The organism is gamma proteobacterium symbiont of Lampromicra miyakona (assembly GCF_059730895.1).
This window is the reverse complement of the sequence record NZ_AP035933.1, coordinates 401,609-514,564: the sequence shown is the minus strand read 5'-3', so window position 1 is coordinate 514,564 and position 112,956 is coordinate 401,609. Positions and strand designations below refer to the sequence as shown.

Genomic DNA, 112,956 nt, shown 5'->3' with positions numbered 1-112,956 from the left:
GCTGGTGACGCCACTGATGGCGGGCATGAGCCTGATGGCGAAAATGTATGCTGCGCTGCAGGATCCGGCGAATCCCGGCGTGCTGATTCTGTCGCAGTTCGCGGGTGCGGCCGAACAGATGGATGGCGCGCTGATCGTTAATCCTTACGATCCGGATGCAATGGCGGATGCCATCCATACGGCGTTGCGGCTGCCGCTCAGCGACCGTCAGAACCGTCATGCGCGCTTGCTGAATAATCTGCACCGCTATGATTGTCACTGGTGGGCCGACAGCTTCCTCGCCCTGTTAATGGATGAGCCGCAGCCGGAGAGTGTGCAGCTGTCTAGCCGTCACCTGTCGGGCGCAGGCATAAGCGGGCGGTTACGTTATTGATAAGCAGACTGGGGCAGAGCGGGGCTAATGTCGGGTGTTTTTGCCCGTATTATCACGGTTGCGAAAAATATGGGTCACGTTATCGCTACCTTTTAACGCCACCGCTTCGCCCTGAGGCGCACTTTTGCTGTTCTGCACTTCAGCAATCGCATAGCGAAACGCCCGCTGGCGTGCTGGATCGGTTTCTGAGGCCGCCATCGCGCGCAGTTTTTCCAGCAGTGCGAGGGTGGTTACCGGTCCGGCTTGTTTTAACAATTGCAGCACGGCATCGCCCATGACAATGTCGGCCAGTTTTTCATCTTCACTTCTATACATAAAAGCTCTCAGTATCCGCGTTGCGTTTAGCATTGCCTGGTGCAGGTAAACCAAAGCCTAATCAACGACTGATAGTGTCGCTCTTCCTCTGTCGGAAATGTGTGACCTGCTGAGCGAAATTTTTCCCCGACAGCACCCTTAAACTTATACAACAAAAGCGCTTCTGTACAGGCGGGAGTGCGAGTGGCAAGGGTTTTTAGCCACATAATCCCTGACAAACAGTGGCTTGAATCAGATATTAATAGCGGTGCGCATTAATGCGCACTCTACAGTGAGGGTGCAATTTCCCGGTAGGGTCGCCATTGATGGCGACCGAATCATGGCTGACTGTCGATTCGTTAAAACATAACAAGCGCTGCCGCCGTCATCCTGCACCGTTACCCGCCCCGGCGCTAATCGCTGCTGCCCAGAATATCCATAAACTCCTGCACTGGCCGGTCGTAGACGTTCATACTGCCGGGACGATCGCTGAGCCAGGCCACAGCCAGTTCCCAGCACACATCAACGTCGCTGATGCGGCAATAATGCAGCGTCGTGCTGCGCGCTTTCACTACCTGTTCGGGCAGCAGGGCAATCCCCATATTGCGCTCAACCAGACTCAGCAGGGTTTCCAGATCGCTGACTTCAAACGTCACTTTGCGGCTCAGCCCCTGGAGGGCAAAACTGTTGTCATTCACCTTGCGCGTGCCCTGGCCGGCTTCGAAATCGATGAACGACTGCTGCGCCAGTTGTGCCATGGTGACGTCCGGCTGCATCGCGGTGAATCCGGCATAATCGGCGGCGAACGCTACTACGATTTCATCGCAGGCGATGATGCGCGACGACAGCCGGTCGGAGACTTCCTCCACCGGCATAATCGCCAGATCGATCTGCTGATCGTGCACTTTTGCATTGAGCTTCGCCGATGATCCCTGGCACAGCTTGACGTCAAAATCCGGAAAGCGACGAATAAAGGTTTCCAGTAATTGCGGCAGATCGATAAACGGCGGCACGCTTTGCACCGTGCCAATCGACAGGGTTCCGGTCTTAAGCGCCACGATCGCCGCCACTTCCTGTGACGCTTTTTCGACAAAGGCGCCGATGGTTCTGGCGTAATCAAGAAACACTTTCCCGGCCATGGTCAGGCGCACCTGGCGAGTGGAGCGGATAAAAAGCGGCGTGCCCAGTTCCTCCTCCAGCTGTTTGATCGAGGTGGACAAGGCCGATTGCACAATATGCATACTCTGTGCGGCGCGGGTGAAATTTTCATGTTCCGCCACGGCGATGAAGTGCCGCATCTGGCGCAATTCCATCAGTTATCTCCATAAAAGATGAATTTAATCACAATAATGAATTTTACAGATTAACCATACGCGGTAAAAATTTGTCCGGCAATCGCCTGTTCGCCGCGCGGTTTTGCAGGAAGGCAGGGTACGTCTTCTGCCCACCAGCACGGCGGCATTTAATGAGAGGAATCTGTTATGAGTTATGTTGCATCGCCAGCGCGTTATCAGACCAACATGCAGTACCGTAAAACCGGCAAAAGTGGCCTGGTGCTGCCGCTGATCTCGCTGGGGCTATGGCAGAATTTTGGCGGCGTTGACGTGTTTGAGACCGGCAGAGCGATCCTGCGCCACGCGTTTGATAACGGCATTACCCATTTCGACCTGGCGAATAACTACGGTCCGCCAGCGGGATCGGCTGAAGAGAATTTTGGTCGCTGGCTGGCGCAGGATTTTTCCCCGTATCGTGATGAACTGATTATCTCCAGCAAAGCCGGCTGGGACATGTGGCCGGGTCCGTATGGTGGCCCGACCGGCACTCGCAAGCATCTGATTGCCAGCTGTGATAACAGCCTGCGCCGCATGGGGCTGGATTATGTCGATATCTTCTACAGCCATCGCGTTGATCCGAATACACCACTGGAAGAAACCATGGGCGCGCTGGTACAGCTGCATCGTCAGGGCAAGGCGCTGTACGTCGGCATCTCTTCCCATTCGCCAGAGCTGACGCGTCAGGCCGCTGCGATTCTGGCCGATGAGAAAGTGCCGCTGTTTATTCATCAGCCCAATTACTCGATGCTAAACCGCACTATTGAGCACGGGCTGCTCGATACGCTGGCGGAGCTCGGCAGCGGTTGCATTGCTTTTTCACCGCTGGCACAGGGCATGCTGACCAGTAAATACCTCAACGGCGTACCGCAGGGCGCACGCGCCGGCGGCAGCGATCCGCGCCTTTCTGCCATGCTCAGCGAAGAGAACCTGGCAAAAATTCGTGCGCTTAACGCGATTGCTGAAGCGCGCGGTCAGACGCTGGCGCAGATGGCGATCGCCTGGGCGCTGCGTGATGAGCGGGTCACTTCTGCGCTGATTGGTGCCCGCACGGTTGATCAGTTAAGCGATTCCCTGCGCGCGCTGGACAACCTGACCTTTACGGCACAGGAGCTGGCGGACATTGATCGCTACGCCACCGAAGGCGGAGTGGATATGTGGCGCGTCTCTTCACAAATTAAGTAAAGCCCGGCGCCGCGCAACGCGGCGCGCTTTATCGCTGCGCCTGCTGTAACCGCACGGCGCGGCGAAATGCATTGGGTGACTGACCCGTTTCACGCTTAAAAGCATGGCTGAAGGCGCTCTCTGAGGCGTAACCCAGCGTCTGCGCTACCACGGCCACCGCCTCATTTTCCTCCTGCAACGCACGCTCTGCCAGCCGCATGCGCCACGCCGTCAGATAGGCTATCGGCGTGATGCCGACCACCTGGCGAAAATACTGGGCAAAACGGGTGCGCGACATGGCACAGGCACGCGCCAGTTCGTCCAGATGCCAGTTGCGCGCAGGATCGCCATGCAGTCGCTGTAACGCCGGTGCCAATCGCGCATCGTTCAGCGCCCGCAGCCAGCTGGCGGGCAGTGCGCTGCTGGTTTGCAAATGCGCCCGCAGAATCTGGATGAACAGCAGTTGTGCCAGCTGGGCCGTTGCCAGCTGCGATCCCGGCTGGACATGCTGGCCTTCCTGCACCAGTTGATCCAGCACCCAGCGGAATGACGCCGCCTGCGGTGACGCTGCCGGCACCTGAATCCAGGGAGGTAATACGTGGGTCAGTAAACGACCACTGGCAGGATCAAGCAGTACATGGCCACCGATATGGACAAAATCATCACCGCTGCCAATCGGCGCATGGCCTTTTCCTGCGCCATAAAACACGCTCATGGCGTCAACCGGCGGCTCGTCCGGATGGCTGGCCAGCACGAAGGCGCGTTTAGCGCTCAGCAAGCCGACGTCGCCGGTGGCAAAGTGGAATGGTTCAGGTTCGCCCTCCAGTATGACCCAGCAACTGCCTTTGATAATGGCGAAGAATTTAATTTTATCGGGCGCAGGGAAACGCAGCGCCCAGCGTCCGCCTGCGGTAAAACCGCCGGTCAGCAATGATTCAGCGCGAACGAATCGCAGAATGTCGGAAAAGGGATCAAGGCTCATTTCTGTACTATCACGCAAGTAAAGTGCATTTACAAGCATTCAAAATCCGCCCTCCGCCGCTTAACGTAGAGCGCGTCGAATGAACGATGCTTGTGATGAGGAAGTAAAATGAGTAATGAAAAGGTTCTGGTTACCGGCGGCAGCGGGTTTATCGCCCAGTACTGAATTATTGCGCTGCTGCAGCAGGGCTATCAGGTGCGAACCACCTTACGTGATGCCGAACGTGAAGCTGAAGTCAGGGCGCATCTGTTGCAGGCCGGGGTGGCCGCAGACGAGGCGCTGCAATTTGTCGTTGCCGATTTAACGGCAGACGCGGGCTGGGAAGACGCGGTGGCAGGCTGTCGCTTCGTGCTGCATGGCGCTTCACCCACCCCAACCGGCAGCCAGGTAAGCGAAGCTGACTGGGTGAATCCGGCGATTGAAGGAAATCTGCGCGTATTGCGCGCCGCGCGCGATGCAGGCGTTAAACGTGTGGTGCTGACCTCGGCGTTCGGCGCGGTCGGTATCGGACATCCAGCGGACTATCCGCGCCCCTTTACCGAGCGCGACTGGAGTGATGTCAGCGGCGATGTGTGGCCGTATCAGAAATCGAAAACCCTGGCGGAACGCGCCGCCTGGCAGTTTATCGCTGAGCAGGGTAACGGTCTGGAACTGGCCACGGTGAACCCGGTGTCGGTGCTGGGACCGGTGCTGGGTGCCGACTATTCACATTCGATTCGCATTGTGAAGGAGCTACTGGAGGGGCAGCCAGGCTGTCCTGACATCAACTCATGTTTTGTTGATGTGCGTGACGTGGCCAGTCTGCACGTGCTGGCGATGACCCACGCCGCAGCGCAGGGTCAGCGCTTCTTCGCCAGTTCGGGGCATAGTCTGCCGCTTATTGAGGTGGCGCGCACGCTCAAAACCCATCTGGCAGCAGAAGCAGAGAAAGTTTCGCTGCAGCCAATGAGTGACGCCATGGTGCGGGCGGCGGCAGCGCAAAATCCGCTGATGACGGGAATGGTAAAACTGCTGGGCGTTGATATGAACGTCAGCGCCGCTAAAGCTGGCTGGCTGCTGAACTGGCATCCGCGCAGTCCGCAGGAGGCCATTCTTGCCACCGCGCGCAGCCTGATTGCGCTGGGGCTGGTAGCAAACCACTAGTCTGACTGCGGCATTTATCATCACCCTGGTGACGCGCAGATGCTATATAAATGATAACAATTATCATATATAGCGATTGATGAGGACATCATGCCGTCTCCACAGGTGATAAACGCCGACTGCTGTATCGTCGGCGGCGGTCCGGCCGGCTTAATGCTGGCCTATTTACTGACGCGCGCCGGCCTGCGCGCGGTCGTGATTGAGAAGCACGCCGATTTTCTGCGCGATTTTCGCGGCGACACCATTCATCCCTCAACCCTGGAGATCATGCACCAGCTGGGTCTGCTCGACGCGCTGCTGGCGCTGCCGCATCAGCGCGCGGAGAAGTTACAGGCGGAAGTAGGCGGGCAGGAGATCACCATGGCCGATTTCTCCCGTCTGCCGTTGCGCTGCCGTTTTATTGCCTTCATGCCGCAGTGGGACTTCCTCACTTTCCTCGCCGCCCAGGCGGCGCACTATCCCGGTTTCACGCTGCTGCAATCCACCGGTTTTGACGATTTTCTTCATCAGGATGGCGTAATCGCAGGCGTGAAAACGTTACAAGGTCACGAAATTCACGCGCCGCTGGTAATAGGCGCTGATGGCCGTCGCTCGGCGGTGCGGCAGAAAGCCGGGCTGGTGGGTAAAAGCTTCGGTGCTCCACGCGATGTGGTGTGGTTCCGGCTGGATAAACAGCCGGACGACCCTGAGCTGGGGATGGGCCACAAGGGGCCGAAGCAAAACTTCATTGTCATTGACCGCGGCGAATACTGGCAGTGTGGATTCACCATTCAGAAAGGCGAATTCGAGGCGCTGAAGCAGGCCGGGCTCGACGCGCTGAAAAACCGCATGGCAGAGGTTGCGCCGTTCAGCGTGGCGCGCATGGCGCAACTGCAGGATTGGCAGCAGCTGAGTCTGTTGTCCATCCGTATCGATCGGCTGGACAAATGGATGAAGCCCGGCGTGCTGTGCATTGGCGATGCCGCACATGCGATGTCACCGATTGGCGGCGTGGGTGTGAACCTGGCGATTCAGGACGCGGTGGCCAGCGCCAATTATCTGACGCGGCCGTTGCAAAACGGCACGCTCACGCTGCGCGATTTGGAGAACGTGCAGCGGCGGCGACAGTTTCCGACGGTAGCGACGCAATTCCTGCAGATCAAAATGAGCAGCGGCAAGCGCCCGCGCACCACGCCCAGTAAGGTTCCGCAGCTCATCAGCCGCTATCCGTTTTTACGCCATCTGTTTGGCCGATTGATCGGCATGGGCTTCCGCCCGGAACGGCCACGTCTCGCCGGAGAAAAAAACGTAGCCGGGTAATTATTGCAATTGCGATGCTTTTGTAACATTAAATTAACTTTTGCGGCGGGCTATCATTAAAAAAATTGCTTAATCGGAGAGGGGGTTTAATCACTTTGTGCCTTATTTGTCGGCAGATATAACCTGAACGTCAACGCGATCTCAACGAAGCGTAAATGGCGTGAGGCGGGTGAATAGCGGGATTACGCGATGATAAAGGTTTTCTATTGATTTCAGCGGTGACACAAGGTTGGCGGAAGCCACAGTTTGATTATGGTTAAGGGGCATGACACAAACCATAAGAAACTGAGGAAGACAGCAGGTATGAAACTGGAAAACTTATCTCGCAGAAGCTTTATGGCCTTCGCGGCTGGTGGCACCGTGGCGCTGGCGGCCGGCAAGGTCCATGCCCACGACGGCAAGGTGGCGACTTATCCGGCGAATGATCCCAACCATCCGCGCGATCCTGGCCCGCACGATCCGGTGCGCGAAGCACTGAATCCGGATCTGGTCGATCCACCAGCAACCGACAGCGGCACGTTGCCCAACCTGCGCTTCTCGTTCAGCGATGCGCACGTGCGTAAGGGCAGCGGCGGCTGGACGCGTCAGGTGACGCAGCGCGAACTGGGCATTTCCACCACCATTGCTGGCGTCGATATGCGGCTGGATAAGGGAGGCATCCGCGAACTGCACTGGCACAAAGAGGGCGAGTGGGCCTACATGCTGTACGGCAATGCGCGCATTACCGCGCTGGATACCGCAGGTGGCTGGTTTGTCGATGACGTCGGCGTGGGCGATTTATGGTATTTCCCGCCGGGCGTGCCGCACTCAATCCAGGGCCTTGGGCCGGACGGCTGTGAATTCCTGCTGGCCTTCGACAACGGCAATTTCGATGAAGACAGTACCTTTCTGCTCAGCGACTGGTTCAAACATATCCCGCCCGAAGTGCTGGCAAAAAACTTTGGCGTGCCGGCTGAGGTGTTTAACACGCTGCCCTCGCCGGAAGAGGAGTACATCTTTGCCGGGCAGGCACCGGACGGCGCGCCGGCTTCGGCGGTGAGCGGCGGGGTGAAATCGGAGCAGGTCTTCTCGCATAAAATGCTGGCGCAGAAGCCGTTGACGCTGCCGGGCGGCACGGTACGCATTACTGATTCCAGTAATTTTACGGTATCGAAAACCATCGCCGCCGCGCTGGTGGAACTGGCTCCCGGCGCGATGCGCGAACTGCACTGGCATCCCAATAACGACGAATGGCAATACTATCTGGAAGGTCAGGGGCGGATGGGCGTGTTTGCCTCGTCGGGTCAGGCGCGTACGTTTGACTTCCGCGCCGGTGATGTCGGCTATGTGCCCTTTGCCATGGGTCACTATATCGAAAACACGGGTGACAAGCCGCTGCGCTTTCTGGAACTGTTTAAAAGCGATTATTACGCGGATATTTCGCTTAACCAGTGGCTGGCCAGCACGCCGCCGGCGCTGGTGCGTCAGCATCTGCATCTCAGCGACACCTTCATGAAGGCGCTACAGCAGGAGAAGCATCCGGTAGTGAAATAGCCCGTGACCACGCGCAGCCGGTGCTGCGCGTTCTTTCCTGATACTGTCCACATCTGGCGTGCATATCCCGCCCGGAACCCTGTGGATAAACCTTTCGTTGCCCCGTGCCAGCTGGGCTGACCAGCTGGCGGTTATTTTCTGAACGGCCGCCAGCGCAGCGATTTCAGTTTGTCCCGACGGGCTGCTGCCTGCATCACCAGACTCATCGCTGCGGGTAAAACCGTGAGCGTCACCAGCGTCGCCACTAACAGCCCACCGATAATCGCCAGCGCCATCGGTCCCCAGAAAACCTGACGCGAGATGGGGATCATACCGAGAATCGCTGCGCTGGCGGTGAGCACGATCGGCCGTGCGCGGTGTTCTGCCGCAGCCGCAATGGCAGCGTCCGGCGGCATACCTGCATCAACGTTGTTATCCGCCTCGCTGATCAGAATCACCGCGTTGCGGATGATCATGCCAGCCAGGGCAATAACGCCCAGCAGCGCCACAAAGCCCATCGGTGTGCCGGTCGGCAGCATGGCCAGCACAATGCCCGGCAGACCAAAGGGCGCCATCAGCAGGGCCAGCAGCATGCGGGAAATCCGCCGCAGTTGTAACATCAGCAGCAGCAGCATGCAGAACAGCGTGACCGGCAGGATAGCGATCACCGACTGGTTGCCCTTGTCAGACTCTGCTACCGCCCCGTCCTCGTTCAGGCGGTAACCGGCCGGCAAGCTGGCCCTGAAGGTGGCAATCAGCGGCGTGAGGGCGGCGGAGACGGCTTCCGCGCGCAAACCCGGCGCCGTATCGGTCTGGACGGTGATAAACGGCAGGCGCTGGCGTCGCCAGATAACGGGATCCTCCAGCCCCCACTGCGGTGTTGCGACCTGCGTCAGCGGAATTTTTGCGCCCGACGGCGCAGTTAGCAGCAATCCGGACAGGCTGCTCAGGTCATGGCGCGCCGCAGCGTTGCCCTGTAGCACCACATCAATCAGCCGGTTGCGATCGCGTACCGTGGTGATCAGCGTTCCTGACCAGAGCGTATGCAGATACTGAGCAATCAGGTCAGAAGAGAGGCCGGCTGCGCGCGCTGCCGTCTGATTCACCTGCAAAGTGATTACGCGTTCGGGCTCACCGGCGGTTTGATTGACGTCACGCGTCAGCGCTGAGCTGCCGAGCGCGGCGGCCAGCCGCTCTGCCAGCTGCTGCACCTGGCGATAATCCGGCCCGCTGATGCGATAACGAATCGGCCAGCCTACCGGCGGACCGAGCTCGAGCGGCGCGACGCGCGTGGTGATGTCGCTGAAATCCCGGGCAAGCACCGCATCCAGCAAGCGCTGCAGTCGTTCACGGGCGGCCAGGCTTTTGGCCACCACCACCAGCTGAGCGCTGTTTTCATCGTCCAGCAGCACATCCATGGGCAGGTAAAAGCGTATCGCACCGGTGCCGACGTAAGACGAATAGTGGTCAACATCCCGGCTGGCGGAGACAATCCGCTCAAGGCGTTGCACCTGACGCAGGGTGGCCTGCTGCGACGCACTGGCCGGCAGCGCGAGGCTCACCAGTAGCTCAGGCCGATCGGATGCCGGGAAAAACTCGCCCTGCATATACGTGGTGCCGACGCCGGCCAGCAACAGCGCCAGCATCGCCATCGCCAGCGTCAGCATGCGGTGGCGCAGCACGCTGCTCAGCAGGCGGCGATAGAACTGGCTGAGGCGCCCGTTTCCGGCGCGGTGCTGCTTTAGCGTGGCCGGCAACAGCCAGCTGCCGGTCAGCGGTGAAAACAGCACCGCCACCAGCCATGAGCTGATGAGCGCCATCAGCACCACTGCAAACAGGGTATAGCAATATTCGCCAGCGCTGGATGCGGCAAAGCCGACCGGAATAAAACCGGCAATCATCACCAGCGTACCGGTCAGCATCGGGAAGGCGGTGGTACTGAACGCCCAGGTCGCTGCGCCGGTGCGGGAATCGCCGGCCTCCAGCCGCGCCACCATGGTTTCCACCGTGATCATTGCATCGTCCACCAGCAGGCCCAGCGCCACGATCAGTGCGCCCAGCGAGATGCGCTGCAGGCCGATACCGGCCAGATGCATGCCGATAAACGTCATGGCGAGCACCAGCGGGATCGCCGCCGCGACCACCAGGCCGGCGCGCAGTCCCAGCGAAACAAACGAAACCGCCAGCACAATGATCACTGCCTCGCCCAGCACATCGACAAATCCGCTCACCGCCTGTTGCACTACCGCTGACTGATCGGCGATGCGCGTCATCTCAATGCCGTGCGGCAGCTGGCTGGCTTCGCTCTCCATGCGCGCCCGCAGTGCCTGGCCGAACTCCAGCATGTTGCCGGTGGCGGCCATCGACACGGCCAGTCCGATGGCCGGCTGGCCGTTAACGCGAAAAAGCGGGGCAGGCGGCTCGGCGGGGCGGCGCGTGATGGTGGCGATCGCCGTCAGCGGAACATAGCGATCGTTAACGCGCAGCGTAACCGCCCGCAGGCTCGCCTCGCTGTTGAACGCGCCGCTCACGCGCAGGGCGATGTTATCGGTGGCGGTGCGCACGCTGCCTGCCGGCTCGACGACGTTCTGCGCCCGTAGCGCCTCAGCTACCTGCTGCAAATCCAGCCCCATGGCGGACAGCTGGCGCGGGGAAAAAGCCACCACCAGTTGCTCTTCCTGCTCGCCCAGTAGCTGGATCTTACCCACATCCGGCAGACTCATCAGATCGCGGCGAATGTCGTCCACCCGGTCCCGCAGCTCGCGCGGGGAAAAACCGTCAGCAGTGAAGCCGTAAATCGTGCCAAAGGTATCGTCAAACTCATCGTTGACCGCCGGGCCCTGCACGCCCTGCGGCAAAGCCGGGGTCACATCCTGCATTTTTTTACGCACCTGGTACCAGATCCCGGCCACCTGCGCGGGCGGGGTGTCGTCACGCAGATTGACGAAAATGACTGTGCGGCCAGCGTGCGTTTCACTCTGCACATAATCCAGCCAGGGAATTTCCTGCAGCTTTTTCTCCAGCGGATCGGTGACCAGTCTGACCGTATCGTTGATGTCGGCACCTGGCCACTGCGCAGACACCACCGCAGTTTTGATGGTGAACGCCGGATCTTCGTTGCGCGAGAGTTTTTCATAGCTGACGATCCCGGCGGCCATGATTAGCAGCATGAGAAAGGCCATCAGCTGCTGCTGCTTCAGCGCCCAGGCAGAAAGATTAAACGCCGGTTTCATGCTGATCCTCCTGGCTGCCGGCAACGCGTTCACCGTCACGCAGGCTTCTGACGCCCGCCGTGATCACCCGATCGCCCGGCATGATGCCGGCGCGAATCCATACCGCATCTGCCGTGTAGCCGGCAATCGCCACCGTGCGCCGGATAACGCAGTTTTTCACCGGGTCGAGAATAAACACCGCCGGCTGGCCGGCCTGGCGGGTCAGCGCGGTGGCCGGAATCGCCATCACCGCATCCGCCGTCGTGTCGGCCAGCGGCAGGGTGACGGCGACGCTGGCACCCAGCACCATTTCCGCGGGAGGATTGTCCAGTGTGATGCGCACCCGCCAGCTGCGTGTCTGGGCGTCGGCCTGTGGACTGACGTCACGCAGGTGCGCTTCGGCTATCACGGACGGATTCTGCAATAGCGCAACGCGGAAGCGGGCACTGGCCCGGCGATCGAGGGTTTCAGGTGTGGCATCGTCAAATACCACGTCACGGCCTGTGCCAGTCGCAACGGTAAACACCGTCTGACCGGCGCTGACCACCTGACCGGCTGCGGCGCTGACGCCCGTCACCACGCCATCCTCAGGCGCGGTAAGGTGGGTCCAGCGCAGGCTATCCTGCGCATTTTTCAATGCCGCTTCACTGCTCTGCCGCCGCGCCAGCGCAGCCTGCCAGTCGGCGCTGGCGCTATCGAGTTGAGCGCGGGCAATAGCCCCGGACGGCATCAGCAGGCGCATGCGGTGCAGATTTAGGGCCGCCACCTTTTCGGCCGCGCGGCTGCTGTTCAGCTCCGCCTGTGCGCTCGCCAGCTGATTCAGCGCGCCGGGACTGTCCAGCACGGCGAGCGTCTCTCCCTGCCTGAAGCGGCTGCCGACATCAGCGCTGCGCGTCAGAATCCGCCCCTCCAGCCTGAAACTGAGCGAGGTTTCATCATGCGCGCGGATCTCGCCGGTCAGAGTTTGCTGCCCGGCGGGCGCGGGCGGGCCAACCGTGATGAACTTTACCGGACGCGGTGGCGGCGGCGTGGGTGAACGCTTGCGGTCACAGCCGGTCAGCAGCAGGGCCGTCAGCAGCAGACAGGGCAGCAGCGGCAGCAGGGAAACCAGGTGGCGCGGATTAAGCAGGTGGCGCACACCCTGTTTGATCAGGCAGGGAAGCTCGTCGGTCATGGCGCAATTCCTTTATCGGTATTTGCGCCATTACACCGTGCGATTATCAAGAATCCGGCGATGTTCCATCAAGAGCGTGTCAAGAAGGGCAACAACGTCAGGCGTTGCGCGGCAACAAAATCTGTACCTGCAAGCCTCCCATTGCCGGCAGCGTGGCATTAATCGTGCCGCCGTGCGCCTGGCAAATCGCCCGCGCAATCGACAGGCCCAGCCCGCTGCCGCCCGAGTGGCGGGCGCGTGACGCCTCACCGCGCGCAAAGCGCTCAAACATCAACGCCAGAAACGCCGCAGGAACGCCCGGGCCGCTGTCCTGCACGATGATTTCGTAATGATCAACGGTGTTGCGCGTGCGCAGCTGCAGCTGGCTGCCGCTTCCGGCATAGCGCAGGGCGTTTTCCAGCAGGATGGTGAAAACCTGTCCGAGACGGAACGGATCGACCGGCAGCAATGTCTCTTCAGCCAGCGCTACCCCGGTGCTGATGCGCGCTTCATCCAGCTGCGGTTTGATCCACTGCAGGCGCTCGCGCAGGATATCGGCCGGGTTGCAGCGGACTTTCTCCAGCGTGAGCTGGCCGGCATCCGCCAGTGACAGCAGATGCAGCTCATCGATCAGCCGGTGCAGACAACTGAGCTGCGCCATGATCAGGGCGAGCTGACGTGAGTCAGCGCTGAACACGCCATCAAGCAGCGCCTGCAGACGCACCATGGCGGCGTTGAGCGGCGACCGCAGCTCATGCGCCATGGCGACATGCGACGTACGCAGCTCTTTGTCGTAACGCGCCAGCTGGCGCGTCATCGCGTTGAAGTTGTGCGCGAACTGCACCAGTTCGGCGGGCGCTGCCGGTGTTAACGCCGCCTGCGCACCGAAGTCGCCTGCGGTCACCTGGTCTGCCGCTCGTCTGAGCTGGCTGAACTGTGCAGAAAGCGGGCGCGCGTGGCGCAGCCCGAAATAGGCAATAAACGGAATGGTCACCAGCACCAGGATGCCGACGGTGATCCAGTCCGAGGAAGCAATGGACGGGTCGGAGTAGCGTATGCCCCACCAGCTATCGATGATCTGGTGAAAGCGCGCGGGATCGCGTTCCGGATGCGCACGCAGGGCGAGAAATTCATGCAGAACCGCCGGCGGCATATGGTGCGTGATCCACAGGTACTGCACCGTGAAGCGCAGCCACATGCACAAAGCAATCAGTACCACGGTACCGATAGCCAGCGTCAGAATGCGCAGACAAAGCCAGCGCCAGAGCGTTTGTGGAGATTTTTCTGTCATGGCTGGCGGAACCGATAGCCTACGCCGCGCACGTTGAGCAGCACGCCCGCCACACCGGCCGCTTCCAGCTTTTTGCGCAGGTTATATACGTGGGTATCAATCACCCGCTCCAGCGCGTCGCTGTCCGGCATACACTGCTCCAGCAAAAACGGGCGGCTCAGCGCGCGCACCGGTGCGCGCATCAGCGTGACCAGCAGCGTGAATTCGGTTGGCGTGGTATCAACGCAAAGCACGTTACCCGAGGCCTGCGTGACGGTAACCGTCATCGCGCCGCTGTTCACCTCCAGCCCCTGCCAGCGCAGGATCTCTTCCTGCGGCGTTTTTACCGCGCTGCGCCGCAGCACTGCCTGCACGCGTGCCACCACTTCGCCGGGATGATAAGGCTTGACCACATAATCATCCGCGCCGTAGCGCAGGGCACCGATGCGATCGGGCGTATCGCCCATGGCCGTGACCATAATCACCGGCACCTCGCTGCAGCGCCGGAGTTTTGCCAGCACCTCGGTGCCGTTCAGGCCGGGCAGCATTACATCAAGCAAAATCAGATCGGGCTGCCAGCGCAGGGCCAGCTCAAGTCCGCTCAGGCCATCCGCGGCAACACGCACCGCATAATTTTCCCGTAGCAGATACGCCTCCAGCACCTCAGCCGCGTCAGCGTCGTCCTCAATAATCAGGATATTTTTGGTCTGCATAACTCACCTTGACAGTTTCTTCATAAATCCCTGGCTGTTTGTTGACACAGCCCCGGGATACTCCGGCTTCGCGCTGCGGCTGCCCGGGCAAGGGGCGGTAAACGGACCGATAAAGAGGTGACACGATGATAACCAGAAAAACGCTGATGTACATGACCCATCTGCTACTCATGATTTCCGCTGCCGCCAGGGCGGATGGCGACGCACAGACCAGCCTGACGCTCGGCGCGGGGGCGCAATTCGCGCCACGCTACAGCGGATCGAATAAAACACGGGTGCAGCCGGTACCGATTTTCCAGGCCAGAGATGGCGCATTTTTTGCTGATGCCCAGAAAGGCATTGGTTATGACCTGCAGAGCGACAGCGGGGTTTATCTGGAACACACGCTGGGTTATGGCCTGGGCCGAAGCGATAAAGATTCGACGTGGCGGGACGGCGCCAGCCGGCTGCAAGGCATGGGAAACATCAGTGCGACGGTGAACACTGCACTGGCGCTGGGCTGGCAGCTCACACCGTGGCTGAGCGCAGAGGGCAAAGCGGTGCTGCCGCTCAGCGATGATCAGGGCGTGAACTATCAGGCATCCGTTACGCTGGTGCTCCTCCAGCGCGACAGCGATACCGTTGCACTGCAGACGGCGGCGCTGTTTGGCGATGCGCGTTATATGAATACCTGGTATGGCGTGAGCGATGTCCAGAGCAGGCGCAGCCGGTTTTCACGCTACGATGCCGGCGGCGGCTTCTATGGTGTTGCGACTACGCTCACCTGGAGCCACCAGTTTGATGCCCACTGGGGCACGCTGGTCAGTGCCGGTTACAGCTGGCTGGGCGATCGCGCCGCGGACAGCCCGATCGTGTCCCGGCGCGATCAGGTCACCGGCACGGTCGGCTTTAGCTACACCTTCTGAGAAACGTTATCGCTGGCTGCACAACGCCCGACCGGCGCGCTGTGCAGCACGACAACTATTACGCGGACATGCCGCCATCAATCACCAGTTCGCTGCCGGTAACATAGACACTTTCGTCCGATGCGAGGAACAGGGCGGCCGCCGCAACTTCGTCAGGATGGCCGAGGCGTTTGGCCGGTATCTGCGCGCTGAATGTCTGTCGTATCTCGTCGCTGACCTGGTCAAACATCGGCGTGTCCGTCGGGCCAGGACTAAGCGTGTTGACGCGAATGCCGCGCGGTGCCAGTTCGCTGCTCCAGGTGCGGGCATAGGCGCGCACCGCGGCTTTGCTGGCCGAGTAAGCGCCATAGCCGGGATTGGCCATGCCGCCCGCAATCGATCCCACCAGCACGATGGCACCGCCTTCCGTCATGTGCTTCACCGCATGCTGTACGGTGAATACCATGGCACGCACGTTGAGGCCGAACGTGCGGTCAAAGTGCTCTGCGCTGGTCTCTTCGAGGCTGGCGGGTTCAGCCACGCCAGAGGAGTTCACCAGAATATCGAGACGTCCGGCGCGGGCCTGCACGGTGTCAAACAGACGGGCAACATCGTCTGCGCTGGTGAGGTCGCCTGCTATCGCCTCAATGCGGCCGCCAGTCAGCGTGACGGCTTCGGCCAGCAGCGCTTCACGTCGCCCGGTGATGAAAACGTGGGCACCTTCCTGCACAAAACGGCGCGCGATGGCGAGGCCGATACCACTGCCGCCGCCGGTCACCAGCGCGACTTTTCCTTCGAGTTTCATTATGGCTGCTCCAGAATGAGAGGGGTGGACGGCTGATGATACATTTCGTATATTTAGTGTCAATTACGCACCTTATCTACATTAGATATACATAAGGAAACCTCATGCCGACTGATATCGCGGCGCTGCTGGCAGAGATCAACAGCACCCGTCCAATCCTGGAACAGGTCGCCAATAAGTGGTCGGTATTAATTCTGACCGTGCTGTGCACTGAACCCGCGCGCTTTAACGCGATCAAGCGCCGTCTTGATCCGATTACCCACAAGGCACTGACGGAGGCGTTGCGCCGGCTGGAGCGTAACGGCCTGATTAGCCGCCGCGTGATCGCCTCGTCCCCGGTGGCGGTGGAATATGCCATTACGCCGCTGGGCCAGACGTTGCAGGATCCGTTTGTTGCGCTGGTGAAGTGGGCCAGAGAGCAGGGCGATGCGATTGAAAAGGCACAGGTTGTCTATGATCAACGTCGTGCCAGCGAAGAATAAAGCGTGGCGGCCGCCGGCTATTCAGGCGGTCTGTTAATCGCATGCTCAACATGGTTTGCCGTTCTTCTCCTCGCCGCTGAATTAGCCCACATAAAAACGGAATTATTAAATTCGACTCGCCGGAATTTAATTACGTCATTTCAGGAAATTTCACGCTGCGTTATTATTTGTGTGCAGGAAAAAACGGTTAAAAATTTTGAATGGGTAAAGCAAATGATTTCAATAACACCTTTGCAGGTTTGCGCTACAGTATTAGCACTTGATTATTTGAGGATGTTTCCATGAAATTATTGAAAAAAACGGCGCTGCTTTCTCTGGTGGCGTTATATGTTCCCCTGTCACATGCCGCGGCGACGGAATATAACCTTGACCCGCAACATACTTCCGTGGTGATCGCATGGAATCACTTTGGTTTCTCTCATCCGACTGCTGATATTTCTGATGTTTCCGGTCAGCTGGCTTTTGATAAAGAAAACCCGGAAAAGTCACAGGTTAATGTGACCCTGCCGTTAAAAACGATTGACACGCATGTGCCCGCGCTGACCAAAGAGTTTCTGGGGAATGAGTATTTTGACGTTAAAAAATATCCTCAGGCCACCTTCCACAGCACCCATGTGGAAAGCAAAGGCGATAATAAATATGATGTGCAGGGTAATTTAACCATCAAAGGGATCACTAAGCCGGTTGTGCTGCATGCCACGCTGAACAAGCAGGATATGCACCCTATGGTTAAAAAGCAGGCGATCGGTTTTGATGCCACCGGCGTCATCAAACGCTCGGACTTTAAAATCGATAAATATGTTCCGGCCGTGGGCGACGAAGTGACGATTACGCTCTCTACCGAGGCGTATGCCAAATAATGCATTGCGCGCTTAATCGCGCGCTTTTTCTCTGCATCAACCTGCGGCGCTATGCGCGTGTTCAGCGCGAGCTGGCGCAACAGGTTGTCTGTACTTCTTCCCTGGGTGCAGCATCACTGCCTGCCAGCGCATTTCTCGTCAGCACCCTCTGACGGTTTGCCTCATCACCTGCCTGCAATTTCAGACCTTTAGCAATAAAGCCGAAAAAAACCACCAATTCATACCCTTGCGATGACCGCCAGCACTGCACCTGATTACCTGATGGGTTTTTACCCTGCTAACAGCGGCCAGTGAACTATATTTTTACCCACTGAAGTGCGAAATCATGGGTTTAGCAGATAACCGGCACGATAACGGTTACTGATTTTGGTGACTTATCTGACAACCACGGTTGTTAGCTGAACAGAAGGGAATATCATGCCATTACTTCCTGGTGAGTTATCTGGTGCGCCGACATGGGTGCCTGCTGTATTGCTCGTCACACTCTCGCTACTGCTGGGTTTTCTGGCCCGCTTTCTTCTTCTCAGGTTTATCCGCTACTGGCAAAGCCGCGATCGCAAGCTGTTTAAATCGCTGGAAAAGCATCTGCGGGGATCGTTATTTTTATTCATTCCATTACTGCTGATCAATATGGGGATGAATTATGTGCATCTTGATCCTGGGTCACTGAGCTTTATCGCCACCACGCTTAATATCTTTATCATCTTATCGTTCTGTTCCATTTTGATTCGTCTGATTAACGTAGCGCAGGATATGTTGTTTATTCGCTACGATATCAACCTGTCGAACAATCTGCGCGCGCGTAAAATTCGTACGCAATTAATCTATGTTAAAAAAGTGGCTATCGTCATCCTGGTATTGTTTTGCCTGAGTTTAATTCTGCTCAACTTCCCTGGTGTACGTAAATTCGGCACCACCATCCTCGCGGGTGCCGGGGTCGCCGGTATCATTATTGGTTTCGCTTTGCAAAAGTCGCTGGTGAATCTGTTTGCCGGCATTCAGATTGCTTTCACCCAACCGATAAAAATTGACGATGCGGTGGTGGTCGAAAAGGAGTGGGGCTGGATTGAGGAAATCAATCTGACCTATGTTGTGGTGCGCATCTGGGATTTACGCCGTCTGGTGCTGCCCATCACCTATTTTACCGAGAATGCATTTCAGAACTGGACGCGAAATAATGCGCAAATATTGGGGTCTGTGTTTCTCTATGTTGATTACTCGATGCCGCTGGCGCCGCTGCGTGAGCATTTTGAAAAAATCCTCAATGAGACGCGGCTCTGGGATCGCGAAACTCAGGTGTTACAGGTGACCGATACCACGGAAAAAACCATGACCATCCGTTTACTGATGACCGCGCAGAACTCACCGACGGCATGGGATCTGCGCTGCTATGTACGCGAGAAAATGATTGAATTCATTCAGCAGAATTACCCGCAGAGTCTGCCGCAGGTCAGAGCCACCCTGACCGACGCCGACAAAGCATAGTTCAGGCTGGCGATGGGGCATCGCTCGGTAATTGCTCAGGTTGCCATTGCTATCCGGCGTCATTATCAGGGCCCTTGTCGGGGCCCTGACAGGGCGTTTTCTCCGTCCGTTTTTACTGACTCTTTTCCTTATCCGCCTCCACCGCCTTCGGCAGATCTTTACGCAGTTTTGCTACCTGATCCGCGCTTACCGCAGGTGCCTGATTGCCCCAGCCGTTACGAATGAATGTCACCAGATCCGCCACCTGCTGATCGTTGAGCCGCCAGGCAAAATCAGGCATAGCCAGCCCGGTGACCGCCTCCTTCGTGACAGCCATTTTGCCGCCGCGCAGTACAATGCTAATCACCGATGAAGGATCATTACTCAGGATCGCTGAGTTACCAGCAAGAGAAGGAAAGGTTTTGGCATAGCCTTTGCCATCCAGGCGGTGGCAACCTGAGCAGTTATCCATATACAGCCGTGAACCAGGTACGCTGATGTCTCCCCGGATAAGCGCGGCAGTGGTGGTATCGGCGGGTGGCGCAGACGGCGTATCAGGGGCGGAAGCTGGCAGTGACTTCAAATAGCTCGCCACCGCAGCAAGATCGGCCTGGCTGAGATATTGCGTGCTGTGCTCTACCACATCCGTCATAGAGCCGAACGCGGCTGAGGTGTTGGTACGACCGGTTTTCAGGAATAACGCAATATCTTCATTTGACCAACTGCCGAGTCCCGACTTCGCGTTGCCGGTCAGATCCGGCGCATGCCAGCCCTCCAGTGTCCCGCCGGTCAGGTAAGTTTTGCCCTGCTGATCTAAGGATTTTTCCTGATAAGCAATGCCACGCGGGGTATGACAGGTGCCGCAGTGACCCAATCCCTGCACCAGATAAGCGCCACGATTCCACTCCGCACTTTTGGTGGTATCCGCTGCGTAAGCGTTATCGTCGTGGAAAGCCAGATTCCACAGGGCCAGTGGCCAGCGCATATTCAGTGGCCATGGGATATCGCTTTTTCTGTTTTCCGCGTGAACCGCCGTTACGCCATGCATCATGTAAGCATACAAAGCATGCATATCTTCATCGCTAACTTTGGCATAAGCCGTATAAGGCATCGCTGGATACAAATGGCGCCCGTCTTTCGCTATTCCCTGACGTAATGCTTTAGCAAAGTCGTCATAGGTATATTCGCCAATACCGGTGGCTTTATCCGGGGTGATATTGGTCGAATAAATTGCGCCAACCGGCGTCATCATTTTCAATCCGCCGGTAAAGCTCTCTTTTCCGGCAATCGAGTGACAGGCAACGCAATCTCCTGCAGTGGCAATATATTTACCCTTGCTGATGAGTTCCGGAGAGACATCTTCCGCTGCAGAGGATAAAGCACAGAATAGTGTTAATAAGGACAGCCATTTCAAACAGGTCATTTTCATCTTCTTATCCTTATCCCCTTAAGCCTGAACCATTGGGCCTGGGTTTTTCAGGTAAATCGTTTTGATTGCGTTCGCTGAAAACAGCGTGGTTGCGCCGACGATTCCCGTGGGGTTGTATGCATGGTTTTGTGGGAAGCAACTGGCGCCGGCCACGAAAACGTTGGACACGTCCCAACACTGCAGATATTTATTCACCACGCTGGTCGCCGGGCTGTCACCCATTATGGCGCCACCGGTGGTATGGGTAGATTGATAAGGACGAACATCGTAATGCGTAGATAAGTTTTTGAAGCCCATGTCGTAAGAATCTGGCCCGATAGCCTTAATGATATTTTCCGTTTTGCCTGCCATGAACTGGGTCATTTTGAGTTCATTCTGCTGCCAGTCAAACGTCATTCTTAATAAAGGCAGCCCATAACCATCGGTATAGGTCGGGTCAAGGTCAAGATAACATTGCTTATAAGGCATGACAGATGAACTGACGCCAATGCTCATATTATGCAGGTAGCTATCCCTGATTGCTTTTTTCCAGCCGCTGCCCCATTTAGGCGCATTTTTAGGCGTGACAGTTTGTTCAATAGGCCGGGCGCCGGTAACATGCGCAGAGACCGTACTGCCACCAATAAAGCCTGCAGCAGAGTGATCGAAGTTTTCACTGTTGTAATTATCAATATAGGCGCCTGACGCACCGGTGGCGGCAAAATGGTTAAAGTAGGTCTCTTTATTGAAGAACAGTTTTGCGCCGCCTAACATTTGATAGGCATAATTCCTGCCAACCACGCCTTCGCCTGTCTCGGGATTATAAGGCTTACCGATTTTGGATAGCAAAAGCAGCCGGACATTATGCAACTGGAAGGCGCTGAGGATAACCATCGCTGCGGGTTGTTCGACTTCACTGCCATTTTCATCAATATAGGTTACGCCAGTGGCCAGTTTACCCGTGTTGTCTTTATTGACGCGAAGCACATGTGATTTACAGCGTAATTCAAAGTTATCGTATTGCTTAAGGGCGGGGATAACGCTGGTTTGTGGCGACGCTTTAGAATAGTTATAGCAACCGAATTTCTCACAAAAACCACAATAGTTACAGACGCCGAGCGCAACGCCGTACGGGTTGGTATATGCCCCAGTGCAGATGGCGGCGGGACCCGGGAAGGGATTGTAGCCCAGTTCTTTCGTGGTTTTTTCAAACAGCATGGCAGAATACTGGTAAAGCAACGGTTTGGTCGGGAAAGGATTCGCGCGTTGCGCTTCGAAGGGGTTGCCACCTTCGATGATATTGCCATTCAGGTTCCCGGCCTGGCCTGAAGCACCACAAATTTTCTCAAACTTATCAAAATAGGGTTCTATTTCACTGTAGCTGAAAGGATAGTCCTGCAGCGTCATACCCTCAGGAATAAAACTGGCACCATATTTTTCAGTCACCACGGTTTTCAGTCGGAGATCCGCTTCCAGTGGCCGCCACAGTAGACCATTCCAGTGTACGCCAGCGCCGCCCACGCCGTCGCCGGGTAAAAAAGAACCCATGCGGCGATAAGGTAAAGCGGTATCTTTAGTGGTATGCCTTACCGTCACGCTCTCTTTGGATATGTTCTGAAAAAGTTTTAGCCTGACACCATATGTCAGCTCATCAATGATACGGGGATAGGCAAAGTCAGGGTAAGTATCTCGCTGTTCTCCCCGTTCAAGCGCAACAATTTTTAATCCGGTTGAGGCTAATTCCATCGCCATCAACGAACCAGCCCAGCCAAAGCCAACAATAACTACATCTACAGGTTCTTTTTTAATCGTCATTTTTTTGCACCATACTTGCCAGAAATACTCACAGGGCCTAAAGGATAAGGTTTATCGGGGTTCTCCATAACCTGAATAAAGTCCGCGCGCGCGCCCGGGAAACCAATTAATTTCCAGGATGCCATGGTTTGATTACCGCCATGCACCGGATCGGCTAAATAACCTTCTTTAGTGTTCTGTAGTAACTGAGAGAAAAATAACTTGCCGGGAATAGTATCAAGCACGATTTTTCCCGACTCCAGATCGTGTAAAATCGCTTCCTGTTTTTCTTTGCTTAAATCTGCGAAGTTATTCTGGAACTTTTCACGGCAGTATTTGTTCAGGTTGATAATTCCCCGGCGGTAAATTTCCCGTGGCACCAGATTAGTCTGGTATCCCATCTCAGGAATCGATTCCTGAAATGGCGGGCTCATATACCACAGGTAACCATAGCCATAAGGCAATTCCATTTGCTTATCGATGTAAACGGGCACGCCTTCACTCACCGCACCGGGGCCGAATTCGTCTTCAGGAATCAGCAGGTCCGTTGCGGATAAAATAAATCGCCATTCGTCATTATTAAAAAATACCGGAACGTAGTGATAGGTCTCACTTTTTTCTTTAGCCGGAGCTGCAGAAGCCATCGCGCTCACTGCTGTGGTGCCTGCAAGCGCGGTGAAGGGGATAACAGAAAGGGTTTTCTGCAGAAATGACCTTCTGGATGTTTTGATTGGTTGCTCTTTTGATTTCATTCAAATGATTCCTGAGTACAAAGACATGGCGCTTTGCACTACTTGCTTTTGCCCACCCCCTTTCTTTCCCAGGGGAATAATAAATAACCTCAACTAATTGTTTTTCTGTATTCAATCCTCTGGCCATGCGGCAGCCCGATCTCTCGGGGATCGATGCATGCTGTAAGCAGTCTTACTGGATAGTCGTTTCGATTTTACATGGTGAAACAGTGTTGTACCATATGAAACAAAGTCATTTTCTCACCCTATTTGTAACGAAGATATACATGCGTGGTGGGCAAATTGTTATGAATTGGTCGCTTTCATTAACATCCGCTACCGGCAAAACGTCCAGCGGACATCAGGCAGCACGGCAGCGGCAGGGGACGGCAGTCCATTTCTGGCATAAAAAAATGCCCGCAGAGCGGGCATAACAAAAAACTACAGGAAAAATTCTCGTCGCAACGCTTGAGCTGTGTGTTGCGTCACTATAGTAGCAACGAAAATTCGCCCCTGCTGACAATGTTCGATGAGTTAATTTTGTTGCCGGGATTCACAGCGCACGTTTCCGTCGCCATTTCTCCCGTTCGCGGTGAGCTATCTCCGCTGTCCATGTTAACCCGTCCAGCGCGACTGGCGGATAATCCGGCAAAAATTCATCGGGCGAAATGCCGGTTGCTTATCAGCAATGACATCAGCTTTCACGTTGCCGAAAGTCGTCGCCGGTTTGTGTTGAATGCCTTCATAAAATGCCTGGATAATTTCTTCTTTAAACTGTGCCGGACGGGGATGCTGCTGCACCACGGCTTCACGTTGCTCATCGCTGAAGTGATCATAGTCAATACCCAGCACATCCATCTCAACGCCGGCCGTCACCAGGGCGATTTCCCCGGCCATAAATTGCGGAATGCCGGGCGTCGTGTGCAGGGCAATCGCCGTCCACACTTTATCAATGTCCGCCTGGGCAACCCCGTAATGTTGCAGGAAATCGCGCGCCGCATTGGCGCCATCGACTTCAAAGCGCTTATCGCAGCTGCAATGCTGTTGCGTCAGGCCCACATCATGAAACATGCAGCCAACGTAAAGCAGCTCGGCATCCACTTTGACGCCCAGTCGCTGACCTGCCAAAGCGCCCCAGTAAAAAACGCGGCTGGAGTGATGAAATAACAGATCCGATTCGATGTCACGTACCAGCGCGGTAGCATCGCGCGCCATTTTGCTGTCCGGAATACGAATGCCGTTAATAGTAAAACTCATGGTGATGTCTCCGCTTAGTGAAGTTGCGTTCAGCATAAAGCCGCGCGACAATGTCATGAATTTCTGTTTAACGATGATTTCAGACATTGCGATTTAAGCGGACAGCCAGACAATGACTCACCATCACATTACCCTTTTGGCCGTTCCCGGCGCCCAGTTGCTGGATATTTCCGGGCCGCTGGATGTATTTGCCGAGGCAAATCGGCTGCTACATCGTCAGGTGTATCAGCTCAGCGTGATGTCGCTGCAGCACACCAGCATCCGCTGCTCGTCTGGTGTCCGGCTGGAAGCCGACGTTGCGCTAACTGTGGCGACACAGCATCGCGCCGATACCTTTCTGGTCGCCGGAGCACCTGACGCCAGCCAGATGCAGCTCTCCGCCAGTGATCGCCAGCAGATTATCGCGCTCTGTCAGCGCAGCCAGCGTTACGGCTCGGTGTGTACGGGGGCGCTACTGCTGGCGCAAACGGGTTTGCTGAACGGAAGGAAAGTCACTACTCACTGGGCATGTGCGGAACGGCTGGCATTACTGCTACCCGATGCGCAGGTCGAAGCCGATGCGCTGTATGTGGCGGATGGTGCATTACGCACGGCTGCCGGGGTGACATCCGGACTGGATCTGGCGCTGCGGCTGGTGGAAGAGGATCTCGGGCGCGAGCTGGCGCAGGAGGTGGCCGCCAGCCTGGTGATGTTCTTCCAGCGCCCGGTGACACAGGGACATTTCGTGCGTAAACAGCAGGTGTCCCTGGCCGGACGCAGCGCCTTTCAGGAGATGCAGCGCTGGGCAATCGCGCATCTGGCACAGATTCGCGGGCTGGAAGACCTGGCGGCGCACATGCACCTCAGTACGCGGCATTTAGCGCGTCTGTTTCGGCAGGAGATGCAGATCCAGCCTGGCGCATGGCTGGAGCAGGCACGCATCAGCCACGCCCGGGCTTTGCTGGATGCCGGTGAGCTGCCGCTCAAAGCGATCCCGGCGGCCTGCGGTTATCACAGTGCCGATGTGATGCGCCGCGCGTTTGTCAAAGTGACCGGCATGACGCCGTCGCTGTATCGCAAAATGTTCCCGCCGCCGCGCTGAGTCTGCACCACTGTCCGTATTCTCGTCCGGCTGCGCCATCCAGCCGGTTATTCCAGCGTATTGCTTTCCAGCTTACGCGTTGCAGTCCCGCGCGTTGACCACCAGCAGAGCAGCGAACCGAGGCAAACCATCGCCGTGCCTTGCCAGAAGGAGAAGGTCAGGCTGGAGTTAAGGATAAAAGCGGCTATCAGCGACGAAATGATAGGGATAAAGTAGGAAGCTGCGGCTAACAGCGTGACATTGCCGTGCAGAATGCCGACGTTCCACGCCGCATAGCCGAGCCCCATCGCCATCGCTGCCAGCGCCAGGCTGATGCACGCCTGCAGCGAAAACACCACGGGCGGCTGCGGTGATAGCAGCGATTTCAGCCACAGCGTCAGCGCAGTTAAGATGAAAAACAGCGTGATGCCGTTACTGCCTTTCGCGCTATTTTTTGTCACGACACAATAAACCGCCCAAATCATCGCACCGCCAAATGCCAGACCATAACTGAGCGGATTATCCATCACATTGTCGATCATTTCGCCCAATGAAAATCCCCGATCGCCGCTCAGTACCCGACAAATACCGGCGACGGCAAGCAGGAGGCCGGGAATAATCAACGGGCTGGTCTTTTGCCGGTTAACCATCACCGTTAAAACGATGGTCATCGCCGGCCACAGGTAATTAACCATGCCGACTTCAATCGCCTGATGGCCGCTATGAGTAAAACCCAGCGACAGCGACAGGCAGAGCTCATAGCAGACAAACAGCAGGCTGCCGATCAGCAAATAGCGGCGGGGAAACTGGCGCAGGTCAGGAAAACCCACGGTGAGCAGTAACAGCAGGGCGCTGGCGCTATAAATCAGCGCGGCACCGGTTACCGGACCAAAACTTTCACTGACGCTTTTTATTAATCCTACAATCGTGCTCCACAGCAGAATGGCCAGCAGACCAGTCAGGGTAGCTTTACTCTGCGGCATTACCCGTTACCTCAATGTGTGAAAAATCGCGGCGTGCTCGCCAGTGTGGCGGCTGGCGGGGACGCAGACAAGATGAATCTGCAGGTTACCAATGTGACTGGCCGGAAAGCGAACCCGCCTGCAGGCAAAAATTTGAAAAAATATCCTGATTAAAATCAGTGTAATAGAGTAGTGATGTAAATCTTCGCTAAAAAATATCTTGCTATTAAATAGCGCGCTATATAAATTCAGTCTCAGTTCAGAACACGACCATCAAGTCATTATCATTTAAATAGTGCGCGATATAATCGCAAAAAACATTAAAGGAGTAATACCATGAAATTACAACACTCTCTGCTTGCCATGGCGATGGCTACTGCATCTGTAAATAGCTTTGCTGACGCACCACAACCTGAACGTCACGTGCAGCAGTTTTTACAGGCGCTGAACAGTAGCGGCGGCAAACCGATTGAGCAACTGTCACCGCAGGCGGCGCGCCAGGTGCTGATTGATGCGCAGAAGGGCGTAACGCTGCCGCCGGCCGACGTCACTGAAAAAACCATTCAGGTAAACGGCCAGCCCATTAAGCTGAATATCGTAAAACCGCAGGGCGCACAGGGTACGTTACCGGTATTTATGTTCTTCCACGGCGGCGGCTGGATCCTCGGTGATTTCCCGACCCACGAACGTCTGGTGCGCGATCTGGTGGTGGAATCTGGCGCTGCGGCTGTGTTTGTGAACTATACGCCGTCACCCGAAGCGCATTATCCGCTGGCCATCAATCAGGCTTATGCGGCGACACGCTGGGTGGCGGAACACGGTAGTGAAATTGGTGTCGATGGCAAGCGCCTGGCGCTGGTTGGTAACAGCGTCGGCGGTAACATGGTGGCCGCGGTCGCGCTGCAGGCTAAACAGCAGCAAACGCCAGCGATTCGTTATGACATCATGCTGTGGCCGGTAACCGATGCGCGCTTTGATACCGCTTCGTATCACCAGTTTGCCAACGGATATTTCCTGTCGCGTAACATGATGAAATGGTTCTGGGACGCCTACACCACCAAACAGAGCGAGCGCGACAATATTCTCGCTTCGCCACTGCGCGCCACAAAAGAGCAGCTGCAGGGCTTACCGCCAACGCTGATTCAGACGGCAGAACTGGATGTGCTGCGTGATGAGGGTGAAGCCTTTGGTCGCAAACTGGATGCCGCCGGTGTGGATGTCACCGTGACGCGCTATAACGGTCTGATTCATGACTACGGCCTGCTCAATCCGCTGAGCGAGGTGCCGGCGGTCCGCACCGCGATTCGCCAGGCGGCGGAAGAGCTGAAAACCCATCTGCAGTAAGCTTCAGGCCAGGCGCGGCGGCGTCTGGCCCGTTTATTTATCCTCGCGTCACTTCCACTTCATCTCACCGGTATTCACCTTCGCGCTCAGCTCCAGCGAGCTGACATCCGCTAAGGTTGGCCATGCCTGTTTCATCGCCTGAATCACCGCCGCGGAGCCTTTGTGCTGTTGCAGCGCCCGCTCAAAACTTTGCAGATAATCCAGGGTAAAGGTGACCGCCTTATCGCCCGCCGGACGCGCACCCAGATAGTGGCCGGGGATCACCACCTGCGGCTTCAACTGCTGCATTTCTCGCAATACCTGACGCCACTCTGCGCGGCTGGCTGCGGTCTGCGTGTCCGCGGTCCAGACGTGAATGCCTGAGTCCACCACTGTGCCACCGAGTATTGCCTTACTGGAGGGAATCCACACGTAGGCTGATTTTTCTGCCGCGTGGCGCAGCTCGATGCGCTCACCATCGACGCTAAACCGCGTCTGGTGGGTAATCTGTGGTACATACAGCTGGTGCGGCGCAGCGCCGTTCATCTGCGGTCCCCAGTACTGCAGCTTGGCATCTTTGGTCGCTTCGATATGTTCCACTACCAGCGGCGAGGCGACAATTTTGGCCTGCGGGAACGCCTGCACCAGCGGCTCAAGACCGAAGTAGAAATCCGGATCGCCCGAGGTGATCACGATGTGAGTCAGCTGCTTGCCGCGCGCTTTAATCAGTTCCACCAGCTTCTCGCCATCTTTGGGGCTGAACTGCGCATCAAACAGAATCGCTTCATGCGGACCGGAGACCAGCGTCGACGAGACCGGAAAAATTCCCTGTTCCTGTGGGTTATACACGTCTAACTGCAACGGGGCGGCAAAAGCCGGCGCGGCGGCTAGGGTGACCAGCAGCGCGAGTGATTTCATCTTCATGGCATCTTCCTTTTTACGGCAACGTGCCGTCACTGAAAGACGCTATTGTAAGCAAATCGCCAGCTGGCAGAATTCCCGCAATCAGATATGATCAGTTGCATAAAACGATCAGATGGAGCCTGCATGGACAGAGTGACGGCAACGCGGGTGTTTAACCGGATTTGTGAACTGGGAAGCCTGAGCGCGGCGGCGCGCGCGCTGGATATTTCGCGCCCGATGGTCAGTCGCTATCTTGATGAAATGGAGAAGTGGGCGGGCGCACGCCTGCTGCACCGTTCTTCACGGCGGCTGACCATTACCCCGGCGGGTGAGCAGATTTTGCATAAGACACGCGCGCTGGCCCGGCTGGCCGACGAGATTGAACAGCAGGGCGATGAGGGCAAACCGCAGGGCACGTTGCGCGTGGCCTGTGCACATTCAACCGCCACCCACATTCTTGGACCGATGATTCCGGCGTTCCTCGCGCGTTACCCGGCGGTACGTATTGAGCTGGAGATCAATAATCAGCCGGTCAGCCTGGTGGGTGAGCGCATCGATGTGGCTATTCGTATTACCGACGATCCGGAGCCCGGCGCGATTGCCCGCAGGCTGGGTGAATGTGCCTCGGTAGTCTGCGCTGCGCCGGCCTATTTAACGCAGCAGGGCGAACCGCAGACGCCAGCGGATCTGGCACAACATAATTGCCTGCACTACAGCCGCTTTGCCGGGCAGCGCTGGCAGTTTCACGATGCGCAAGGCGAGGCGGTTTCCGTGGTGGTGAGCGGCAATTTCAGCGCCGGTATTTCATCCGTGTTATGTGATGCCGCTATCGCCGGCTGTGGGGTTGCCATGGTGCCGGCAATGGAGGCACAGGCTGCGCTGACCAGCGGTCAGTTACGTTGCGTACTGCCCGGTTTTCAACCGCGCACCTTAGGCATTTATGGCCTGTATATGTCGCGCGAACGACAGCCTGCGGTATTACGGGTATTTCTGGATGCGGTGATGCAGCAGTTGCAAAACCTCTGAATCATCACTGTGACAACGTCACTGGTGCCTGTCACGCGCTGTATGCGTTACGTAACACCGTTTCGACATACTGAACCGTGGCGTTAAGCGACAAATCCACCGCACAACTGCTACTATGCGCCGCGCCGCGGCAGTTGAGCAGCGCGCCGGGTTCCACTTTCACTCATTTTTACCTGCTTAACGGCATGGGGTAGCACCGTAATGTTTCACGATTTAGGCATCATCAATCTCTGGACTTTCCTGGCGGGCGCGCTGGTGATCATTCTATTACCCGGACCCAACAGCCTGTATGTGCTGCGCACCGGGATGAGTCGTGGGGCAAAGCCGGCCTGTCAGGCGATAGCCGGGGTGATGGCGGGCGATTTAATTTTGATTTTCCTCGCCTGGGCGGGCGTCGCGACGCTGATCCGTACCAGTCCGCATATTTTTATGGTGGTGCGTTATCTTGGTGCCATGTTCCTGCTGTATCTCGGCGTGAAGATTATCATCGGCGCGCTGCGCAAACGCAGCGGCGATCAACCGGCTGAAGCGGTAAAACAGGAAAACTATTTCCTGCGTGCGCTGCTGCTTGGCGTAACCAATCCCAAGGCGATTCTGTTTTACGTTTCGTTCTTCATTCAGTTTATCGATCCGCGCGTAACCCATACCGCGCCGGCGTTTGCCACCCTGGGTGCGCTGATTCAGGTGATCAGTTTCAGCTACTATTCACTGTTGCTGGTGGCTGGCGCGGTGATGGTGCGCTATCTGCGCAGCCGCACCCGCCTGGTCAAGCTGGCGAACATGCTGACCGGCATGCTGTTTTTTGGCTTCGCCGTGCGGTTAGTCAGCGCGCAAAGCTAACCCTTCTGACGCACGCCACGGCAGCAACTCCGCCTCCGCTGGCTGCACCCTAAAATGGCAACGCGATGATGCAGCGATGTGCACAGCTTGTGCGCATTGCCTGCATCGGTATGACTGCCGCATCCATAAGTATTCCATCTTGTATCCCAGACCGTATCCTATCTGGCCCGGCGCATAACGGCCGCGCACTTCACGCTATTCTGGCACGCAAACTGCACTCCTCCCGGTAGCCAATTAACCCGGGAGAACGATCATGTTTGATGCACTGCTGGATGAAGATGCCACCCAGCTGGCGGCGCGGGTGCGCGACGGCGAGGTTTCCGCGCGCGAGTTAACCCAGGCGACGCTGGATCGCCTGGAACAGCGGGAGCCGCTGATTCAGGCGTTTTGTACCCTGACGCCGGAGCGGGCGCTGGCACAGGCAGAGCAGATCGACCGCCGTCGTGCGCGCGGCGAGCCGCTGGGCGCACTGGCGGGTGTGCCGCTGGCGGTAAAAGATTTGATCTGTACCGCCGGTGTGCGAACCACATCAGGATCGGCCGCCTACGCCGATTTTATTCCCGCAGAAGATGACATCACCGTTGAGCGCCTGCTGGCGGCGGATGCCATCCTGCTGGGCAAGACCACCGCGCCGGAGTTTGGCTACAGCGGTGTCGGCCATAATCCCCTGTTTCCCTCACCGCGTAATCCCTGGGACGTGAGCAAAACGCCGGGCGGATCGAGCGCGGGTTCCGGCGCGGCGCTGGCGGCACGGCTGTGTCCGATTGCGCTCGGCAGTGATGGCGGAGGATCGGTACGTATCCCGGCGGCCCACTGCGGTGTCTATGGACTCAAGGCCTCGATGGGGCGGGTGCCGCTGTGGCCGGGCTGCCGCGATGAGCGTTATCCTGGCGTTTCCAGCTGGGAATCGCTTGAACATATCGGTCCGATGACGCGTAGCGTGCGCGACAGCGCGCTGATGATGTCGGTGATGGCCGGTCCGGACATGCGCGATCGGCACTCCATCCCATGCAGCGATGTTGACTGGCTGGCCAGTCTGGATCGGCCACTGCAGGGGTTGCGCATCGCTTTCAGCGCCGACTTTGGCTATATCGCCGTCGATGCGGAAGTGCGCGCCGTGGTCACCGCGGCCGCGCGTCGTTTCGCTGCAGCGCTGGGCGCAGAGCTGGAGGAGGTGGATCCCGGCATCGCTGACGAAAGCGCCAGCTTTGCTGCGCTGGTGGCGTTCGAAAGCGATCTGAGCGGCATGCGCCAGATGCAGAACCAACTGGGAACAGCGATGTCACCGCACCTGAGCGCCATGCTGCAGCGCGACTGGCGTGCAGAGCATTTCACCGACGCCAACACCACGCGCAAAAAGCTCTGCAACCAGCTGTGGCGCTTTATGCAGCGCTACGATCTGCTGCTGTCGCCGACGCTGGCGGTGCCGCCGTTTGCGCTGCACATGCAGGGCCCGGAAGTCATTGATGGCCGCATGGTGCGCAGCGATCACTGGCTGTCGTTCTGCTTCCCGTTCAATTTTACCGGTCAGCCTGCCGCCTCGGTGCCTGCCGGCTTCACGGCCAGTGGTCTGCCGATCGGTATGCAAATTGTGGGTCGTCATCTGGACGATGGCCTGGTGCTGGCGGCCAGTGCCGCTTTTGAGCGCATCCAACCATGGAATCATCACTATCCTGCTGCTATTGGAGTTCTCCATGAGTAACAAATCTTCCCCTGCGCTGGAGCAGGAGTTCGAGCATGAGCCGGTGCCGCTTAGCCATCGCCACTCGACGGGTTCGGTGTCGGCGGTGTGGTTTGGCTTTCCGATGATCCTCACCAATGCGCTGTTCGGCGGCATTATCACCTGGCATCTCGGCTTCTGGCCGGCACTGCTGGCGATTTTGCTGGGTAACCTGGTGCTGTTTGCCTATGTCGGCGCACTTAGCTGGTTCGCCGGGCATACCGGTATGAACTTCGCGCTGCAGGCGAAGCGGACCTTTGGCACCAAAGGCTATATCCTGGTGTCCGGCTTTCTTTCTACCGTGGTGATAGGCTGGTACGCCTTCCAGACCGGCCTGACCGGGACGGTGATCAACCAGACCTTTGGCTGGAATGCGCTGGCGGTCACCGCGTTTGCCATGGTGCTGTATACCGGCGTCACCTTTCTCGGGGTGCGGGCGCTGTCGGTGCTGGGAATGATTGCCGCTCCGCTGTTTGTGGTGCTGGGGCTGGTGGCGCTGTGGCTGGTGAGCAAGGATCATGATTTCACCACGCTGACCCAGTGGCAGGGCAGTCCGGCAGCCGCTGACGCCATGAGCATGGGCACGGCGGTCACCATGGTGATTGCCGGCTTTGCGGATTCCGGCACCATGACAGCGGATTTTACCCGCTGGTCGAAGGACGGCAAATCAGCGGTGATCGCCGCGTTTTCCGCGTTCCCGCTGGCGAATGTGATTTCCTATCTGTTTGGCGTGGTGATTGTCGCCGTCGGCGCGGCGGTCGATCCGCTCAGCAACGGCGGTAACTTCCTGCCGCTGCTGATGGGGCACGGCATGCTGCTCTCCGTCATTGCCTTTCTGTTTGTGTTTATCAACCTCGGTTCGGTGTGCACGCACTGCCTGTATAACGGCGCGGTCGGTTTCAGCCATCTGTTCAGCAGCAAAATGCGCCTGTGGACGCTGATCCTCGGGGCCATCGGTGGCGTGCTGGCGCTGGCCGGCGTGTGGTCCTGGTTCCTCGAATGGCTCAGCCTGCTTGGCATGGTGGTGCCGCCGTTTGGCGCAGTGATGATTGTTGATCTGATCTTTATGGCGAAAATCAGCGAACAGCGTCAAACCCGGCGCCTGCGCGGCAGCGCGTTCGCCGCCTGGGCCATCGGCAGCCTGTGTGCGGTGATGGCCCACCTTGAATTCCCGCAGTTTGGTGAAGCGGTGATCGGCCTGGTCACCGCGGCACTGAGCTATACGCTGATCGTGAAATGGAAACCGGAAAGCAGCACGGCGGTAATGGAGAAAAGCAATGCCTGATTATATCGTTGATTCAACCCCTTATCCGTGGCCGTTTGACGGCAACTGCACGGTGCAAAATACCGCGCTGCTGGTGATTGATATGCAAACCGACTTCTGCGGCAAGGGCGGCTATGTTGACACTATGGGTTACGACATCTCCCTGACGCGTGCCCCCATCAAACCGCTGCAGCAGGTGTTAGCGCGCATGCGCGAATCCGGCTTCCCGATCATCCATACCCGTGAAGGCCATCGTCCGGACCTGAGCGATCTGCCGGCCAACAAGCGCTGGCGATCGCGGCGGATGCAGGCGGAGATTGGTGCACCAGGGCCCTGTGGCCGCATTCTGGTGCGCGGTGAGCCAGGCTGGGAAATCATTCCCGAGCTGGCGCCGCTACCGGATGAAGTGATTATTGATAAACCCGGCAAAGGCTCTTTTTACGCCACCGACCTTGAGCTGATTCTGCACAGTCGCGGTATCCGCAACTTAATCATCAGCGGCATCACCACCGACGTTTGCGTGCATACCACACTGCGCGAAGCCAACGATCGCGGCTTTGAATGTCTGGTGCTGAGCGACTGCTGCGCGGCGACGGAGTTGAAACATCACGAGGCGGCGCTCAGCATGATCCACATGCAGGGCGGTATTTTTGGCGCAGTGGCGGACTCGGCAACGCTGCTGGCCGCGCTGAACAGCCCGGCAGCGGCGCGGGTGAGCTAATCCGGCAACGGACGCGAACGGCGGGCTGGCCAGGCGTTGAGGTGCCGGGCCAGCCACAACCGAACACCAACCCTGAACGGGCGTGATAATGCAGTCTGACCGGCCTCCGCCGGTCGTGGCCAACCTCAGCCGACGTTGCCAGCAATCGTCAGATAGTCGGTATACATTTGCGGTGCGCCGGAGAACGAGGCCATGGTGCGCCATTCATCATACATACGCTCGCTCTCCTGATGGTTTTTCACAAACGTCAGCGATTTTTCGGTTGAGACGTCCATCGCCGGATGGAAGCTGTTGAGCGAGTCGAGACTTTCGATCACCAGCATCACTGCATATTGCTCACTTCGATTGCCGCCGGTGCCCTTCAGCATGTGAAACTTCCAGCCGGGATAGTCATCAATGCGCGCGACGTTCTCCATCATAAAGCGATCAAAGTCGGCAGCCGTCACGCCAGCACGTAGTGCCAGATGATGAAAACCGACCACGCGTGCCACCGCAGGTTGAGCATCGGGCTGAAAGTTCGGGCCGGGCGGCAGTGAACTGTGGCGGTTTTCTGCCAGCAGCGAGAAGGTGGAGAACAGCGTTGGTAACTCCCCGTAGGTGGCAAAGTTTTTCCACTCCTCAAGCAGCGCGCACGCCTCGGGCCGTTGTTGCCAGAAGGCGATGGCCTCGGCCGTGAGTTCGCCAGCCGGTGTGATATAGCGGTCATAGTCTGCCTGGCTGGCAGCCTGATACAGCATCAGGTATTGTTCCTGGCGTTCGCCGCGCAGGCCTTTTAACAGCGACCATTGCCAGCCCGGATAAGCAGGAATCTGCGTGCCGCGCGCCTTGAGAAAGGCTTCGAAGGTCGCGGCATTAACGCCTTTCTTCAGATTGAGCCCGACGTAGTGCAGGCTGAACACCGGTTGCGTTGAGGTTGTCATAGAAACTCCTTGTGAATATGACAGGGCAGAGGCGCTACTTCGCTGTCAGAGCGAAACGCGCCGCGAAAGTCACCAGCAGCAACATCACGATGCCGGCGCTGAGCGTGGTGGTCAGGGATGTAAGCTGGGCGCTAAAGCCAATCAGCGCCGGGCCCAGCAGTAGCCCGGAGTAACCGCACAGCGTGACGGCCGGTATGGCGTAATGCGCGGCGACAGTGCGCTGGTTACCCGCCGCGTTGAATAAAATCGGCACGATATTGGCCAGACCGATACCCACCAGCACAAAGCCGAGCAGGGCGCTCCACAGCCAGACGGAGAAAATCGCTAATGCCAGCCCCCCGCTGGCGACGAGACCGCCCCAGGTGAGCACGCGGCGACTGCCATAGTGATTAATCAGCCGATCGCCAAACAGGCGCAGCGTGGCGACAGCCGTGGCGTACAGCGTGAAGCTGAAACCGGCCAGCTGCATCGACATGGCGCGTTCACTGTTCATAAACACCGCTGACCAGTCGAGCATGGCGCCTTCGGTGAGGAACAGCAGAAAACACAGCAGGGCAATCAGCACCACGTTACGGTGCGTCAGGGCGCGCAGCGTACCGCGCGTTGGTTTTGCATCCGTGCGGCGACGGGGCAACAGGGCGGTATGGCTCATCATCAGCAGCAATACAATCAACGCACACAGCGGCAGCAGTGCCAGCAGGGGCGCAACCTGCAGCCACAGCAGCAGACTCACCGCGCCGGCGCCAGCAATGCTGCCAAGACTGTAAAAGCCGTGAAAGCCCGACATCTTGCTGGCCCCGGCCTCGCGCTCCACTATCACTGCCTGATAATTCATGCTGACATCCATCAGTCCGTTGATCGCACCGAAGAGCAACAGCGCGCCCGCCATCGGCAATGGTGAGGACAGCAGCATCAGCAGCGGCAGATCCAGTGCCAGTCCGGCACCGCACAGCAGCAGCAGCGTGCGACAGCCAAAGCGGGCAATCAGCGCGCCGGTAAAGGGCATAACTGACATGGATCCTGCGGCGATACAGAACAGCAGCAGCCCCAGCATGCCGTCATTGATCGCCAGTTGCGCTTTGGCGAAGGGAATAAGCGGCGCCCAGGCGGCCATGCCCAGTCCGGCGATAAAAAATAGCGTGCGCGTCGCGCGCTGCTGGCGCAGGTTAAGCAGATTACTGTTCATCATCACATCCCGGTGTAGTACGGCGTTTCATTGCCTGGCCTTATCCATGGTCGGGCTACAGGTACGCTGCAGCCCGTGCAGAGGCCCATAAAAACGTAATTAATATTTAACAGTAACAAGACTTGTCCTGGAAATGACGTAGCGTGTTCAGGTGGCTGTATTCAGTAGATTTTATTTATGGCATACACGGAAGGCATTTTAAAAAAGCGCGATGTGGGATGGGAGCGGTAATGACGGGTAAAGTCAACGATGACAAGAATTACTTTAATAAACTGAAATATATGGTAATTAGCCTGAGGTAATACAAGCTTCTCGCGCACTGTGTAGCGGTGCAACTTATTGCGCGATAAATCGCACCGCTATCCACCAGGATGAATTACCTGCACGTTGCTTAACTGAACAGCAGCGTTAATGTCATTAACCGGCAATTAAGAATATAAATATAGTTAATGATTACTCAGTGCATTTAACAACCTGCAACCGTAAGCGCCAGGTCTCTTCACTTACTCATCCAGCTGTAAATAGCAGACACGCAGGCGGTGCCCGTCCGGGTCCAGCGCGGTAAAGGTGTAGCCAAAGTCCATACGCACCGGCGACTGAATAATGGTGATTTCGCGCAGCACGCCCCATTCGTGATAAAGAAAATCGACATCGTCTTTGCGCGCGGTTTTAAACACAATTTCGCTACGCGCCGCACTGGCGGGCAGGGAGAGTGCGGGTTCAACGGTATACTGCGACCAGATACCCAGTTTAAAGCCGCTCTCAAACACAAACATGGCAAAGGTCGGGCTGAGTTCTGCGGGTTTGATGTCGAACAGCGCGGCATAAAAGTCAGCACTTTTCACGACGTTGGGCACATAAATAATGGTCATGTTAGCGGTAAGCATGGTGATCTCCTTGTGTGTTTACCGCTGCATAGTAGGGGGAGGCTGTGACAGATTTTGTCAGGAGTCGATGGGTTAACTGATAATTTTCAGATCGGCTTTACGGTGCTTTTTCTGTTCCTGATAGAAATTCTCATGGGGTCCGATATCCAGCAGATACAGTTCCAGTTTATTTTCCACCCAGCTATAGCCCAACAGCGTCAGGCGGTTATTCAGCTGAAATTTGTGCACGCGTAAAAAGTTTAAGTCACCTTTTTTAAGCTCACCGATCTCAGGCGCGTCAACAATCCTGTCGATCTCATCCTCGACGATGGCACGCTGTGTATCGGGCAATTTATCGAGCGTTTTTTCAAAGCGGCGTGTTTGAAAAACCTCGATGCTATTTTGTGGTTTTGGATCGGGGTGTTCGGCGGACATACGGCGAAACCTTCTGATTATCGACTTCAGCCTGGGCGATCAATACTTCAGCAATGAAGCTATACGGTAAGTCCGGATTATCCTCAGCAATCCGGCCGATTTTCGCCCAATGCTCAATCTGCTTTGGAATGCTGCGGCTGGCGGCTTCAGCGTGAATTTTTACGTCGCTCACGAAGTCATCGTCTAAACGAATACTTGTGGCCATGAATATTACCTCGCGGATGAAAGCGGTGATGGACTGACTGTTGTAATGTTGAGTTTCGATTACTGCTGCACGTGGCTAAGTATGCGACATTTTGTCGCTTATGGCAACTTTATGTCGCTAGCGCGTCGCGCTGTCCACCGGGTGACGTAAATGGTGATAATCCCGCCAGCGTTTCAGCAACTGATGACGCGTGCCGGGATAGAGTTCGCTGGTGACGCTGATCGCTTCAATGCGGTCGACGCGGAAATTGCGGAACTCCTGGCGCAGTTCGCACCAGCCGCACAGCAGGCGCACGCGTTCAAAGTAGCCAATCACCACCGGCCAGATGGTGCGGGTGGAGAGGTTATCCTGCAGATCTTTGTAGCGCAGGCTGATCTTGCTGCGCTGATGGATTGCCTGGCGAATCTGCGGCAGATGGGTTTCGAACAAGGCTTCGCCCTGGGAGGCGATCAGCAGCGACTGGTGATCGATACTCTGCGTAAGATGCGGCGGAACCACAGCCTGGACTTTGGCCAGCGCATGGCGCGCGGCGGACTTAAGCTCATCGTCGGTGTGTCGGGTGACCCAGTTGAGCCCGAGCACCAGCGCGTCAATCTCCTGCCGGGAAAACATCAGCGGCGGCAAATGGCCGTCGGATTTCAGCAAATAGCCAACGCCCGCGCTGCCCTCAATCTCCACGCCCTGCTGCTGCAAACTAAGAATGTCACGATAGACGGTGCGCACGCTGATGTGGAGCTGTTCGGCGATACGCTGCGCGGTCAGCGGATAGCGATGACAGCGCAGCAATTGCAGCAGTTCGGGAAGCCGCTGAGTTTTAGACATGATACGCCAGCCTTAAGCAAAGAACGCGCGCCGCCAGGATTCAGGCGCGCAACAGTTGGCTTAATGTAGCCAAATCCGCCGTGCTTTGCAGCTGACTGATAGCCAGCAACTGCTGCTGACGCGCCGGCACTTCATGGCGCAGCGCCTGACGCAGTTTGGCCGCCACATCTACGCCATCCGCCAGCGACTGCTGCCGCGTGCGGCGCTGCTGCAGCTGACGACCCTCTTTCAGCGTCAGCGTGACGAGATGAAAACGCCGCGCCGGGTTGAGCGCATCGGGCGGCGCGGACGCATCCGGCGTGCGACGCACTTTGGCCGCCAGCGGCATCACCGCCGGATTGAGTGCACCTTCGGCAAAATCTTCCAGCCGTAAATCGTCATACATCAGCATGGCGGCGATCACGTACTCCAGGCTAAAGCGTGCTTCGATGCCGTTAGCCGGCACGCGAACTGCCGCCGCGATGTCACCACCCGGCGGGAAGGCGACCGTGATGTCATCAATATTTTCCAGCAGCGAGTCCAGCGAGTGACCTTCCGCCAGCCAGGCGCGCCGCAGCAGACGCACCGCTTCGGCAGCGCTGTGAGTTCCGGCGCAGGTGGGGAAGGGTTTGAACTCCAGACCGGGGGTACTGATGCGCCACGGCGCGCCCCAGTTTTCCACCAGCCGTTGCGGCTGCGCCTCGCCGTTACTGCTGGCGGCGAGAAACGCGTCGAGCACGCCTTCATGCCGGCCATCGAATTTCGCCAGCGTCAGCTGCGCCGCCATCACCGCACGCTCTGCCGCCAGTCCGGCGTGCAGCGGCTTCACCGCTGAACCAAACTGAGCGCGCAGTCCGCTGGCCTGGGTCGCCGCGATGCCAATCAGCGTGGCGCAGTCGGTTGCATTAAGCTGCAGCAGACGTGCCAGCGCGGCCGCCGCCGCCAGCGTGCCCAGCGTGGCCGTGTTGTGATAACCCAGCGCATAGTGCTGCTGGCTGGCGGCCAGTCCCAGCCGGCCAGCCACTTCCACGCCGATGACATAAGCATCAAGGAACGCTTCGGTAGTGGCGGGCTGCTGCTGCTGCCAGGCAAACAGCGCGGGCAGAATCGCCACGCTGGGATGGCCGCGAAAATCGGCATGGAAATCATCGTAATCCAGCGCATGGCCGGCATAGCCCAGCAGCAACGCCTGTGAGCGTACGCTGCCGTCGCCATAAACCTGTCGCAGCGCCGGTAAGCCGCTGTCCGGGACCTGCTGCTGTAACACCGGCCAGCTCACAGCCAGAAAATCCTGCACGCCAGTGCGCGCGGCATCACGTGCCGCCGCATCCGGCTGGCTTTGCAGGATGCGCTCAGCCAGCGCGTGGCTCAGGTTCATGCCTGCTCCAGACTGCGCAGCGCCGCCACGGCGAGCTGTGCGAGGTAGCGTGAGGTGGGCAGCAACACCGCATCATTGATGCGAAAAGCCGGATGGTGCAACGCATAAGGTTCGCCAGTGCCGATCATCACAAAGGCACCGGGCAGCTGTTGCTGATAAAAAGCAAAATCTTCGCCGATCGGGCTGGCTTCCACCACGCGCGCCTCAAGTCCGCTGGCGGTGGCCTGCTGCAGAGCAAAATCCGCCCAGTGCGCATCATTCACCACCGCAGGCGGACCGGCGTGCCAGTTAAACTCAACCTCTGCGGCAAAAGCCGCACCAAGGCCAAGCACGATTTCGCGGAAGCGCTGCTCCAGTCGCTCACGCGTGGACTGAGAGAAGGTGCGCACCGTGCCTTCCAGCCAGGCGCTGTCCGGAATGACGTTCCAGGTGCTGCCGCTGTGCAGCTGGGTGATCGACACCACCGCGTTGTCAGCGGAGGGGGCGTTACGGCTAATCAGCGTTTGCGCCGCGGAGACAATCTGCGCCGCGATAACGATCGGATCGTTGCCCTGATGCGGTTTGGCGGCATGGCTGCCGGTGCCGGTGATGCGGATATCGAAGCGATCCACCGCCGCGGTCAGCGCGCCGGCTTTGCTGCCCACCACGCCAGGCGGCAGCGACGGATCGTTGTGAATGCCGAAAATCGCCACCGCCTCCTGCAGCGCGCCGGTAGCGATGACATCCGGCGCGCCCTGGCCGGTCTCTTCGGCGGCCTGGAACAGAATCCGTACGCGGCCGGGCAGCGTTGCCTCCTGCTGCTTAAGCAGAATCGCCGCGCCAAGTGCAGCGGAAGCGTGAAAATCGTGGCCGCAGGCGTGCATCACGCCGGGACGCTCCGAGCGAAAAGCAACGTCCGACTGCTCTTCAATCGGCAACGCATCAATATCCGAACGCAGCACAATCAGCGGTCCCTGTGCCGGGCCGACCTCCGCCACCAGACCGGTTTTCAGTGGCAAATCAACGATGCGAATCTGGTGCTGTTCCAGCTGCTGGTGCAGGCGGGCAGTAGTTTCAAACTCCTGATTAGAGAGTTCCGGAAAACGGTGCAGTTCGTGGCGAAAGGCGATCAGCTGCTCGCCCAGCGCGGTTTCATTCAGTTGGCTCATGCCTGGCTTCCTTGTGATGCCGCCTGGCGCGTCAGCCAGGCATCGTGCGCGGTTTCATCCAGCACTTTTTTCATATATTGCGTGATGTGGCCTTTGCCGAGATCGGTGGTGTGCATGAGCACAAATCCGCGCTTGCGATACATATCAATCAGCCACGGATGGCTGATGGCGGTACCGAGCGAAACTGCCGGTGCGCGTAACTGGCCGCGTAAAATTTCCTGCTCCAGGCGATCCTGAACCTGGCGGCCAAACTGCTGCCCCGCATAGTCCGGGTGAGCACCAAACCAGCCGATATGCGGCAGGCCGAACGGACCCGGCAGCGGGCCCCATGGATAACGCACGGTGACCGAGGAGACCATCACGCCCTGGGCATACAGCGCATACACGCCGTGGCTTTGCAGATGCCGCAGCGTTTTCTCGCGGTCAGCGGTGGCCGCATCAAATTTGATCCCCAGCGCCAGCGTGGGCGCATAGGCGGCATGCATCAGCGCCTGATAAGTGTCCACTTCGTCTTCTGTGACCTGACGAAACTCAAGTGTCATAGCTATCCCCGGAAAACCGCCCGGTGGGCGATAAAGAAAGAAGGCTCAGAGTAGCAGTAAAGCGCTGACGGGCTATATGTGAAATCCGGATAAGCTAATGCAAATTTGTGAAAATGAAATGGCGGCTTTTTCATTGCACAAATCGCCATTTACCGTAGTATGCATAAAATACATAGCGCTATAACTATTTCGCATTAATCCTCTGAAATATAACAATTTTGTTATGGCGTTTTTCCTAATCAGGGTGACAACGTGTTAGCGATTAAATCTCCGCGTGCCTACGCACACGAACCGGGACTGCGTGCGCGCACCGGTGAATTCATTAAACCTTATGCTACGCATATCCGTATTTTCACCTCTCCGCGCGCCTGGCAGGCGGTTAATCCGCAATTAACGCAAAGTCTGGAAACCTGTGGTATTCGCTGGGAAATCGAGTATTTGCACGGCGAATGCACCGATGCGGCCATTGATACGCTGAAAAGCAATCTGCGACAGCAGCAGGCTGAACTGCTGCTGGCAATTGGCGGCGGGCGCGTACTGGATGCGGCTAAAGCGGTCGGCAGCCAGTTACCGGAAATCACCGTCGTCAATTTCGCCACCGTCGCGGCGACCTGTGCCGCCTGGTCGCCGGTGGCGATTATTTATGACGCGCAGGGCGGCCACGTGCGCAGCCAGCCGCTGGGCAAAATGCCTGAACTGGTGCTGGTAGACAGCGAAGTGATTGCGCAAAGCGATGTGCGTTACCTCAAAGCGGGCATTGTCGACGCGCTGGCTAAATATTACGAGTTCTCTCCTTATCTGCGGCACAACCCCCACGATCTCGCCCTCGATCTTAAAGTGATGACCGCGCAGCGCGCGCTGGATGTCTATCGCCAGCACGGTGCCGCCGCCGTGCTGGCCAACCAGCAACAGCAGGTGACGCCGGAACTGGTGAAGGTGATCGATGCCAGCATTGTGCTGGCCGGCCTGGCCAACAGCGTGCGTGATGTGCTGCCAACGCCAGGCTTTGCCCATGCGATTCATAACCGTCTGACCCATCAGCCGGAGCTGCACCACTGGCTGCACGGTGAAAAAGTCGGTTACAGCCTGCTGGTGCAGTCGCTGATTGAGCACGACGGTGAGCCGGACGCCGCGCTGCTGGCGCTGCTGCGGCAATATGATATGCCGCTGACCTTAGCGCCGCTGCACGGCGATCGTCGCGCAGCCATCAGAAGCATTGCTGAACAGATCAAATTCCCGGCGGCCAGCGCCGAACGTCTGCCGTTCCGCATCAGCGCGGATGCCTTAGAGCAGGCGCTGCTGGCGACTGAGAACGCCTTTTAATTGTTATTGACCCTTTTATTGACCAGGAAAAAATATGGCTACTTCATCTTCACGCCGCATCCGTTTAGGGCTGTTTGTACAACCGGTTGGACAGCATGTGAGCGGCTGGCGGCTGACGGAAAATCTGGGCGATCCGACGGATATTGACTGGCTGATCACCATCGCGAAAAAAGCCGAAGCCGGCAAGTTTGATCTGTTCTTCGTGGGTGATGCACTGGCGACCAGCATGTATCGTCTGCCTTCCACCATGGCGCGTCTGGAGCCGTTAACGCTGCTGTCGGCGCTGGCGGTCAACACCAAACGCATTGGCCTGGCGGCGACCGCCTCGACCACCTTCAGCGACCCGTTCACCATGGCGCGCAGCTTCTCGTCGCTGGACCACATTAGCCGCGGCCGCGCCGCCTGGAACGTGGTGACGTCGTTCTCTACCGATGTGGCGCGTAACTTCAGCCGCAGCGATATGCCTAATCATGCGGAGCGCTACGCGCGCGCCCGTGAATTCCTTGATGTCACCTATAAGCTGTGGGACGGCTGGCAGGCGGGGGCGGTGCAGCCCAACAAAGAGACCGGTCAGTACTTCATTGATGACAAAATTCAGCCGATTAACCACGTCGGCGAGCACTTCCAGGTGCAGGGTCCGCTGAACATTACCCGCTCACCGCAGGGGCGTCCGGTGATTATCGAAGCCGGTTCTTCCAGCGATGGGCAGAAGCTGGCGGCAGAGACTGCCGAGGTGATTTTCACCGCCTCGGCCAGCCTGGAAGAAGCACAGAGCTTCTACCGTTCGCAGAAAGATCAGGTGATTGCCGCCGGACGCAATCCGGATCACGTGGTGATCATGCCTGGCGTGATGCCGATCGTTGGCCGCACGCGCGAAGAGGCCAAAGCGCTGTGGAAAGAGCTCAACACACTGGTTGATATCGACAACGGTCTGCGTCAGCTCTCGCTGCGTTTCAATATGGATCTGAGCCAGTATCCGCTCGACGGTCCGGTGCCGGAAGTGCCGCTGGGTGAAGGCAACCAGAGCCGCGTGAAACTGATGACCGACATGGCGAAACGTGAAAATCTGACGCTGCGCGACCTGGCCGCGGTAGCCGCCGGATCGCGTGGTCACCGGGTAATCGTCGGTACGGCGCAGGATATTGCCGATGACTTTGAGCTGTGGCTCAACGAGGGCGGTGCCGATGGTTTCAACATCATGCCGGCGATCATGTCCGAGCAGCTGGATTTGTTTGTGGAGCTGGTGATTCCGGAACTGCGCCGTCGCGGTCTGTTCCGCGAAGAGTACGAGTTCGCCACGCTGCGTGAAAACCTCGGCCTGCCGGTGGTGTGAGAGACAGGAGCGCAACATGATCACCCTATCGAAGCGCGTGCAGTCTGTGTCGCTCTCGGCTAACGCGGCGGCACGCCAGCTGACGCGCCAGCTAAAAGAGCAGGGCGTGGATATTCTTGACCTCACCACCGGTGAGCCGGATTTTGATACGCCCGCGCACATCCGTGCCGCCGCCAGCGCCGCGATGGATGGCGGTGAAACCCGTTACACGCCGACCAATGGCACCACCGCGCTGCGTAAGGCGGTGCAGGCCAAACTGGCGCGCGAGAATCAGCAGCAGTACGCGCTGGGTCAAATCTGTATCGCCAACGGCGCAAAACAGATCATCTTCAACGCGTTTGCCGCGACGCTAAACGACGGCGACGAGGTGATTGTGCCCACGCCATATTGGCCAACTTTCCCGGACAGTGTGCGCTTCAACGGTGGCGAGGCGGTGCTGCTGCCTTGTCCGCTTGAGCAGCAGTACAAGCTGCAGCCGGCGCAACTGGCGCAGGCGATCACAGAGAAAACCCGCTGGCTGGTGCTGAACAATCCCGGCAATCCCTCTGGCATGGTGTACAGCGCCCAGGAGTTGCAGGCCCTGGCGACGGTGCTGCGCGATCATCCCAATGTGCTGATTATGCTGGATGAGCTGTACGAACATATCCTGTTTGACGATCGTCAGCACGTTAGCCTGCTGCAGGTGGCGCCGGATCTGGCTGAACGCGTTTTGCTGGTGGGAGGCGTGTCGAAAACCTATGCCATGACCGGCTGGCGCATTGGCTTTGCTGCCGGGCCGCAGCCGCTGATTGATGCCATGGTGGTGGTGCAGTCGCAGAACAGTTCTGGTGCCAGCGCCATCAGCCAGGCGGCGGCGGTTGCGGCCTTTAACGGTGGGCTCGATTTTCTGCCCCCGCAGCGCGCCGCGTATCAGGCGCGACGCGATGTCATTGTGCAGCAGTTGCAGCAGGTGGCCGGCATTGAAGTGCTGCAACCTCAGGGCGCATTTTTTGTCTTTTGTCGCTGTGCTGGTCTGCTGGGCAAAACCCGGCCTGACGGCGCCGTACTGCATGATGAACAGGATGTGCTGAATTATCTGCTGGAGAGCGGTGTGTCCGGCGTGGCGGGCAGTGCTTACGGCCTGTCGCCGTATTTCCGTTTGTCGATCGCCACGGATATCGATAGCGTTGAGGAGGCGGGTAAACGCATTGCGCGCGCCTGTGCAGCGTTAATCTGACGGGCGGGTGTGGGAAGGCGTAATAGCCTGATCACCTCGCGGTACTCTTCATGAAAGGATGGCATGAAAAGATTGCCTGAAAGGATTGCATGAAAGCATCTAGGGTGCCGCGATACAGGGGCGGTGATGCGGCAATTAGCCGGTTCCGCCCCGATTTCCTGCGACTGGATTAAATCAGAAAATCATCCAGCGAACCGCCAGCGTCAATCGCTGACTTTATCGGCGAGGGAGTACGACCCTGACCGGTCCAGAATTTCTCATTACCCTGTTCGTCGGTAAATTTATACTTCGCCGGACGCGGTGCACGTTTTGCTTTGCTCTTCGTTTCACCCTGGTTTAATTGCGCCAGTTCATTAATTGTAATGCCGTCTTTGCGCAGCATCTCTTTATATAATGCCAGCTTCTCTTCTTTTTCGCGCTGTGCAGCACTCTCTGCCGCCGTCTCTTCGCGGCGTTCGGCGACCACCACGGCAAACTTCTCCAGCATTTCGTTTAATACCGCAACCTCAATATTACGTGCTTCAGCACGCAGCGTACGAAGATTGTTCAATGCCTTGAGTGCATCGCTCATGTATAAACCCTTATTACTGATATCACTGATTTGAAAGCGTGTATTCTACGGCAATTTTATTCAAATGGAAATATTCACCCGCCGACAGATTTGTCCGGAAATATGCCCCGACCTGTACAGTTTTTGATTGGGCGTAAAGATTTTTGTCTCTTCGTTGATTACGCATAAACATGTTAGCGGCTGATTTAATATTACTCGCCACCTACGTTAAGCTGTTCATTTAACATCGCAGCATCTCACACAATATACGTCACGGCGATTTACAGCTTAATAAATGGCGTCATGTTAACAACGCAGCGATTGCTGCAGGGATTAAAAGCGTTACTGGTCAACCTTAGCGCAGAAAAGGAAATTTTATAAACACCTTTCCTATTGGCAGCGTAATTATAAATCAATGGCGGTGACCGGGTACGAAGCTGGTACATGCGTGGTGTTCAGATGCCAGATCAGGATGCAGGCACAACCGTTCAGGCGGGGAGGCCGTAGGTCACGCACCGGTTGACTGAGATAAAGGATGATTTCAGGCGTGATAGTTTCCTGTAAAGCAGCCTCAGGGCCGTTACTCCCTGAAGCATAAGATTTTTTTTCAGTGTAAAGGCGTCAGAAAGGCAGTAACAATTTCTTGCAATGTTAATCTTAATGCGTATATTTCTCATTTGCTTTCTTAACCACATGCTCACCACAAAATAACGATAAGCCGATTGAGGAATATTATGTCTTGCAAAGAGATGCGCGTCCGGAACGCAGGTCTTGCGCCGCAGCGCGCGCTGCGCCTGTCACTGCTGGCAGTGCTGGTTGCCTCGGGTGTCGCTCAGGCGGCCGATACGCAAAACAGTGAGGCCACCCTGACCGTTGATGCCAGCGCCAGCGCGGAAGCGCAGCAGACGCAGGCCGCAGCGGATTACAGCGTGCCGGTGACGCGGGCCGGCACCAAAATGGCGCTCACCGCACGTGATATTCCCCAGTCGGTCACCATCGTTAGCAAGCAGCGCATGCAGGATCAACAACTGCAGTCGCTGAACGACGTACTGAGCAACACCACCGGCATCCATGGTGTAGCCGCCGATATGGACCGCATCAATTACTATTCGCGCGGTTTTCTGATTGATAATTACATGACCGACGGCATTCCGACCGCGTTTGCCCAGCGCTGGAACCTCGGTGATGCGCAGACCGATACCGCGCTGTACGAGCGCGTCGAAGTGGTGCGCGGCGCAACGGGCCTGCTGACCGGACCGGGCAATCCTTCCGCCGCCATCAACATGGTGCGTAAACATGCCGACAGCAAAGAGTTTACCGGTAGCCTTGAAGCTGGCTATGGCAGCTGGAATAAGCAGCGTTACGTCGCCGATCTTTCTGCACCGCTATCACCGGAAGGCAACGTGCGCGGTCGCCTGGTTGCCGGCTATGAAGACAAAAACAGCTTCATTGAACGCTACGGCGCCGATAAGAAGTTTATCTACGGCGTGGTCGACGCTGACGTGACGGACGCCACCAGACTGTCCGTTGGTTATGAATTCAGCCAGGTGAACACGGATTCACCGATGTGGGGCGGTGCGCCGCGCTGGTACACCGACGGCACGCAGATCCACTCGCGTCGCGGCTATAACACCGCACCTGAATGGGCTTACAACAACAAAGAAAATAAAAAGGTCTTTGTTAACCTGCAGCAGAATTTCGATAACGGCTGGAACATCACCCTTAACGGCACGCATAACGAGATGTTCCTCGACAGCAAGCAGCTGTATCTCGACGGTTACTTCGACAAAACCACTGGCGCAGGCGTCTCTGGTTATGCCGGCTATCCGGTGGTGGGCGGAACCGGCTACAACACCGGCAAACGTAAGGTGGATGCGGTCGATGCCTTCGCCAGCGGTCCTTATGAACTGCTGGGCCGCCAGCATGAGCTGATGGTCGGGGTGAACTACAGCCGTCAGGACAACAAATATTACAGCGCCTGGGCCAACATTTCGTCAGCCGAGCTGGGCAACTTCAACCAGTTTAACGGCGATTTCCCGGAAACCGACTGGAATCCGCGTGAACCTGCGGCCGATACCCAACTGGTGCGGCAGAAGTCAGCGTATCTTGCGACGCGCATCAATCTGGCCGATCCGCTGCACCTGATCGTCGGGGCGCGCTACACCAACTGGAACCGCCAGACGCTGACGGCAGAGATGGAGAAAAACAACATCACGCCGTACGGTGGGGTGATTTGGGACTTCTACGATAACTGGTCTGCCTACGCCAGCTACACCTCGGTGTTCCAGCCGCAGGATTATCAGGATGCGTCAGGCGCGTATCTCTCGCCGGTGATTGGCAAAAACTACGAAGCCGGCGTGAAGTCTGACTGGTTCAACAGCCGTCTGACCACCTCGGTATCGATCTTCCGCACCGAACTGGATAACGTCGGTCAGAGCACCGGTCAGACCAATGCGCAGACCGGTAACACCATTTACGTGGCGAAAAAGGGCGTGGTAAGTCGTGGCGTCGAGTTTGAGGTGAATGGGGCGCTGACCGACAACTGGCAGATGACCTTTGGCGGGACTTCGTATGTGGCGGAAGACGCCAACGGCGATCGCTACAATTCACAGCTGCCGCGCACGTCGTTCAACCTGTTCACCAGCTATCGCCTGCCGATGCTGGACCAGCTGACGCTGGGCGGCGGGGTGAACTGGCAGGCGAGAACTTACGCGGATATCAGTGGCCCGGATGGCAATGGCACCTGGCGCACCCGTCAGGGCAGCTATGCGCTGGTGGATCTGTTCGCGCGCTACGACGTGACCAAAAACCTCAGCCTGCAGGCCAACCTGAATAACCTGTTCGACAAAGAGTACGACGAAAACGTCGACAGCACCGGCATCGTCTACGGCGAACCGCGTAATTTTATGCTGTCCGCGAAATACCGTTTCTGATCATTAAGCCCGTGCCCAAAGCGGCACTTAACGTTCCCTCTCCCGGGGAACAGGCCGCACCTGACATTCCCTCTCCCGCGTGCGGGAGAGGGTTAGGGTGAGGGGAAAACCGCACCCTCCCCAAACCATGCACCTCAACATCCCGCCGCAATATAATCCCCGTTGGCACTCACCGGCACCACGGTAAAAAACAGCACCAGCGCAAACATCACCAGCAATATCCCACCGGCGATCCGTACCGCTCTCAGCAGCGATGCCGCCTGCGGCGAGCGCTCTGCCAGCCATAGCTGCCCGGCGCGCTGACGATAATGCTGCACAAACAGTGCCAGCGCCACCAGCGCCATGCCGGTACCGAGCGCCATACTCATCACCGCCAGCATGCCCCAGCGCGTAATGCCGATGACGCTGGCGAACAGCAGCACCGTCAGCGCACCGCTGCACGGCCGCACGCCGGTGGCAATGATAATACCCGCCCAGCTTTTCCAGTCGCTGCCGTGCCCAGCCGCGACGCCATGCGCGTGGCCGCAATGATCATGATGATGATGCTCCGCTGGCGGCCTGCGCCAGGCTTGCAGCAGCAGCATCACGCCCAGCCCGGCAATGAACACAGCACTGGCTTTCTCCAGATACCAGCGGCTCAGGCTGAGATCGCCGGTGGTCAGGTTAAAACCAACCGCCAGAATAAAGACAAAGGCAATCGCGCTCAGGCCCTGCACCAGGCTGCCCAGCAGCGGCACGCTCAGCGCCACGCCGCGCGGGGGCTGATGGGTGGTCAGCCAGGTGGTAACGATAAATTTACCGTGCCCGGGACCCACCGCGTGCAGAATGCCGTAAATAAAGGTCACAGCCAGCAGCCACAGTCCGGCACTGTACTGGCCGCTATTGATTTGCAGTAAATGGGTAACCAGCAGCCGGTGCAGCTGAATCTGACTTTGCAGCGCCCATGCCTGAAACGCGCTCCAGTGCAACGACAGCAGCGTCAGCGCGCTCAGCAGCAGCACGCTCGCGCAGAGAAATCCGGTTTTGGTGGCGGTCATAGTAATGAAGAAAGTGGTCCTGAATGTCACCAGCATGCGGATTTCTGCCGCGTTGTAAAGCCACGGCGGTTAAACGGCAGCCGCTCTCCGCATCGTGACGCATTCCCCTGCCTTGTGCAGCTGTCTATAATCTGCCGACAATTTCTCACGGATGCCTTTTATGTCTGCTGATTCTCCTTTGCTGGCGGTACAAGACGTCACGCTGGCCGTGCAGGGGCGCACCTTGCTGGCGCCGGTATCACTGCAGCTGTACGCCGGTGAAACGCTGTTGCTCACCGGCCCGTCCGGCAGCGGCAAAAGCACGTTGCTGAAAATTATTGCCTCACTGCTGGAGCCCGATAGCGGCGAGATCCTGTTTCAGCAGCGGGATATTCACTCGCTGAAAGTCGAACACTATCGCCAGCAGGTCTCCTACTGTTTCCAGACACCGCAACTGTTTGGTGACACGGTCTACGATAACCTGGCGCTGCCGTGGCAACTGCGTCAGCAACAACCGTCACGCGAGCAGCTGGTGGCGGCGTTGCGCAGTCTGCATTTATCCGGCGACCTTACGCCTGAAACCGCAGCGCCACGCCGCTGGCCTGTTCCGCGCTGACCACGATGGCGTCTGGCATTTCCTGCCAGCGACGATCAGCTAAAATCCGGGCAGGTTATCTGCGACATCAACTGCTGATAATGCTGATGCTTGCCCATCTTCAGGGCATCAGCCGCCTGCAACAGCGCGTTGTGATTGCTCTTATCCGCCAGAAAGGTCTGCTTGATTTTTTCGTCGGCGATGGAGACCGGCACGCGGCAGTGAGTGCGCAGATCGTTGATCATGGTCTGCTGCCGCAGCGCCAGCGCCAGATTCTCATACGGCGATACCGCCAGCGCAGACGTGGCACTCAGGGTGAGCAGGGCGATCATGGCAGTGAAAGGTAATGTTTTCATTTTGCTTCTCCTTGATGAACGGGAACGGCGGCCGGGCACTGGGCGGGGTCGAACACCGTACCCCAGTCCTGTTTCATATCGACAACGGTCCAGCCATAGTGCGCGGCCAGCCTGAGACCGTTAACCAGTTTGCCGCTGGCCGGCGGATGCGCATCGTAGGCGTATTCCCGCTGTGCATCGGTGTGATGCACCAGCAGCCCGAAGGTGCTGGCGGCAGGGTTGCCCGAGGTGTATTGCAGCATCGGCACATCGCCGTCGCTGTTGCCGAACGCTGCTACCGGCCGATGACCCATGAACAGATGGATGGCCACCGGTTTGGCCGCTTCATCATCATAAAATGCACCATTCATGGTTTTCCGCAACTGCGTGCCGTTGTCGCTGAGTGAAAATTCCGCAAGGGAAAACGAGCCAACCACTTGCTCAGGTGGAATGCCGTACATCTGTTCCGCCAGCACGCGCATAAAATCGATGCCGCCGCCGGAGATAATCCAGGTGCGGAAACCGTGAGCGCGCAGATAATCCAGCAGCTGGCGCATCGGCAGATAGCCCATGCGATCGTAGCGGCAGCCAAAACGCGTATCCCGCTGCGTCGCCACCCAGTTCTGCACGCGCTGGGCAAACTCATCGGTGGTGATACCGCTGTGAGTCAGTGTCAGCAAATGCATCAGCCCCTTTTTCCCGCTGGCAGCAATAGCGGCGGTGTTGTTGCTGACCACCGCCTGCACCAGCGCATCCTGCTGCCACTGCGGATGCTGCGGTGCCAGCCGTTTCACTTCATCGAGCGCAAACTGCAGCTGAAAGGTGAGCGGTGCTTCCGGCCATAGCGTGCCGTCATTATCGAATACCACGTAGCGCTGGTTAAGAGGAATAAAGTCAGCGCTGCCGGCGCGGGTGGTGTCATCCACCCACTGTGTAATGGCACGCTTTGCCGCACCGTCACGCCAGGCGGAGAGATCGTCAGCCTGACTGATGCTAGCGAGGCACAGCGTGAGGCCCGCCAGTATAGAAACAGTTTTCATCGGCGATTCCTGTGATGTGGAACGAGATCGGGCAGCGCATGAATACGCCACAGGCGGCTCCACGCATGGCCGGCAAACATCAGCGCCTGACGCAGTAAACGGCGGCCAGCCCACAGCACCGCGACGAGGAGAACCACGGTTGCGGCGAGCAGCAGCCACTGCCACCAGGGGCGTTCAGGCCCGGCACGCAGCACCTGTTCGCTGCCGGCCGTGCGCGCAGGCAGAATGTCATAGTGATGGGCGGGCAGCGTGGCGAGCTGCCATGTCTGTTGTCGGGTATCCCACCAGCGCAGCTGCACCGGCGGCAGCGTCAGGCTGCCGGCGCTGTCCGGCAGATAGCGCAGCCGCTCGCGTCGCTGGCTGCCAGTGATTTCACCGCGTCCGCTGGTCAGGACGCTGACCTCGGGCGTCAGCAGCTGGGTACGGGCACCGGGCAAATCGATCAGCACCGGTGGAATCTGTCCGGCGACCACACCACTGGCCTGCAGCGTAATCTGACGTTCCACCACGTCGCCTGCGTGCAGCGCGTCGCCCTGCGCGGCACGATACAGTGTGACTTTTTCCTGCAGATGAAGCGTGGCGGCGGGCAGGAAGCGATCCGGCTGCTGCACACCCGGCGGCCAGCGTACCTGTTTTTCCAGCGCTGGCAGCGTCACGGTCTGCGGCGGCTGGCCCGCGGATTGCAGGGTGATGTCCAGCGCCGGCAGCTGCAGTTTGCCCTGATCCCAGGCCATCAGCTGGCGCTCCATGCGGATGCCGCTCCAGCTGACACCGTCACGCTGACGCGATAACAGCTGATTGGGAATGGCCGCCGGCAACAGCGTGCCGTTGCTGACCGGGAAGTCAGGCCACTGTGGCGGCGGGTTAAACCAGCTATCGGTCCAGTAGGTTACCGCGACGCGCAGCGGCTGACCCGGCACCAAACGGTCATCGCCAACCAGCTCGCGCGTGATGTCCATCGCGGCGCGCGCGGGCCCGGTCAGCAGCAACAGGCAAATCAGCAGCGTTCTCATGGTGACTCCTGACGATAGAGATTTTCCAGCAGGCCACCGGGCGACAGGCTGAGATTGTCGTACCACTGACTGACCTGCGGTGCCGCGTGACCTGCAGGCTGCATGACCTGCTGTGCGACGCCCTGCTGTTTGTGCAGGTCTTTTTTGCTGCCGTCAGGATCGTAATCCTGCTCTTTTCCCTGTGCCGCCTGGCGATCGCGCTCCTGCTGACGAAGCTGCATCACAATGCGCGCAATGCTGGCGCGATTTCGCTGTGCCATACGCCAGTCGGGACGCAGGCTTAGCGCCTGATCGTAATGCTGCAGCGCCTGCTGCCACTGTTTCTGCTGCGCCAGACTGTTGCCCAGCCACAACAGCGATTCAGGCGTCACAGGCGCCTGACGAAAAGCGCCGCTGGCGGCAGAAAAATCACCGGCATAGTAGAGCGCAATGCCGCGGCGCAGCGGATCGACATAGTGCTGCGCCGCGCGCGCGTAATCCTGCCGTTGAAAGGCATGTTGCCCTTGCAGGTCGGGCGGGATAAACGCATCCAGCAGCGCGGCGGCCGCCGGCGGCGTTATCCCACTGAGCGGCAACACAATCAGCACGATCAGTATCTGACGACGCCACCACAGCAGCAGCAACAACATCGGCGCAATCAGCCAGTAGCCGCTGTTGTGCCACGGCAGATCCTCGCGACTGTTTTGCTGGGCGCTGAGGCTTTGCTGAATATGGCGTCTGATGGCAGGCAGATCGCTGTCATCGGGGGTGGCGAGCGTAACCGCCACGCCGTCGGCGCGTAGCTGCTGGAAGCGCGCCACGTTGAGGCGGGTATCAATAGCCTGACTGGAGAAAGCGGGCGGCAAGGGGCCGCCTGGCGCAGTGCCGGGCACCCACAGCTGCAGCGGCAGCGAGGTCTGGCTGAGCAACCGGGCATCATCCTGGCGCAACGTATCGGCCACCAGCACAATGCTGCGCGGCGTGTCCGGCAGATTATCATCGGCCAGCCGGAGAGCTGCCGCCAGGCCATTGCCCTGACCGTCCGGCAGTAACGTTGGCTGCTGCGCCTGCAAGAACAGCGAGTAAAAGGCCGGATCGTTGGTCAGCGGCGTGGTCAGCCAGGCACCGCCGCGATACACCACCAGTCCAAAGTGGCTACCCGGCATCTGCTGCATCAGCTGAGCGATCTTATGCTGCATGCGCTGATGCCGGTCGGGCGGGAGATCCTGCGCCAGCATGCTGAGATCCTGTTGCAAAATCACCATCACGTTACTTTGCGGCGTAACGCCGCCCGGCAACGCCTTCTGCCATGACGGCCCTGCCAGCGCCAGCACGCCGAGCGCCAGCAGCCATGGTACGGGTGACAGCCGCTGCAGTCGCTTACCGGTAATCAGGGCGTGAAACGGCGCTGTCATAATGCGCTGCCAGGCGCTGCGCGGCGCGCGCAATAGCCACGCCAGTGCCAGACAAACCAGCAGCCCGCACAGCCACCACGGGTGCATAAAATGAAAGCCATTCATGCTGCACGCTCCCGCAGGCGCGCCAGCAACAACGCCGCGGTTAACAGCGCCAGCGCCGCGCCGAGCGGCCAGGCAAACAGCGGGCGCGTAAATGACAGACCGAGCGTCGCCACCTGCGCGGGCGTTTGGGCGTCAATGGTTTGCCAGACACGTTGCAGTGCGCTGCCTGAGGTAGCCGCCTGAAACGCGCTACCGCCGGTGATGCGGGCAATATCCTGCATCAGCGCGCTATCGACTTTGTCCTCGCCGCTTGCGTTAAGATCGCCAAAGGCGATGGTATCAACCTGCACCTGATGCTCTGCTGCCAGCTGCGCAGCGAGGGCGGGCGGCAGCTGTGAAGCGGTATCGTTGCCGTCGGTAAGTAAAATCACCATGCGGCTGGCGTCCTGTTCCAGGCTGCTGTCCAGCAGTTTGACCGCTACCCCCAGCGCATCGCCGATGGCGGTTTGCTGGCCCACCATGCCGGGTGCCAGCTGGTTGATGCGCGCTAGCAGTGCCTGCTTATCGGCGCTGATCGGCGCAAACGGCCACGCCTGACTGGCAAAAATCACCAGCCCGATGCGATCGCGGGTTCGCTGGAGCACAAAATTGTGCACCGAGCGCTGCACCGCCTGCAGGCGAGTGGTGCCCGCGCCGGCGTCGTTTTTCGCCATCGAACTGGAAACATCCAGCACCAGCACCACATTGCGCATCGGCTTATGCTGTAGCTGCGGTGGCAACAGCAGCTCAGGGCGCGCCAGCGCGGCCAGTAACAGCAGCCACACCAGCCAGAACAGCAGCGTCTGAGGCCAGCGGCTGGCCGGAGGGGCATTCTCCAGACGCAACTCCCTCACCAGTTCCGGCAGGAACGGCACGCGCACCTCTTCGCTGACCGGCTGGCGTTGCGGTAGCAGAAAGCGCGTCAGCAGCGGCAGCGGCAACAGGAGCCAGATCCACGGCCAGGCAAAATCGAAGCGGGTAAGCAGTTCAGACATCGGGCAGTGCCTCCAGCCAGCGCCGCAGCTGTCTGCGCAGGCGCTGCATTTCATCAGGCGACAGGCTATTGTCCGGCTGGCAGTAGCCGCCAAGCAACCGCTGATAGGTCGCGGCATCCAGCGGTAGCTCCTGCAGTAACTGGCTGAGGCTCAGTTCACTCTCCTGAGCACGCGGCTGGTGCACCAGCCGCACCCGCTTAATCAGCCGCAGCCAGCTATCAATGCTGTTGTCGTGACGTAAAACCTGACGCGCTTCACGCCGCCAGCGGTTGCGCCGCCAGCGCGCTGTGCGCCACAGCGCCAGCAGCACAAGCAGGGCCGCTAACGCGCCTGCCAGCCACCACCAGCCCGCAGGAAGCGGCAGCCAGGAGACCGCGGGCGGCAGGTCAGGCTGCAGCAGTGGCGGAACGCTAAAGCCTTTTTCCAGCATGCTCGTCTCCCTGCGTCAGCTGACGCAATAACGGTTCACTCACCACAATGTGCTGCACGCGGATGCCGAGCCGCAGCAGTCGCGTTTGCTGCTGTGCCAGCCGGGCGGTGACCCGCTCGCTAATCTGCTGACGCAACGAGGGTGAAAGCGGCAGCGTAACGTGCTGATGCTGGTAATGCGCGGCGAGATAGCCCTGATGCGGAAGCCGCAGATGCAGATCGTCGAGCAGCACAAAGGCGGTGATATCACACCGGCGCGCCAGCGCCGCCAGCAGCGCGTCACTCTGAGCGTCAAGATCGTGGAAATCGCTGATCAGTGCCAGCCAGCTTCCGGCAGGCACCTGCGCCCGGATACGTTGCAGCACCTGATGGAGTGGCAGACTGCTGGCGGGCTCCTGCGGATAGCGCGCCGGCAGCTGATTATTCATTTGATGCAGGTCGTTCAGGCACGGCGCCAGGGCGAGTTTCGGCGAGCGGCAGCGCTGCAACCTCAGGGAATCATCGCTGAACACGGCGGCCCCGAGGCGATCGCCATCGTGCCAGCTACGCCACGCCAGCAGCGCTGCCAGATGGGCGGCGGCGACCGATTTGGTGTGTCCGCGTGTGGCGAAATACATGTCCAGGCGCTGATCAACCAGCAGAAATACCGGCCGCTCGCGCTCTTCGTTATACAACCGCACCCAGGGTGTGCGCAGACGCGCGGTGGCCTGCCAGTCGATCAGCCGCACATCATCGCCCGGCTGATAGCGGCGCAGGCTGTCAAAATTGAGTCCGCGTCCCTGCTGACGCGACACGCGCTCGCCGGCCATCGCGCCGGGCGGCAGCTGAGCCGGCGGATTGCGCAGCTGCTGCGCTGCACCCGCCAGCGCCAGTAGGCCGGGCAGGGTGACGGCCAGTGCGGTATCCGTCATGCGACCACCGCATCCAGCAGCATGCGTACCACGTCATCGGCGGTCACCTGGTCGGCGCTGGCCTGATAACTCAGCAGCAGACGATGCCGCAGCACGGCCGGGGCAATGCGCTGAATATCGTCCGGCAACACCGCATCACGCCCTTCGAGCCACGCCTGCGCGCGCCCGGCGCGGTCCAGTGCCAGCGTGCCGCGCGGGCTGATACCCAGCGCCACATAACTGGCAAAGGTGTCGCTGACCTGCTGCGGCTGGCGCGTCATTTCCACCAGCGAGACGATGTAATCTTCCACCGTGGGCGCGACGTAAATGTCGGAGATGGCCTGCCAGCAGCGACCCATATCCGCCTGGCTGATCCTCACTGGCGGCGGCGTAGCGGCGCTGACGGCAGGGGTGTCCTGTTCGCGATATTTTGCCTGCTGTTCGGCGCGCACCAGTTGCATCACGCGCTGTTCATTCTCTTTCGAGGGATAGTGCACCAGCACTTTCATCAGGAAGCGATCCAGCTGCGCTTCCGGCAGAGGCCAGGTGCCTTCCTGATCAACCGGGTTCTGCGTCGCCAGCACCATAAACACGCCGGGCAGCGGCCAGCTGTTGCCCGCCACCGTGACATGACGCTCCTCCATGGCTTCCAGCAACGCCGACTGCACGCGGGCCGAGGCGCGGTTGATCTCATCGGCCAGAATCAGGTTGCCGAACACCGGGCCTGGCCGGAAACGAAACTGCTCCTCTTCACGCGTGGCGTGTTGCTGATAAATTTCGCTGCCGGTGATATCCGAGGGCAGCAGATCCGGTGTGAACTGAATACGGCTGAAGTCGCCTTCAATGTGGCGCGCCAGCTCACGCACCGCACGGGTTTTGGCCAGTCCGGGCAGTCCTTCCAGCAGAACGTGGCCGTCGCACAGCAGCGCGATAATCAGCATGCGCACCAGCTCTGGCTGACCCAGCACCTGCTGGTTTATGCTCGCTTCCAGGTCGAGAAACCGTTGCCGCAGGGTCATTGCGTCACTCCCTGTTTTTCCCGCTCAAGCAGCGTGGCGATACCTACCAGGATCGGCTGAGCATAGGAAAAAAACGCTTTGATGCCGGGACATAGATAGTTAAGGCCGGGTTCACCCTCTGCGCTGCGCACGATGCGGTTTTTCGGGCATTCGCCCCAGCATAATTTGAGGTAAGGACAGCGTTTGCAGACGGCGGGCAGGGTGTCGCGTTTCCCGAGGCCAAACGCTTTTTGCCGTTCGGAAAACGCCAGGTGCGCCAGTTTAGTATTGGCAATATTGCCCAGTTGATACTCCGGATAGACGTAGTGATCGCAGGCATAGATATCACCGTTTTTTTCAATGGCGAGGCCTTTGCCGCAGAACTCTGAGGTCACGCAGATCTGGCCCGGCAGGCCCAGGGTTTGCGCCACTGCCGTTTCAAACAGGTTAACCTGCACGCGCCCTAAATCGTTGTTGACCCACTCCTCAAACACGGCGATGAGAAAGCGTCCCCAGTCATCGGGATCGACCGACCAGTCGGTCACCACCGAGTCGAGATCGCCCGGCCGCGCGCGGCGGGAACCGCTCACCGGGATGCTGTCATCGCGCCAGAACTGCGGCGCGGTTTGGGTAAAATCGACCGGCTCGACGCAGGGATTGAATTGCAGATAGGTCGCGCCCAGTTCGCGCGTGAGAAAGCGGTACACCTGCAGCGGAAAGCGTGCATTGGTCCGGTTGACCGTGACCAGCGCGTTGAACGGTACGCCGTGGCGTTGCAGCGCCGCCACACCCGCCATCACTTTGTCGAAAGTCGGTTTACCGCTGCGTGTTACGCGATAGCGATCGTGCAACTCGCGCGGGCCATCAATCGACAGCCCGACCAGAAAGTGATGCTGCTTCAGAAAGCGCGCCCAGCTATCGTTCAGCAGGATGCCATTGGTTTGCAGATCATTCTCGATGCGTTGTCCTGGCTTCTGATACTTTTGCTGCAGCGCCACCACCTTTTCGAACCACGGCAACCCCATCAGCGTCGGTTCACCGCCTTGCCACGAGAACACCACCCGATCGCCATCCTGACTATCAATGTACTGGCGAATATAGTTTTCCAGCACTTCATCGGACATGCCGCTGTGATGATCCTGCTGCAGCAGCTGCTCTTTATGCAGGTAAAAACAGTAGTTGCAGTCGATATTGCAGCGCGAGCCGGTGGGTTTGGCCATTACGTGAAAGCGGCGTTTATACGCCGGGCCGATGCCGTTGTATTTTTCCGCCGAGGGCAACGGGCGAACCGGCAGTGTGGTGCTGTATTTCATCAATGCCTCCGAATACCGGGCACGGCGTGCCCGGCTGTGAGTGATAACTCAGTTGGTGGCCGGGCTGCCTTCGTCAATCAGTTTCTGCACATCCGAAACGGTGAAAGATCCGGGTTTCTGACGAGGCGGGAACTCTTTGAAGCTTTGCAGCATTTCTGCGGCATATTTCTGCGCGCCACCCAGCAGGAACAGACGGTCATAGAACCAGTGGTTGTAATCCATACCGCTGTCACCGCGCTCCAGCGGGTCGATCTCCAGGTCGAAGATCAGTGGCGTGCGCAGTTTAACGAACGGATATTTCCACAGGTCGAGGCCGGTGTGTTCCTGAATCATGAAATGCGCTTTCCAGCGACCGTAGCGCATCGCTAACAGATCGCCGTCATCGCTCCAGTAGAAGAACTCATTACGCTGGTCGGGCCCTTTGCCCTGCAGGAAATCCAGCTGGTTGTAACCGTCCAGATGCACTTTGTAGGTCATGGCGCTGGTCTTATAGCCTTTCAGCAGCTGCTGTTTGATATCCGGCACGCCCGCTGCGGCAACCAGCGTCGGGAACCAGTCGTTGCTGCCGAAAATATCGTTGATCATCGTGCCAGGCTTAATATGCCCCGGCCATTTGATCATCGCGGGTACGCGGAACCCGCCCTCCCAGCCGGTATTTTTCTCGCCGCGGAATGGCGTCATGCCGGAATCAGGCCAGGTGGCGATCATCGGACCATTGTCGGTGGTGTAAATCACGATGGTGTTATCTTCGATACCCAGATCTTTGATTTTCTTCAGCACCTCGCCGATCATTTTATCGTGCTCAACCATGCCGTCTGCGTAGTCGCCGAGGCCGGTCACGCCCTGATCCTGCGGTTTAATGTGCGTTTTGTTGTGCATGCGCGTGGTGTTGAACCAGGTAAAAAACGGTTTGCCCGCTTTGACCTGACGCTCCATGAAATCGTTGTTGGCGGCGAGGAACTCTTCATCCACCGTGCCCATACGTTTCACGTTCAGTGGCCCGGTATCTTCAACCTTGCCATCCGCGCTGGCTTTAATGACGCCGCGCGGACCGAACTGTTTACGGTACTCAGGATCTTTCGGATAGTCCGGGTTCTCGGGTTCTTCTTCGGCGTTCAGGTGATACAGATTGCCAAAGAACTCGTCGAAACCGTGTGCGGTAGGCAGGAATTCATTGCGATCGCCCAGATGGTTTTTACCAAACTGACCGGTGGCATAGCCGAGCTGTTTCAGGATTGAGGCAATGGTCGGATCTTCTTTCTGCAGGCCCTGCGGCGCACCTGGCATACCGACTTTACTCATGCCGGTGCGGAACGGCATCTGCCCGGTGATAAACGACGAGCGTCCGGCGGTGGAGCTTTGCTCGGCGTAATACGAGGTGAATTTGGCGCCCTCGGCGGCAATACTGTCGATGTTGGGCGTTTTGTATCCCATGGTGCCCTGGTTATAGGAACTGATGTTCCAGTAGCCAATGTCATCGCCAAAAATCACCACGATGTTAGGCTTGCCCGAATTTTGCTCGGGCGCGGTAGAGGGCGTCGGGGATTGAGGAGCCGCATGGGCGCTCCAGGAACAGCAGGCCACAGATAGCATGGACGCTAATAGTGACTTGCTAAAAGGTAATCTGGACATTTCTGCACTCCGATAATTGTATTCCGACCAGGTCAGAATTTTTCCGACCGAATAAGTGCTGCGCAGACGGTTATTTCCTCCTTATCCTGAAAGGACGACAGATGAATAAACGCATCTTTTTGATAGCTATTTCCCGGTGCGGAATGGCGGTGCTCAGTCAGTCTGATTATCTGTGATTTTAAATAGTTTTTATTAAAGCGTGGCCCGCTGCACGCAGGCTGCGTGCAGGCGAAAAATATGCGGTGTGCGAGAGGGTATAAGTAACCAAGGTATAAAAATGCAAAAAATGAGCAGGCTGTGTATCTGGTTATGTAGCAACCATAGCGGCTCATAACTGGAATGCCAAGTGCTATTTTAAAAATGTGAGCGGCAGAGTGATTTTTTTCTGCTGTATCGCACTGCTCCGCATTTCGTCTAGGGAATTTCTTATTTTGAATAAGCTTAAAATAACTTAATATATTGTAATATATGAATAAATTTTCTGTGGGCTGAAAGTGGCTGGTTATTTTTTAAGAGGCGGGTCATATTTTTCAGCGTTCAGGTTTGCGTTATTTTTATGGCTCACCTAAGCCTTAAAAGGCCATCCGGAACGGGATGGAATCAATTAATCTGGGGTGATTTATGAAAAAAATTACGGTAGCAATAATGTCATTGCTGGTGGCGTCAACTTTCTCTTTATCGGCTCTGGCAGCGCAGGAGATTACTAAAGAAGAGGCTAAGCAGTATCAGGAAGTTGGTAAGGTTAGTACCAATAATGAATACAGTTCACCGGCAGAGGCCATGGCTGAAATCTCGAAAAAGGCCGATGAGATGGGGGGTAAATATTTTGTGATCACCTCCGGCAAAGAAGGCAAGAAAATACAGGGTACGGCAACAGTGTATAAATAATAAATTATACGCTGCAAATCAGGCGTCATAGTCATTGCAACAGGCCGTTTTAATAACGGCCTGTTGTCGTGTTTCTATTTCTACAGTAAGCGATGAGATTAAGATCTGGTTCGCTTGCCAGGTCGTCAGCAGGCAATCTACTCCGACAATGCTTTCATAGCTGAAACCGCAGCGCCACGCCGCTGGCCTGTTCCGCGCTGACCACGATGGCATCCGGCTCTTCGCGAAAAGGCACATCGCCCAGCAGCAGGCTGGCTTTCACCCTGCGTAAGTCGCTGCTGCGCAGCGTCAGCGCGGCCATACGCGCACTGCCGTCATAATCGGGCGGCAGGCCAGTAAAGCGCTGCGTCACATAGTGCGCAGCGGCAAAGCGCACGGTGGCCACGCCCGCTTTCAGCACAAACGCGCCCTGCTGGCAGGCGGTGAGCTTATCGGCACCAAATAAACGACTGTAGGGCAGCGCGGCGGCTGCCGGATCCTGGGCCACCACCACAAACTCAATAATATCGGTCACCGCGTTGGGATGCTGCTGCCACACTGGCTGCCAGACCGCCTGCGGTGTCTCATGCTGGCAGAAAAAACTGCGTCCGTTTGGCACCAGTGCGGGGCGCAGGCGAACGGTGCGAAAACGCGCCTGCTGTGCGCTGCCATCCGGCAACTGCACCGGCCGGTAAAAACTGGCGGCGGGATCGCCATCAATATCCTGACTTTCCAGATAGCGCCACACTGCATCGGCATCGCCGGTTTTCCATACCAGACCGCTCAGGCCCGCCGGTGCCTGCCAGATATCCTGACGCTGGTGCGCACGCCCGGCTTCATAGCCCAGCAGTTCCAGATAATTATCACCAAACACCGCCAGATGATTACTGGAGCCCAGCGAATGATGGCCGCGTGGCGTGAGCTGGAAACCGAGCCGGCGATACAACGCGCTGGCGTCATCCAGCCGATCGGCAACATTGATCACTGCATGATCGAGCTGTGGAACGGGTAGCGGTATCGCCATTATCTGCCTCCTGGTTCGCATCATTACGATGACCGCGGTGTCGCGCTGCGTTCGGCTTCGCGTTGCGGTTGCCAGGCGAGCTGCGCTTCGGCGCCGAACGCCCGGGCAATATGGCTGACCAGCGTCGCGGCCTGCGCCGATGACCGCTGGCGCGCACTGGCATCCTCGCTGTGCAGCACGCCTTCCACGACGACCTCTGGCGGCAGGACGTTCCAGCTGTTGCCACCCTGAAAGCGGGTGACATCCAGGCCGGCGGCCGCCAGCGCGCTGACGATGTGGCTGCCGGTAACGATACTGTCGATGCCCTCATGCGGACGTGCAGCGTGAGCGCCTTTGCCGTGAATGGTGATATGAAAATGGTCAGTAAACGCTGCCGGTGTGGCAGATAACGTGTGTGTCATGGTCATCCCTGCGGCTGTTCGGGTAAGAAAGGTTCGCCCAGCGTTAGCATCAGGCGGTTGGCCCAGGCAAAAAATGCGGCGGACTGGATCAGGTCCAGCAGCTGCAGCGTATCCAGTCCGTGCTCGCGCAGCGCCTGCAGCTGGGTCTGGCTGCTGGCGACCGGGGTTAGCGATAAGGTGGCGACAAAATCGATAATCGCCGCCCAGCGCGCGGACTGGCCGTGTGCCAGCTCGGCACCCGGCGCGACATTCAGGAGTTTCTGCACCGCAGTCTCATCTTTTGACAGCTGACTGGCTTTGCGGGCATGCACGGATGCGCAGTAAATGCAGCCGTTGACTTTACTCACTACCGTGGCCGCCAGTTCACGCTCGGCGCGAGGCAAACCGCCCGGCGTATAAAAGATGCCTTTATCCGTCAGCGTGCGTTGTTCCAGCAGCGGCAGATTGCGCGCCAGCAGACGGAAATAGTCGGACTCGCTATGACCGTTTTTTACCAGCGTCGCCTGTTCTTCCGCCGTAAACTCGCTGAGCGGTTTGGCTGCCAGCCACGGCTCCCAGCCCAGCTCCTGCTGGGTAAACGCGGTGAGCGCAGTCTGTCCGCTGGCCGTGAGCGGGGCGCTATGCCATTTGCCGGCCACCGCATGGGGCTGCGCGCGCGATGCTTCACCGCTCAGCAGGCGCAGGCCGGTCAGCAGGCGACTCTGAAAGCTGACAAATCCCACCAGCTGCGCCAGCGTGACGATGCCGCGCGGCGTCCAGCCGGCATGGCGCAGCGTGGTCAGTTGTTGCGGTGTGGCGTCGACCGGATGCAGGCTCAGCAGTTCAGCAAAGGCGCGACCGGCGGCAAAGCGCGTATCTGTCGGGGTTTCGCTGGATTGCTGCTGATAGTGTGCCTGCAATGATGTGACGCCGTGCCAGCCCGCGACCTGCCCGGCGAGCGCGTAGCGCTGCGCCAGCGGGAAATCGTCGTCATCCTGGCCAAACAGCACCTCATAGCTGCCCTGGGCGTGTCGGGTCGCGGCCTGACGCACGTTGCGCGCCTCTGCCAGTTGCGCCGCCGGGTCGATATCGGCCAGTGCCGCCAGTAAATCTGTAGCCTGAGACATGGTTTTCTCCTGTTAAGCGGTACCCAGCGCACGCAGCTTGGGGGCAATATGTTCAGCAATTAACGCCACCGAACGCAGCGTATCGGCGTGCGGCGGATCGATAGAGTGCACCTGGAAGGTGATGTCGGTGGCGCGCGTCAGCGTACTGTCGGCCAGCAGCGAAGCCAGCACCGCGTCGGCATCGCCGATATGCGCATCGAGCTGGCGCGCGTGGCTCTCCAGCGTGCTGCCGGTGATGTCGTGGCCCGCCTTGCGAAACTGCTCCGCCTGGCGCTGCAGACCGGGCGCGGCAAGGCGGCGCGCGTAGTCGTTCGAGTCGGCAACAAACGCGGTGCGTGAGGCCAGGATGCGGGGCGCAACGCCCGACGGCAGCGCCGCGAGATAAGCATCGATCATCGGGTTTTGCAGCTGCTGCAGCGACAGGTCAGGCTGACCCGCCGGCCGCGGCTGGGTGCGCGATAACATCAGCCCGTGACCGGCCTGGCCGGCACGCGTCGCGCCTGCAACGGAAAAGGTGGCGATCCACACGCGCTGCGCCAGCTCCGGAGCCGGCGGATAGAGATGATTGTCCTGATGGGCCAGCGTGTCGCCGCGCCACGCGCTGAGCAGCGTATGCAACTGGTCGGCAAACACGCCAGCGCGCTGTTCGCTGGTCAGGCCAAACGGCAAAAATGAGGTTGGCGTGCCGCCGGAGCCGAGCCCCACTTCCAGGCGTCCGTCGCTCAGCAGATCCAGCACCGCCGCGTCTTCGGCCACGCGCAGGGCATTTTCCAGCGGCAGGGTGATGATGCCGGTGCCGAGGCGGATATGACGGGTGTGCGCGGCCACGTGAGCAAGAAACACCAGCGGTGAGGGCAGCCCGCCTTCTTTTTCATGAAAGTGGTGCTGCGCGATCCAGGCACTGTCAAATCCGCAGCGTTCAGCGTGCTGAATTTGTTCCGTCGCCAGCCGGTAGCGCTGTTGCGCCGTGGTGTCGTCGAGCAGGCGGGTAAAAAAACCGATGCGTTTGCGCGTCATGCAGACTCCTTAATCAGCGGACGGAAAACCGGAATGGCGTCAATCAACGCGCGGGTGTAGGGATGCTGCGGCGCATTGAACAGTGTGACGGTGTCACCTTGTTCAACCACTTCGCCGGCGCGCAGCACGGTAACGCTGTGCGCCAGTCGTCGTACGGTGGCCAAATCGTGGGTGATAAACAGATAGGTGAGGCCCAGCTCGCGCTGCAACTGTTGCAGCAGCTGCAGAATCTGCGCCTGCACCGTGACGTCCAGTGCTGACGTTGCCTCATCCAGCACCAGGATCGCCGGTTGCGGGATCAACGCCCGTGCGATGGCGACGCGCTGACGCTGGCCGCCGGACAGCTCGCGCGGCTTGCGCGTCAGCAGATCCAGCGGCAGTGCCACGCGCTGCGCCACCTCGTGCACCCGCTGCTGGCGCGCGGCGGCGCTGAGCGAGTCAAAGTTGCGCAGCGGTTCTTCAATGATGTTAAACAGCGTCTGGCGCGGATCGAGCGAGGCGAACGGATTCTGGTATACAAACTGGATTTTGCGCCGCAGCTGACGCAGCGCTTCGCCGCGCAGGCTGCTGGCATCAATGCCGTCGATCATCACTTTGCCGCGATCGGCGCGTTCAAAGCCAAGCAGAATGCGCGCCAGCGTGGTTTTGCCGGAGCCGGATTCACCCACCAGCGCGTGCGTCGTGCCGCGTGGCACCGTCAGGCTGACCGCTTTCGCCACCGTCAGCGTCTGCTGCCTGCCAAGCGCAAACTGTTTATCGATGGCGTTGAGCTGAATCGCCGGAGTGGAAAAACGGGCTGCGGACGGATAAGGCAGAGCGGTAACGTCGGGCACCGCGTCCTGTAACAGCTGGCGGGTATAAGGATGCTGTGGCGCGCTAACCAGTGTCGCTGCGCTTCCCTGTTCCTGGATCTCGCCGTGACGAAACACCAGCAGACGGTCAGCGCGTTCCGCGGCCAGCGCCAGGTCGTGGGTAACAAACAGCACGGCGGTGGCGAACTCACGGCGTAGCTGGTCGAGCAGATCGAGAATGCGCTTTTGCACCGTGACATCCAGCGCGCTGGTCGGCTCATCGGCGATGATCAACTGTGGTTGCAGAGCGAGGGCGATGGCAATCAGCACGCGCTGCTTCATCCCGCCAGAGAGCTGATGCGGATATTGATGCAGGCGCTGCTCAGGATGGCTCAGTCCAACTTTTTGCAGCAGTTCCAGCACGCGCTGCTGGCGCGCGGTCCGGCTAAGCTTCTGATGCAGCTGCAGGATCTCGCCAACCTGATCGCCAATGGTCTTCACCGGATTAAGCGAATTACCGGGATCCTGCGGCACCAGGCTGATATGCACGCCGCGCACGCTGTCCATGCGCCGGGATGGCCAGCCAGCGATATCGGTGCCGTTCAGCAAAATTTTACCGCTATCGCGCCGGGCATTGTCCGCCAGCAGACCGATAATCGCCTGGGCCGTGGTGGTTTTGCCTGAGCCGGATTCACCGACCAGCGCCACCATTTCGCCCGGCTGCAGGGTAAAGCTCACGTTATGCACCACTTCACGCCACACGCCGCGCTGGCGATAGCTGAGGCTGAGGTTTTCCACGCTTAATAGCGCTGTCATGCGTCACCTCCTGCCAGCTGACGGCTGACGCGATTCGCCGCCAGCACCACGGCGACCACCACCACGCCGGGAAAGGTAGTCAGCCACCACGCGGTAGCCAGATAGTTGCGGCCTTCGGCGATCAGCAAACCCCATTCGGGGGTCGGTGGCGGCGTGCCATAGCCGAGAAAGCTGAGGGTTGAGAGCGCCAGAATGGCCTGACCGAACTGCAGTGCGGCGAAGGCAATCACCGCGGTCAGCGAGTTCGGGACAATGTGGCGCCACAGTACCTGCCAGAAACGGCCGCCACTGCCGAAAGCCGCTTCCACATATTCACTGCGGCGTACCCGCACCACTTCGCCGCGCGCCAGCCGGGCAAAACTGGCAATCGAGGCGATGCCCACCGCCAGCGCAGCGTGCACGGTGCCAAAACCCAGCAGGATCAGCAGGCTTAATGACAGCAGCAGCGCCGGGATTGAAAGCAGCACATCAACCAGTCGCATCAGTGCCTGTTCACCGCGGCCGCCCACGGCCCCAGCCAGGACGCCCAGCGCGGTTCCGCCAGTGAGCCCCATCGCCACCGCTGCGACCGCCGCAGAGAGCGACTGCGAGGCGCCATAGACGATGCGCGCCAGCAGGTCGCGTCCGAGTTGATCGGTGCCGAGCCAGTGCGCACTGTGCGGCGCTAAGCGCTGCGCGCCGGCAATGCCTTCGGTCGGGCTATAGTGGGTGAACAGTTGCGGTGCCACGGCCGCCACGAATGCCAGCGCCAGCACCGTCCATGCCAGCCACAAGCCAGGCTGCAGGCGACGGGCACGATCGCGCCGCAAGGCCGGCTGTCCCTGACGCGCGGTAGAGTAATCGACCAGACTCATGAATTTCCTCCGGCTACGGTTTGCAGACGTGGGTCGAACAGCGGCATCAGCAGATCGACCAGCAGGTTGATCAGCACAAACGCCAGTGCGGAGATCATCACCACCGCCTGTAACACCGCCACATCCTGATTGTTGACCGCCTGCTGGGTCAGCTGGCCGATGCCGCTTAAGCCGAACACGGTTTCGGTAATCAGCGCGCCCGCGATCAATTCCCCCAGCAGCAAACCGGCCACATTGAGCACCGGCAGCAGCGCGTTGCGCATGATATGCCGCCACAGCACGTGTTGTGCGCTGGCACCTTTGGCGCGGGCCACGGCGACAAACGGCTGAGTAGCAACCTGATCGATGCTGCGCAGCAGAATCTGGGCCAGTGGGGCGGAGATGGGCACGGCGACGGTCAGCACCGGCAGAATCAGCCCCTGCAGGGGCGATGGGTTGATCACCGGGATCCAGCGCAGTTGAAAGGAGAACAGCTGAATCAGCGCGATGCCAAGCCAGAACGTCGGCAGCGAAATAAACAGTGCCGGCAGCGACTGCAATAGCGTACGCAGCAGGCACAGCGCCGGCAGTCGCGCCAGCGCCGCCAGTGCGAAGGCGACCACGCAGGCAACGGCAAATCCGGCCAGCGCCAGCTGCAGCGTGGCGGGCAGATTGCTGCCCAGCAGATCGCTGACCGGCACACCTGCCTGCACCGAGTAGCCAAAGTCACCGCGCAGCATCGCCAGCAGCGTATGCAGATACTGCTGCCAGATCGGGCTATCGGCACCGTAGGCCTGCCGCATCTCTGCAATTTGCTGCGGGCTGAGACCCAGATCCGGATTCTGGAACTTGATCAGCACCGCATCGCCCGGCAGCACCTGCAGCAGCAGAAACGACAGGGTAAACGCCGCCCATAACACCAGCAGGCTTTGTCCCGCTCTATGCAGCAGTGCGTGTCGCATCATTATCCTCTCAATGTTTTTCCAGCCATGCGCCGTAGAACGACGGTCGGCCTACGGCTTCAAAGCTCACGCCCTTCAGCCACGGCGCGCCGGCAAACACCTGCGGCTCTTCAAAGATCGGGATCACATAAGCCTGATCCAGCAGATAACGTTGGGCGTCTCCGGTGAGCGCCAGACGTTTCGCCGGATCGACTTCGGCCGAGATCGCCACCAAAAGCTTGTTGAGTTGGTCGTCACGGAAATGCCGGACTTTGTCGCTGGAGCCGCCTTTTTGCAGCAGCGCATCGCGGTTGGCGGGATAAAACATGCTCTTCACCACGTCCGGGTCGGCGCGGCCCACTTCCGAGACCGTGAGCGGGGTTTTTAGCGGATCGAGGTTGTCCAGCGTGCGGCTGCCGGCGTCACCGGCTTTCACCGTGAGCTGGACGCCAACCTGACGCCACTGCTGAGCCACCAGCTGCAGCACTTCTTTGTTCTGCGGCTGCGGCAGCGATTCATACACGGTCAGGGCCAGCTTTTGCCCCGCTTTAGCGCGGATGCCGTCGCTGCCGGGCTGCCAGCCAGCCTCATCAAGCAGTTGCCTGGCGCGGGCGGGATCGTATTTCAGTTTGTCCGCGAGGTTGACATACCCGGCGGCCGAGGCGGCGAGTACCGAGGTGGCCTGCGGATAGTTAGGTGAAAACAGGGTTTGCACCACCTGCTGCGCGTTGGTCGCGTGTAACAGCGCCTGACGTACACGCAGATCGCTGACCAGCGGGTTATCCGGGCGGAAGCTGATGCTGTCGTTGACGCCACGCGTCGGCGCTGCGTAAACCGGGAACGCCTGCTGCTGCGCCTGTTTTTCGTCATACGCCTGCACCTGGCGAATAAAATCGGCCTGGCCGGCCAGCAGCGCGCCGATGCGCACGCTATCTTCCGGTGTGACGATAAATTTGATGCCAGCCAAATTCGCCGGTCCCTGCTGGGTGCTGTTTTTCGGTCCCCACTGGTAATCTTTGCGCGCGGTTAAATCCACTTCCCGCCCGAGCTTTTCATCGCTGACCACAAACGGCCCGGAGCCAATAATATGGCGCGCATCGCCGAGCTGGTCGAAACTGCGTTGCAGCGTGCTGAGAGAAACCAGCCCGGAGCCAATGGTGGCCGTGCCCTGTAAAAATCCAGGTGAGGGCTGTTTGAAATAAAACTTCACCGTCTGGGGATCAACCACTTCGCTGCGTTCGTAATTATTAATCACTTCAGACACCGGCAGGCGCTGGGCTTTATTACCGAGTCCGTAAGTATCAAAGTTTTTCGCCACGGCATTCGCATCCAGCGGCGTGCCATCGGAAAAAGTGACGCCAGGGCGAATTTTAAAGGTGTATTCCGTTTTATCCGCGTTGCTGCTCCAGCTTTCGGCAATCCACGGTTCCACCTGTAGCGTTTTCGGATTTTGCCACGTCAGTTTGTCGGTGATCTGATTGAGAATGCCGCCGTTGGGATAAAAACCCCCGGCCGGCGGATAAAGATTGGTATGTGCCTGCTGTTCCAGATAAATCAGCGTGCCGCCTTTGACCGGCGTCTCCGCCGCGTGGGCGCTAAATATCCCTGTCAGCAGGGCTAAGCTCAGCGCCCGCAAGTGAAAATGCGTCTTCATGATGATTTCCTTTGTTATCAAGTGCCCGGTGGGCTGAAATCATCATCAAATGTGCAACCCGTGAGTTGAACCAATGAATTGCACTAAGCTTTTGCGAAAATAACAAAAGCGGAGAATTAATTGTATGCCGCAATTACCGGGTTGTTTTCCTGGCCCGATAAAATTTTTTTTTCTCAACCTGAAAACCTGCACTGATGTTATTGCTGCTGCAGATCATTACTTCCTCGCGTAATGTTACCCCGACAGAAAGCGAAATCCGCTTTACGAAAAATCAGGCTTTCATCCACCAGTATTATGACTATTTCTCATTTCCTGATTCGCTTTGCCGATTTAGTTGTTTTACGAAATATAAATCTCCCCGCCAAACTAAGCGCCATATTCATCGCAACCCTATTCATCGAAATAAGGAACAGGCGCATGTCATACCGACTGAGTTTGCTCGACAAATCACCGATTGCAGCAGGTGAGAGCGCCACGCAGGCCCTGCATCGCACACTGCAGCTGGCTCAGCGCGCGGAAGCCTGGGGTTATCACCGCTTCTGGCTGGCGGAACACCACAACAGCGACCAGCTGGCGAGTCCTTCGCCGGAATTGTTGATTGCCTGGATCATTGGCCAGACCCGGCATATCCGCGTGGGTTCCGGCGGCGTGATGTTGCAGCACTACAGCCCTTATAAAGTGGCGGAAAACTTCAACCTGCTGGCTGCGCTGGCACCTGGACGTATCGACCTGGGCGTGGGGAAAGCGCCCGGCGGACTGCCGCTTTCCACCCGCGCGCTGCAATTGGGGGTGCACCAGCAGGAGAAAGGCAGCTTTGCCGAACAGCTGGCGCTGCTGGATAGCTGGCTCAGTGTGCCGCCGGTGGGGGATGAGGAGATCCTGCGCGCCACGCCGCAGCCGCCGCGTCCGGCCAATCGCTTTCTGCTCGGAGCCAGCGAAGCGAGCGCCCGACTGGCGGCAGAGCTCGGCTGGCAGCTGGTGTTCGCCGCACACCACAACGGCGATCCGCAACTGATGGCGCAGGTGCTGAACAGCTATCGCCAGCACAGTCAGGGTCAGCGTGCGCTGGTGGCGGTACAGGTAGTGGTGGCGGATTCGCCGGCAGAAGCCGACCTGCTGGTCGACACACTGCGCATTTATCACGTCAGCGTGACGGGCGGACAGAGCGTTAACGTCGGTAGCATTGAACAGGCTGAGCGCTATGTGCGTCAGGGCGGTTTCAGTGACTACGTGATTGAGCCACGCACGCCGTCGCTGCTGAAAGGGACCGCGGCACAGGTGCACGCGCAGCTTGATGCGCTGCACCAGCGCTACGGCATTGAAGAGTTTGTTATTGATACGCCGGTGGCGGAGGAGCAGGCGCGGGTGAAATCCCTCGAACTGCTGGCGACGCATCGTCTGGTTAGCGCCTGACCGGGAGGTCCTGTGACGATAGTAAGCGAACAGCAGCTGATTGACTGGCGGCGCGAGCTGCACAGCTGGCCGGAACTCTCCGGTCATGAAGTGGAAACCAGCGCGCGGCTGCGCCGCTGGCTGCAGCAGGCTGACGTGCGCCTGCTGGATTATCCGCTGCACACCGGCGTGGTGGCGGAAGTGGGTCAGGGCGCGCCTCTGATCGCCCTGCGTGCCGATATTGATGCATTACCGATCCATGAAGCCACCGGGCTGCCTTTTCGTTCACGGCAAGCCGGCGTCATGCACGCCTGCGGTCACGATGTGCACAGTGCGGTGATACTGGGTGCCACGCTGCAGCTGAAAGCACGGGAAGCTCAGCTAGCGGGGCGGGTGCGCATCCTGTTCCAGCCAGCGGAAGAGATTGCCCAGGGCGCGCGCCAGTTCATCGACGCGGGGGTGCTGGATCAGGTACAGGCGATTTTTGGCATGCACAACGAACCGGGTTTGCCCACGGGCACCTTTGCCACGCGCAGCGGTGCGTTTTATGCCAACGCCGATAAATTTGTGGTGCGCGTGCACAGCACCCGCGCGGACGTGAACAGCATCCTGGTCGCCAGCCAGATTATTCAGGCGCTGCAATCCCTCACCAGCCGCAGCTTTAATACGCTGGACAGTCTGGTGCTGAGCGTCACGCGGATTGATGCGCACAGGCACGACGGTCAGCCGACGGCTGAAGCGGAATTTGGCGGCACGGTGCGTACGCACGATAAACAGGTGCGCGCGCAGCTGGAGCAGCGTGCGCGCGAGGTAGTGGTCAATATCGCTGCCGCCAGCGGTGCCACGGCCACCTTTAGCTGGCATCCGGGGCCGCCGGTACTGGAGAACGACGCCCACTGGGCACAGTTTGCCAGTCAGGTGGCGCAGCAGGTGGGTTATCAGGTGCAACAGGCTGAGCTGCACCTTGGCGGTGAAGATTTCGCTTATTACCTGCAGCAGCTCCCGGGCGCGTTTGTCAGCATTGGCAGCGCCAGTGAATTTGGCCTGCATCACGGTGGCTTCAACCCCGATGAAGCGCTGATCGCCCCGGCGGCACACTACTTCAGTCAGCTGGCGCAACAGGCATTGCAGCAGCTAAACGCGCGATGTCGCGACGTCATCCTTAACTGATTTCCTTCCATTTCTGGCAGCGCTGTACGGCGATAAGGCTATCGCCGGCAGGCTGCGCCATGAGCAAAGAGAGACGATTATGACTGCAAGACAACTGCGCCTCGGCACCATTCTGCACGGCGCATCCGGCAACATGTCCGCCTGGCGTCATCCGGCGGCGCAGGCGGATGCCAGCATCAGTTTTGATTACGCCCGCCGTATCGCCCGTAAAGCCGAGGCTGGCAAACTGGATTTCCTGTTTGTCGCCGATGGCCTGTTCATCAATGAGAAATCGATCCCGCACTTTCTTAACCGTTTCGAACCGCTGACGCTGCTGTCGGCGCTGGCCGGCGTCACCGAGCATCTCGGTCTGGTCGGTACGGTGTCCACTTCCTACAGTGAGCCGTTCACCGTCGCCCGCCAGTTCGCCAGTCTCGACCATCTCAGCGGCGGGCGCGCGGGCTGGAATGTGGTGACATCGCCGCTGGAGGGCTCGGCAAAAAACTTTTCGCGTCAGCAGCATCCCGAGCATGCGCTGCGCTACCGCATCGCCGACGAGTACCTGCAGGTGGTGAAAGGGTTGTGGGATTCCTGGGAAGAGGGCGCGTTTGTGCGCAATAAAGCCAGCGGTCAGTTCTATGCGCCTGACAAACTGCACACGCTGAATCATCACGGTGATTTTTTCCAGGTACAGGGGCCGCTGAACATTGAGCGCACGCCGCAGGGCCGGCCGATTATCTTTCAGGCGGGCGCCTCGGAAGATGGCCGCAAGCTGGCGGCGCGTCATGCCGATGCCATCTTCACCCATCAGCCAACGCGCGAAGAGGCGCAGGCGTTCTACCGGGATGTGAAGCAGCAGCTGGTGGCGAACGGGCGTGAACCGGGCGATCTGCACATTTTCCAGGGCGTCAGTGTGATCGTGGGGGAGGATGACGCAGACGTCGAGCGCCAGTACCAGACCACCGCGGCGCTGGTCTCGATTGAGGATGCACTCAACTACCTTGGTCGCTTCTTTGACCATCACGACTTCTCGCAGTATCCGCTCGACCAGCCTTTCCCGGACATTGGCGATATTGGCCAGAACAGTTTCCGTAGCACCACCGACGAAATCAAACGCAAAGCGCGTGAACACGGCCATACGCTGCGCCAGGCGGCGCTGGAAGCCACGACGCCGCGTCCGCTGTTTCACGGCACGCCACAGCAGGTAGCGGATGGTCTGCAGCTGTGGTTCGAAACCGAAGCCACTGACGGTTTCATTATTCAGGGCGGCACGCCGGACACCTTCGAGCGTTTTGTTGATCAGGTGATTCCGGTTCTCCAGGCGCGCGGCCTGACGCGTCGCGAATACCCGGGCAGCACGCTGCGCGCCAGCTTTGGTCTGAAACAACCGCTCAACCAGTTCACACCACAATAACGATGAGAAAACACGCTATGCAGAAAAAATCCCTGATTGTGCTGCTGTTACTGAGCCTGAGCAGTGCGGCACTGGCCGAGGACGTGGCCGTCAATGGTCAGCAGGTGAGCCTTGCCGCCAATAAAACGCCCATCAACACGCCAGAGAATCCTGCCGCCGTGGCGCAAATTCCGGCGGGCCACAAATTTGCCGTGCCGGGATCGTTCACCGTGGCGGTGGCGGCACTCAACTCGCCGCCGCTCACGGTATTCAGCGACGACAATAAAACGCTGCTGGGCAGTGAGGTGGATATCGCGCGTCTGGTGGCCGACAGCCTCGGGCTGAAGCTCAACATCGTGCCCACCTCGTGGGAGGACTGGCCGCTGGGCGTGGCATCGGGCAAATATGACGCGGCGATCACCAACGTGACGGTGACCAAAGATCGTAAACAGCGTTTTGATTTTGCCACCTACCGCAAAGATTCGCTGGGCTTCTATGTGAAAACCGGCAGCCCGATTACCTCGCTGAGCAAGGCAGAAGATATCGCCGGCCTGCGCATCATCGTTGGCTCCGGCACCAATCAGGAGGCCATCCTGCTGGCCTGGGATAAAGAGAATCAGGCTAAGGGACTGAAGCCTTTCACACCGGTTTATACCAAAGATGACGCTGCGCAGACGCTGGCGCTACAGGCCGGGCGCGCCGACGCTTACTTCGGCCCTAACGTGATTGGCGCATGGAAAGCGGCGCTGACCAAAAAGACCCGGCTGGTGGGCAGCGTGGACGGTGGCTGGCCGAAGGCGGCGCACATCGCGGTGACGGTGAAGAAAGACAACGGGCTGGTGCAGCCAATCAACACCGCGCTCAACGGCGTGATCAAAAACGGTGACTACGACAAGGTGCTGAACCGCTGGGGTGAAGGCGTGGAGCGTCTGGATCGTTCCGAGATCAATCCGCCCGGACTGGGCGATTAAGGAGGCGGCATGAGCCAGCAATTTTTCCGCGAAGTGTCACCGGAAGCGCCGGAGCTGCAGCCGATTCTTGACGGTCTGTTTGGTGAATATGCAGCACGCTACGGCGATTTCTTCAGGAAACACAATGAAGTTGAGCTGACCGAGTGGTATCTGCCGCCGCGCGGGCTGTTCATCGTGCTGGAGCGCGACGGTGAGATCATCGCCATGGGCGCCTACAAACCGTGGGATGCTACCACCGCCGAACTGAAGCGCATCTGGACGCGGCGTGACCTGCGCCGTCAGGGACTGGCACTGCTGATCCTGCAGGAGCTGGAGCGCCGGGCGCTGCGCGCAGGCTATCAGCGCGTGTTTCTCACCACCGGTTTTCGTCAGCCGGAAGCGGTGCAGCTGTATATCGGCCACGGCTATCAGCCGCAGTTTGAGCTGCGCGAAGATATGGAGATTTACGGCCAGCCGCCGCACGATGGCCGGCTGCGTTTTCTCAAAGTCATTGATGTGCACAACGTGGCGCAGGCCAGCTAAGGAGAGCCACCATGAGTAAGCAACAACCTTTGACCGTGGTGCCGGCACGCTATCCGGCGCGTACCGTCGGTGCCATCATCGCGCTGTTTATCCTTGCGGCGGTGATCGATTCCGTGGCCTTTAATCCGCGCTGGGAGTGGAGCGTGTTTGCCCGCTGGTTTTTCGATCCGGTGATCCTCAATGGTCTGGGACAAACGCTGCTGCTGACGCTGTGCGGCACGCTGCTGAGCCTGATATTCGGCGGCCTGCTGGCCCTGGCGCGGCTCTCGTCATCGTGGCTGCTGAGCACGCTGGCGTTTGGCTATATCTGGCTGTTTCGCTCGCTGCCGCTGATTGTGGTGCTGATCATTCTATATAACTTCTCGTACCTGTACGACACGCTGTCGTTCGGTATTCCGTTCACCACTCTGTCGTGGGGGCACTTCCAGACCATCAACGTGCTCGGCCAGTTCCCGGCGGCGGTGATTGGCCTGACGCTGGTGCAGAGCGCGTATAGCGCGGAGATTATTCGCGGCGGGTTTCTCGGTGTCGATCACGGTCAGTTTGAAGCCGCTTCGGCGCTGGGATTATCGTCGTCGCGCCGCACGTTTCGCATCATTCTGCCGCAGGCACTGCGCGCGATTATTCCCACCACCTTTAATGAGATCATCAGCCTCGCCAAGGGCACCTCAATGGTGTATGTGCTGGCGATGCCCGAGCTGTTTTACACCATCCAGATGATCTACAACCGCACCCAGCAGGTGATCCCGCTGCTGATGGTCGGGGCCGCCTGGTATCTGATCATCACCACCGTGCTGTCTCTGCTGCAGCACAGCGTCGAGCGCTGGCTGGCACGCAGCGTCACGCGTGAACCGCAACCTTCGCGCTGGCGCCAGTGGCGCAACCGCAGCGTGAACCCTGCCGTCAACGAGGAGCTGTCTCATGTCCGAAGCCATTGATTACCGCTATCTGCATACCACCGGCGCCATCAGTATTACCGGCGTCAGCAAGACGTTTGGCCGGCATAAAGCGCTGGATGAGGTGTCGCTTGAGCTGGCTCCCGGTTCGGTGACGGTGATCCTCGGACCGTCCGGTTCTGGCAAATCGACGCTGCTGCGCACCATCAACCATCTGGAGCGCGTGGATGAAGGCTTTATTCAGATCGATGGCGATTACATCGGCTACCAGCGGCGCGGCGATAAGTTGTATGAGCTGAAAGAGAAGGCGATTTTGCGGCAGCGCATCAACGTCGGCTATGTGTTCCAGAACTTCAATCTGTTTCCGCACCTGACGGTGCTGGAAAATCTGATTGAAGCGCCGATTGCCCATCGTCAGCTGTCGCGCCGGGCAGCGATCGATCGCGCCGGTGAACTGCTGGATGTGGTCGGCCTGCGGCACAAAGCCGATGCCTGGCCGCGGCATCTCTCTGGCGGTCAGCAGCAGCGCATTGCGATTGCGCGTGCGCTGATGCTCAACCCAAGCGTGATGCTGTTTGATGAGCCGACTTCGGCGCTCGACCCGGAACTGGTGGGCGAAGTGCTGGATGTGATTAAAAAGCTGGCGCGCTCCGGCACCACGCTGGTGATTGTCACGCACGAGATCGGCTTTGCGCGCGAAGTGGCGGATAACGTGGTGTTTATGGTTGACGGGCGCGTGGTTGAGCAGGGCAGCAGCCAGCAGGTGCTAAATCAGCCGCGTCATGAGCGCACCAAGCGTTTCCTCGCCCGGGTGCTGTAATGAAGCCGGTGATTATAGTCGCGCTGGCGGGTGCGGTGCTGGCGGCACCCGCGACAGGCGCGCAACAGCTGGACGCCAGTCATAACGAAACGCCGATCACCATGGCGGCCAATCCGCAGGCGATCGCGAAGATCCCCGCCGGGTTTCATTTTGTTCAACCCGGCTATTTAACCGTCGCCACTTCAGCCAATAATTCACCGCCGATTGGCCTCTGGGCGTCCGATAATAAAACGCTGATCGGCAGCGACCCGGACATTGCGCGCCTGCTGGCCGACAGCCTCGGTCTGAAACTCAGGCTGGTGCCGGCGGCGTGGGAGGACTGGCCGCTGGGCATCACGGCAGGGCGCTATGATGTGGCGATGTTTAATATCGCGGTGACCGAGGAGCGTAAGCAGAAGTTTGATTTCGCCACCTATCGCGCGGATAACCACGCCTTCGCGGTGAAAGCGGACAGTAAAATCAGCGCGATTCGTCGCCGGGAAGACGTGGCCGGCAAACGGATTATCGTGGGCTCCGGTACCAATCAGGAGCGAATCTTACTGAGCTGGGATGAGAAGAATCGGGCGCAGGGCCTTGCCCCGGTGCAGCCGATTTATCTCAACGATGATGCTTCCGCCACGCTGGCGCTGCTCTCTGGCCGGGCCGATGCGTCATTCGGCCCGCAGGCCATGGCGGCGTGGAAAGTGGCTTCGCGCGGGCAAACCAAAATTGTCGGGCACGGACCGTTTCGCGCCTGGGTGGCGGTCACCACGAAGAAGGGCAATGGCCTGGACGTGGCGCTGCAGCAGGCGATCAACGGCGCTATCGCTGGCGGCCAGTACCACCAGGTGCTGGCAAGATGGGGTGAAGAGGGCGAGGCGGTGGAGATTTCGCAGGTTAATCCGCCCGGGATTGTTTATCAGGATAATTAGGGCGGGGTGGTCAGGCGCACGGTGTGGTCACCATAAATGGCGACCCTACGGCTCGCTCGGGCTTTCGTAGGGTGCGCATTGCTGCGCACCGGCTTAAAAAATGAAGGCTCGCCCGGTTTATCCTGCTTTTTTTATCCACTGCAATGCTTCGGCGGCGGGCAGCGGGCGGGCAAAATGGTAACCCTGGAATAAATGGCAGCCCTTATTGCGCAGGTGCTCGAAATACTCCTCGCTCTCAATCCCTTCCGCCAGCACGTTCAGCCCCATCGCGCGCGACAGCTCAATGGTCTTTTGCACCACAATCGCCGCCGATTCGTTTTCAAAAATGTGCATGATCAGGGATTTATCAATCTTAATATCATCAATAGCGAAATCACTCAGTGACTTAAGCGAAGAGTAACCGACGCCGAAATCGTCGATCGCCCATTTGATCCCTAACTGGCTGAAGTGGTTGATGACATCCCCAATGCGCTGCTGATCGTAAATAAAGGTGGTCTCGGTAATTTCAAACTTCAGCCGCTCGGGACGGATTTTGTAATGCGACAGCGTCAGCAGCGTGTCATGGGTGAAGTCGCGGTGCATCAACTGCAGCGGGCTGATATTGATGGAAAACACCAGCGGAGGCAGCCGCAGCACGCGATCCCACTCAACGATTTGCTGCAGCATGCGCTCCAGCACCCACTTGCCAATATCGATAATCAGCCCGCTTTTTTCGGCTACCGGAATAAACACCTCCGGCGAGATAAAGCCTTTCTCCGGGTGCTTCCAGCGCAGCAGCGCTTCAAAACCGATGAGATTTTTGTCGCCATCGACCTGCGGCTGATAATAGAGCTCCAGCTGCTGGCGCTCGATGGCGGACGCGAGCTCGCGCTTGATAAGATCGGTGGCGGAATAATTACCGCCATAGGTGAACACGGTCGACAGCAGTGCCGTCACCGGCACCGCACAATTGAAAACGGTAAAAACGGCTTCCTGCGGAATATTCAGATGGAAACGATTATTTTCCCAGATCAGACCGGTGGTGACAAAAAACAGATAACACAGCAGGCACAGCAGCGGAAATATTTTACTCAGATAAAAGGATTGCTGGCGCAACACCAGTGCCGAACCGATGATCAAGGCCACCAGATAGTTATATTCTGAACGCTTGCCGGCAGCGTGATGATTATCCACCAGCAACAGCACGATGATGGTTAATAATAACGCATGGGTAATGATCGCCAGATGCCGCTCCAGCCGGTCGCTGAAGGCGCCGATGATGATGTAGCCCCCCAGCGCTATACTGGCGATATACAGACAGCCAATGTCATGATGACCGCGACTGAAATTCAGTGTTGCCATAAAGATACCGGCCACGATACTGGCGACGCCGGCAATCAGCAGCGTCAGGCGGAGCTTTTTTTCCGGGCTATCACCCTGCAGAATGAAGGGCAGATTACGGATGCGCGACCAGGCTGAACTCAACAAAGGGTTCATAAACGGTTCCGGGTTTTATTGTCATGACGCGTGAAGGTGTAAACGCCACATAATATATTTAAGCGAGACGACTGTCATAATTGTTTTCAGATTATTTGCGCGTTAAGCGCGGATTTTTATATTTGACATAAGCGGCGTCAAATAGCGCTATTAACGCATTCAGGTGCAATATTTAACGCCGCCAGCGATAAGCGATGCGCTATACCGGCGAAGGCGCGCGCAGCGCGGCCCGATTGTTCCTCGCCAGTGAGGTCGCCGCAGAGTAGAATGACCACGCGGCGCGGCGACAGCGTGCCGGACAATAACAGCCGGAACCGCAGCCGGATACGCGTCACCAGGTTGGACTAACCCACTTTCAACATACTGATTGCAATGAAAATTCGTTTCTTATCTGCTAATGAACTCAAGCTGGCCGAGGTGCGTACCATCCTTGAGCCGGTGGGTGTCGAAGTGGTGCCCATTGCGCGCCGTATTGAAGAGATTCAGACCGAAAATGAGGTGGAGCTGGTTCGTGACAAATTGACTAAAGCCTTTTCAATCATTGGCCGCCCGCTGTTTGTCGAGCATACCGGCCTATATCTGGATGGGCTCAATGGCCTGCCCGCCGGTCTGACGCGCATTTTCTGGAGCCGGCTGAACGCGGAACGCTTTACCAAACTGGTGAACGGCCTGGACAGCCCGGGCGTGACCGCCAAAACCGTCCTCGGCTACTGTGACGGGCGCAAAATGTACCAGTTTGAAGGCCAGCTGCGCGGCACCATTGCCCGGGAGCCGGCGGGGCCACGCGAATTTCAGTGGGACTGCGTCTTTATCCCGGAAGGGCACACCCAGACATTCGCTGAAATGGGCGAACTGAAAAACGAAATCTCAATGCGCCGCCTGGCGCTGGATCGCTTTGCCACCTTTCTGAAAACTTCGCGGGGACTGGCATGAAACCGGAACTCAAACGCGCTTACGATGCCGGCAAACTGATTCTGTTCGCCGGTGCGGGCATCTCACGCAATCTCGGACTGCCGGAGTGGCACGAGCTGATTGCACATCTGGCTAATGAGCTGGGCTACGATCCGAAAATCTTCAATACCTACGGCACCCATTTGTCGCTGGCGGAGTATTACAAACAGCGCAAAGGCTCGCTCGGCCCGCTGCGCAGCTGGATGGATCGCGAGTGGCACCGTCCGGACATCGACGTGCGCAGCTCTGAAATCCACACCATGATCACCCAGGGCAATTTCTCGCGCATCTATACCACCAATTACGACCGCTGGCTGGAGATGGCGCATGAAGCGCACAATGTGCCGTACAGCAAGGTCGCTAACGCCGCCGATCTGGTGTCGCTGACCGAAGATAAGCGCCATATTATTAAACTTCATGGCGATTTTGACGATGATACCTCCATCGTGCTGGATGAGAGCAGCTACTTTGAGCGGCTCTATTTTGACTCGCCGCTGGATATCAAACTGACCCATGATGTCATGGGTAACTCCGTGCTGTTTGTTGGCTATAGCATCAGCGATTTCAATATCCGCCTGCTGTTTTATCGCCTGACCAAAATGTGGGGCCGCACCGGGCTGGCGACCGCACGGCCTAAATCCTACCTGTTCACCAACCGCAATAATCCGGTGGCGAAAGAGGTACTGGGGCAGTGGGGCATTGAGATGATCGTGTCTGAAGAGGACGATCCGCGCAAAGCGCTGGCAACCTTCCTTGAAGAGCTGCTGGCTTAAACGGCAAGCAGAAAATCGTTGGCTAAAAAAGCTGAATGAAATATACTGTATATAAACACAGTAAATGAGGTGCATCATGGCAGTCGAAACCAAATATGTTGTGGTCAGAAAGGGTGAAGAGAAGATGACGTTTGCCAATAAAAAAGACGCAGATGCATGGGACAAGATGCTCGATATGGCCGACGCGTTCACCGACTGGCTGCAGCAACATCAGCCAGCGATGGATGAGGCCCAGGCCGAAGCGTTGGGTATGCTGCTGGCCGAACAGAAAGACGCGGTGCAACACATTCTGCGCACCAGCAAACTGCCGGACGCGGTGAAAGACAGCGGCGAAACCGCTGCTGAAGACAGCGATACGGCTGCGCCGGAAAAAGAGAAGAAGGTGCGTGCGGTCAAAGCCGCCTGAGGAACAGCGCGTTCGCTTTGCACTGCTGCTGAATCCGGGCCAGCCTCTGCGCTGGCCTGGGAACCGTGCTAACGATCAGTGCGTGAAAAGAGAGAAGGTGCCTGAGTAGTAACTGACCATCCACGCCACATACACCAGCCAGATCACCATTAACCCTGCCAGACTCAATTTACCTGCCATGTTGCATTCCTCTTGTTATGCGGCGCGTTGCGCCCGTACGCAATAACCTGACAGCACAACGAAGTGGCGATCTTGCGCCAGATCAAATTCCCTCTTTTTTACTGCATCGTCTTAGCGTTTTTAATGGCGACCCGACGCCACAACAGCGGTTGATGGTTTTCTGATCGGACCTGCCAGGCCATCAAGTTCCCGGATTGTGCGCCGATAGAGTGATTACAGGGATGCAGGTGCACAGGGCGTGATTCTTTTTCAGTAATAAAGTGTCAACACCAGGAGCGCCGACATGGCCACAACCGTATCTAATAAGAAAAAAATGAGCACCCGCACACAAATGCTGCTGACGGGCGCCTTAACCATCACCCTCGGCTTCGCCGTGACTATCGGCGTGCTCAGCTGGCAGTCCAGCAATGAGCAAAAATCGCTGGCGGAAAGTTACTTACAGCAGATTGCGCAGAGTCAGGCGCTGCAAATCCAGCAGGAGCTGAGTTACGCACGCGATGTCGCACATAACCTTGGCCACAGTCTGATTGCCCTGCCGGCTGCCGGCGTGCAGGACCGTAAAGTGGCCGATAAGCTGCTGGTCTCTGCACTGCGTGATAATCCGGACTATCTCTCTATTTCGGTCATCTTCGAAGAAAACGCGTTTGACGGACGCGATGCTGAGTTTGCCTCTCAGGCTGGCGCGGCACCTAAAGGGCGTTACGCCTATTTCGTCGATCGCGACCAGGGCGGCAATTTTGCCCTGCATCCGCTGACCTCAATCTTTACGCCGGGCCAGGGCGATTACTATCTGCTGCCGCAGAAAAGCCAGAAAGATACGCTGATCGAACCTTATAGCTATGCCTATAACGGTGTGCCAACGCTGCTGACCTCGGTGGCCGCGCCAATTATCAGCCAGGGCAAACTGTGGGGCGTGGTGACGTCCGATATCTCACTGGCGTCACTGCAGGAAAAAGTGAACAGCATCAAACCGTGGGAAGGCAGCGGTTACGCCATGCTGCTCTCAAGCGCGGGTAATGTGGTGTCTTATCCGGACAAAAGCCAGACCAGCAAAGCCTGGAAGGGCGACACACATAATTTCAGCAGCACGGTCACCGAACAGCACGACGCTATTCTGGGCGAGGATGCGCTGGTAGCCTGGCGGCCGGTGGTGATCGGTAACAGCGATCAGAAATGGTATCTCGGCGTGGTGGCTCCGGTGAGCAAAGTGATGGAAGCGGCGCACCGTCAGCTGATTAACGCGGTGATTTTAATGGTGATCAGTATCCTGGTGGTGTGCGCACTGCTTGGGCTGGTATTTAGTCGCAAAGTGCTGAAGCCGATTGGCGGTGAGCCACTGACCGCAGCCACCATTGCGCTGGCGGTGGCCGATGGCAAACTGGATAACGCCATCCCGCTGAAAGCGCGCGACAGCAGCAGTCTGTTCTTCGCCTTGCACACCATGCAAAACCAGCTGCGCGAGATTGTCGGGCAGATTCAGGATGCCAGCGCGTCGGTGCGCCAGGGCGCGGGTGAAATCGCCAGCGGCAACCTCAACCTCGCGTCACGTACCGAAGAGCAGGCGGCCGCGCTGGAACAAACTGCCGCCAGCATGGAGCAGATTACCGCGACGGTGAAACACAACGCTGCTAACGCGCATCAGGCGACGACGCTGACCGATAACGCCACGCACATCGCCAGCCGCGGTGAGTCACTGGTGGGCCAGGTGGTGCAGACCATGGCGCAAATCGACGACAGCGCGAAGAAAATCGGCGACATCACCGCCATTATCAACAGCATCGCCTTCCAGACCAACATTCTGGCGCTCAACGCCGCGGTTGAAGCGGCGCGCGCCGGCGAACAGGGACGCGGTTTTGCCGTGGTGGCGTCGGAAGTGCGTAATCTGGCACAGCGCAGCGCCAATGCGGTGAAGGACATCGCTGCGCTGATTGAAGAGTCCGGGCAGCGCGTCGGCAGCGGTGTGCAGCTGGTGCAGGATGCCGGTAAAACCATGCAGGAGATGACGCAGGCGGTAAACTCGGTGCGCACTATTATCGGCGAGATTGTTACCGCGTCAGACGAGCAGGCGCGCGGCATCAGCCAGGTAACGATCGCGGTGAACGAGATGGATGGCACCACCCAGCAGAACGCCGCGCTGGTCCAGCAGATGTCAGCCGCCGCCAGTTCGCTGGAAGACCAGGCGGCACAGTTGGCGCATACCGTGGGACGTTTTCACCTCAGCTGAGGTCGGTGACCGATCGCCGGCACGCTGCGTAAATCAGGACGGTCGCCACGTCAGGCGACCGTCTTATTCCTTTCATCCGTTTCGCCGTGACGGCATCATGCGCAGCAACGTATTGTCTTTAATCAGATAATGATGCACCAGCGCGGCCGCCGCGTGCAGACCAATCAGCCAGTAGCCGTATGGCGCGAGGGTTTCGTGCCAGTCGCTCAGCATATCGGCAAAATCCGGATCCGGGCTGGCGCTGACCGGCATCGGAATCGCAAAAATCCACCAGTTACGGCCCATGTAGAAGCGCGAAAGAATGCCGAGAATCGGCAGCACGATAAAGAACAGATAGATCGCCAGATGCATCAGATGCGCCAGTCCGGTTTGCCAGTGTGGCGGCTGGGGTTCGATTTTCGGGCTGCGATGGCGAAAACGCAGCACAATGCGTGACAGCATCAGCAACAGCACACAACTGCCGGCGCTGAAATGTCCGACGATCATGGTGTAGCCTTGCCAGGATCCGCGCGTGAATAAGCCGCGAAACTCCATGGTGCAGTAAGCGGTGGCCACCAGTACCAGCGTCAGCCAGTGAATAAAGATTTGCGCAGGGGCATATTTGTTACGCATAGCCAGTCCGAAAATAAGCGGTGTGGGATGCTTAACATAGCGAAAAACGCGCTGAATTAATTCATTTTTTGCCACATCCCGTCCGGCTTACTGTTCGGCTGTCTGCAACAGCTGACGCAGCAGGGCGGCAAGCTGCTCCTGCTGCCGATCGTCCAGCGTGGCCAGCAGCGTATTCTGCGTTTGCGTATGCACCTGCAGCGCCTGCTCAATCTTCGCCAGCCCGGCCGGCGTCAGCATCACCAGCGTGCTGCGCTTGTCATCGGCATCGGCAACACGCGCAATCAATCCCTCTTCTTCCAGCCTGTTAAGCCGGTTGGTCATGGCACCGGAAGTGACCAGCAGCGATTTGTAGAGCTGCGTGGGCGACAGGCGGTAAGGTGCGCCGGCACGCCGCAGCGTCGCCAGCACATCAAATTCGCCGTCGCGAAAACCAAAGGGCGCCAGCGCCTCAGCGCGCTTTTTCGCCAGATGCTTCATCAGGCGCAGCATGCGGCCAAAAATCGCCATGGAAGAGGCGTCCAGCTCCGGCATGGCGCTGGCCCATTGCGCAACGACAAAATCTACGTGGTCAGTCATGTTAACTCTCATCAGTTCACGGCGGGCAATGTGTCGCTTTGTGCGCACCCGCTATCGTTCTTCCGCAAAGTATCTTAACGTTAATATACTTTGGCGTATGGAGACAGAATGTGAATCGTACCTTACCTGCTATTGGCATGTTTGCTTTACTGGTTTTTGTGGTGGCGTTGAATTTGCGTCCGGTGATGGCGGCCATCGGACCGCTGTTCCCGCAACTGCAACACGATGCAGGGCTCAGTGCCACACAGCTGAGCCTGCTGACGACGCTGCCGGTCATTATGATGGGGCTGGCGGCGCTGGCCGGGGCGCTGCTGCGCAGGCTGGGTGAAGCGCGCGGCATTACCGCTGGCCTGATAGTGCTGGTGCTCGCGGGTGGCGCGCGTGGCGTTGATCACAGTGCCACCATGCTAACCGCCAGCGCGCTGCTGGCCGGCTGCGGCATCGGGCTGATCCAGGCGCTGATGCCCGCGCTCATCAAACGTCACTTCGCCTCGCGTGCCGGTACGTTAATGGCACTGTTCACCACCGGTATTATGGCCGGAGCTGCAGTGGCCGCAGCCAGCGCCGCGCCGCTCGCCAGCCATGCCGGACTGACGATCGCCCTGATGCTGCCGTCGCTACCGGCGCTGATCGCATTGATTCTGTGGCTGCGCCTGCAACCTGTGACCACAAGAGTAAACACGCCACCGGCTGGCGGCGTACACCGCACGCCGCGTGCCTGGCTGTTGATGCTGTTTTTTGGCATCGGCACCGGTGCTTACACGCTGGTGCTGGCGTGGCTGCCGCCATTTTACATGCAACACGGCTGGCTGCCGGCGCAGAGCGGCTACGTGCTGGGCGCATTAACCCTGACCGAAGTCGCCGCCGGATTTATGCTCTCCGCGCTGATTCATCGCTGCCGCGATCGCCGCTGGCCGCTGCTGCTGGTGCTGGCTTCCATTCTGCTGGGGCTAATCGCACTGCTGTGGCTGGGCGGCGAACGCGCCTGGTTGCCGACGCTGCTGCTGGGATTGGGGATCGGTGCGCTGTTTCCGCTATCGCTGATCGTCACGCTTGATCATACCCGCACGCCAGAAGAAGCCACTGCGCTGCTGTCGTTTGTGCAGGGCGGGGGCTATATGCTGGCCGCGCTGATGCCGCTGATAGCCGGCATTGTGCGCGATCGCGCGGCATCACTCGACAGCGCGTGGCAGATCATGGCGGCGGGCGTGCTGCTACTGATGCTGATGGCGCTGCGACTCAAACCCCAGCGATAACGGCAGGAAACCATTGTCAGACGGAATACGCTGTTTTATAAACCGTGCAGAGTGAGAGGATCGATAAATCAGGAGCAATGATGTCCCCGCAGGTCGGTGTTGGCGTATTAATTTTCCGCGATGGCAAGCTGTTGCTCGGCCAGCGTAAAGGCAGCCACGGTGCCGGTGACTGGTCGGCGCCGGGCGGCCATCTGGAGTTTGGTGAATCCCCGGAAGCCTGTGCGCGGCGGGAAGTGCTGGAGGAGACCGGTTTACAGCTGCACAGCGTACACAACGGTGCCTTCGTCAGCGATGTGTTTCCGGCGGTCAACCGCCACTATATTACGCTGCTGATGGTGGCGTCGGACGCCAGCGGCGAGCCGCAGCTGCGGGAACCGGATAAGTGCGCAGGCTGGCACTGGTTCGCGCCTGAGGCGCTGCCTGAACCGTTGTTTGCCCCGTTGCAAAGCTGGCTGGCGCGCGACGGTCTGGCGGCACTGCAGGCGCTGGCCCAGCGTAAAGATCGCTAACCGTATTGCTTCATCGAAGCTTCGGCATCTTCTCCGGCCGGGATGCGCATCGGTGCGGCGGGATCGGTCGCGGCACGCCACACGGCAGCGGCAACGTCCTGTGCTTTAGTGGTTGGCTGGGGCTGCTGCATGCCGGCGATGATGCTATCAAACATCGGCTGGTAAGGCTCCAGCAAGGTGTTTTCCATGCGCGGCCGGGCATTTTTGCCAAAGTCGGTGGTGGGTGCCAGCCCGGGTAATACCAGTTTCACCTGAACATTAAAGGGCTGCAGTTCCAGCGCCAGCGACTCGGTAAAGGCGTTGACGGCCGCTTTGCTGCCGGTATAAACCGCCAGCAGCGGCAGGGATTTCAGCGTCACCGTCGAGGTCACATTGATCACCATGCCACTGTTTTTCGCGCGAAACTGCGGGATGACCGCCTGCGTCATGGCGATGGTGCCCAGCGTGTTGGTTTCGAACACCTCCCGCACTGAGGACATCGGCGCGCCTTCCAGCGAGGTTAATAATCCGATGCCGGCATTGTTGACCAGCACATCAATCTCTCCTGCTTCAGCCAGCGTTTGCCTGATGCTGGTGGCATCGGTGACATCCAGTGGCAACAGGCGCAGATGGGCGGATTCAGGAAACAGTTCGGCGCGCGGGGTGCGCATGGTGGCGATGACTTTCCAGCCGCGCTCCAGAAACCAGAGCGCGGTAGCATGACCAAAACCAGAAGAGCAGCCGGTGATTAAAATGGTTTTCATGGTTCACTCCTGCATTGCGTTGGGTAAGAGCTCACTATAGAGTGCCACTACCGGACTCACTACAACGTACAGTCCTGGTTTCATTTGCAGGAGTCCATTATGATCGATCCGCTCGCCGAAATGGTGTCACTGTTACAGCCCGGGGCGGCTTATTCCAAACGCGCGCGTGCCAATGGACTATGGCGTGTGCAGCGCAGTGAGACCGGCCAGCCGTTTTACTGCGTGGTGCTGGAGGGGCGCAGTCGGCTAGAAATGAAAGGTCATCCTCCGGTTGCGCTTGAGCAGGGGGATTTTGTCCTGATTCCGGCTGCGTGGGAATTTTGCATGACCAGCGAGCAGCCACCGGCCGCAGATGCGCCTGATTCTGTGCCGGAGATGCTTGCGCCGGGCGAGGTGTGGCTTGGCGATCGGCAGCAGCCAGCCGAGGTTCAGACGCTGATTGGTTACTGCCAGTTTGCCGCACCCGACGCGGGATTGATTGTCTCGTTACTGCCACAGTTTATTCATGTGCGTGGCGCATCGCGCCTGACCACGCTGGTGCAGCTGGTCAGGGATGAGTGCCGTGCACAGCGTCCGGCACGGCAGATCGTGCTGGAACGTTTGCTGGAATTACTGCTGATCGAGGCGCTGCGCGCAATGCCAGCGGCGAATGCATCGCCTGGCGTGATGCGGGGACTGGCCGATGAGCGGCTGGCCGGGGCGATTCGCGCCATCCACGCCAGGCCAGCCCATGGCTGGACGGTACCCCAGCTGGCGAAACACGCGGCGCTATCGCGCTCGGCGTTTTTCGTGCGTTTTCGCGATGCAGTGGGCATGGCGCCGATGGCGTATCTGCTGACGTGGCGCATGGCGCTGGCGAAAAATCTGCTGCGCAGCAGCCGCATGTCAGTAGCCGACGTGGCTGAACGGGTGGGTTACCGCTCTGCCAGCGCCTTCAGCATCGCTTTCACCCGCTTCACCGGCCAGACGCCGACCGGCTTCGCTGGCGCGGAACGGCGCAGCGGCACCGCAGAAGCTGAGCCAGCAATCGCCCGGGTAAGTTAACCACGCCCGGAATGGCGGCCAGCGTAAGACGTGTCGCCATAAAGCGTGCAATGCCGTTCAGTTTAAAAATCACCCTGTTAATGCCGGTGCGCATCAATGCGCACCCTACAAAACAGTGCCGTTACCCGGCAGGGCCACCATTTATGGTGACCTAAAACACGTTACAAAACTGTGCCGTTACCGCCAGGGTTGCCATTTATGGTGACGTAAAACACATTACAAAACCGTGCAATTAACCTGTAGGGTCGCCATTTATGGCGACCAGGGAATACTTGTGTAGCCAACATACGACCTACAAGAATCGTTTTAAATCAAAGCATCGTTAAAACAAAGAATTACAACTTCATCGGGGAGCACAATTGCCTCTGTTTCTTTTCCTTAAAAGATTTCCCTTCGCATCACGCTAACCTGTTCTGACGACACGATGCGCTGCTCGATTTCCTGCCAGCCATAGCGACGGTAAAACGCCTGCTGATCCGGCGTATACAGCCACAACTCTGCCATATCGCGCTGGCGAGCTTCTTCAATTAAACGCAATACCAGAGCAGAGGCCACGCCTTTACCGCGGTGTGCCGCGACAGTCAGTACTTCGCCCATCCAGAACTGGCGTTCATGGATGTCATCAAGCTCGTGAAGAATCGTGCTGGCGGTGGCAAGCACTTCATTTTCTGCGTTCAACGCGACCAGCGTAAACGTTTTTGCCGGATGCGCGTTGCGCATCAGCAGGCGCTGACGAATGGCGCTCCGGTCGCGCCAGTGAGAAAAGCCGGACCACTCCTGATGAAGCATAGTTGCCACCGTATCCAGCAACCGCGGACACTGGCTCAGTAAACTGATATTCATTGTTATCCCTCCGCGACAACCCGAGGGATAACACAGCGTGGTGGTAAAGACTACCGTTAATATGTCGCTACACTATCGCGTTAAGCCGTTTTCATTGGTCAGCCAATCACCGGCTTAGCGTTTCGCCACCTGCTCGCCATCCGGGTTTTTGCCATGCCCGGCAGCAGCCAGCTCGGTATTAAAGTGGGAGACCAGCACCGAAAAAGTTTCCTCTGCTTTCATGCGGTACAGCTGTTCGGACGGGTGAATACAATCGGGTGACATCAGCGACTGCCAGTCTTTCATCTGCAGGATGCGCTGATACTGACGCGCCAGCGGCACCGACTCCGCTTTAGCCAGCGCGTCCAGTTTGGTGACGTAAGGTGCAACGTGCCATTTCTCCGCGCGACCACAAATCGGGTGCGGTTCCTGTAATATCACCTGCTTACCCTCTTCACGGGCAATAGTAATCAGCTGTGTCATCACCTGAGTATATTTATCCGGGCTAACCTGGTAATCCTTTTCTATATCGCGGAAATGGAAATGGCGTGCATCGTTGGTGGCAAAATTCAGCAAAATGATTTTTGCCGGCGATTTCTTCATCTCTTCGCGCCAGCTTTTATTATTCTTGTAGAAATATTTGCCATTTAACAGGTCCATGGCCTGCGATGAGGACGCGCCTTTATTCACGACGCGAATACCATCGCCATACTTCTCCTGTAACCACTGGTTAATCAGAGCAATCTCATTGTCTTTAATATAGATTGCGCGCAATTTGCCATTTTCCTTTATCGCCATAGCGCCACGCGTGCTTGAACCGCCATAGGCTTCAATAATAAAGTTATTATCGGGCTTGCCGCTTTCGGCGAATGCGGTATTGCACAGACAGGCTGTGGTAATCAGCAAAGTGACGATGCCAGATAGCGCTCGTTGCATAACAAATTTCCGCCTTTTGATACTCAAGGTTACATGGAGAATCGGTTGTTTACCGTAAGCGAATTACCTTAACAGGGGAGATTGCGGGTCAACAATCCGAAAGCACGGTTGTCGGGTGAAAATTAGGTCAACTCTGAGAAAAAAGCCGCTTGCTGAATAAAAGTTATTTAAATTCAATCAGGTAAAAAACATCTCTGCCTAATAGCCTCCCTTCAGCCAGAAAATCCCGCATTGTCGCCGGCTTAAAACATCATGGTTGCTTCAGGACATAACGCGGTTTGATTAGCGAATTTTCGCACTGCGAGTCGAGTCGGATAATCCATAACTTATTGTAAAGTAGCGGGTTTTCGCTATTTGTCCGGCGGTTAGCTGCGAATAAGCACTGCCTGACGATAACTTTTACCATCAGAACATTCTGGCTTAAGCTTTATAGCCATTGCACAGTGACATTCTTTACACTATGGCGAAATTCCGAAACGTTTCTAAACATAATGTATACAGATTAATCCGGTGTTAGCATTCTGACTGAATCATTATGATTGCGTTACAACTCATTTCAGGATGTGCAATGTGAAAACAGAATCCTTTTTATCCAGCCGCAATATTGGCCTGGATCTGCTGCGTGCCGGCCTAATTCTGGAAGGGGTGTTATTACACGCCTCACGGAGTTTACCGGGTGAGAATGGCTGGTATTATGTCGCGCAGCGCGATCCCTCGGAAATATTCACGGCACTGCTGAGCATGGTGCACACCTTCAGGATGGAAGTGTTCTTCTTTCTTTCGGGCATGTTCTCCGCGCTGATTATTTTGCGCAAAGGGCAGAAATTCTTTACGGATAATCGCCGTAAGCGCGTCCTGATTCCGCTGATATCAGCCTATCTGTTTATTCCGCCGCTGATGTATTTTATCGCGGGACAGATGAATAACACCCCGCTGAGCCTCGAAGGCTGGCTAAACAGCTATACCATGATGCACCACCTGTGGTTCCTCGTGTCGCTGTCGGTGATGTCGCTGCTGGTACCCGGCGCGTTTTATCAGTGGAGCGCCCGTCAGCTGGGCAAAATGTCGTTGCCAATGCTGATCGCCACGCTGGTGATTCTGGGTAACGCCTGCTTCGTGCTGAAGTTCCTGGTGAAAGGCCGCGGTGAATTTGTCGAGCTCATCCCGGTGACCGCACGCTTCCTCGTCTACTACACCGCCGGTTTTGCGTTATACGTCAACCGCGAGAAAATTGCCCGGTACGCCAACAGTAAACTGATGAATGGCTGGCTGGTGGCCGCGCTGGTGCTGGCGGTGTGGGCCGCCTGCTATGTTGTCGCGCACAACCACATCACCGGGGTGATGAAATATGTGCCGGTGATGCTGGGCAGCGTGCTGTCGGTGATGCTGTCCTACTGGCTGGTATTTAGCTTCGAACGCATCAACGTGAAAGAGAGTCGCATTCTGACGGCGATTGTGGATTCCGCGCTGATCATTTATTTGCTGCACTATCCGGTGGTGATCATTTTCTCATGGCTGCTGGATGTCTGGTTACCGGATAACCTGTCAGTCCTGTATGTCCTGATCGATTTTGCCCTCGGCATTGCGCTGAGCGCAGTGTGTTACGCCATCGTCAAACGTTCACGCTTCGCCTCATTCATGTTTGGCCTCAAGCCGAAAGATAAAAAGGTGGCGGTGCCGGTCGAAGCGCGACTGTAATTGTCATCATGCCCGGCCGCCACTGGCGTGCCGGGTATTATTTCCCGCCATCTGATTTTTGCCATTCTCTGCATTTTTAGTTCCAGGTAATTATCTCAAGCCGTTAGCGCAATTCCTAAAGCTTATCGCCGTCATCACAATTCCTTAAGTCAAACTGGACGTTTTAACCTGATCGCGGTAATACTCATTTCAACGGATTTCCAGCCGTAAGCTATTACGACAATATATTTCGCTTCGCTATTTCCCCGCACTGCGCATTCGCTGTGCGGCATTTGTTTTTTCTCTGGTGAGGAAAATAGTGTGTTTAAATTAAATCCTTTGTTGCTGAGCCTGTTTGCTGCGCAGGGCTTAATGCTGCCTGCCACACCGGTATCGGCGGTGGTATTAAAACCTTTCACTCCCGAGCGCAACGACAATAAAGTTGGCGCTTATTGCTTATGTAATGGTTCCACCCAGACGCTGAGCGGCGTGCCGCGCTTTACCGCTGGAGAAAGTGGCATGAGCAGCGTCACGCTGGGTGAACTACAAAAGGTTGGGCGTATTATTAATGACAATTTAATCGGCGAGCCCCGCCTGCAACTCGGTGCACAAAATTATGCTATTGGTATTCCGGATGAAGAAACAGGCAGTTATCGTGTCTATCAGGTTTATAACAGTGCGGAAATGATTGCGCCGGCGGAAATTAATGGCGCTACGGTAGTGCCAGATTATTATGATGTGAACGATAAACAATATATTGATGCGCGCGTGGCGACAGTCACTAATGGCCGGTTAAATATCAATATTGGTCAGCAAGGCGCAGCCGCTAACGCCAGCACCAATCGCTGGTCAATGGCGGCCAAACAGAGTCAGTTATTTGCCAGCAGTAATAACGGCCAGATTAACTGGGACAGTAATAACCGCATCCGCTTTACCGCCGCCACGCCACCGTACGGTGGCGATCGGCTGGCATTTGATGCCGGAGGCGTGGTGACGTATGCCGGTCTGTTTGATGTCACGCTTAAGGATGGCAGCAGCAACGCGTACTACGTCAGTAATCTCAATGAATTGCGTAACTATAACGACTGGCTGATTGACCAGATTAGCGGCGGCAACCTGAGCCCGGAAAGTTATAACGCCGCGCTGAACCTGGCGTTCAGCCTGCGCGACGGTCGTGTGGTTTACCGCATGAGCACCGGCAATTACGATGATGAAGTGGCTGCCGCACTGGGCGATCAGGTGGTGCTGAGTGCCGATGGCGCGAAAGCCAGTGTGAAAATCAATCGCGGCAAAACGCTGGAAGTGGCTAACAGCGCCAGCGCCGTGATGCGCGCCAGCAACGGTGCAGCGGCGATTATCGGCGGAAAACTGGCGACCAGTAACGCGCTCTCATCCGAAGCGGGCGCGCTGGAGCTGATCAGCGGCGCGCGCGGTATCAATAATGGCGTCATCAACAGTGGCTTTTTTAATGCCGCCAATGGGCGCGGCGTGGCAGAAGACTCTCTCGGCTATGCGGGCACGGCGGTGTCGGCGATTTATGACAGCGAGTTCCGTAACAATGGCGTGCTCAATGTGCATATCGGTGATGCGCCGTGGGGCACTGCCGGCTTATTCCTCGGCAGTAGCAGCGCGGTCAACCACGGCAATATTAACATCGGCATTCACGATGTGGCGAACGGCTCCTCAGCAGCGGCGGTGAGTTTCAGCGGCGAGGGCAGCTTCGTCAACGCGCACGATGGCACGATTTACCTCGGCCGCACACCGCAAAATCACAAGGGCGACGTCACGCAGGATGTCGCGGTCAGCCTCGGCGGTGGCATCAGCGCCATTTCCGGCCTGCTCGACTCACGTGCCATCAATGATGGTCGTATTGTTATCGGCTCAAAAGTCGAGAACGCCGTTGGCATGCGCATCGAGGCCGGGCTCAATGCGGTGTCACTGAATAACGGTGTTATCGATGTCAACGGTATGGCGCAGGCGCTACCGCGCGAAAATATCGCCATGCTGGCGATGGATTCCGGCAGCGGCGGCCAGGTGGGTAACCGCGGCACCCTCAATCTGAATGGCTATAACAGCACCGGCCTGAAAGTGATCGCCACGGCGGGCAATCAGGCGCACGCCTTCTCCAGCGGGGCGATCAACGTGGCGGGTGACGCCGACCGCTTTGGCGGCACCAACAATACGGCGGTGTGGGTAACTGGCGAACCGGGCGGTCACGCCAGTGCCGATATCACCGGCCCAATCCGGCTCAGCGGTAAAGCGGGCATTGGGATTCGTGCTGAAGGCCAGGCAACGGTCAACGTTAGCGCCCGCGCCATTCCCACCTCCAGCGGCAGCGACAGCATGCTGGATAGCGGACAGATCAGTTTCTACCGTATCGGCCCGGATGCGCGCATTAATCTGCCGGCCAACGGCCGCTACAGCGCCTCCGTGTGGAACGGCACGATTTTTCGCGTCGAGCAGGGCGCGGATTTTGACGGGCGCGGCCTGACTTTGTCGATGAACAGCCCGTTTGCGACCGGTGTGTACGGCAGCGGTGCGGGCACCGACATTACTACCCACGGCGCGACGCTGAACATCGCCAGCTTTGCCAGCGGGCTGACCATTACTGATGGCGCCCGCGCTACCATTGATGCCGCAACGCGTATTCACCTCAACGGGTCTGATGCCCGCGTCGCCATCGCTGACGGTAATCGCTATACGCTGCAGGGTAACGTTGTTAACCCTAATACGCAGTTCGACCCTAACACTTTACTGATCAATCAGGCGGCGATAGACGGCCGCGCCAATAACCAGCAGCCGTTTACCGTGATGAATCATGCGCGGCTGGTGAATCGCGGCGCGATCTCCCTGCGGGGTGAAGGCGTAACGGGTATCTACGCGCAGTATGGCGCCACGGTCGACAACCGCGGCGATATCAACATTTTGCGTAATGGCCGGGCGCTGTTCGCCGATGGCTATCCGGGCGCCGGCGACGGCAAAACCCTGACGGAGATTAACAATAGCGGCACGCTTAATCTCTACAGCGGTCAGAGCACCCAGCAAACCACCACCTTCGGTGCGGTCTCGTATCACCAGCTGGGGCGGATTAACCAGAACGGCACGATTAATCTGTACGGCGATAACGTGGTCGGCGCGAAAGCCTTTGCCGGCGGCCGTATTACGCTGGGCGCCAACAGCCGCGTGGTATTCCATGATGCGCAGCAGATCGGCTATCAGGCTTTTGATCCCGGCTCACGCCTGATCGTCAACGGCAGCCCGGTTGATGTCAGCAGTCGTAACTCGACGCTGTATGAAATCCGCAACGGCGCGTGGCTGTACAACCAGGGCTTTGGCAACGTCACGCTGAGCGGCAGGGACAGCACCGGCATCGTAGTCAGCGGGACGGATGCGCTGGTATCCAGCACCGATGTTTATCAGGTCACCGGTAAGGGTGCCACCGTGCTGCGCGCCAGCGATCGCGCGCAGGGGATTATTACCAGCCTAATCGCGCTGAACGGCAAAAACACCCTCGGCGCGCAGGCGACAGGCGATGGCACCGAGGTCTACGCCGCCTCACTTATCACCGGCACCGGGCGCAACGCCACGGCGTTTGATGTCAGCGGCGACGCGCGCCTGTTTAATCAGCAGCAGGGCGTAGTGGATTTGCGTGGCCGCAACAGTACCGGGGCCCGGGTGCACGATGGCGGTAACTTTATCAACCGCGGCATGGTTAGGGTCGCCAGCGGCACCGGTGTGGATGTCAGCAGCGGTTATGGCCAGTATGTACCGGTCGACAGTACCTTACGTGTGAATGACGGCACCGCCGCGCTGCGCGTGGGCTCCGGCGGCGCGATGAAAATTTACGGCGACGGCCAGGGGGCCAGCACGCTGGCGGCTTACGGCAAAGCCGATGGTTTGCTGCTCGACAGTGGTGCGCAGCGCTTTGAAGCCAACGACATCATCATCGGCGCTTACGGCAGCGGCACTGCGCTGAACAATCGCGCCGGCATCAGTGATATTTCGCTGAGTAATGTGCGCTTCGAGGCCAATGGTGGCACCGGCATTCGCTCTGCCACCTCGTTCGATCCGGCGGGTAGCGCGCAGATTCACGTCGGCGCAGGCGGTACCGGCTATCGTTTTGAAAACGCAGATGGATCGACCACGGGCAACGATTTAGTGATTGGGCGCGACTACCGCATTGAAGTCAACGGCAGCGGCACCGGCGTGCGTGCCAACACCCGTGGACGGGTGATTGCTCAGGGCCTGATTGATATCCGCGATGCTGATGGCGGTTCGGCGATTGTCACCCGCAGCGCCAGCCAGGTGATCAACCAGGGCACCATCCGCTCACAAAGCCGCGTCGCACCGCTCATTGATTTGCGCGGCGGCGAGACGGTGTTTATCAACCAGGGCACGCTGGATGCGCCGTACGCCGATCAGGTGGTAGTGGCAGGCGGCGCGACCCGTGATGTGGTGGCACTGCTGGCGGGCAAAGTCACGGGCGAAGTGAACACCGGCAACGGCAGCGATACGCTGCTGGTTACGGGCGGCACGCTGGATGGCGGCCTGAGTATGGGTGACGGCAGTGCGAATCAGGCGACAGTGCAGGCTATCAGCCTGAACCAGACCCGCCATATCACCAGCGGCGGCGCGGATAGCACGCTGAACCTCAGCCAGCTCACTGCGCGCGGCGGTTCGTTCCGGCAGGACGACCTCACCAAAGGCACCAACCTCGGCGCGGGCTGGAGCACGCTGAACTTCATCGATACGCAGTGGACGCTGAGCGACAACATTAAACTGGCGCACAGCACCATCAATATCGATGCCGGATCCACGCTGTTCGCCGGCGATGGCGTCAACGCGCGGCTGCAGGGGGCCAGCAATGATTCGCTGGTAGTGAATAATGCCGGCACGCTCGACCTGACCAACGGTGGCAATGTGGCGGCAAATACCCTGACCATCGAAGGTAGTCTGGCCTCCGCGCAGGGCCGCCTGAAACTCAATTCGACAGCCACCCACAGCGACGTGCTGCTTGTTAACGGTAACGCCAGCGGTACCACCTGGGTGGATGACCGCCTGCAGGGCGGCGGGCTGCTGGACACTAATCGTGACAATGTCATCGCGGCCAGCGAAGGCGTCTCACTGGTGCAGGTGACCAGCAGCGCCAGCGCCGACAGCTTCAGGCTGAGCAATGGCTATGTGGCAGCCGGGCCGTGGCAGTATGGTCTGTACAGCTTTGCACCGGGCAGCAGCGCAGGCGGCAACGCATGGGACTATCGTCTGGCAAACAACTTCATCTGCAGCGATGGCTCGCTGTGCCAGCCGCAGGCGGGCAGTGCGGTTAAGGCGGTGCGTCCGGCGGTCACGCCGCAGGTGCCGTCCTGGATCTCCGCACCGGTCGGGCTGGCGTACTACTCGTTGGCAGTCACTGACGATCTGCATAAGCGTCTCGGCGAACTGCGCCAGCAGCCGGCGGACAGCGCAGAGATGTTTATCCGCTACCTCGGTTCGGATTTGCAGTATCGAAGCAATCGCGGGCTGGACGCCTGGGGTTATGATTTCGACCTCAACTACAGCGCCGTACAACTCGGCGGCAATTTGCTGCGCGCCGATGGCGCTGAAGATAGCGTACGTGGCGGCGTCGCCTATACACGCGGCAACACGCGCATTCGCCCGCATGCCGCTGACGGGTACAGCTCCACCAGCTTTGATAGCGATACGTTGTCACTTTATGGCACCTGGCTGCGCAGCAGTGGCTGGTATGTAGATGGTTCGCTGAGCTGGAGCGGCTACCGTGGCGAAACCGACATTGCGCGGCAGAAAGCGGTCGCTAAACCCAAAGGGCACGGCTGGACAGCGTCAGTCGAGTCTGGCTATCCGCTGATGCTGGCGGGTGATGTGCGCCTGGAACCGCAGGCACAGGTTAGCTGGCTGCGTATGAACATGGACAGTTTTACCGATGCTGACGGCGCGCGCGTCTCTTATAACGATTACGATCAAACCATTGGCCGGCTCGGCGCACGCGTGGCGCGCAGCTGGCAGGACAGCAGTCAGAACCAGTACACGCCGTATCTGCGCGCAAACTACTATCGCGGCTGGGGCGGTACGGCGCAGGTCAGGGTCGGCACCAGCGACAGTGACCTGAGCCAGAGCTTCAGCAGCGGCAAATTTGGCCAGATGTGGGACGTCGGCTTCGGCGGCACGGCGACCCTCATCAACAACGTGGCGCTGTATGCCGAGGCGGATTACCGCAAAGAGATTGCCGGCAACGGCGTCAAAGGCTGGCGCTACAATGCCGGGGTGCGCTGGTCGTTTTGAACGTAAATGACCACCTTAAACGTGCAATTACAGGCGGCGCTGTGATGCGGCGTCGAACAGCATCGCACGTTCGCTGTCCAGCGTGACCGGTAAAATATCACCGGCGCGCGCGCCGGAACGCTGGGTGGTAAACAGCATCAGCGGGTGGCCAAACAGCGAACCGTGAATCAGTTCGGACAGGCCGGTCGGCTCCACCAGCGACACTTCAAGAGGCAGCGCATGCTGCTCACCCGGCTGCGCCAGACTGATGTTTTCCGGACGGATGCCGTAAATGACGTCACGGCCAGCGGCCTGTGCTGCCCAGTGCGTATTCAGGGGCAACTGAGCGCTGTCGCTGATACGCACGCCGCTGGGGGTCATCACGCCGTTGATAAAATTCATCGACGGTGACCCGATAAAACTGGCGACAAATTTATTGGCCGGTGTGTCGTACAGCTCCAGCGGTGTGCCCACCTGCTGAATGACGCCGTGGTTGAGCACCACGATGCGGTCAGCCAGCGTCATGGCCTCAACCTGATCGTGGGTAACATAAACGATGGTGTTGTTCATTTGCTGATGCAGTTTTTTGATCTCCACGCGCATCTGGCCGCGCAGTTGCGCATCGAGGTTGGAAAGCGGCTCATCAAACAGAAACACCTGCGGCTGACGCACAATGGCGCGGCCCATCGCCACGCGCTGACGTTGTCCACCCGACAGCTCTTTTGGCCGGCGATCAAGCAGGTGTGTCAGGCTGAGAATCTCCGCCGCTCGCCGGACTTTCTCCTCAATCTCAGCACGCGGTCGTTTCTGAATTTCAAGGCTGAAGCCCATGTTGCGCGCGACCGTCAGATGCGGATAGAGCGCGTAGCTCTGGAATACCATCGAGATATCGCGGTCTTTCGGCGCCACCTCGTTCATCAGCTGACTGCCGATATGGATATTACCGCCCGTTGCCAACTCCAGGCCGGCAATGGTGCGCAGCAGGGTGGATTTACCGCAGCCGGACGGGCCGACCAGCACCACGAACTCACCATCTTTAATGGTCAGATTGATGTCGCGCAAAACCTCAACGTTGCCATAGCGCTTTTCAATTTGCGCCAGCGTAATTTCAGCCATTATTTACCCCTTAACCGCACCGGCGGTGAGTCCCTGAACCAGGTAGCGTTGAATGAAAGCGAAGAACAGACAGGCTGGAATTAACGCCAGCACGGCGGCAGCCATCATTTCGCCCCACGAAACAGCGAATTTGGAGACGAAACTGAGCAGCCCGACCGGAAAGGTCATGGCTTCGTTTTTGTTGATCAGCATCAGTGAGAACAGCAACTCACTCCACGCGGCGGTGAAAACAAAGCCGAGCGTCGCCGCCATGCCGGGCAGCGTCAGCGGCATCAGCACGCGGTACAGCGCCTGAAAGCGGGTGCAGCCTTCCAGCATGGCGGACTCTTCGAGATCTTTCGGGATGGCATCAAAAAATGATTGCATCAGGAAGGTGGCGAACGGGACATTAAAGGCGCTGTAAATCAGAATCAGCCCCAGCAGACTATTCGTCAGACCCAGCGGGGCCATCACCCGGTAAATCGGCGCAATGATCATCACCAGCGGAAACATCTGGGTAAACAGCAGCAGGGCCGCCATCACCATCTTGCCGCGAAACTGAAAGCGGGAAAAGGCATAGCCGGCACCCGCAGCAATCAAGGTGGTCAGCGCGGCAGTGCTGCAGGAGACAATGAGACTGTTAATAAAAAACGTGGGGAAATCACTGTCGGTCAATACCTTGGCAAAGTGGCTCAGGGTGAAACCGCCAGGTAACAGCGTCACGCCCTGACTGAACAGTAACCTGTCCGGCGTGACGGCAATTTTAATGATCCAGTACAACGGAAACAGCGCAAACAGCAAATAGGCGGCGATGCTGAGACGATGACCGATCAACGGTAACAGGCGCATGCAGACTCCTTACTTAAGTAACTGATGGCGGATGCGCAGCAGTACCAGCGCATAGCAGGTCATCAGCAGTAACAGACACACCGCCATCGCCGAGGCATAACCAAAATCCAGTTTGCGATAAGCGGTGGTGAAGATGTAACTGGAAAGAATCGAGGTTGAACCGGCCGGACCGCCGTCGGTCATCACCACGATCAAATCGGCAAAGTTAGCGATCCAGATGGTACGCAGCATCACGGTAATGGCGATCATCGGGGCGAGAAACGGCAGGGTGACACGGCGAAACTGCTGCCAGCCGCTGGCACCGTCAATGGCTGCTGCTTCATACAAATCTTTGGGAATCGATTGTAGTGCCGCCAGTAGAGTGATGGCAAAAAACGGGATGCCAAACCAGACGTTAGCAATCACCGGCCCCCACATCGCCAGTTGCGGATCGGAAAGAATATTGTAAGGTTCGCTGAGAATGCCCACGTCGCTGAGCCACTGTGGCAGCGGACCTACAACCGGGTTGAGCAGCCAGGACCAGGTCAGGCCGGAAAGAAACGCCGGCACCGCCCACGGTAAAAACACCAGCGCCTGCACCCAGCGGCGAAAGCGAAACTCGCGGTTAAGCAGCAGCGCCAGCGCGAGGCCGAAAAAGAACTGCAGCAGCAGTGAACTCAGCGTCCAGTTAAGGGTATGGCCGAGTGCGCGAAAGAAGCGGCGATCGTCGAGCATCTGCGCAAAGTTCGCCCAGCCAACCCAGCCGCTCTCCAGCGGATTGAGCAGGTTCATGCTCTGAAAAGCGTAAGAAATGCCGATCGCCATCGGCACGAAGATGAACAGGGCGATCAGCAACAGGCCCGGTGACAGATACCACCATGGCTCAGCAAGCCGGGTCCAGCGCCAGCGGCGACGCGCCGGGCTGGCAGGAAGAGAGATTTCAGGCATCATTTCAGGGCTCCGGTTTACGCGGGATTACTGGCTGGCGAGCCAGGCTTTTTGCTCTTTACTCAGATAGCTGGCCCAGTCCTGCACCATATCTTTGGTGTCGTTTTCGCCCAGTAACGTCTCCTGGCTGCTCTCTTTCACGATCACTGAATTGAAATAGCCCCAGCCTTTGAGATGGGTCGGCATGGTGAGCGGCACATAATTTGGATCGTTCAGCTCCTTAAACCAGCCGGCAAACTGCGGCGTCTGATAGAACGGGTCCTGTTCCGCACCTTTATAGATGGGTAGCGTGCCGACAAACTTCGCCCACGCCAGGTTGTTGGTTTTATTACTGAGGAAGGTAATCAGCGGCCAGGCGACATCGTTTTGTTTACCCTGTTTGAACATCGCCCAGCCGGTATAGCCGATGGTCGGGAAGGCTTTACCGGACGGCCCGACCGGCATGGGCGCCACGGCAAAATCCTCAGCCGCCATGCTATTTTTAATCGCGATCAGCGCGTCCGGATCCTGATCGAGCATCGCGCATTTGCCGGAATAAAAGCCCGAGACAATCTCGTTAAAGCCCCAGTTCACGCTGTCTTTAGGCGCGCCGCCTTGCTGATACAAATCGACCAGCAGTTGTGCCCCCTTTATCGCCCCCGGCTGGGTTAAGGTACTGTTGCCGTCTTTATCAAAGAAGGCAGGCGAGCCATTCATCGCCGCCATAAACATCATCCACGCATTGGTTCCTCCGACACCGCCGCGCATGCAGTAGCCGCTGATACCGTTACCTGACTGACTAATACGCTTCGCGTCGCTGGCAAACTCGTCCATGGTTTTCGGCGGCTCACTCAGTCCTGCCTGCTTAAACAGCTTTTTATTCCAGAACAGCGCCCGCAGGTAAAAACCGTACGGTACCATGGTGGCTTTGCCGTTCGCGGCCCGCGCCATTGCCAGCGTTTTGTCCGTCAGCTGGGCGCTTTCAGGCCAGCTTTTCAGGCGGGGTTCCAGATCCTCCAGCATATTGTTGCTGGCGTATAAGCCTTGCCAGGTATCGGGCATCTCCACCACATCCGGAACCTGTCCGCTCTGTAACATGGTGCCCAGTTTTTCAAATGCCTGGCCCCACGGCAGCGAAATCAGCTCAATCTCGGTACCGGGATGCTGCGTCTTGTATTCGTCGAGCATTTTTTGCAGAAGCGCGGTACGTGGCGGGCTGGTGATGACTTCCACCACGGTGAGTTTGGCGGCGAGGCTGCAAAAGGCGCTGCCTAAACCCACGGCGAGTACCAGGGCTTTCAGGGCGAAACGTGTTGTCATGGCTGGTTCTCCGGAGCGTGATTAACGGTGAGTGGCGGCAGCAAGTGCCTGATTCAGATCGGTCCAAAGATCGTCGGTCTCTTCGAGGCCAACAGAGATACGGATCAGGCGCGGCGAGACACCAAAATCCTGGGCTGAATTAAATTCACTGGCCTGATTAATGACCGAAATCGCCGGCATCACCAGGCTCTCAAAACCTCCCCAGCTGACGCCCATGTGGAACAGTTGCAGGGCGTTGCAGAATTGCGGTATGTCGACCTGTTCGGTCACGGCAAAGGAAAACAGCCCGCTGTAACCGCGCAGCGTGGACCATGCAGGGGGATTGAGCCCGGGGTGGCAAACCGCGCTGACCTGCGGATGGTCACGCAGCTTTTGCGCCAGCTGCAGGGCGCTGTGCTGATGCTGCTTCATACGCAGCGGCAGCGTGCGCAGGCCACGCATCAGCAAAGAGGCTTCGTTCGCGGACAGTTTGCCGCCAAGGAACGGACTAATGTGACGGGCAATGTTGTTGATGTGCTGGTGGCTGGCAATCACCAGGCCGGCCACCACATCGCTGTGGCCGCTGATGTACTTCGAGGCGGAGTGCACCACGATGTCGATACCACACAGCAACGGCTGCTGGAAAATGGGCGAAGCCCAGCTGTTATCAATCAACGTGACGACGCCCGCATCGCGCGCCAGCGTGGCCAGCTGCCGCAGGTTCTGTTCACTCATCACCCAGCTGGAGGGACTTTCCAGATAGAGCAGGCTGGCGCCGGGCAGCGCGGCGGCTATCGCCGCTTCATCGTCGCCATCAACAAACTGCGTCGTGATACCGAAACGCTGACAAAAGCCGCGCAAAAAGCGGTAAGTATCGGGATAGACATGATTGACGCAGACCACTTTCGCGCCTGGCTGAACCACACTCAAAATCGCGTTACTGATGGCGGCCATGCCGCTGGCAAAGGCGAGGCAGGCGTCACCGCCTTCCAGCGCGGCAACTTTATCCTGTAGCGCTTTGACCGTCGGATTATCAACGCGGGAATAGAGCGGCTGGTCGCTCTCACCGCGAAAGCGGGCGATCATGCTGTCGTAATCGCTGAAGGTAAACAGCGAGGACTGATAAATCGGTGGCGTTACGGCGCCCTGTTCGTGGCGCTGGTCGTGGGTCAGCAGTGTTTGTTGCGCAATAGGTTTAGCGTTTGGCATGGATCACGTCCTTCATGTCGCGTTCGGTGATATCAAGAATCTGGTGGCAAAGGGCGCGCGCGGCCTGGCTGTCGCGGGCGCGGATGGCGTTAAACAGTTCACGGTGCAGGGGAAACGAGTCTGAAAACAGCGCCTGCTCCGGCGGGGATTCGAAAAAGGCATGCAGCGTGTCGTAGACGCCGTTAAGCATCTGCAACAGCAGCGGATTACCGGCGGCGCGGTAAATGCTGGTGTGGAAAGCCCAATCCTCCGGCCCGGCGGAACCGATAGCCAGGTGCACACGCTCCATCTCTTCCAGCCGCCGTTCGATTTCCAGCAGGTCGTCGGCGCTGGCGCGCTGCGCGGCCAGCACGCAGGATTCGGACTCAATGATGCGGCGCACTTCCAGCGCATGAAGCATGTTGGCGGAGTCGTTTTTAAAGCGCAGAGAGAGAAAGCTGTCATGCAGACCGACTTCCGCCTGCAGAAAGGTGCCGCTGCCTTTTTTGCGCACAATGATGCCGAGTGCTTCCCAGCGCTTGAGCGCCTCGCGCACCGTATTACGGCTGACGCCCAGTTTCTCCGCCAGCTCGCGCTCCGGCGGCAGGCGACTGCCCGGCTGCGCGCCGGCATGCGCCATGTAGCGCGTGAGCGCATCAAGAATCAGCGTATCGCTGCGCGTCGGAATAATGGGATGGAGTTCAGCCGGGTCATGCATCGCTTTGCCTTAATTGGTCCAACATCTCTACCAAAGGCTTAGCAACCCGCATGCCAGAATCGTGAGCTTTTGATTTAGCGAGAAATTTGATGCCGTAATAAGCGCAGATTATGAGATCTGCTGGTGCAAAACCCGCCAGGGTGCACCGTGGTGTGGCGGTACACAGCCGTTGCCCAGGGAACGATAGTGGTGCGCGACCAGGCAAATCAGCAGCAGGATGTTGCTGCACTTAGCCGCGACACCGAGCACGCTAATGACAGCATCAGCCCGATTTTCGACAAAGAGAAGGAGCAGAAACGCCTGCAGACGGCTCAGCTGATCGGTGAAATAGGCAGCCAGGTTGCTGATATCGCCCGGACGCAGGGGCAGATTGAGGCGACGGAAGCAGGTAAGAAGGAACTGGCAAAAAACAACATAAACCAGCCGGATGCCGACGCGCCTGTGGCTGAAAAGAAAGCGTATCAGGAAGCGCTGGAAAACAGCAGTGATTATAAGAAGGCCATGGCACTCTGGGGCACCGGCAGCGATATCCAGAAGGGGATTCAGGCGGCGACTGCGGCGATTCAGGGTTTGGCGGGTGGCAATCTGGCGCAGGCAGCCAGCGGCGCGGCGGCACCGTATCTGGCCGAGCAGATACACAAATATACCGCCGACAATCAGGCCGCAAAAGCGATGGCTCATGCAGTGGTAGGTGCGGTAACATCGTGGGCTGCAGGCAACAGCGCGGCAGCAGGCGCGACCGGTGCGGTCAGCGGAGAGCTGATGGGTCAGTTGATCATGCATTCGATGTATCCGGGTAAACAGGTCAGCGACCTGCAGGAGTCGGATAAGCAGGTCATCAGTGCACTGAGTACCCTGGCTGCAGGTCTGGCAGGCGGCGTGACCGGCGGCAGTAGCGCCAGTGCGCTGGCCGGCGCTCAGGCAGGGAAGAATGCGGTTGAGAATAACTCGCTGGGTGATATAGCGCAGGCGCAGTCTGAAGGTAAAACGCTTGAGCAGAAGGCCGGTGAGTATGTTGAGGCGGAAAACGAGCGCTATAAGAAGGAGAACTGTGCCGGATTAAGCGCGGAAGCCTGCTCGGTGAAAATGTACGACGAGCGGCGTGAATCGCTGAAAGAAACTCTTGCCGCCGGTGCAGATTTTGTGCCGGTGGTGGGTGATATCAAGAGCTTTGCGGAAGCGCAGAGTGCGCTGGATTATCTTGCCGCAGCGTTAGGGTTGATACCGGGCGCAGGGGATGTGGCGGGCAAGGCCATTAAAGCGGCTGAGACAGCGCTGAACAAAGGGGAACTTGCTGAAGCCTCGAAGCTGATCAATAAGGCCAGCGATGAAATCGTTGCAGTATCAGGTAGTAAGGGAAACTGGAGTAAAGAACTGAATAATCCCCTGCCAAATAAAACGTATAAAGTTGATGCTAATAAAACTTATGTGACCGATAATAATGGCCGGGTAGCGTCTGTTGAAGCAGATCTGTCATTATTGACAAAAGACCGTAATACATACCAACAGTGCAAAGCTGGTAAATGTGGGGTTGCAGGGGATGAAGGTGGTCACCTGATAGCCAGCATTTTTGGTGGTATGGGTGAGAAGCTTAATATTGTTCCAATGAGTGGTAATCTGAATAAGGGTGCCTGGAAACAAATGGAAAATACGTGGGCTTCTGCCCTGAAAGAGGGTAAGCAGGTGAATGTTAAGATAGATCCCGTTTATTCTGGAACTGGTGGTCGCCCTGAAAGCTTCAACGTTATCTACTCTATTAATGGTGGTCGCCCAATAGAAAAAACCTTTATAAATGCACCGGGAGGGAAATAATGAGAAATGATCAAGAGATTTATAAAGATATCGGTACTGTTTTATATAGTATCGCTCCCGACAAAGCTAAGAAGATCATTATGCGTGCAGAATTGTCACCGGAAAATGATCATTGTGAGTATGAATATGATTATCTTGATGATGATGATAAAACTCAATGGTTAACGGCAGGTGGAAGGGCGAATACAGATATCCTTCATTATTTAGTAGAGCTTCGCAACTACTATATTGAAAACAATCTGACCAATGGCCGCCCTGCGTGGCATGGATGTAAAGTGACTCTGGATGTTGAAAAAATGAAACTAAATATAGACTTCCGCTACGACGATTAGCCATCAATGATCCCGGCTCTCAAGCCGGGATCTTCCTATTTTTAGCCGTCAAATCCACCCATAATGCCCGTTCCCGCGCTTGATCACCGGCAGATCGCCGGTGTAGTTCAGCGCGCCAGGGAACGCCTTAAGTCACTGCTTCATCTTCGGCCTGTTGACGGAGACCACGCCACATTTAGATAACACAAGTACTTATGAACATGGCAAATACTTGTTAGTTCCAGAATTGAAAGTATTTTTTAACCCGCAAAAAATAATGTAGTTGTGGTTGATATAACAGGTAATTTTGTCAGTGGATGGAAGCTTGATCCTCAAACGAAAAAGTATGATAACGTTATGGATAACGAGATTTAAGATGAGTCAATCACTTAAGAGCTACATTGACAGTTTTATATCCAAGGACATAACCGCTGGCTGCTTTGTGGACACTTATATGATTAAGTGGAAAACAGAACGTGATAATGAATTACTTGCACAGGATGATGATAATTTAAGTGAGTTACTCTCCAGCGTATTTTGTATTGCTGATATGTATAACCCAGATAATGATCGTCAAGAATGTGAATTTAATGAAGGTCAACTTTGGTGTGAAATAAATAAGCTAATAGCCGCTTATACAGATAACTAAAAGGAAATCCTGGCCATTGAGCCGGGATTTTTACATTATCACTCAGCTGCTGCCAGCCGGATAATCATCTGTCCCGGTTCAGTGATCCCCTCGATCTTCTGCCTGGTCGCAAATCCCAGCTCTGCCATCCAGTGCCCGCGCAGGGTGATCGACGGTGAAGGCCGGTGCTTCAGGTGATCACGAATATATCCCACGGTATAACGTCTTGATTTAGTTGAGGGCGTGTCGGTTTCTGACTTAAGCTGGGTGCCAGCCATAAGCAGCTCCTCGTTAATTGCTTGCGGTCAGCGGGCTGGGATATTCGAGCACCTCAGTTCCGCGCCTGTTAGCTAATCCGTTTACCCATCACGTTATCGAGCATCTCAGAAATAAACTTCTGCTTCGCCATTAGCGTCTGTCGGATCGCATCGATCTGCCTTTCCAGCCGTGGCACCAGTGCAATGGTTCGTGTGATAAGATCGCGGGCGGCGTGACCGGCGGCAGTAGCGCCAGTACGCTGGCCGGCGCTCAGGCAGGGAAGAATGCGGTTGAGAATAATGCGCTAAGTTTGGGTACGGGTATGACCAGTTCAGGCTCCGCTGCGCAGTCATGGAATCAGTATTCAGAGGAACATAACCTTACACCAGAGCAGAAACAGGCAGGATTGGATAAACTGACGCAGGGTGATTTGCCTGACGGCGCGAATATAACCAAGGTTATCGTGAATGGATATAAGGACGGCGTGTTGATAGCAGGAGCAGCTTATTTAGGTCCGGCTGCATCGGTAGGTAAAGTAGTCGGTGGTGCAGTCATCGCGGCAATGGCTAATGGTACGTATCAGTGGTTTGATATCAACAGTGAGAAGAATCAAAGCCTGCCTGAAAATCAGCAAACAACCTGGGACTACTGGGGCAGTGCTTCTGCGGCTGTAACCGGCGCACTGGCTCCGGGACGTGGACTATTGCAGAACGTAGGAATAGCTACGACTGGTGCGGCATTGAGCAATGGAGCTGATATTGGGGCGATTGGTATCGCCGCAGGTAGCGCTGGATTGGGATGGGGATTTGGTGAATATGCACCAGGGGTTGTTAATTCGTTAACAGGAAAGGATGCACCTGGCTTCATATTTGATGCTATAGGCTCGCTCGGGACAGAATTTTTAGGTGGATATACACAAAATCTCTTAAATACATTAACTCCACAAAAATCTTCTGAAAAAGAAAAGGAGGAGAAAAAATGATCGCATATATCAAATTACTAATTTACTCTTGTGTTTTTTGTATACTGATTTGTTTTATTTTGGGGGCTGGATCATCGATGATTATATATATCAAAAATGGATTTTTTCTAATTCCCGATGGACAGCTAAAGAGAGCTATTGTTTTTGGAACTATTGCAGGAACAGCGATTACATTAGCTACAATAGTTTTTAATCTGACAGACAAGTTCAATACGCGAAAATCTCCCCCATCAGATCCTAATTGATCTTAACAAGAAATCCCGGCCAGTGAGCCGGGATTCCATTTTTATCAGTCAGTTATCCTTAAGCAGCCAGGCGGATAATCAACTGTCCCGGCTCAGTGAGCACCTCGATCTTCTGCCCGGTCTCAAATCCCAGTGCCGCCATCCAGTGGCCCTTCAGGATAATAGACGGTGAAAGCGTGAACTTCCTCTGATCCCGGACATATCCCACGGTGTAACGTCTTGATTGAGCTGTGGGCGTGTCGGTCTCTGGCTTATGATGCGTGCCAGCCATAACCAGCTCCTTGTTAATTGCTTGCGGTCAGCGGGCTGGGGTTTCGAGCACCACGGTTCCGCGCCTGTTAGCTGTTCCGTTTACCCATCACGTTATCCAGCAACTCAGAAATAAACTTCTGCTTAGTCATTGGCGTCTGTCGGATCGCATCGATCTGCCTTTCCGGCCGAGACATCCGTTCAATGGTTCGTGTGATACGATCGCGGGCGGCAGGAACCAGTGCGGCAGCAGACGCGACCGGTGCGGTCAGCGGAGAGCTGATGGGTCAGTTGATCATTCATTCGATGTATCCGGGTAAACAGGTCAGCGACCTGCAGGAGTCGGATAAGCATATCATCAGTGCACTAAGTACCCTGGCTACAGGTCTGGCAGGCAGCGTGACCGGCGGCAGTAGCGCCAGTGCGCTGGCCGGCGCTCAGGCAGGGAAGAATGCGGTTGATAATAACTCGCTGAGTCTGCCTAAGGAACTGAATGATATTGGCTTATCTCAACAGTCCCTTGCGGCCAGCATGATCCATAATGGCGCTTCGCTGGATGAACTTACGGCGGCGCTGGTTAAAAACTCGCAGGGTCAAATACCTGAAGGGCAGGATGCCGTTAAAGGATTGCTGACAGCATGGGCAGAGTTCTTTGGGGTCCCGGTCAGTGCATTGGCGGCTGACGGAGAAATGACGCCACAACGGGCAGCAGAAATCTTGGCAAGTGGTGTACCTACGAGTGAAGCCAAGCTGGCGCAGTACGTAGTTGCTAAAACCTTTTTGTCTATTGCTAAAGTTCAGATCTTGGACTATCACCTTCAAACCAGAAATACGTTGATATCCTTTCACCAGAAGCCAAACAACATATTTTATATGGGGATAGCCCTACGCAAGGGGGACATCTATATCCTGGAAATCCAGGAAAAACAGTCTTTCCTCAAAGTTGGTCAGCAGATAAGGTTGTCCATACTGTGGGAGGCATTGCTACCTCCCCCGATACTCAATGGTTTGCTCAGACCGGAACTGGTGGGGCATATACAAACGCAGGAAGGCCGGCAAGGTGGGTTGCCTGGGAAGAACGAGATGGTGTCAGAGTTCGTGTGGTATACGAGCCCGCTAGTGGGAAAATTGTAACAGCGTTCCCGGATAATAATCTGACTCCTCCAACTTTAAAGCCTATTAGAAAATAGTGTGGGTGAAATGGATATTAATGACGAAATTAGAGAATTTGGTGAAGGATTAAAAGATCGTCTGGAACCTTCGTTAGTTGACTTTGCCCTTGGGTATCTTGGGTTTTCAGAGAATGTAATAGCATTCGAAACGCTATGTGATCATATTGCTGATCATGATGTTGTGATCAGTAAAGGTGAGTACACGCAAGTGCTTAAAATAGTTAATGATCTTGGTCTGGAAATTGATAGTAGGTATACATATATAAATCCAGAAAAATAACCGCTAAAACGTACAAATGCTCCCAACCCAACGTCTGGAGCATTTTTAAAAATCCTTACAATGCGCCAGGTGCTCTTGGCCAGCGGTAGCATGTGAAGAAGAAAAAGGCGCGTCGGAGCTACAAGTTGTCGCGCCGGAAGTACGCCGGTAAAAACGATTCTAACTAACAGAAAGTAAAGGGAAAAATCGCCTTCGTCACCATACTCCACGCCAGAGAGTGTTGTTGTTGAGAATAATGCGCTGACTATCCCTGCGCCTCCAGTTCCTGTTCCGGGTGTGCCTGCTGATCCCGGCGACCAGGTTAAACAGGATGCAGATAAGAAAAAAGCTTCAGGTCTTGAAGGTACAATTAAAGATCTGGGTGATGCGCTGGACAAGGCAACGCAATGCTCCTTCGGACGAGCTTGTTCTTCGGAAAATGGCCAAGAGCAGAATCAAGCAAATATTGGCAAAGATTTGTCGGATGCTGATAAGCCGAATTGGGTGGAACGGGGTCCGGAACGCCTGGCGATTGGGAGCCACAGGATGAGGAAAATGCACGGAATAATGAGGCTCATAGTGCTGTAAATAGTAAAAATCTTAATGCCGAGTTAACGGGAAAAGAAATTGCCGATGGACATGCTTTCGAAAAACATGTTATTCAGTAAATTGAATTCGCTAATCTGGGAATAAAGACAAAAGAACAGTTTTCTCAACTCATTGAGAACGTTGTAAAATCCAACTTCTGTCAAAGAGCTAAGTGGCGGAGGGTCAGCTTATTGGGATCAATCGACAAACACCGTTGTTATACGAAACCCCAAACCTGGCGATGGTGGTACTGCATTCAGACCAGTGAACGGGAGAGCCTACTTTGATAGCTTGAGGTAAATATGGAACTATTATCTGTCACAATGAAAACTGCAGAAATTAATATAACAGAAGAAGAGTTGCTGATATTAAATTCAGCGTTGAATGAAATCTGTAATGGTATTGATATTGCTGAGTTTGAAACAAGAATAGGCTCTGATAGAAATGAGGTTGTAGCCTTGTTAAGTAAGATTGGAAACATATTAGATCAAATGGTCTCTTAATGACCAAATCCCGGCCATTAGGCCGGGATTTTTACATTATCACTCAGCTGCTGCCAGCCGGATAATCATCAGTCCCGGTTCAGTGATCACCTCGATCTTCTGCCCGGTCGTAAATCCCAGCTCAGCCATCCAGTGGCCGCGCAGGGTGATCGACGGTGAAGGCCGCTGCTTCAGGTGATCGCGGATATATCCCACGGTATAACGTCTTGATTTAGTCCTGGACGTGTTGGCCTCTGACTTATGATGCGTGCCAGCCATAACCAGCTCCTCGTTAATTGCTTGCGGTCAGCGGTCAGCGGTCAGCGGGCTGGGGGTTCGAGCACCACGGTTCCGCGCCTGTTAGCGGCTCCGTTTACCCATCACGTTATCCAGCATCTCAGAAATAAACTTCTGCTTCGCCATTAGCGTCTGTCGGATCGCATCGATCTGCCTTTCCGGCCGAGACACCCGTTCATTGGTTAGTGTGATAAGCTCGCGGGCGGCAGGAACCAGTGCGGCAGCAGGCGCGACCTGTGCGGTCAGCGGAGAGCTGATGGGCAGCTGATCATGCATTCGATGTATTCGGGTAAACAGGTTAGCGACCAGCAGGAGTCGGATAAGCAGATCATCAGTGCACTGAGTACCCTGGCTGCAGGTCTGGCAGGCGGCGTGACCGGCGGCAGTAGCACCAGTGCGCTGGCCGGCGCTCAGGCAGGGAAGAATGCGGTTGAGAATAACTGGCTGAGGGTGCAGGAAGCCGACAGAAAGAAACAGCTGGAGACGAAGCGCGACTATCTAAAACAGGAACTGACACCGGCTGAAGCGAAAGAGCTGGCGACGATTAATCAGACAGATAAAGCGCGTGATGAAGCGATAAAAGCGGTCTGTACGGATGGTAATAAAAGTGGTTCAGCCTGTGGTGCGCTGATTGGCCCGGCTCAGGAAGCATTTAATAAATATGGTGAAAATGCGACCTACTCATTGTTGTACAGGGATTTATATCCACAGGATGTGAAAAACCTGGAAAGTGTTTTGCAGGGACTGGATGCAGGCAGTATCAGCCGCGACCAAGCCATAACAGCAATAGCACAGGCGTCCGGTATGAGCTGGGAAACAGCAGCAGGCCGTTATGATATAGCAATGCAGACTCAGGAACTGGCTGCCGCTCTGGCGGGTGCTTACGGGCTGAAGAGTGTAATTAAGGATCCGACAAAAAGAGTTCAGCAAAAAAACTATCTCAACCTTCAGCCGGAAGAACGGCAGAGCCAAATAGAGTTGCTGCTGATGAGGAAGCTTCAGGGTGGTCACAGTACGATAAATACCGTAATGAAAGCGGAGACTGGAACTGGCCTGCAAAACTAGGTTTTGCCGAAGAACCAGTTAAAACAACGCTTCCTGTAGGCACTCATTTAGATAGGTATGGCAAG

Annotated in this window: 107 protein-coding genes and 4 pseudogenes (2 of these 111 only partly in view); 51 read left to right on the top strand and 60 right to left on the bottom strand. The window is 57.5% G+C overall.

Features of this window, described 5'->3' with window-relative positions:
- Positions 1–373, top strand: partial view of an alpha,alpha-trehalose-phosphate synthase (UDP-forming) gene (locus AC6I8P_RS21860; RefSeq protein WP_498031216.1) — the 3' portion only. Its footprint begins 1,055 nt before the window's first position; 373 of the gene's 1,428 nt are visible here — the last part of the coding sequence; its start codon lies off the left edge, out of view; its stop codon occupies positions 371–373.
- Between the two features lie 24 nt (positions 374–397).
- On the opposite strand, the gene AC6I8P_RS21855 is transcribed toward AC6I8P_RS21860, so the two are convergent.
- Positions 398–688 (bottom strand): hypothetical protein, encoded by a 291-nt coding sequence (locus tag AC6I8P_RS21855; RefSeq protein ID WP_021508990.1) that lies wholly within the window; start codon positions 686–688, stop codon positions 398–400.
- A 392-nt stretch (positions 689–1,080) separates the two neighbouring features.
- Positions 1,081–1,980, bottom strand: coding sequence for a LysR family transcriptional regulator (locus AC6I8P_RS21850; RefSeq protein WP_125311491.1), 900 nt, complete (start codon positions 1,978–1,980; stop codon positions 1,081–1,083).
- Positions 1,981–2,148: 168 nt separating this feature from the next.
- Between AC6I8P_RS21850 and mgrA the strand changes: the two genes are divergently transcribed.
- On the top strand, positions 2,149–3,183 hold the full coding sequence (mgrA, locus tag AC6I8P_RS21845) for an L-glyceraldehyde 3-phosphate reductase (protein WP_498031215.1): 1,035 nt from the start codon (positions 2,149–2,151) through the stop codon (positions 3,181–3,183).
- 28 nt (positions 3,184–3,211) lie between these two features.
- Here the strand turns inward: mgrA and AC6I8P_RS21840 are convergent, their stop codons facing one another.
- A complete protein-coding gene (locus tag AC6I8P_RS21840; protein ID WP_031279990.1) occupies positions 3,212–4,183 on the bottom strand; it encodes an AraC family transcriptional regulator in 972 nt (323 codons plus the stop codon).
- Between the two features lie 126 nt (positions 4,184–4,309).
- Between AC6I8P_RS21840 and AC6I8P_RS21835 the strand changes: the two genes are divergently transcribed.
- The 3 genes from AC6I8P_RS21835 to AC6I8P_RS21825 all read left to right on the top strand — a co-directional run bounded on the left by AC6I8P_RS21835 (position 4,310) and on the right by AC6I8P_RS21825 (position 8,119).
- The gene (locus tag AC6I8P_RS21835; protein WP_498031351.1) at positions 4,310–5,287 is read left to right on the top strand and encodes an NAD-dependent epimerase/dehydratase family protein; all 978 of its coding nucleotides are present in this window, start codon (positions 4,310–4,312) and stop codon (positions 5,285–5,287) included.
- A 90-nt stretch (positions 5,288–5,377) separates the two neighbouring features.
- Positions 5,378–6,586 (top strand): FAD-dependent oxidoreductase, encoded by a 1,209-nt coding sequence (locus AC6I8P_RS21830; RefSeq protein WP_498031214.1) that lies wholly within the window; start codon positions 5,378–5,380, stop codon positions 6,584–6,586.
- 336 nt (positions 6,587–6,922) lie between these two features.
- On the top strand, positions 6,923–8,119 hold the full coding sequence (locus AC6I8P_RS21825; protein ID WP_498008287.1) for a cupin domain-containing protein: 1,197 nt from the start codon (positions 6,923–6,925) through the stop codon (positions 8,117–8,119).
- Positions 8,120–8,250: 131 nt separating this feature from the next.
- Here the strand turns inward: AC6I8P_RS21825 and AC6I8P_RS21820 are convergent, their stop codons facing one another.
- The 4 genes from AC6I8P_RS21820 to AC6I8P_RS21805 all read right to left on the bottom strand — a co-directional run bounded on the left by AC6I8P_RS21820 (position 8,251) and on the right by AC6I8P_RS21805 (position 14,446).
- Positions 8,251–11,331 carry an efflux RND transporter permease subunit gene (locus AC6I8P_RS21820; RefSeq protein WP_498031213.1) on the bottom strand — a complete coding sequence of 1,027 codons (3,081 nt, stop codon included), beginning with the start codon at positions 11,329–11,331 and terminating at the stop codon, positions 8,251–8,253.
- The gene (locus tag AC6I8P_RS21815) at positions 11,315–12,484 is read right to left on the bottom strand and encodes an efflux RND transporter periplasmic adaptor subunit (RefSeq protein ID WP_498031212.1); all 1,170 of its coding nucleotides are present in this window, start codon (positions 12,482–12,484) and stop codon (positions 11,315–11,317) included. Before AC6I8P_RS21815 ends, AC6I8P_RS21820 begins: the two co-directional genes overlap by 17 nt.
- Before the next feature lie 97 nt (positions 12,485–12,581).
- Entirely contained in the window at positions 12,582–13,754 is a 1,173-nt protein-coding gene (locus tag AC6I8P_RS21810) for a sensor histidine kinase (protein ID WP_282996213.1), read from the bottom strand.
- Positions 13,751–14,446, bottom strand: coding sequence for a response regulator transcription factor (locus AC6I8P_RS21805; protein ID WP_498031211.1), 696 nt, complete (start codon positions 14,444–14,446; stop codon positions 13,751–13,753). The genes AC6I8P_RS21810 and AC6I8P_RS21805 overlap by 4 nt, the downstream gene beginning before the upstream one ends.
- Before the next feature lie 125 nt (positions 14,447–14,571).
- On the opposite strand from AC6I8P_RS21805, the gene AC6I8P_RS21800 reads away from it, so the two are divergent.
- The gene (locus AC6I8P_RS21800) at positions 14,572–15,351 is read left to right on the top strand and encodes a MipA/OmpV family protein (protein ID WP_498031210.1); all 780 of its coding nucleotides are present in this window, start codon (positions 14,572–14,574) and stop codon (positions 15,349–15,351) included.
- Between the two features lie 58 nt (positions 15,352–15,409).
- Here the strand turns inward: AC6I8P_RS21800 and AC6I8P_RS21795 are convergent, their stop codons facing one another.
- Positions 15,410–16,138 carry an SDR family NAD(P)-dependent oxidoreductase gene (locus tag AC6I8P_RS21795; RefSeq protein WP_088517565.1) on the bottom strand — a complete coding sequence of 243 codons (729 nt, stop codon included), beginning with the start codon at positions 16,136–16,138 and terminating at the stop codon, positions 15,410–15,412.
- Between the two features lie 101 nt (positions 16,139–16,239).
- Between AC6I8P_RS21795 and AC6I8P_RS21790 the strand changes: the two genes are divergently transcribed.
- The 3 genes from AC6I8P_RS21790 (at position 16,240) to AC6I8P_RS21780 (ending at position 18,962) form a co-directional block, all read left to right on the top strand.
- Positions 16,240–16,617 (top strand): winged helix-turn-helix transcriptional regulator, encoded by a 378-nt coding sequence (locus tag AC6I8P_RS21790; protein ID WP_021509005.1) that lies wholly within the window; start codon positions 16,240–16,242, stop codon positions 16,615–16,617.
- Between the two features lie 281 nt (positions 16,618–16,898).
- Entirely contained in the window at positions 16,899–17,477 is a 579-nt protein-coding gene (locus tag AC6I8P_RS21785) for a YceI family protein (protein WP_104093361.1), read from the top strand.
- A gap of 417 nt (positions 17,478–17,894) precedes the next feature.
- Complete coding sequence (locus tag AC6I8P_RS21780) at positions 17,895–18,962, top strand: mechanosensitive ion channel family protein (RefSeq protein WP_058770269.1); 1,068 nt, start codon at positions 17,895–17,897, stop codon at positions 18,960–18,962.
- Positions 18,963–19,074: 112 nt separating this feature from the next.
- Here AC6I8P_RS21780 and AC6I8P_RS21775 read toward each other — a convergent pair whose 3' ends face one another.
- The 4 genes from AC6I8P_RS21775 to AC6I8P_RS21760 form a co-directional block, all read right to left on the bottom strand.
- On the bottom strand, positions 19,075–20,370 hold the full coding sequence (locus AC6I8P_RS21775) for a c-type cytochrome (RefSeq protein WP_498031209.1): 1,296 nt from the start codon (positions 20,368–20,370) through the stop codon (positions 19,075–19,077).
- An 18-nt stretch (positions 20,371–20,388) separates the two neighbouring features.
- Positions 20,389–22,164 carry a GMC family oxidoreductase gene (locus tag AC6I8P_RS21770; RefSeq protein WP_283342350.1) on the bottom strand — a complete coding sequence of 592 codons (1,776 nt, stop codon included), beginning with the start codon at positions 22,162–22,164 and terminating at the stop codon, positions 20,389–20,391.
- Positions 22,161–22,895, bottom strand: a complete 735-nt coding sequence (locus AC6I8P_RS21765) for a gluconate 2-dehydrogenase subunit 3 family protein (RefSeq protein ID WP_283342349.1) — start codon at positions 22,893–22,895, stop codon at positions 22,161–22,163. Before AC6I8P_RS21765 ends, AC6I8P_RS21770 begins: the two co-directional genes overlap by 4 nt.
- A gap of 594 nt (positions 22,896–23,489) precedes the next feature.
- Positions 23,490–24,131 (bottom strand): HD domain-containing protein, encoded by a 642-nt coding sequence (locus tag AC6I8P_RS21760; protein WP_125310545.1) that lies wholly within the window; start codon positions 24,129–24,131, stop codon positions 23,490–23,492.
- Positions 24,132–24,243: 112 nt separating this feature from the next.
- Here AC6I8P_RS21760 and AC6I8P_RS21755 point away from each other — a divergent pair, with 112 nt between their 5' ends.
- Positions 24,244–25,212, top strand: a complete 969-nt coding sequence (locus AC6I8P_RS21755) for a GlxA family transcriptional regulator (RefSeq protein ID WP_125310543.1) — start codon at positions 24,244–24,246, stop codon at positions 25,210–25,212.
- Positions 25,213–25,259: 47 nt separating this feature from the next.
- Here the strand turns inward: AC6I8P_RS21755 and yddG are convergent, their stop codons facing one another.
- Positions 25,260–26,174 (bottom strand): aromatic amino acid DMT transporter YddG, encoded by a 915-nt coding sequence (gene yddG / locus AC6I8P_RS21750; protein WP_125310541.1) that lies wholly within the window; start codon positions 26,172–26,174, stop codon positions 25,260–25,262.
- Positions 26,175–26,516: 342 nt separating this feature from the next.
- Here yddG and AC6I8P_RS21745 point away from each other — a divergent pair, with 342 nt between their 5' ends.
- The gene (locus AC6I8P_RS21745; RefSeq protein WP_369974302.1) at positions 26,517–27,497 is read left to right on the top strand and encodes an alpha/beta hydrolase; all 981 of its coding nucleotides are present in this window, start codon (positions 26,517–26,519) and stop codon (positions 27,495–27,497) included.
- A 48-nt stretch (positions 27,498–27,545) separates the two neighbouring features.
- On the opposite strand, the gene AC6I8P_RS21740 is transcribed toward AC6I8P_RS21745, so the two are convergent.
- Positions 27,546–28,400 (bottom strand): Vmh family MBL fold metallo-hydrolase, encoded by an 855-nt coding sequence (locus AC6I8P_RS21740; protein ID WP_058759080.1) that lies wholly within the window; start codon positions 28,398–28,400, stop codon positions 27,546–27,548.
- A 123-nt stretch (positions 28,401–28,523) separates the two neighbouring features.
- On the opposite strand from AC6I8P_RS21740, the gene AC6I8P_RS21735 reads away from it, so the two are divergent.
- The gene (locus AC6I8P_RS21735; protein ID WP_262264039.1) at positions 28,524–29,405 is read left to right on the top strand and encodes a LysR family transcriptional regulator; all 882 of its coding nucleotides are present in this window, start codon (positions 28,524–28,526) and stop codon (positions 29,403–29,405) included.
- Positions 29,406–29,436: 31 nt separating this feature from the next.
- On the opposite strand, the gene AC6I8P_RS21730 is transcribed toward AC6I8P_RS21735, so the two are convergent.
- Positions 29,437–29,568, bottom strand: a complete 132-nt coding sequence (locus AC6I8P_RS21730; RefSeq protein ID WP_260467644.1) for a hypothetical protein — start codon at positions 29,566–29,568, stop codon at positions 29,437–29,439.
- A 38-nt stretch (positions 29,569–29,606) separates the two neighbouring features.
- On the opposite strand from AC6I8P_RS21730, the gene leuE reads away from it, so the two are divergent.
- The 4 genes from leuE to biuH all read left to right on the top strand — a co-directional run bounded on the left by leuE (position 29,607) and on the right by biuH (position 33,950).
- Positions 29,607–30,245: a leucine efflux protein LeuE gene (gene leuE, locus AC6I8P_RS21725; RefSeq protein WP_058770263.1), complete on the top strand. Its 639-nt coding sequence runs from the start codon at positions 29,607–29,609 to the stop codon at positions 30,243–30,245.
- 253 nt (positions 30,246–30,498) lie between these two features.
- Positions 30,499–31,947 carry an amidase gene (locus tag AC6I8P_RS21720; RefSeq protein WP_498002771.1) on the top strand — a complete coding sequence of 483 codons (1,449 nt, stop codon included), beginning with the start codon at positions 30,499–30,501 and terminating at the stop codon, positions 31,945–31,947.
- Positions 31,940–33,250, top strand: a complete 1,311-nt coding sequence (locus AC6I8P_RS21715; RefSeq protein WP_498031208.1) for a purine-cytosine permease family protein — start codon at positions 31,940–31,942, stop codon at positions 33,248–33,250. Before AC6I8P_RS21720 ends, AC6I8P_RS21715 begins: the two co-directional genes overlap by 8 nt.
- A complete protein-coding gene (biuH, locus tag AC6I8P_RS21710; protein ID WP_021509020.1) occupies positions 33,243–33,950 on the top strand; it encodes a biuret amidohydrolase in 708 nt (235 codons plus the stop codon). Before AC6I8P_RS21715 ends, biuH begins: the two co-directional genes overlap by 8 nt.
- A 125-nt stretch (positions 33,951–34,075) precedes the next feature.
- Here the strand turns inward: biuH and AC6I8P_RS21705 are convergent, their stop codons facing one another.
- From AC6I8P_RS21705 to AC6I8P_RS21665, 9 genes are all read right to left on the bottom strand, one after another.
- Positions 34,076–34,870 carry a hypothetical protein gene (locus AC6I8P_RS21705; RefSeq protein ID WP_498031207.1) on the bottom strand — a complete coding sequence of 265 codons (795 nt, stop codon included), beginning with the start codon at positions 34,868–34,870 and terminating at the stop codon, positions 34,076–34,078.
- Between the two features lie 34 nt (positions 34,871–34,904).
- Positions 34,905–36,059, bottom strand: coding sequence for an MFS transporter (locus AC6I8P_RS21700; RefSeq protein WP_498002767.1), 1,155 nt, complete (start codon positions 36,057–36,059; stop codon positions 34,905–34,907).
- A gap of 500 nt (positions 36,060–36,559) precedes the next feature.
- A complete protein-coding gene (locus tag AC6I8P_RS21695; protein ID WP_058759086.1) occupies positions 36,560–36,943 on the bottom strand; it encodes a VOC family protein in 384 nt (127 codons plus the stop codon).
- 72 nt (positions 36,944–37,015) lie between these two features.
- Complete coding sequence (locus AC6I8P_RS21690; RefSeq protein ID WP_127834950.1) at positions 37,016–37,357, bottom strand: type II toxin-antitoxin system RelE/ParE family toxin; 342 nt, start codon at positions 37,355–37,357, stop codon at positions 37,016–37,018.
- Positions 37,320–37,562: a ParD-like family protein gene (locus tag AC6I8P_RS21685; RefSeq protein ID WP_071813632.1), complete on the bottom strand. Its 243-nt coding sequence runs from the start codon at positions 37,560–37,562 to the stop codon at positions 37,320–37,322. The genes AC6I8P_RS21690 and AC6I8P_RS21685 overlap by 38 nt, the downstream gene beginning before the upstream one ends.
- Positions 37,563–37,679: 117 nt before the next feature.
- Entirely contained in the window at positions 37,680–38,384 is a 705-nt protein-coding gene (locus AC6I8P_RS21680; protein WP_127834949.1) for a helix-turn-helix transcriptional regulator, read from the bottom strand.
- Positions 38,385–38,424: 40 nt separating this feature from the next.
- The gene (locus tag AC6I8P_RS21675) at positions 38,425–39,741 is read right to left on the bottom strand and encodes an MmgE/PrpD family protein (RefSeq protein WP_498031206.1); all 1,317 of its coding nucleotides are present in this window, start codon (positions 39,739–39,741) and stop codon (positions 38,425–38,427) included.
- Positions 39,738–40,889, bottom strand: a complete 1,152-nt coding sequence (locus AC6I8P_RS21670; protein WP_498031205.1) for an amidohydrolase — start codon at positions 40,887–40,889, stop codon at positions 39,738–39,740. The genes AC6I8P_RS21675 and AC6I8P_RS21670 overlap by 4 nt, the downstream gene beginning before the upstream one ends.
- The gene (locus AC6I8P_RS21665) at positions 40,886–41,431 is read right to left on the bottom strand and encodes a GNAT family N-acetyltransferase (RefSeq protein WP_021509027.1); all 546 of its coding nucleotides are present in this window, start codon (positions 41,429–41,431) and stop codon (positions 40,886–40,888) included. Before AC6I8P_RS21665 ends, AC6I8P_RS21670 begins: the two co-directional genes overlap by 4 nt.
- Before the next feature lie 252 nt (positions 41,432–41,683).
- On the opposite strand from AC6I8P_RS21665, the gene AC6I8P_RS21660 reads away from it, so the two are divergent.
- The 3 genes from AC6I8P_RS21660 to AC6I8P_RS21650 are packed head-to-tail and all read left to right on the top strand — an operon-like array spanning position 41,684 to position 45,303.
- Positions 41,684–42,754: an iron-containing alcohol dehydrogenase family protein gene (locus AC6I8P_RS21660; protein ID WP_498031204.1), complete on the top strand. Its 1,071-nt coding sequence runs from the start codon at positions 41,684–41,686 to the stop codon at positions 42,752–42,754.
- A gap of 34 nt (positions 42,755–42,788) precedes the next feature.
- The gene (locus AC6I8P_RS21655) at positions 42,789–44,087 is read left to right on the top strand and encodes an LLM class flavin-dependent oxidoreductase (protein WP_141495920.1); all 1,299 of its coding nucleotides are present in this window, start codon (positions 42,789–42,791) and stop codon (positions 44,085–44,087) included.
- A 16-nt stretch (positions 44,088–44,103) separates the two neighbouring features.
- On the top strand, positions 44,104–45,303 hold the full coding sequence (locus AC6I8P_RS21650) for an aminotransferase class I/II-fold pyridoxal phosphate-dependent enzyme (RefSeq protein WP_150360023.1): 1,200 nt from the start codon (positions 44,104–44,106) through the stop codon (positions 45,301–45,303).
- Positions 45,304–45,472: 169 nt separating this feature from the next.
- On the opposite strand, the gene AC6I8P_RS21645 is transcribed toward AC6I8P_RS21650, so the two are convergent.
- Positions 45,473–45,874, bottom strand: coding sequence for an H-NS family histone-like protein (locus AC6I8P_RS21645; protein WP_021509031.1), 402 nt, complete (start codon positions 45,872–45,874; stop codon positions 45,473–45,475).
- A 713-nt stretch (positions 45,875–46,587) separates the two neighbouring features.
- Between AC6I8P_RS21645 and fhuE the strand changes: the two genes are divergently transcribed.
- Complete coding sequence (gene fhuE / locus AC6I8P_RS21640) at positions 46,588–48,786, top strand: ferric-rhodotorulic acid/ferric-coprogen receptor FhuE (protein ID WP_421039541.1); 2,199 nt, start codon at positions 46,588–46,590, stop codon at positions 48,784–48,786.
- Between the two features lie 134 nt (positions 48,787–48,920).
- On the opposite strand, the gene AC6I8P_RS21635 is transcribed toward fhuE, so the two are convergent.
- The gene (locus AC6I8P_RS21635) at positions 48,921–49,859 is read right to left on the bottom strand and encodes a nickel/cobalt transporter (RefSeq protein WP_104093343.1); all 939 of its coding nucleotides are present in this window, start codon (positions 49,857–49,859) and stop codon (positions 48,921–48,923) included.
- 124 nt (positions 49,860–49,983) lie between these two features.
- On the opposite strand from AC6I8P_RS21635, the pseudogene AC6I8P_RS21630 reads away from it, so the two are divergent.
- A pseudogene (locus AC6I8P_RS21630) lies at positions 49,984–50,373 on the top strand (ATP-binding cassette domain-containing protein); the annotation flags it as partial.
- A gap of 80 nt (positions 50,374–50,453) precedes the next feature.
- On the opposite strand, the gene AC6I8P_RS21625 reads toward AC6I8P_RS21630, so the two are convergent.
- Genes AC6I8P_RS21625 through AC6I8P_RS21580 form a run of 10 tightly spaced genes read right to left on the bottom strand, consistent with a single transcriptional unit; the run spans position 50,454 to position 60,481 of the window.
- Positions 50,454–50,753: a YicS family protein gene (locus AC6I8P_RS21625; RefSeq protein WP_021509036.1), complete on the bottom strand. Its 300-nt coding sequence runs from the start codon at positions 50,751–50,753 to the stop codon at positions 50,454–50,456.
- Positions 50,750–51,772 carry an HAD family hydrolase gene (locus AC6I8P_RS21620; protein ID WP_481658220.1) on the bottom strand — a complete coding sequence of 341 codons (1,023 nt, stop codon included), beginning with the start codon at positions 51,770–51,772 and terminating at the stop codon, positions 50,750–50,752. The genes AC6I8P_RS21625 and AC6I8P_RS21620 overlap by 4 nt, the downstream gene beginning before the upstream one ends.
- Positions 51,769–52,785 (bottom strand): oxygen tolerance domain protein, encoded by a 1,017-nt coding sequence (locus AC6I8P_RS21615; RefSeq protein WP_481658219.1) that lies wholly within the window; start codon positions 52,783–52,785, stop codon positions 51,769–51,771. The genes AC6I8P_RS21620 and AC6I8P_RS21615 overlap by 4 nt, the downstream gene beginning before the upstream one ends.
- Positions 52,782–54,284, bottom strand: a complete 1,503-nt coding sequence (locus AC6I8P_RS21610; RefSeq protein WP_481658218.1) for a VWA domain-containing protein — start codon at positions 54,282–54,284, stop codon at positions 52,782–52,784. The genes AC6I8P_RS21615 and AC6I8P_RS21610 overlap by 4 nt, the downstream gene beginning before the upstream one ends.
- Positions 54,281–55,258 (bottom strand): VWA domain-containing protein, encoded by a 978-nt coding sequence (locus tag AC6I8P_RS21605; protein WP_481658217.1) that lies wholly within the window; start codon positions 55,256–55,258, stop codon positions 54,281–54,283. Before AC6I8P_RS21605 ends, AC6I8P_RS21610 begins: the two co-directional genes overlap by 4 nt.
- The gene (locus AC6I8P_RS21600) at positions 55,251–55,688 is read right to left on the bottom strand and encodes a DUF4381 family protein (RefSeq protein WP_498007287.1); all 438 of its coding nucleotides are present in this window, start codon (positions 55,686–55,688) and stop codon (positions 55,251–55,253) included. The genes AC6I8P_RS21605 and AC6I8P_RS21600 overlap by 8 nt, the downstream gene beginning before the upstream one ends.
- Positions 55,669–56,598 carry a DUF58 domain-containing protein gene (locus AC6I8P_RS21595; protein WP_481658215.1) on the bottom strand — a complete coding sequence of 310 codons (930 nt, stop codon included), beginning with the start codon at positions 56,596–56,598 and terminating at the stop codon, positions 55,669–55,671. The genes AC6I8P_RS21600 and AC6I8P_RS21595 overlap by 20 nt, the downstream gene beginning before the upstream one ends.
- On the bottom strand, positions 56,595–57,596 hold the full coding sequence (locus AC6I8P_RS21590) for an AAA family ATPase (protein WP_159377679.1): 1,002 nt from the start codon (positions 57,594–57,596) through the stop codon (positions 56,595–56,597). Before AC6I8P_RS21590 ends, AC6I8P_RS21595 begins: the two co-directional genes overlap by 4 nt.
- The gene (locus AC6I8P_RS21585) at positions 57,593–58,888 is read right to left on the bottom strand and encodes an anaerobic sulfatase maturase (protein WP_215481268.1); all 1,296 of its coding nucleotides are present in this window, start codon (positions 58,886–58,888) and stop codon (positions 57,593–57,595) included. The genes AC6I8P_RS21590 and AC6I8P_RS21585 overlap by 4 nt, the downstream gene beginning before the upstream one ends.
- A 48-nt stretch (positions 58,889–58,936) precedes the next feature.
- Positions 58,937–60,481 carry an arylsulfatase gene (locus tag AC6I8P_RS21580; protein WP_394516574.1) on the bottom strand — a complete coding sequence of 515 codons (1,545 nt, stop codon included), beginning with the start codon at positions 60,479–60,481 and terminating at the stop codon, positions 58,937–58,939.
- A 660-nt stretch (positions 60,482–61,141) separates the two neighbouring features.
- Between AC6I8P_RS21580 and AC6I8P_RS21575 the strand changes: the two genes are divergently transcribed.
- Positions 61,142–61,408, top strand: a complete 267-nt coding sequence (locus AC6I8P_RS21575) for a YdgH/BhsA/McbA-like domain containing protein (protein ID WP_058770242.1) — start codon at positions 61,142–61,144, stop codon at positions 61,406–61,408.
- Positions 61,409–61,562: 154 nt separating this feature from the next.
- On the opposite strand, the gene AC6I8P_RS21570 is transcribed toward AC6I8P_RS21575, so the two are convergent.
- From AC6I8P_RS21570 to AC6I8P_RS21535, 8 genes are read right to left on the bottom strand one after another with little or no spacing between them, the layout of a single operon-like run.
- A complete protein-coding gene (locus tag AC6I8P_RS21570) occupies positions 61,563–62,411 on the bottom strand; it encodes a VOC family protein (protein ID WP_481658214.1) in 849 nt (282 codons plus the stop codon).
- A 23-nt stretch (positions 62,412–62,434) separates the two neighbouring features.
- Positions 62,435–62,812, bottom strand: a complete 378-nt coding sequence (locus AC6I8P_RS21565; RefSeq protein ID WP_031280000.1) for a peptidase dimerization domain-containing protein — start codon at positions 62,810–62,812, stop codon at positions 62,435–62,437.
- 2 nt (positions 62,813–62,814) lie between these two features.
- Positions 62,815–63,918 (bottom strand): alkylhydroperoxidase domain protein, encoded by a 1,104-nt coding sequence (locus AC6I8P_RS21560; protein ID WP_498031203.1) that lies wholly within the window; start codon positions 63,916–63,918, stop codon positions 62,815–62,817.
- 12 nt (positions 63,919–63,930) lie between these two features.
- Positions 63,931–64,935, bottom strand: coding sequence for a putative FMN-dependent luciferase-like monooxygenase (locus AC6I8P_RS21555; protein WP_498031202.1), 1,005 nt, complete (start codon positions 64,933–64,935; stop codon positions 63,931–63,933).
- A complete protein-coding gene (locus AC6I8P_RS21550; protein ID WP_498031201.1) occupies positions 64,932–66,542 on the bottom strand; it encodes a dipeptide ABC transporter ATP-binding protein in 1,611 nt (536 codons plus the stop codon). Before AC6I8P_RS21550 ends, AC6I8P_RS21555 begins: the two co-directional genes overlap by 4 nt.
- The gene (locus AC6I8P_RS21545; RefSeq protein WP_481658213.1) at positions 66,539–67,396 is read right to left on the bottom strand and encodes an ABC transporter permease; all 858 of its coding nucleotides are present in this window, start codon (positions 67,394–67,396) and stop codon (positions 66,539–66,541) included. Before AC6I8P_RS21545 ends, AC6I8P_RS21550 begins: the two co-directional genes overlap by 4 nt.
- The gene (locus AC6I8P_RS21540) at positions 67,393–68,337 is read right to left on the bottom strand and encodes an ABC transporter permease (RefSeq protein ID WP_185749273.1); all 945 of its coding nucleotides are present in this window, start codon (positions 68,335–68,337) and stop codon (positions 67,393–67,395) included. The genes AC6I8P_RS21545 and AC6I8P_RS21540 overlap by 4 nt, the downstream gene beginning before the upstream one ends.
- Before the next feature lie 10 nt (positions 68,338–68,347).
- On the bottom strand, positions 68,348–69,970 hold the full coding sequence (locus tag AC6I8P_RS21535; protein WP_498031200.1) for a TIGR04028 family ABC transporter substrate-binding protein: 1,623 nt from the start codon (positions 69,968–69,970) through the stop codon (positions 68,348–68,350).
- A 417-nt stretch (positions 69,971–70,387) separates the two neighbouring features.
- On the opposite strand from AC6I8P_RS21535, the gene AC6I8P_RS21530 reads away from it, so the two are divergent.
- The 8 genes from AC6I8P_RS21530 to AC6I8P_RS21495 all read left to right on the top strand — a co-directional run bounded on the left by AC6I8P_RS21530 (position 70,388) and on the right by AC6I8P_RS21495 (position 78,024).
- The gene (locus AC6I8P_RS21530) at positions 70,388–71,383 is read left to right on the top strand and encodes an MsnO8 family LLM class oxidoreductase (protein ID WP_058770234.1); all 996 of its coding nucleotides are present in this window, start codon (positions 70,388–70,390) and stop codon (positions 71,381–71,383) included.
- 12 nt (positions 71,384–71,395) lie between these two features.
- Positions 71,396–72,532, top strand: coding sequence for an amidohydrolase (locus tag AC6I8P_RS21525; RefSeq protein ID WP_125310511.1), 1,137 nt, complete (start codon positions 71,396–71,398; stop codon positions 72,530–72,532).
- 79 nt (positions 72,533–72,611) lie between these two features.
- Positions 72,612–73,925: an LLM class flavin-dependent oxidoreductase gene (locus AC6I8P_RS21520; protein ID WP_104187426.1), complete on the top strand. Its 1,314-nt coding sequence runs from the start codon at positions 72,612–72,614 to the stop codon at positions 73,923–73,925.
- A gap of 17 nt (positions 73,926–73,942) precedes the next feature.
- Positions 73,943–74,875 (top strand): ABC transporter substrate-binding protein, encoded by a 933-nt coding sequence (locus AC6I8P_RS21515; protein ID WP_498031199.1) that lies wholly within the window; start codon positions 73,943–73,945, stop codon positions 74,873–74,875.
- A 9-nt stretch (positions 74,876–74,884) separates the two neighbouring features.
- Positions 74,885–75,397: a GNAT family N-acetyltransferase gene (locus tag AC6I8P_RS21510; RefSeq protein ID WP_021509059.1), complete on the top strand. Its 513-nt coding sequence runs from the start codon at positions 74,885–74,887 to the stop codon at positions 75,395–75,397.
- 11 nt (positions 75,398–75,408) lie between these two features.
- Positions 75,409–76,335: an amino acid ABC transporter permease gene (locus tag AC6I8P_RS21505; protein WP_498031198.1), complete on the top strand. Its 927-nt coding sequence runs from the start codon at positions 75,409–75,411 to the stop codon at positions 76,333–76,335.
- Positions 76,319–77,113, top strand: coding sequence for an amino acid ABC transporter ATP-binding protein (locus tag AC6I8P_RS21500; RefSeq protein WP_498031197.1), 795 nt, complete (start codon positions 76,319–76,321; stop codon positions 77,111–77,113). Before AC6I8P_RS21505 ends, AC6I8P_RS21500 begins: the two co-directional genes overlap by 17 nt.
- Positions 77,113–78,024 carry an ABC transporter substrate-binding protein gene (locus tag AC6I8P_RS21495; RefSeq protein ID WP_498031196.1) on the top strand — a complete coding sequence of 304 codons (912 nt, stop codon included), beginning with the start codon at positions 77,113–77,115 and terminating at the stop codon, positions 78,022–78,024. The genes AC6I8P_RS21500 and AC6I8P_RS21495 overlap by 1 nt, the downstream gene beginning before the upstream one ends.
- Positions 78,025–78,141: 117 nt before the next feature.
- On the opposite strand, the gene AC6I8P_RS21490 is transcribed toward AC6I8P_RS21495, so the two are convergent.
- Entirely contained in the window at positions 78,142–79,500 is a 1,359-nt protein-coding gene (locus AC6I8P_RS21490; RefSeq protein ID WP_481658210.1) for a putative bifunctional diguanylate cyclase/phosphodiesterase, read from the bottom strand.
- A 372-nt stretch (positions 79,501–79,872) separates the two neighbouring features.
- Between AC6I8P_RS21490 and AC6I8P_RS21485 the strand changes: the two genes are divergently transcribed.
- From AC6I8P_RS21485 to AC6I8P_RS21470, 4 genes are all read left to right on the top strand, one after another.
- Positions 79,873–80,433 (top strand): non-canonical purine NTP pyrophosphatase, encoded by a 561-nt coding sequence (locus AC6I8P_RS21485; RefSeq protein WP_010618047.1) that lies wholly within the window; start codon positions 79,873–79,875, stop codon positions 80,431–80,433.
- Complete coding sequence (locus AC6I8P_RS21480) at positions 80,430–81,224, top strand: SIR2 family protein (protein ID WP_010618046.1); 795 nt, start codon at positions 80,430–80,432, stop codon at positions 81,222–81,224. The genes AC6I8P_RS21485 and AC6I8P_RS21480 overlap by 4 nt, the downstream gene beginning before the upstream one ends.
- Before the next feature lie 76 nt (positions 81,225–81,300).
- The gene (locus AC6I8P_RS21475) at positions 81,301–81,630 is read left to right on the top strand and encodes a YebG family protein (protein WP_498031195.1); all 330 of its coding nucleotides are present in this window, start codon (positions 81,301–81,303) and stop codon (positions 81,628–81,630) included.
- 463 nt (positions 81,631–82,093) lie between these two features.
- Entirely contained in the window at positions 82,094–84,034 is a 1,941-nt protein-coding gene (locus tag AC6I8P_RS21470; protein WP_021509066.1) for a methyl-accepting chemotaxis protein, read from the top strand.
- A gap of 72 nt (positions 84,035–84,106) precedes the next feature.
- Here AC6I8P_RS21470 and cybB read toward each other — a convergent pair whose 3' ends face one another.
- Together cybB and AC6I8P_RS21460 are read right to left on the bottom strand one after the other, a co-directional pair.
- A complete protein-coding gene (cybB, locus tag AC6I8P_RS21465) occupies positions 84,107–84,646 on the bottom strand; it encodes a cytochrome b561 (protein ID WP_031280003.1) in 540 nt (179 codons plus the stop codon).
- An 87-nt stretch (positions 84,647–84,733) separates the two neighbouring features.
- Positions 84,734–85,222, bottom strand: a complete 489-nt coding sequence (locus AC6I8P_RS21460; protein ID WP_125311770.1) for a MarR family winged helix-turn-helix transcriptional regulator — start codon at positions 85,220–85,222, stop codon at positions 84,734–84,736.
- Between the two features lie 110 nt (positions 85,223–85,332).
- Here AC6I8P_RS21460 and AC6I8P_RS21455 point away from each other — a divergent pair, with 110 nt between their 5' ends.
- Together AC6I8P_RS21455 and AC6I8P_RS21450 are read left to right on the top strand one after the other, a co-directional pair.
- Entirely contained in the window at positions 85,333–86,478 is a 1,146-nt protein-coding gene (locus AC6I8P_RS21455; RefSeq protein WP_125311772.1) for an MFS transporter, read from the top strand.
- An 80-nt stretch (positions 86,479–86,558) separates the two neighbouring features.
- Positions 86,559–86,987 carry a nucleotide triphosphate diphosphatase NUDT15 gene (locus tag AC6I8P_RS21450; RefSeq protein ID WP_185749314.1) on the top strand — a complete coding sequence of 143 codons (429 nt, stop codon included), beginning with the start codon at positions 86,559–86,561 and terminating at the stop codon, positions 86,985–86,987.
- Here AC6I8P_RS21450 and AC6I8P_RS21445 read toward each other — a convergent pair.
- Entirely contained in the window at positions 86,984–87,730 is a 747-nt protein-coding gene (locus AC6I8P_RS21445) for an SDR family oxidoreductase (protein WP_125311773.1), read from the bottom strand. The genes AC6I8P_RS21450 and AC6I8P_RS21445 overlap by 4 nt on opposite strands.
- Before the next feature lie 99 nt (positions 87,731–87,829).
- Here AC6I8P_RS21445 and AC6I8P_RS21440 point away from each other — a divergent pair, with 99 nt between their 5' ends.
- Positions 87,830–88,774, top strand: coding sequence for an AraC family transcriptional regulator (locus tag AC6I8P_RS21440; protein WP_125311775.1), 945 nt, complete (start codon positions 87,830–87,832; stop codon positions 88,772–88,774).
- A gap of 378 nt (positions 88,775–89,152) precedes the next feature.
- Here the strand turns inward: AC6I8P_RS21440 and AC6I8P_RS21435 are convergent, their stop codons facing one another.
- Both AC6I8P_RS21435 and AC6I8P_RS21430 read right to left on the bottom strand, forming a co-directional pair.
- Positions 89,153–89,617 (bottom strand): GNAT family N-acetyltransferase, encoded by a 465-nt coding sequence (locus AC6I8P_RS21435; RefSeq protein ID WP_481658209.1) that lies wholly within the window; start codon positions 89,615–89,617, stop codon positions 89,153–89,155.
- Positions 89,618–89,731: 114 nt separating this feature from the next.
- Positions 89,732–90,532 carry an SGNH/GDSL hydrolase family protein gene (locus AC6I8P_RS21430; RefSeq protein WP_072208996.1) on the bottom strand — a complete coding sequence of 267 codons (801 nt, stop codon included), beginning with the start codon at positions 90,530–90,532 and terminating at the stop codon, positions 89,732–89,734.
- 570 nt (positions 90,533–91,102) lie between these two features.
- On the opposite strand from AC6I8P_RS21430, the gene AC6I8P_RS21425 reads away from it, so the two are divergent.
- Both AC6I8P_RS21425 and AC6I8P_RS21420 read left to right on the top strand, forming a co-directional pair.
- Positions 91,103–92,230 carry an acyltransferase family protein gene (locus AC6I8P_RS21425; protein ID WP_058759114.1) on the top strand — a complete coding sequence of 376 codons (1,128 nt, stop codon included), beginning with the start codon at positions 91,103–91,105 and terminating at the stop codon, positions 92,228–92,230.
- Positions 92,231–92,530: 300 nt separating this feature from the next.
- Positions 92,531–98,509 (top strand): autotransporter outer membrane beta-barrel domain-containing protein, encoded by a 5,979-nt coding sequence (locus tag AC6I8P_RS21420; protein ID WP_498031194.1) that lies wholly within the window; start codon positions 92,531–92,533, stop codon positions 98,507–98,509.
- Between the two features lie 27 nt (positions 98,510–98,536).
- On the opposite strand, the gene AC6I8P_RS21415 is transcribed toward AC6I8P_RS21420, so the two are convergent.
- From AC6I8P_RS21415 to AC6I8P_RS21390, 6 genes are read right to left on the bottom strand one after another with little or no spacing between them, the layout of a single operon-like run.
- Positions 98,537–99,604: an ABC transporter ATP-binding protein gene (locus AC6I8P_RS21415; RefSeq protein ID WP_088517298.1), complete on the bottom strand. Its 1,068-nt coding sequence runs from the start codon at positions 99,602–99,604 to the stop codon at positions 98,537–98,539.
- Between the two features lie 3 nt (positions 99,605–99,607).
- Entirely contained in the window at positions 99,608–100,432 is an 825-nt protein-coding gene (locus tag AC6I8P_RS21410; RefSeq protein WP_481658206.1) for a carbohydrate ABC transporter permease, read from the bottom strand.
- Between the two features lie 9 nt (positions 100,433–100,441).
- Positions 100,442–101,362, bottom strand: a complete 921-nt coding sequence (locus AC6I8P_RS21405; RefSeq protein WP_058759118.1) for a carbohydrate ABC transporter permease — start codon at positions 101,360–101,362, stop codon at positions 100,442–100,444.
- A gap of 24 nt (positions 101,363–101,386) precedes the next feature.
- Entirely contained in the window at positions 101,387–102,658 is a 1,272-nt protein-coding gene (locus tag AC6I8P_RS21400; protein WP_059011244.1) for an ABC transporter substrate-binding protein, read from the bottom strand.
- A 21-nt stretch (positions 102,659–102,679) separates the two neighbouring features.
- Positions 102,680–103,846, bottom strand: coding sequence for a PLP-dependent transferase (locus tag AC6I8P_RS21395; RefSeq protein WP_262264994.1), 1,167 nt, complete (start codon positions 103,844–103,846; stop codon positions 102,680–102,682).
- On the bottom strand, positions 103,833–104,543 hold the full coding sequence (locus AC6I8P_RS21390) for a FadR/GntR family transcriptional regulator (protein WP_021509083.1): 711 nt from the start codon (positions 104,541–104,543) through the stop codon (positions 103,833–103,835). Before AC6I8P_RS21390 ends, AC6I8P_RS21395 begins: the two co-directional genes overlap by 14 nt.
- A 162-nt stretch (positions 104,544–104,705) precedes the next feature.
- Here AC6I8P_RS21390 and AC6I8P_RS21385 point away from each other — a divergent pair.
- From AC6I8P_RS21385 to AC6I8P_RS21375, 3 genes and pseudogenes are all read left to right on the top strand, one after another.
- Positions 104,706–106,355 (top strand): annotated as a pseudogene (locus AC6I8P_RS21385) (DNA/RNA non-specific endonuclease); the annotation flags it as partial.
- Complete coding sequence (locus tag AC6I8P_RS21380) at positions 106,355–106,687, top strand: hypothetical protein (protein WP_058775901.1); 333 nt, start codon at positions 106,355–106,357, stop codon at positions 106,685–106,687. The pseudogene AC6I8P_RS21385 and the gene AC6I8P_RS21380, both read left to right, overlap by 1 nt.
- A gap of 325 nt (positions 106,688–107,012) precedes the next feature.
- Positions 107,013–107,315, top strand: a complete 303-nt coding sequence (locus tag AC6I8P_RS21375) for a colicin immunity domain-containing protein (protein WP_310736060.1) — start codon at positions 107,013–107,015, stop codon at positions 107,313–107,315.
- 38 nt (positions 107,316–107,353) lie between these two features.
- Here AC6I8P_RS21375 and AC6I8P_RS21370 read toward each other — a convergent pair whose 3' ends face one another.
- On the bottom strand, positions 107,354–107,572 hold the full coding sequence (locus AC6I8P_RS21370) for a SymE family type I addiction module toxin (RefSeq protein WP_058775900.1): 219 nt from the start codon (positions 107,570–107,572) through the stop codon (positions 107,354–107,356).
- A gap of 212 nt (positions 107,573–107,784) precedes the next feature.
- Between AC6I8P_RS21370 and AC6I8P_RS21365 the strand changes: the two genes are divergently transcribed.
- Positions 107,785–108,534, top strand: coding sequence for a VENN motif pre-toxin domain-containing protein (locus AC6I8P_RS21365; protein WP_262264993.1), 750 nt, complete (start codon positions 107,785–107,787; stop codon positions 108,532–108,534).
- Positions 108,531–108,779 (top strand): hypothetical protein, encoded by a 249-nt coding sequence (locus AC6I8P_RS21360; protein WP_072208573.1) that lies wholly within the window; start codon positions 108,531–108,533, stop codon positions 108,777–108,779. The genes AC6I8P_RS21365 and AC6I8P_RS21360 overlap by 4 nt, the downstream gene beginning before the upstream one ends.
- A 58-nt stretch (positions 108,780–108,837) precedes the next feature.
- Here AC6I8P_RS21360 and AC6I8P_RS21355 read toward each other — a convergent pair whose 3' ends face one another.
- Complete coding sequence (locus AC6I8P_RS21355) at positions 108,838–109,050, bottom strand: SymE family type I addiction module toxin (RefSeq protein WP_058775899.1); 213 nt, start codon at positions 109,048–109,050, stop codon at positions 108,838–108,840.
- A 182-nt stretch (positions 109,051–109,232) separates the two neighbouring features.
- On the opposite strand from AC6I8P_RS21355, the pseudogene AC6I8P_RS21350 reads away from it, so the two are divergent.
- From AC6I8P_RS21350 to AC6I8P_RS21330, 5 genes and pseudogenes are all read left to right on the top strand, one after another.
- A pseudogene (locus tag AC6I8P_RS21350) lies at positions 109,233–109,493 on the top strand (VENN motif pre-toxin domain-containing protein); the annotation flags it as partial.
- A 506-nt stretch (positions 109,494–109,999) separates the two neighbouring features.
- The gene (locus AC6I8P_RS21345; RefSeq protein ID WP_338131965.1) at positions 110,000–110,218 is read left to right on the top strand and encodes a hypothetical protein; all 219 of its coding nucleotides are present in this window, start codon (positions 110,000–110,002) and stop codon (positions 110,216–110,218) included.
- Positions 110,219–110,228: 10 nt separating this feature from the next.
- Positions 110,229–110,480, top strand: a complete 252-nt coding sequence (locus tag AC6I8P_RS21340) for a MafI family immunity protein (protein ID WP_072208572.1) — start codon at positions 110,229–110,231, stop codon at positions 110,478–110,480.
- Positions 110,481–110,756: 276 nt separating this feature from the next.
- A complete protein-coding gene (locus tag AC6I8P_RS21335) occupies positions 110,757–111,047 on the top strand; it encodes a hypothetical protein (RefSeq protein WP_262264992.1) in 291 nt (96 codons plus the stop codon).
- 302 nt (positions 111,048–111,349) lie between these two features.
- Positions 111,350–111,550 (top strand): hypothetical protein, encoded by a 201-nt coding sequence (locus AC6I8P_RS21330; RefSeq protein ID WP_058777973.1) that lies wholly within the window; start codon positions 111,350–111,352, stop codon positions 111,548–111,550.
- A gap of 39 nt (positions 111,551–111,589) precedes the next feature.
- Here AC6I8P_RS21330 and AC6I8P_RS21325 read toward each other — a convergent pair whose 3' ends face one another.
- On the bottom strand, positions 111,590–111,808 hold the full coding sequence (locus AC6I8P_RS21325; protein WP_058776388.1) for a SymE family type I addiction module toxin: 219 nt from the start codon (positions 111,806–111,808) through the stop codon (positions 111,590–111,592).
- 81 nt (positions 111,809–111,889) lie between these two features.
- Complete coding sequence (locus AC6I8P_RS21320) at positions 111,890–112,102, bottom strand: hypothetical protein (protein ID WP_058776387.1); 213 nt, start codon at positions 112,100–112,102, stop codon at positions 111,890–111,892.
- Here AC6I8P_RS21320 and AC6I8P_RS21315 point away from each other — a divergent pair.
- Both AC6I8P_RS21315 and AC6I8P_RS21310 read left to right on the top strand, forming a co-directional pair.
- Positions 112,097–112,891, top strand: a complete 795-nt coding sequence (locus AC6I8P_RS21315; RefSeq protein ID WP_498031193.1) for a VENN motif pre-toxin domain-containing protein — start codon at positions 112,097–112,099, stop codon at positions 112,889–112,891. The genes AC6I8P_RS21320 and AC6I8P_RS21315 overlap by 6 nt on opposite strands.
- Positions 112,892–112,929: 38 nt before the next feature.
- Positions 112,930–112,956, top strand: a pseudogene (locus tag AC6I8P_RS21310) (TNT domain-containing protein) (its annotated part continues 240 nt past the right edge of the window); the annotation flags it as partial.

Bases quoted from the DNA above. Each gene is read 5' to 3' on its own strand.
- AC6I8P_RS21855 (WP_021508990.1), bottom strand. From the start codon at position 688: ATGTATAGAAGTGAAGATGAAAAACTGGCCGACATTGTCATGGGCGAT.
- AC6I8P_RS21850 (WP_125311491.1), bottom strand. From the start codon at position 1,980: ATGGAATTGCGCCAGATGCGGCACTTCATCGCCGTGGCGGAACATGAA.
- mgrA (WP_498031215.1), top strand. From the start codon at position 2,149: ATGAGTTATGTTGCATCGCCAGCGCGTTATCAGACCAACATGCAGTAC.
- AC6I8P_RS21840 (WP_031279990.1), bottom strand. From the start codon at position 4,183: ATGCTTGTAAATGCACTTTACTTGCGTGATAGTACAGAAATGAGCCTT.
- AC6I8P_RS21830 (WP_498031214.1), top strand. From the start codon at position 5,378: ATGCCGTCTCCACAGGTGATAAACGCCGACTGCTGTATCGTCGGCGGC.
- AC6I8P_RS21825 (WP_498008287.1), top strand. From the start codon at position 6,923: ATGGCCTTCGCGGCTGGTGGCACCGTGGCGCTGGCGGCCGGCAAGGTC.
- AC6I8P_RS21820 (WP_498031213.1), bottom strand. From the start codon at position 11,331: ATGAAACCGGCGTTTAATCTTTCTGCCTGGGCGCTGAAGCAGCAGCAG.
- AC6I8P_RS21815 (WP_498031212.1), bottom strand. From the start codon at position 12,484: ATGACCGACGAGCTTCCCTGCCTGATCAAACAGGGTGTGCGCCACCTG.
- AC6I8P_RS21810 (WP_282996213.1), bottom strand. From the start codon at position 13,754: ATGACAGAAAAATCTCCACAAACGCTCTGGCGCTGGCTTTGTCTGCGC.
- AC6I8P_RS21805 (WP_498031211.1), bottom strand. From the start codon at position 14,446: ATGCAGACCAAAAATATCCTGATTATTGAGGACGACGCTGACGCGGCT.
- AC6I8P_RS21800 (WP_498031210.1), top strand. From the start codon at position 14,572: ATGATAACCAGAAAAACGCTGATGTACATGACCCATCTGCTACTCATG.
- AC6I8P_RS21790 (WP_021509005.1), top strand. From the start codon at position 16,240: ATGCCGACTGATATCGCGGCGCTGCTGGCAGAGATCAACAGCACCCGT.
- AC6I8P_RS21785 (WP_104093361.1), top strand. From the start codon at position 16,899: ATGAAATTATTGAAAAAAACGGCGCTGCTTTCTCTGGTGGCGTTATAT.
- AC6I8P_RS21780 (WP_058770269.1), top strand. From the start codon at position 17,895: ATGCCATTACTTCCTGGTGAGTTATCTGGTGCGCCGACATGGGTGCCT.
- AC6I8P_RS21775 (WP_498031209.1), bottom strand. From the start codon at position 20,370: ATGAAAATGACCTGTTTGAAATGGCTGTCCTTATTAACACTATTCTGT.
- AC6I8P_RS21770 (WP_283342350.1), bottom strand. From the start codon at position 22,164: ATGACGATTAAAAAAGAACCTGTAGATGTAGTTATTGTTGGCTTTGGC.
- AC6I8P_RS21765 (WP_283342349.1), bottom strand. From the start codon at position 22,895: ATGAAATCAAAAGAGCAACCAATCAAAACATCCAGAAGGTCATTTCTG.
- AC6I8P_RS21760 (WP_125310545.1), bottom strand. From the start codon at position 24,131: ATGAGTTTTACTATTAACGGCATTCGTATTCCGGACAGCAAAATGGCG.
- AC6I8P_RS21755 (WP_125310543.1), top strand. From the start codon at position 24,244: ATGACTCACCATCACATTACCCTTTTGGCCGTTCCCGGCGCCCAGTTG.
- yddG (WP_125310541.1), bottom strand. From the start codon at position 26,174: ATGCCGCAGAGTAAAGCTACCCTGACTGGTCTGCTGGCCATTCTGCTG.
- AC6I8P_RS21745 (WP_369974302.1), top strand. From the start codon at position 26,517: ATGGCGATGGCTACTGCATCTGTAAATAGCTTTGCTGACGCACCACAA.
- AC6I8P_RS21740 (WP_058759080.1), bottom strand. From the start codon at position 28,400: ATGAAGATGAAATCACTCGCGCTGCTGGTCACCCTAGCCGCCGCGCCG.
- AC6I8P_RS21735 (WP_262264039.1), top strand. From the start codon at position 28,524: ATGGACAGAGTGACGGCAACGCGGGTGTTTAACCGGATTTGTGAACTG.
- leuE (WP_058770263.1), top strand. From the start codon at position 29,607: ATGTTTCACGATTTAGGCATCATCAATCTCTGGACTTTCCTGGCGGGC.
- AC6I8P_RS21720 (WP_498002771.1), top strand. From the start codon at position 30,499: ATGTTTGATGCACTGCTGGATGAAGATGCCACCCAGCTGGCGGCGCGG.
- AC6I8P_RS21715 (WP_498031208.1), top strand. From the start codon at position 31,940: ATGAGTAACAAATCTTCCCCTGCGCTGGAGCAGGAGTTCGAGCATGAG.
- biuH (WP_021509020.1), top strand. From the start codon at position 33,243: ATGCCTGATTATATCGTTGATTCAACCCCTTATCCGTGGCCGTTTGAC.
- AC6I8P_RS21705 (WP_498031207.1), bottom strand. From the start codon at position 34,870: ATGACAACCTCAACGCAACCGGTGTTCAGCCTGCACTACGTCGGGCTC.
- AC6I8P_RS21700 (WP_498002767.1), bottom strand. From the start codon at position 36,059: ATGATGAACAGTAATCTGCTTAACCTGCGCCAGCAGCGCGCGACGCGC.
- AC6I8P_RS21695 (WP_058759086.1), bottom strand. From the start codon at position 36,943: ATGCTTACCGCTAACATGACCATTATTTATGTGCCCAACGTCGTGAAA.
- AC6I8P_RS21690 (WP_127834950.1), bottom strand. From the start codon at position 37,357: ATGTCCGCCGAACACCCCGATCCAAAACCACAAAATAGCATCGAGGTT.
- AC6I8P_RS21685 (WP_071813632.1), bottom strand. From the start codon at position 37,562: ATGGCCACAAGTATTCGTTTAGACGATGACTTCGTGAGCGACGTAAAA.
- AC6I8P_RS21680 (WP_127834949.1), bottom strand. From the start codon at position 38,384: ATGTCTAAAACTCAGCGGCTTCCCGAACTGCTGCAATTGCTGCGCTGT.
- AC6I8P_RS21675 (WP_498031206.1), bottom strand. From the start codon at position 39,741: ATGAACCTGAGCCACGCGCTGGCTGAGCGCATCCTGCAAAGCCAGCCG.
- AC6I8P_RS21670 (WP_498031205.1), bottom strand. From the start codon at position 40,889: ATGAGCCAACTGAATGAAACCGCGCTGGGCGAGCAGCTGATCGCCTTT.
- AC6I8P_RS21665 (WP_021509027.1), bottom strand. From the start codon at position 41,431: ATGACACTTGAGTTTCGTCAGGTCACAGAAGACGAAGTGGACACTTAT.
- AC6I8P_RS21655 (WP_141495920.1), top strand. From the start codon at position 42,789: ATGGCTACTTCATCTTCACGCCGCATCCGTTTAGGGCTGTTTGTACAA.
- AC6I8P_RS21650 (WP_150360023.1), top strand. From the start codon at position 44,104: ATGATCACCCTATCGAAGCGCGTGCAGTCTGTGTCGCTCTCGGCTAAC.
- AC6I8P_RS21645 (WP_021509031.1), bottom strand. From the start codon at position 45,874: ATGAGCGATGCACTCAAGGCATTGAACAATCTTCGTACGCTGCGTGCT.
- fhuE (WP_421039541.1), top strand. From the start codon at position 46,588: ATGTCTTGCAAAGAGATGCGCGTCCGGAACGCAGGTCTTGCGCCGCAG.
- AC6I8P_RS21635 (WP_104093343.1), bottom strand. From the start codon at position 49,859: ATGCTGGTGACATTCAGGACCACTTTCTTCATTACTATGACCGCCACC.
- AC6I8P_RS21625 (WP_021509036.1), bottom strand. From the start codon at position 50,753: ATGAAAACATTACCTTTCACTGCCATGATCGCCCTGCTCACCCTGAGT.
- AC6I8P_RS21620 (WP_481658220.1), bottom strand. From the start codon at position 51,772: ATGAAAACTGTTTCTATACTGGCGGGCCTCACGCTGTGCCTCGCTAGC.
- AC6I8P_RS21615 (WP_481658219.1), bottom strand. From the start codon at position 52,785: ATGAGAACGCTGCTGATTTGCCTGTTGCTGCTGACCGGGCCCGCGCGC.
- AC6I8P_RS21610 (WP_481658218.1), bottom strand. From the start codon at position 54,284: ATGAATGGCTTTCATTTTATGCACCCGTGGTGGCTGTGCGGGCTGCTG.
- AC6I8P_RS21605 (WP_481658217.1), bottom strand. From the start codon at position 55,258: ATGTCTGAACTGCTTACCCGCTTCGATTTTGCCTGGCCGTGGATCTGG.
- AC6I8P_RS21600 (WP_498007287.1), bottom strand. From the start codon at position 55,688: ATGCTGGAAAAAGGCTTTAGCGTTCCGCCACTGCTGCAGCCTGACCTG.
- AC6I8P_RS21595 (WP_481658215.1), bottom strand. From the start codon at position 56,598: ATGACGGATACCGCACTGGCCGTCACCCTGCCCGGCCTACTGGCGCTG.
- AC6I8P_RS21590 (WP_159377679.1), bottom strand. From the start codon at position 57,596: ATGACCCTGCGGCAACGGTTTCTCGACCTGGAAGCGAGCATAAACCAG.
- AC6I8P_RS21585 (WP_215481268.1), bottom strand. From the start codon at position 58,888: ATGAAATACAGCACCACACTGCCGGTTCGCCCGTTGCCCTCGGCGGAA.
- AC6I8P_RS21580 (WP_394516574.1), bottom strand. From the start codon at position 60,481: ATGCTATCTGTGGCCTGCTGTTCCTGGAGCGCCCATGCGGCTCCTCAA.
- AC6I8P_RS21575 (WP_058770242.1), top strand. From the start codon at position 61,142: ATGAAAAAAATTACGGTAGCAATAATGTCATTGCTGGTGGCGTCAACT.
- AC6I8P_RS21570 (WP_481658214.1), bottom strand. From the start codon at position 62,411: ATGGCGATACCGCTACCCGTTCCACAGCTCGATCATGCAGTGATCAAT.
- AC6I8P_RS21565 (WP_031280000.1), bottom strand. From the start codon at position 62,812: ATGACACACACGTTATCTGCCACACCGGCAGCGTTTACTGACCATTTT.
- AC6I8P_RS21560 (WP_498031203.1), bottom strand. From the start codon at position 63,918: ATGTCTCAGGCTACAGATTTACTGGCGGCACTGGCCGATATCGACCCG.
- AC6I8P_RS21555 (WP_498031202.1), bottom strand. From the start codon at position 64,935: ATGACGCGCAAACGCATCGGTTTTTTTACCCGCCTGCTCGACGACACC.
- AC6I8P_RS21550 (WP_498031201.1), bottom strand. From the start codon at position 66,542: ATGACAGCGCTATTAAGCGTGGAAAACCTCAGCCTCAGCTATCGCCAG.
- AC6I8P_RS21545 (WP_481658213.1), bottom strand. From the start codon at position 67,396: ATGAGTCTGGTCGATTACTCTACCGCGCGTCAGGGACAGCCGGCCTTG.
- AC6I8P_RS21540 (WP_185749273.1), bottom strand. From the start codon at position 68,337: ATGCGACACGCACTGCTGCATAGAGCGGGACAAAGCCTGCTGGTGTTA.
- AC6I8P_RS21535 (WP_498031200.1), bottom strand. From the start codon at position 69,970: ATGAAGACGCATTTTCACTTGCGGGCGCTGAGCTTAGCCCTGCTGACA.
- AC6I8P_RS21530 (WP_058770234.1), top strand. From the start codon at position 70,388: ATGTCATACCGACTGAGTTTGCTCGACAAATCACCGATTGCAGCAGGT.
- AC6I8P_RS21520 (WP_104187426.1), top strand. From the start codon at position 72,612: ATGACTGCAAGACAACTGCGCCTCGGCACCATTCTGCACGGCGCATCC.
- AC6I8P_RS21515 (WP_498031199.1), top strand. From the start codon at position 73,943: ATGCAGAAAAAATCCCTGATTGTGCTGCTGTTACTGAGCCTGAGCAGT.
- AC6I8P_RS21510 (WP_021509059.1), top strand. From the start codon at position 74,885: ATGAGCCAGCAATTTTTCCGCGAAGTGTCACCGGAAGCGCCGGAGCTG.
- AC6I8P_RS21505 (WP_498031198.1), top strand. From the start codon at position 75,409: ATGAGTAAGCAACAACCTTTGACCGTGGTGCCGGCACGCTATCCGGCG.
- AC6I8P_RS21500 (WP_498031197.1), top strand. From the start codon at position 76,319: ATGTCCGAAGCCATTGATTACCGCTATCTGCATACCACCGGCGCCATC.
- AC6I8P_RS21495 (WP_498031196.1), top strand. From the start codon at position 77,113: ATGAAGCCGGTGATTATAGTCGCGCTGGCGGGTGCGGTGCTGGCGGCA.
- AC6I8P_RS21490 (WP_481658210.1), bottom strand. From the start codon at position 79,500: ATGAACCCTTTGTTGAGTTCAGCCTGGTCGCGCATCCGTAATCTGCCC.
- AC6I8P_RS21485 (WP_010618047.1), top strand. From the start codon at position 79,873: ATGAAAATTCGTTTCTTATCTGCTAATGAACTCAAGCTGGCCGAGGTG.
- AC6I8P_RS21480 (WP_010618046.1), top strand. From the start codon at position 80,430: ATGAAACCGGAACTCAAACGCGCTTACGATGCCGGCAAACTGATTCTG.
- AC6I8P_RS21475 (WP_498031195.1), top strand. From the start codon at position 81,301: ATGGCAGTCGAAACCAAATATGTTGTGGTCAGAAAGGGTGAAGAGAAG.
- AC6I8P_RS21470 (WP_021509066.1), top strand. From the start codon at position 82,094: ATGGCCACAACCGTATCTAATAAGAAAAAAATGAGCACCCGCACACAA.
- cybB (WP_031280003.1), bottom strand. From the start codon at position 84,646: ATGCGTAACAAATATGCCCCTGCGCAAATCTTTATTCACTGGCTGACG.
- AC6I8P_RS21460 (WP_125311770.1), bottom strand. From the start codon at position 85,222: ATGACTGACCACGTAGATTTTGTCGTTGCGCAATGGGCCAGCGCCATG.
- AC6I8P_RS21450 (WP_185749314.1), top strand. From the start codon at position 86,559: ATGTCCCCGCAGGTCGGTGTTGGCGTATTAATTTTCCGCGATGGCAAG.
- AC6I8P_RS21445 (WP_125311773.1), bottom strand. From the start codon at position 87,730: ATGAAAACCATTTTAATCACCGGCTGCTCTTCTGGTTTTGGTCATGCT.
- AC6I8P_RS21440 (WP_125311775.1), top strand. From the start codon at position 87,830: ATGATCGATCCGCTCGCCGAAATGGTGTCACTGTTACAGCCCGGGGCG.
- AC6I8P_RS21435 (WP_481658209.1), bottom strand. From the start codon at position 89,617: ATGAATATCAGTTTACTGAGCCAGTGTCCGCGGTTGCTGGATACGGTG.
- AC6I8P_RS21430 (WP_072208996.1), bottom strand. From the start codon at position 90,532: ATGCAACGAGCGCTATCTGGCATCGTCACTTTGCTGATTACCACAGCC.
- AC6I8P_RS21415 (WP_088517298.1), bottom strand. From the start codon at position 99,604: ATGGCTGAAATTACGCTGGCGCAAATTGAAAAGCGCTATGGCAACGTT.
- AC6I8P_RS21410 (WP_481658206.1), bottom strand. From the start codon at position 100,432: ATGCGCCTGTTACCGTTGATCGGTCATCGTCTCAGCATCGCCGCCTAT.
- AC6I8P_RS21405 (WP_058759118.1), bottom strand. From the start codon at position 101,362: ATGATGCCTGAAATCTCTCTTCCTGCCAGCCCGGCGCGTCGCCGCTGG.
- AC6I8P_RS21400 (WP_059011244.1), bottom strand. From the start codon at position 102,658: ATGACAACACGTTTCGCCCTGAAAGCCCTGGTACTCGCCGTGGGTTTA.
- AC6I8P_RS21395 (WP_262264994.1), bottom strand. From the start codon at position 103,846: ATGCCAAACGCTAAACCTATTGCGCAACAAACACTGCTGACCCACGAC.
- AC6I8P_RS21390 (WP_021509083.1), bottom strand. From the start codon at position 104,543: ATGCATGACCCGGCTGAACTCCATCCCATTATTCCGACGCGCAGCGAT.
- AC6I8P_RS21380 (WP_058775901.1), top strand. From the start codon at position 106,355: ATGAGAAATGATCAAGAGATTTATAAAGATATCGGTACTGTTTTATAT.
- AC6I8P_RS21375 (WP_310736060.1), top strand. From the start codon at position 107,013: ATGATAACGTTATGGATAACGAGATTTAAGATGAGTCAATCACTTAAG.
- AC6I8P_RS21370 (WP_058775900.1), bottom strand. From the start codon at position 107,572: ATGGCTGGCACCCAGCTTAAGTCAGAAACCGACACGCCCTCAACTAAA.
- AC6I8P_RS21360 (WP_072208573.1), top strand. From the start codon at position 108,531: ATGATCGCATATATCAAATTACTAATTTACTCTTGTGTTTTTTGTATA.
- AC6I8P_RS21355 (WP_058775899.1), bottom strand. From the start codon at position 109,050: ATGGCTGGCACGCATCATAAGCCAGAGACCGACACGCCCACAGCTCAA.
- AC6I8P_RS21340 (WP_072208572.1), top strand. From the start codon at position 110,229: ATGGATATTAATGACGAAATTAGAGAATTTGGTGAAGGATTAAAAGAT.
- AC6I8P_RS21330 (WP_058777973.1), top strand. From the start codon at position 111,350: ATGGAACTATTATCTGTCACAATGAAAACTGCAGAAATTAATATAACA.
- AC6I8P_RS21325 (WP_058776388.1), bottom strand. From the start codon at position 111,808: ATGGCTGGCACGCATCATAAGTCAGAGGCCAACACGTCCAGGACTAAA.
- AC6I8P_RS21315 (WP_498031193.1), top strand. From the start codon at position 112,097: ATGCATTCGATGTATTCGGGTAAACAGGTTAGCGACCAGCAGGAGTCG.
- AC6I8P_RS21320 (WP_058776387.1), bottom strand. From the start codon at position 112,102: ATGCATGATCAGCTGCCCATCAGCTCTCCGCTGACCGCACAGGTCGCG.